The organism is Paenarthrobacter sp. NPDC058040 (assembly GCF_042885775.1).
Taxonomy (GTDB): Bacteria; Actinomycetota; Actinomycetes; order Actinomycetales; family Micrococcaceae; genus Arthrobacter.
In genome coordinates, this window is record NZ_JBHVRN010000010.1 from 1 (window position 1) to 114,249 (window position 114,249).

The window sequence follows — 114,249 nt, forward strand, 5'->3', positions numbered from 1 at the left end:
TCGCATATTTTAAAATCCACCCGGGTTTTGACCCAACAAACCGCGCCAACCTGCGACCTACTTGGGCGGAGGACGCGGAAGGGGCGGGGGCACCATCACGGTGACCCCGCCCCTTTCTGCGTTCGCGCCGGTTTACGGACGCAGCGTCAGAGGACGACGGCGGCCGTCCACTTCCGTAGTAGGCCACCGCTCGTCGAGGGTCAGGATCTCCAGGCCGCCCTCCGTCAGCAGGACAGTGTCCTCGATCTTCACGCCGGGCCCGGACGGGTTCCATGTGAAGGGCTGGTTCAGCACGATGGTGTCCGTGACGTCGGCGGTGACCCGGGGATCACGCCCGGCATAACCGGCGGGACCGCCCTGGTGGTGCAGTTTCCACTGGTCCGTGCCGAAGCCGTGCCGCTCGTAAGCCGTCTGGATCTCCGTGAAGACGTCATTGAGGCGCGAGCCTGGAACCGTCGCACGGAAGATGTCCGCCTCAACAGCGGCGATGCGGGCCTCGGCGTCGAGCTCCTGGGAGGTGCCGGCGTCGAACGCTACCCAGCGGGTCACATTGGCAACCAGGCCGTCCCGCCGGGCGCACACCACAGCCATGGCGCGTCGACCAATCGGCGAGTGCGTAGCCAAGGGGTGGCGGAAGTCGCTCCGTCCCGAGCCGTTGCAGAGCAGGACCAGCGGCTCCGCCCCGACAGCAACGATCCGGGCAGCGAGTTCCGAAACCAGCTCAATCTCGGTGGTCGCCGGTGTTGCCACGCTCAGGACGTCGGTCATGGCTGCAGCCGCATCTGCGGACAGCTTGGCGTACCGTGCTGCTTCCGCAGGGAGCAGCTGCTGCCGGGCTGCACGGAGTTCGGTTGTCACCGCGGATTCGGGCAGCGGATCGCCGTCACTTGCCAGGGCTGCGGCCGTGGCCTGCAGGGGGCCGTGCCAGGGAACCGTGTGGAGGCTGACGCCCTGCGGCAATTCCTCGGCGGCAATGCGTCCGGCCTCATTGTTGAAGGTGACCAGGTGGTCGCCTTCGCGGTCGACGAGCAGGGCTGCGATGGGATCGCCCGCGAGGCTGATGTGCACGCGGCTTCCGTCCAGGTACCAGGTGAGCGCGGTGTGCGTGGTCAGCAGCAGCGAGTCGCGCCCGGCGGCATCGAGGATGTCCAGCACGCGGCGGCGTTTCACCGTGCGGTCGGCGGCGTTGCCGGGTGCGGTTCGGGGCGCGTTGCCGGCCAAGGAAGTGGTCTGTGCTGGAGCGGTCATGCCGATTCCCCCAAGGTTGAGATGAGTTGTTCAATGTCGTTGGTGGCCAGGAAACCGTCGACTATGAGGACGGTGACGGTGCGGCGGACAGGATTGCCTGGTTCTGCCGGGACCGGTGTGTCCCAGGCCAGGGAAAGACCGACGCCTGGGTAACCCGAATGCCTCACGAACCATGGGTCCGGGGCTTGGGGAGACGCCAGGAAAACGAGCGTCGCGGGATGGCCCAGACCGCCGGCTCCCGGCCCGCCGGGCGCCGTTCCGGCGTCGAACGTTCCAGACCACGCCAGCCAAGGCGCGACGCTCCCGTGTACCGCGTCTTCGCCGCGCGAGTCCCGGGTCCAGATGGTGGCGTCCTTGACCTTCGGCAACCGCCAGAAGAAGCCGCCGTAGCCGCCTTGTGGCCTGCCGTTCGAACCCGGGCTGCCCAGCAGCACGGTCCGTCCGGTGGCCGGCTCAAGCCTGAAGTCGAGGGTCAGCTTCCAGACGGAATGCCCGACGACGGACCACCGCCACTCGCGCTGTTCGCTGAGTATCCGCGTGCCGTCAGGACCGATCCAGCCGAGCTGTTCCACCCTTCTCCCGGCAAAGTGTTCGGCTTTTTCAAGGACGATGCGTCCGTGGTCCTTGCGCCAGACGTAGGCCCCGGCGTCGCGCGTGTAGGTGCGGCCACCCCAGAAGTTGATGCCGTCGACATCCTGCAAAGCGACGCCGGTGCCCAAGTGCCATACATGATCCTCGGGAACGTGATCCGTGACCACGGTTCCGGCCAGGGTCCGCACGGGGTGCAGGTAGGGCCGGGGCGATGACGTTGGCTTGACGCCGGAGCCGTCCTGGGCTGTGGCCACGACCGTCCCGGCAAGCTCCATCTCCGGCCTGCGGGGCTTGGACGCCCAAGGGGCTCCGAGCTCGGCGAACGTCGCTTGCCCCAAGGCAGCCCGCTGGATCCATGATTCGATGCCGTGCACTACGGCGTGTGCCTGGTCGCCTTCCCCCGCCCAACCCACGTGGTCGGGGCCGATGGGCTTCGGGTCCTCGGCCGTGCGGATTGCCTCGAGCACCGAAACGTAGGCGCCCGTGCTGCCGAGCGGGCTCAGGAGATCCTCCTCGGATTGCGCGGTGAGGAGGTTCTCCAGAAGGTCTGTCCTGCCGTGGCTTTCGCTCCTGGTCCCGTCCGGGGTTGTGATGTCCAGCCGGTCTTCGGTGTAGGAGAAAACCACCTGCCCCAACGTGCCGTAGACCGTGACCAGCGGGGCAGCCTGCACGGGGGCGCACAGGGTCAGCGCGCAGGTCAGGACAGTTCCCTCCGCGGTAGTTACCCGCACCACGGAGGTGTCATCGCTTTCCGTGTCATTGGCCCGGTAGAGGTCCGTGTCCACCTGCTCCACATCGGAGACGGTCCTGGCGCCCGCGAGCCGCAGGCCGGTTGCGACGGCGTGGGCCAAAGCGTTGGTTGCTACGCCGTCAACCACGTCCGTACCGTTCAGGCTCCGTTTGCCGGCCCAGCGGGATCGTGTGAAGTACGCCTTGGTGCGGAGCCATTGGCCGGTGGCGCTGATCCCGCGGAGCTCACCGATCCCGCCGGAGGCCAACAGATCCTGGATGGCCGGGATGGCGTGGGAACCAAGGCTCTGGAACCCTACCTGCACCAGTTTTCCCGCCTTCCGAGCGGCGGCCAGGACATCCTCGTACTGCGCCATGGAGGCTACCGGGGGCTTTTCCAAGTACACTTTGGCGCCCGCGGCAAGTGCGGCGAGGGCCAAGGGCGCGTGCGTCTGGATCGGCGTGGAAATGATGACCACGTCCGGGGCGTCTCCCGCAGCCAAGAGCTGGTCGAGGGAACCAAACACGGCAACATCGCCCGGGAGCTGGCCGTCCGCGGGCGGCAAGGGATCTGCGACGGCCACCAATTGGAGCTTCCTAGCGGATCCGAGCCGACGGAGGTTGTCCAGATGCCGTTCGCCGAAGCCGTGGACGCCAACCAATGCCACACGGGGCACGGCCGGTGGCAGCGTTGCGGTGTTCGTGGTTGCGGGCTGGGTCATGAGTCGGTCCTAGCTGAAGCTGTTGAGGGTTGTTCTGCCGCCAGGTGCGAGGCGAGGAAGTGTGCAGCCTCTTCCTGCATGGCCGGCGTGAAAACGTGTGGTTCGTCCCAGAAGCTGCCGGTGTACCTGCCCGGCGCCGTGGCGCTAAGGTGCGCATCGGCGTCGCGCATTCCGGCTTCCGGGAACAGCTCGTCGCGCAGGCCGTATTGCACCAGGACCGACTCGGCGCCGGAACGCGCCAGTACGTCCGGCCACTCACCCAACCTTGGGAGTCCCGAGGAGTGAAGGAGCCATGAGTGTGTGTCCAGATACGCGGGAAGCAACGAGTGGAAAGTGGTCATCATGCACGTCACCACGACGCTGCGGATCCGTGGGCTGAGGGCGGCGAGCACCATGGCCCGGCCACCGCCACCCGAAAACCCGATGCAACCCATCCGTCCGGCATCCACGCCGGGGAGCGAGGCCAGGACATCCAAGGCTGCGAGGTCATCGTGGGCCACAGTGCCGGCGACCGTTGAGCCAAGCAGGGTAGCCGCCTTCGCAACGGTTTCTTCGTGGGAGGCTGCCGCGGCGTTATAGCGGTCCGCTCCTGAAGGAACGACGCCGGCCTCCCGCCAGAGTGCTTCCTGCCCGGCAAGCGCGTGGGCGGTCCGGTAGGGCGGCGTGTCCAGGTGGAACCGCCGGCTGCCCCACATGAAGGCATCGTGGGCGAGGACTGCGAACCCTTGCCGGGCCAGCCACGTGGCCAACGGCCGCCCACCGTAGAGTTTTGCGCGCAAGCCAGGCGGCACGGGGCCGAACCCGGGATGGGAGTCTGTACCGGCGTCGTGCGCTGGCGCCCCAGCCGGGATCCCAACCAAACGCTCTGCCCCGTGTGACTTGATGCCGCCGTGGCAGTGCAAGGCGAGAATGCCGGGAAGTGGAGCGGTGGCGTTGGCGGGCCTGACCAACCAGGCCGACGTCCGGGGACCGAAGCCCGTTTGCCACGTCAGCTTGGACGTGACCACATTGTTGTCTTCGACTTCCCACTCCACCGAACACTCAGGATTCGGCGTGACGGCAGGAACACCGAGCGTTTCGGCGAGCAGCTTGGCTGCGGGGGAGCCGGGCACCTGGAAGTTGTTGGCCGCATGGGCGGGCCAATCTTCGTAGCCGGCAATCGCACTGGGGCGTGCCTGTCTCCCGGCCACGGCAGCGGTATCCTTGGCTGTTTTTGGGAACAAGTGAGTCCTGCTTTGCTGGGTTGGATAGGGTGCGCGGGACCGCACGCCGGACTACTTCAGCGTGCAGAAAATCCTGTGGAGCGCCTTCGTCAGAAAACGCTTTCTCAAAAATTAGCAAAAGGCTGTACATGGGTCAAGAAAACGTTTACTTTGGTACGGAGCCGCTGAACGCCGGGACCCGGATCCTGGAAAACCAGGGGGCTGCGCCGGAGCCCCCGGCGGACCCGGAAGGCAGTATTTCCCAGCACGAATTCCGTGGAAGGCCACGATGACCAAAGGAGACCACATGGCCGCACAGCATCACCCCGCAACGCCGCAGGGCGTCCGGGGTTACGCAGGGAGGACGCAATGAGCGCTATTGGCGAACTCTCCTCGATGACCCGCCGCAAAGGCCCCATGACCAAGGAGGAGAAGAAGGCAAACGGCCGCGACAACAAGGCCGCCTACATCTTCCTTCTCCCGTGGTTGATCGGCCTGGTGGTCATCACTGTGGGACCCATGTTGATGTCCCTGTACCTGTCCTTTACGGACTACAACCTCCTGCAGCCGCCGGAATGGGTTGGCCTGGACAACTTTGTCCGCATGTTCGGCGACGCCCGCCTGCACAACTCACTGCGTGTGACGTTCACGTACGTCCTGGTGGGTGTGCCACTGCAGCTGGCCGTGGCGCTCCTGATCGCGCTGGTCCTGGACAAGGGCCTTCGTGGACTTCCGTTCTACCGTTCCATCTTCTACTTGCCCTCGCTCCTGGGCGGTTCCGTGGCTGTTGCCATCCTCTGGAAGCAGATCTTTGGCACCACCGGCTTGGTCAACCAGGTGCTGGCCATGATCGGGATCGAAGGCCCGGGCTGGATCTCGGATCCGAACACCGCACTGGGCTCGATCATCCTGCTGCACGTGTGGACTTTCGGCAGCCCCATGATCATCTTCCTGGCCGGCCTGCGCCAGATCCCCAACATGTACTACGAAGCCGCTGAAGTCGATGGCGCCACCACGTTGCAGAAGTTCTGGCGGATCACCATCCCCATGCTGAGCCCCATCATCTTCTTCAACCTGGTCCTCCAGATCATCGGCTCGTTCCAGTCGTTCACGCAGGCGTTTATCGTCTCCGGTGGCAACGGCGGTCCGTCCGACTCCACCATGTTCTTCACGCTGTACCTGTACCAGAAGGGCTTTGGCCAGTTCGATATGGGTTACGCCTCAGCGATGGCCTGGTTCTTGTTGGTCATCATCGGTGCATTCACTGCCATTAACTTCATCGCTTCAAAGTATTGGGTGTTCTACGATGACTAAAACTCAGACCATGCCCGCCACTTCCGGCTCCACTGCCGACCAGCCGGGCAAGAGCCCGCGCCGCCGCGAATCCCGCGGATCCCTGGCTTTCAGCCGCAGCGCCCGCATCAAGGGACTCGTCAAGCACGCCATCCTGATCCTGGTGGGCGGAGTCATGATCTACCCGCTGCTGTGGATGGTGGTTTCCTCCCTGCGGCCGAACGACCTCATCTTCCGGGAACCCGGCCTCTGGCTGCAGAACCTGGAAATGAGCAACTACGCCGATGGCTGGTCCGCGCTGACTCACCCGTTCGGGCATTACATGATCAACTCCGCCATCGTGGTCCTGGGCTCCATCCTGGGAAACCTGATTTCCTGTTCCATGGCCGCCTACGCCTTCGCGCGGCTCCAGTTCTCGGGCAAGAAGCTGTTCTTCGGCATCATGCTGCTGACCATCATGCTGCCCTTCCACGTGGTGATCGTTCCCCAGTACATCCTGTTCTCCCAGATCGGTTGGGTGAACACCTTCTGGCCGTTGATCGTGCCCAAGCTCCTGGCCACGGATGCGTTCTTCGTGTTCCTTATGGTCCAGTTCATCCGTGGTATCCCGAAGGAACTTGATGAAGCAGCCCGCATTGACGGCGCCGGCCACCCCCGGATCTTCCTGCGGGTCATCCTGCCCCTGATGGTTCCGGCGCTGGCCACTACCACCATCTTCACGTTCATCTGGACCTGGAACGACTTCTTCGGTGCCCTGATCTACCTGACGGACCCGGACATGTTCACCGTCCCCGTCGCGCTGCGTGCCTTTGTTGACTCACAATCGGCCACCAGCTGGGGCTCCCTGTTCGCGATGTCCATCGTGTCGCTGTTCCCGGTGTTCCTGGTATTCCTGTTCGGCCAGCGGTTCCTCATCAAGGGCATCGCCACCACCGGCATCAAATAGGCCTCAAGGCGCCCCTGTTGAGGGGAGAGTCCCGCTCTCCCCTCAGGAACCCAGCCACAAATGAGACTTGTCACACAAGCTAGTGACTTGTATCATAAATTCAACGAGAAAACGTTTTCTCATTCGCATCAAGGATCAAAGAAGATCGGAGACTACAGTGCCGGTATTTCCCAAGGGTGAAGCAGTCGCCCACGCCGCAGCGTCGGAGGCGCGTGCGTCGGAACCCAAGGTCAAGCGGTCGAGGCGCAAGCTTCGCGCCTCGGCCATTATCGCAGCAACCGCAGCAGCCGTCCTGGCCCTGAGCGCCTGCGGCGGAGGGTCCGAGGCCAAGAGTGCTGACGGCAAGGTTGAGCTCCGCTTCTCCTGGTGGGGCGGCGACAAGCGCGCACAGCTGACCCAGGAAGCCATCAAGGCCTTCGAGGCCGAGAACCCCAACATCACCATCAAGGCCGAGTATGGCGACTGGTCCGGTTACTGGGACAAACTCGCCACCCAGGTGGCGGCCAACGACGCTCCGGACATCATCCAGATGGACGAGAAATACATCACCGAGTACTCCAGCCGCGGCGCCCTGCTGGACCTGTCCAAGTACCAGATTGACACCTCCAAGCTTGACGAAGCGGCACTGAACGCCGGCAAGGGTCCCAAGGGCCTGACCGGCATCGCCGCAGGCATCAATGCCGCCACCATCCTGGCTAACCCGGCAGTGTTCAAGGCTGCAGGCGTGGCCCTCCCTGACGACAAGACCTGGACCTGGGACGACTTCGAGCGGATTGCCGCCGAGGTCACCGCGAAGTCGCCGAAGGGCACGTACGGCGCTGCCGCCTACGGCACGGACGAGGCTTCACTCGGGGTCTGGCTGCGCCAGAACGGCAAGTCCCTCTACACCGATGACGGCAAGCTGGGCTTCGAGCCCTCCGACATCGCGGGCTACTGGGATTTCCTGAAGGAGCTGAGCGAGAAGAAGGCTGTCCCGTCGGCCTCCGAGATTGTGGAAGCCGAAGCCGCGCCGCTTGATCAAAGCGGCCTGGCTACCGGCAAGAACGGACTGGCCTTCTGGTGGTCCAACCAGCTGCCCGCCTTGGAAAAGGCTGCAGGTGGTGAGCTGCAGATCCTGCGCTTCCCGTCCAAGACCGGCAAGGCCTCGGACACCCAGCTTTGGTACAAGGCTTCCCAGTTCTGGTCCGCATCTTCGCGTACCAAGCACCCGGAAGAGACTGCCAAGTTCATCAACTTCCTGACCAACAACGTCAAGGCCGGCGAGATCCTCCTCGCTGACCGCGGCGTGTACCCGAACTCCGATGTCCGCGCAGCGATCCAGTCCAAGCTGGCCCCGGCCGACACCAAGGTGGTCACCTTCATCAGCGACATCCAGGGCGAACTCGGCAAGGCTCCGGCAGCCCCGCCGAAGGGTGCTGGCGCCATCCAGGAAATCGTGAAGCGCTACAGCTCGGAGGTCCTGTTCAACAGGCTCTCCACCCAGGAAGCAGGCAAGAAGGCCGTGGACGAAATGAAGTCCGCGATCGGCGCCTAGCCTTTATCGAATTACCCAAGCGCCCCGGGCGAATCGTGAATGATTCGTCCGGGGCGCTTTTGCGTGCCCCGCACCCAACTGGGTCGCAGATGAGGCCGTTCCCAGCGCTGGGAACGACCTGATCTGCGACTTACTTGGGTGGGTCTTCCGCGATGACGGCCACGGCTCCGGCGGGGACAACGCCACCGAAACGTTCGCCGCTAAGCAGTTCATCGCCGTCGGACTTCACTCTGGCGTCCTCGTGGCTGTGGTTGATGGCGAACAGGAAGCTTCGGCCGTCGGCGGAGCGGCGGCGGGAAAGTTCGACGCCGGAAGTCGCCTCGGCGACGGACTCCACCTTTGCGTCGTCCAGCAGTCGCGTGGTGAGTGCGTCGATTCCCTCGGAGTCCGGCAGGGTTGCCAAGTACCAGGCCGAGCCCGCTCCGGTGGCCCTCCGGGTGAGCGCGGGGACGCCGTCGAGTGGGTAGTGGGTGAAGGTGGACAGGACGTCGGTTCCGTCGAGGGCCTGAACGTTTTCGGCCCAAAGCGAGCCGGCAGTTCCATCGCTCAAGGTGACCGACATGCCGGGAAACAGCGGATGGAACTCCTCGGTCCGGATGCCCAGCAATTCCCGGAAAGCGCCGGGGTAGCCACCAAGCCGGACGTGGTCCCGTTCATCAACGATGCCGCTGAAATAGCTGACCAGCACAGTCGCGCCGTTCTCCGCAGCGGCCGCGATCGAGGCGGCTGCCTCATCCGTCACGGAGTACAGCGTGCAGACGAGGATGAGGTCATAACCCGCCAGATCGGCCGTGGGGTGGACGAAGTCGGCCGTGACGCCCCGCAGGTAGAGCGCACGGTGGAAGGCCCGCATGGTCTCGAGGTACTTCAGGCCTTGGCTTGGATGGGAGTCCAGTTCCGAAGCCCACCAGGCCTCGTAGTCGAACACCATGGCCACGCGGGACTCGACCCGCGAGCCCTTGACCGGTTCGAGTTTCGCGAGGGCCCCACCCAGCTCCACCACGTTGCGCCACACCTGGGTGTCACGGCCGCCATGGGGAACCATGGCCGAGTGGAACTTCTCGGACCCCGCCTTGCTTTGCCGCCATTGGAAGAACATCACCGCGTCGGCGCCACGGGCAACGTGGGCCAGTGAATTGCGCAGCATTTCGCCCGGCATCTTTGGTTGGTTGTATGGCTGCCAGTTGACGGCCGACGTCGAGTGTTCCATGAGGATCCAAGGCTCTCCGCCTGCGACGCCGCGGGTCAGGTCGGCGCTGAAGGCGAGCTCGATTTCACGCTCGGGATCGGCAGCCACCAGGTAGTGGTCGTTGGCGATCACGTCCATGTCCTTGGCCCAGTCGAAGTAGTCCAGGGTCTTGGTTGCGCTGGAGACCATGAAGTTGGTGGTGGCCGGGACCCCGGGAGTCACTTCGCGGAGCACGGCCAACAGTTCGCGGTAGTAGTCCATGAAGGCCCATGAGTTGAACCGGGCGAAGTCCAGTTGCTGGCCGGGGTTGAGGGTGGTGGGCGCCAATCCTGGCGGGATGATCTCTTCGAAGGAGGCGTAATGCTGCGACCAGAACGCAGTTCCCCACGCCTCGTTCAGGCCATCAATGGAGCCGTAGCGCCGTTCGAGCCAGCGACGGAAGGCGGCGGCATCCTCCTCGCCGTAGAACTCTCCCACGTGGCAGCCGAGTTCGTTGTCCACGTGCCACAACGCCAGCGCGGGGTGGTCCTTGTAGCGTTCGGCGATGACCCGGGTCATGGCCGTGGCGTACCTGCGGTACACCGACGACGAGGGCGAGTAGTGCCTTCGCGAGCCACGTTCCAGCCGGGTTCCTTGAGCCGTGACCGGGAGGATTTCCGGATGCTTGCGGGCAAGCCAGGCCGGCGGTGAAGCTGTGGCGGTTGCCAAGGCTACTTTGATGCCGGCTCCGTGGAGGTTGTCCAAGACGTCATCGAGCCAGCCGAAATCGTAGTTCCCTTCGCTCGGTTCCAGGAGCCCCCAGGAGAAGATCGCGACGCTCAGCAGGTTGACGCCGGCTTCCTTCATGAGTCCGATGTCCTCAAGACGGATGTCTTCCGGCCATTGTTCGGGGTTGTAGTCGCCGCCGTAGGCGATGCCGGGCACGCTGTCCCACACGGATGGACCGCGTGGGGTTTCAGTGGTGGACAAGGGGACTCCTTTGTCTGGTTGGCCGTTCTGGATGACTGCTGGTGTGGACATGGTATGGCCGGAAGCTGCGAAAGCATGTTCTTGGAAAACGCTTGCCCAGATTCCCGAATGGGGATATTGTATCGATTCAGAACGAGTGTAAGCGAGATCACTGCCACGTTGTAATGATCACAAAATGGGGCTTGCACCAACTGAGCAAGGAGGCTCTCATGATCAACAGAAGGAATTTCCTCACCACGGTAGCCTTGGGCACGGCGTCGGCCGCGTTCCTGTCCGCTTGTGGCCAGTCTTCGTCCTCCGGGCAGACCGGTTCGGCCCAAAATCCAGTCACCATCACCTACACGTGGTGGGGCAACGACGACCGTGCAGAGCGCACCCGCAAGGCCATTGCACTCTTCGAGTCCAAGAACCCCGACATCAAGGTGAACGGCAACTTCACCGACTTCGCCGGCTATTGGCAGAAGCGGGCTACGGAAGCTGCCGGTGGCGGCCTTCCGGACGTCATGCAATGGGACCTTTCCTACCTGCGGGACTACGGCCAGCGCAACCAGCTCCTGGACCTCGGCAGCGTGAAGATCAACACCGAGGCCTTCGACAAATCACTCCTTCCTTCCGGACAGATCAGGGGCAAGCAGTTCGGCATCCCCACCAGCACCAACGCCTTCGCTGTTTACTACGACCCCGCCAAGCTCAAGACCCTGGGTATCGCTGAGCCGGACGGCAGCTGGAACTACAAGGAATTCAATGCCTTCCTCAGCGAAGTTGGCTCCAAGGGCAACGGCACGCTCTTCGGCGGCACCGACTACACGGGTGTGTGGTGGATGTTCAACATCTGGCTGCGGCAAAACAACATCAAGGCCTTTACCGACGAGGGCAAGCTGGGCTTCTCCAAGGACGACCTGAAGAAGTGGTGGAACCAGGCCGGAAGCCTTCGCAGCACCGGGGCAATCGTTGGTGAGGACAAAGTCACCCAGCTGCTGCCCAAGTCCCCGTTCGGTTCCAACGTCACAGCCACGGAAGTCACGTGGGACAACTTCATGGCCGGCTACCTCGCGGACAGTGGCGCCAAGGAGCTCAAGCTCGTCCCGGTTCCCTCGGACGATCCGGACAACCTCGGCCTGTTCCTGAAGCCCTCCATGCTCATGGTGGCCAGCGCCAAGACCAAGTACAAGGACGCAGCTGCCCGCTTCATCGACTTCATGGTCAACGACCCCGAGGTTGGCCAGATCTTCAAGACCTCCCGTGGTGTTCCGGCCTCCAAGACCCAGCGCGACGGCACCACCTTCGAAGGTACCGACAAGCTCGTGGTGGATTACGAGAAGTCGATCGAGAAGTACCTCAAGGACGCTCCCGAGCCGCCCATCGTCGGCTTCGGCACCTTGGAGGCCTCCTTCAAGCGCATCAGTTCCGAACTCAACTACGGCAAGCAGACCGTGGACAGCGCGGCTGACGCGTGGTTCAAGGAAGCCGAAGACCTCATCAAGCAGAACGCCTGAACCTCGGGTTCCCTGACAAAGACGGACTCTCAAAGTGACTCAAAGCCCAACCCTGAGCAGGCGTTCCCGGACGTCCGCTACTCCGCAGCCGCGCACGTCGCGGCGGCGGGGTGCGGATGCCCGCGCCGGCTACACGTTCCTGCTGCCCTGGCTGCTGGGATTCATCGCCCTGACCGTGGGCCCGATGATCTCCTCGCTGTACCTGTCCTTCACCAACTACAACCTCTTTGAAGCCCCCAAGTGGATCGGCCTGGACAACTACACCACCTTGTTCCAGGACGAACGGTTCCTGCAATCGGTGGGCGTGACCTTGAGTTACGTGGTCTTCGGTACCCCGCTGAAGCTTGCTGCGGCCCTGGCCGTGGCCATGTTGCTCAACAGCAAGCGCAAGGGCCAAGGCTTCTACCGGTCGGCGTTCTATGCGCCCTCGCTGATCGGTGCCAGCGTTTCCATCGCGATCGTGTGGAAGGCAATGTTTGGCGATTCGGGTCCGGTGGACCAGGGCCTGTCCTTCTTCGGCATCAACCTCGGCGGCTGGGTAGGCAACCCGTCCATGACCATGCCCATGATGATCCTGCTGACCGTATGGCAGTTCGGTGCGCCGATGGTGATCTTCCTGGCGGGCCTGAAGCAGATCCCCGCCGACCTCTACGAGGCCGCTTCCATGGACGGTGCCGGACCGGTCCGGAAGTTCTTTAACATCACCTGGCCCATGCTCTCCCCGGTGATCTTCTTCAACCTGCTCATGGAAACCATCCACGCTTTCCAGATCTTCGCCTCGGCCTACATCATTTCCAACGGTGAAGGCGGTCCTGCAGGATCCACCCTCTTCTACACCCTCTACCTGTACCTGCGTGGTTTCAGCGATTTCCGGATGGGTTACGCCTCGGCAATGGCCTGGCTCCTGGTGATCGTGGTCGGCGTGATCACGCTGATCTTCTTCAAGACCTCCAAGTCCTGGGTCCACTACAGCGGTGATTCGAAATGACAACCATGGCAACCCCCAAACAGTCCGCACCGGTTCAGGTACCGGCGTACAACCCGAAAGCCGAATCCGGAACGGCCAAGAGGATCAAGAGCCTCATCTTCCACGTCGTTGCCCTGGCGCTGGTGGGAATCGTGCTCTACCCCGCGTTGTGGATGATGGCCTCGTCCTTCAAACCGAACTCGGAAATCGGCGGCGGCAACACCTCGCTGTGGTCGGCCAACTTCAGCTTCGACAACTTCGTCACCGCCATGGACGGTATCGGCGGGGTGTCCACGCTGACGTTCTTCACCAACTCGCTGATCCTTGCGGTGGGCGCGGTGGTGGGCACGGTGTTGTCGGCGTCCATCTCGGCGTATGCCTTCGCGCGGATCAACTTCCCCGGCCGCGGCCTGTTCTTCGGCATGATGATCGCCACCCTGCTCCTGCCGTTCCACGTGGTGATCATCCCGCAATACATCATCTTCCAGCAGCTTGGCTTGGTGGACACCTATGTTCCGTTGCTGATCGGAAAGTTCCTCGCCGCCGACGCGTTCTTCGTGTTCCTCATGGTCCAGTTCATGCGCGGCCTCCCGGCTGAGCTGGACGAAGCAGCCCGCATCGACGGCGCCGGACACGTGCGGATCTTCGGTTCCATCATGCTTCCACTGATGAAGCCGGCCCTGATCTCCACCTCGATCTTCTCCTTCATCTGGAGCTGGAACGACTTCCTGGGCCCGCTGCTTTACCTGAACACCCCGGAGAAATACCCGTTGCCGCTGGCGCTTCGCCTCTTCGTGGACCAGACCCAGAGCTCGGACTACGGCGCCATGATCGCCATGTCCGTCCTTGCGTTGCTGCCCGTGCTGGTCTTCTTCCTGGTGTTCCAGCGCTACATCGTCGAAGGCGTTTCGACCCAAGGCCTCAAGGGTTAAGGAAAGAACAATGAGCATCATGGACACCACGGGAAAGTCCCCGGACAAGCCGGGCATTCCGGTCAACCGTTTCGCCCTGTTCTCCGAAACAATCCTAACGGGCGTCATCGTGCTCCTGTTGTCCCTGCCGTTGGTGACGGCGCCGGCTGCCTATGCCGCCGGCGTCGCACATCTGGAACGGCACCTCAGCGGCAGGGACGACTCCCTCAAAACCCTTTGGGGCACCTTCCGGCGGGCGCTGCCGGGCAGTTGGAAGTTTGGAATCACGACGGCGGCAGCCGCCGTCGTGGTTGTCCTTAACCTGTTGCTCGCTCTGGTGGGTCAACTGCCGGGGCGGGCAGTCATCCTCCCGGCAACCGTTGTGCTGGCGGCCGGGGCCGCGGTGCTGCTCTTGCGCACGTGCGGCAACTGGAGCGGCGTTGCCTGGGATCCGGAGGCCGGCGATGAGGTGGACCCCTCCGGTCCCGTACGCTGGGCCGCTGCCTACGCCCATGCCAAGAACGATTCCCTGCGGGACTGGAGCGGCTCACTCCTGCTGCTGGCGGCCCTCGGCATGGCGGCGGTCTTCGTGTGGATGCTCCAGGCCTTGTTCGTCGTCATACCCGGCGCCCTGATCCTCGCTGTGGCCGCCATCAAGATCCGTTCACACAACATCGAATCGCACAGATAAGAGCTGACCGCCCCCGTGTCACCGCGCCCGTTCTCCCCGCGCCCCAAAACTGACCAGCCTTCCCTTCGGAATCCATCCGCTCCCAACCCCGAAACATGGCATTACCCCCTGCGCCACCACAACTACCGGATTTTCATCGCCCTGACCCTGGCAAGCAGCGGGGGCGTGTGGATGCAGCGGCTGGCCCAGGACTGGCTGGTGCTGCAACTGACCGGCAGCCCAGCTGCGGTGGGCGTGGCAGTCGCCCTGCAGTTCCTTCCGATGTTGGTGGTGGGACCCCTCAGCGGAGTGCTGGTGGATATCTTCCCGAAGCGCCGGATCCTCTTGGTGTGCCATTCCGTGGCCGCGGTGCTTGCAGCGGGCCTCGCGGTCTGGAACGCCACGGGTGGAAGCGATGTGTGGGTCGTCTACGCAAGTTGCATCGCACTCGGCGTGACCAGCGCAATCGACGGTCCGGCCCGGCAAGTATTCGTCAACGAGGTGGTGGGGGACAGGGGCCTTCCTGCGGCCATCGGCCTCAACAGTGCCATCGGTCAGTTGGGAGCCATGGTGGGACCTGCGCTCGCAGGAATCGTCATAGCCAAGGCAGGGCCGGCCGCTGCGTTTGCCGGCAATGCTGTGGTGGGAGTTGGTGTGTTGGTCATGATCGCCGCGATTCGGCCCAGCGAACTCCACCACGCCCCGGAGCACTCGGCGGCTGGTGGCCGTCGTGGCCAAATCCTGGCCGGTTTCCGTTTTGTGCGGGTCCGTCCGCCGCTCCTGCTCACCATGCTCCTGGCCGGACTCCTGGGGGCCTTCGGCATGAACGGTCCGGTGGTCCTGGCTGCCTTCGCTGACAGGGTTTGGCACAGCGGTCCCACGGGTTTCGGGCTCTTCAATACGGTCAGTGCCTTGGGCGCTCTCGCCGGGGCACTGTTGGCTTCCCGGATTAAGCGATTTGGCAGGAAAGGGATCGTAGCCAGTGCTGGGCTGTTCGGCCTGAGCCAACTGCTCGCGGCGTTGATGCCGACGCAGGAATCGTTCGTGGTGCTGCTGGTGGTGGTGGGTTTCATGACCCTCATGTTCCTCACCAGCGCTGCGACGGCGGTGCAACTGGAAGCAGGGGCCCATGTCCGCGGCCGCGTGCTGGCTTTGTACCTTCCATTGCTCCTCGGTGGACATGCCTTGGGCGGCCTGCTTGCGGGCTGGCTGACGGAGGAGTTCGGGGTCCGCGCGGGCTTGGTGGCCACTGGCGGGCTGGGCATGGTTTCGGCGGCTGTGATCGGGTTGCTCCTGTACCTGAGTTCCGGGAAATCGCGGACGTTGCGGAAGCCGCGGAAGTCGCAGCCTTCCGCGGACTGAGAGCCTTTGATCATTTGTGAACACGCTGCCGCCCCAAACTCACAAAAAATACCTTGACTTGTGACGTAACGCACACCTACGCTGAGAAAGCGTTTTCTCCGACGCGCATCTGCAAGACTCACCTGCGTTCAAGACAAGGACTCCAGATGTCGATTCGTGCACGAAAATCTTTCACAGGCCTGTCCATCAAGGCCGCCGCAGCCGCGGCAGCAGTAGCCATAACAATGACCGGTTGTGGCGGCTCACCCCAGGCGGCGTCGGATGGGACCGTCACCCTGCGCTTCAGTTGGTGGGGCTCCGATGTCCGCCACAAGATGACCCAGAAGCTTATTGATGCCTTCGAAGCCAAGAACCCCAACATCAAGATCAAGGGCGAATACGGCGACTGGTCCGGCTATTGGGACAAGCTCGCCACACAGGTCGCTTCGCAGGACGCACCGGACATTATCCAGATGGACGCGGCCTACCTCGGTGAATACGCCGGGCGCGGAGCTTTGCTGGAATTGAAGGACGTGGACCAATCCAAGTTCGATCAGGCCGTGGCGGACGCCGGCAAAGTGGACGGTAAGCAGTACGCCATCACCGCTGGCGTAAACGCGCAGGTGGTCCTGGCCAATCCGTCCTTGCTGTCGGCCAGCGGAGTCACGCTCCCTGACGACAAGACCTGGACGTGGGACGAGTACAGCAAGACCGCCGCTGACATCACGTCGAAGAGCAAGGACGGCGTGTATGGATCCGGAGCGGTCACAGGCGACGCACCCATGAACCTTTGGTTCCGCCAGCACGGCAAGAAGCTCTTCGCCGACGATGGCACGTTTGGCTTCGACGAGAACGATTTGAAGGGCTGGTACGAATACCAAGCCAAGCTCAGGGACTCCAAAGCCGTGCCTCCGGCCTCCGTGATGACGGAGGACGTGACGGCATCCGTGGACCAGCAGGGCCTGGCAACCAACCGCTTCGCCCTGGCGTGGTACTGGTCCAACCAGCTCCCTGCCTTGAGCAAGGCTTCCGGCCAGGCACTGGAGATCCACCGGCCGCCGAGCACGGATGGTTCCGCTGCGGATGCCCAGCAGTATTACAAGTCGTCCCAGTTCTGGTCCGCCAGTTCGCGCACCAAGCACCCGGCCGAAGTGCAGAAGTTCATCGACTTCCTCTCCAACAGCGTTGAAGCGGGCGAAATCGCGCTGGCAGACCGCGGCATCCCGGGCAACTCCGAAGTACGTGCGGCAATCACCCCGAAACTCACGCCAGAAGACGCCGCCACCGCCAAGTTCATCGACGAGATCTCCGCCGAATTGGGCGATGCCGTTCCAGTTCCGCCGGCCGGTTCAAGCTCGGTCATGGAGGTACTGGGACGCTACGGCATGGAGGTCCATTTCAACCGGCTTTCGCCGGAGGAAGCGGCCAAGAAGGCGTACCCCGAGGCGAAGAGCCAATTGCGTAACTGAGATCCTCCGCGAGATGGCAGTTAATGCCAATCCCTGCCGGGAACATTGGCATTAAGTGCCATCTCGCGGGAGCTTGACCTCTGCTGTGACACCCGCCGGAACGGAGTACTCCAACTCCACACCGTCGGGTGTTCGGCGCCAGGCAACGGAAATCGGACCGCGCTGGGTGGGGATGGTGCCTTGGGCCGCTTCCAGCCGGCACGCCGGGGGCTGAATCACGACGGCGGCAGCCCCCGGTTCCGTAATGCGGACACCGAGGAGGTACTCGAAGATCTCCCGTACCACAGACGCCGACCAAGCATGCGACTGGCTGTAGTCGGTGCCTTCCACGAGGTCCCACGCTTCCCACGTGAAGGACGCTCCGGCTTCCAGTTGCCGGGCCCATCCCGGTTGCGTGGCATCCGTGAGGAGCGTCAGGACATCGTCCACTCGGCCCTCGGCCAGCAGCGCCCGGAATAAGCGGTGCACTGTCATGGGGCCCTGGCGCATGCCCATTCCCGCAAGGCGTTCGGCATCTTTGGCGGAGTGCTCTGATGGTGTGATGCCCAACGACAACGGGAACGACGTCGCGTGCTGGGAGGCATTCAGGCTGGGACGCCCATCGGCGTGCAAACCGTCCACCATGACGCCATCCACCCGCAGCCTCGCTGCGATGCGGTCCGCCAAAGCGGCAGCCGCGGCAGCGAACCGCGCCCAGTCCTGCGGGCGTCCGGCGTCGGCGCACAGTCGGCTGACGACGTCGAGCACTGACCAGGCCTGTGCGTTCACGGTGGTCCGTGCGGCGCAATCCATGTCGTAACCGAACCGTCCGGGCGCCGGCCAGTCCACGATGCCATGCAGGTAGGGGCCCGAACCGCCACCCAGGTTGGTGACCAGGCCGGCCGTTGGCCCGTCGTCAGGGATGTGGCGGAGGACGTACTCTGCCGTATCCATCAGGCAGGGGAGCAGTTCGGCCACCAGCGCGTCATCGCCGCTGTTCCGGTGGTAGTCCTCAACCCACTCCGGCATCATGAGCGAGAAATCCGGGATGTCGCGCTTCCCGTCGCCGTTCGGGTACACGGCGTTGTAGCGGCCACGCTCCTCCGCGGCGTCCCAGTAGCGGGCCGCCGACGCAGCGAATTCACGCAGAGCCTTGGCCGTGAACTGCCGTTCTCCGAACAACGCCATGGTGGCGTAGGAAATGTTCGCAGCGTCCGCCAGGAACTGTCCCTTCTCGCGGGTGGGAGTGTCCACGAACTGCTCCTGCACGCCATACAAGGCCGAGTCCCGAAGCAAGGAGAAGACCTGGTCCAGCACGGGATCCGAACTGCTGAAGGTCGCCTCGTCGGGGTGTTCGGCATGAACTGCGACGGCGGCTACGCGCCCAAGCTCAGAAACCTCCAGGCCCGGGAATTCCAAGTAACGGAAGCCAAGGTGGACGGCGGCCTCGTACTGCTGCGGCCCATCGAGCTGCGTATAGGGGAACGACATGTCCGTGTTTTGGCTGGCGGTCTTGCCGGTGTTGACGCGCCCGTTGCCGAGCAAGGTGTATCCGGCGCGCATCCGGACGGTTCGGCCGCGTCGCCCGTTGCGGAAGTCCACCAGTGGACGGCCGGGCAGGACCCTGCCGAAGTCCGCCACGGGCGTACCGTCTGCTGCCGTGAGGATTTCGACGGCGGACACCTCCCGCCGTGCCACGGACGTGTGGTTGGCTTGCAGCGAAGGGAAGTCAGGAACGGGGTGCTTGCCCAGCGACTGCGCGGGAGTCCACTCCTCCGGCGCCGGCCAGGCCGTAGCGTCCAGATGTTCGATCTGATCGCCTTCGTCGTTGCGGTAGCCGCCCTGCCTGTAGGGGCCTTCGGCGAGCAACCACTCGGGGCCGGTCCCAAAGACGTCCCGGGTGCCGTCGTCGTAATCAACCGTCAACTGGGCCAGCAACCCGGGGCGACCCGCGGCGCGGCCCTGGCCAGGGCCATACCAGTGGGCCAGGGCGTCGACGGTCACGGAGCTGGCTTCCTGGAGGGCTTCCGTGACGTCGGCGGCATCGTAAGACTGCTCGCCCGGATAGCCGAAGTTGGTGGTTTCGAGGCAGGTTTTGCCGTTGATGGAGAACCGGGCGTGATGGCTGGCGGCCGCATACAGCCGGGCGCGGGTAACCCTGCCCTTTAGCGGGAGGGTTGCCTTCGCGAGGGTCCACTCATCCGGCTGCCGGTGGGGCGCGGTGAAGTCCCATCCATCAAGGGCATCCGTTTCCGCGAAATCCGAGGCCAGCAGGGGGATGCCGCCTGAGGTCACGGCCAGTGAACGGTATTCCGCCTGGCTGCGTGGTGCTTGATGGAAGGCCAGGCCTGTCCCGTCTCCCGTGCGTCTGGGCACGTTCGCAGTGAGCGCCTCGGTGCCATCGACGACGACGACGATCCGCTCGCCGTCGTCGGTAACGGTGAGGTCCTGCCAGCCATCGGCGGGAACGCTGCCCGCCCGCGAGGCTGCCGTGTTGTCGAATCCCCGCGTCTCGGCGAGGGGGTCCGTGTGCGGCGCGTTTGCGGCACCGATCTCCCAGAACGGGGCCCGCCGAAGGAGGGCGGCACCGTAGGGCTTGATCTCAAGGAGCAAACCCTGGCCCGCGCCATCGCTTCGAAGGAGGATTCCTGCCGTGCCCAGGCGCAGCCGGAATTGTGCGGTGATGCGCAGCGGACCGGCGGCGGAAACCGGCCACGGGAGGCGAGGGCTGCCGCTCACGCGCAGGAAGCCGTCCATGAGCTGCAGGGCTGCCCGGCCACCCGGTGCCCGGTGGATCCACTCCGCGTCCCAGGCGTTGTCGGCTCCGGCGCCCAGGCCCGTGCTGAACTGCGCCGGCCGACTGGGCTCCCCAATCACACCGGCAGCGCTGGTTAGCTGCACTGTCCAGTGAAAATCGCGGTCCGGTAGCAGGCCAGGCCCTGTGTAGGGGATGTGGTGTTGCTGAGTGGACGGGATTGTGCCCGAGTCCCAGAGCTCTGAACCTGCGCTGTCAGAGATCCTGATCCGGTAGGCGGCCTGCGTTGACTGTGCTGCGCTCGCGTCCGGCGTTGCTTCCAGTCGCCAGCCGAAGGTCGGGTGCGCGGGAGCGGTGAGGCATCGGAGAAGGCCCTGGGTGCTGAGATGGGTGGCTTTCAATCCGGCGGGGGAGACCGGGTTCACCGTGCAGCCACCAGACCCTCGATCTCCGCTGTGTCCAGCATTCCATCGCTGATCCATGCACTAACTGTCCGGCTCAGCGTTTCGCCTTGCTTGAGTTCCACCGGCGCATCCCAAGCGAGGGCAGATCCGACGGCCGGGTATCCGTCCAGGCGTACGAACCACGGATCGGCCGACTCCGGCGGGGCCCCGAACACCAAGGTGGCAGGTCCGCCGTCGAACTCTCCTGCCCAGGCCAGCCACGGCGACACCGAGCCGTGCACGGCAGGCTCGCCCTCAGCTGTGGAGGAGAAGACGCGCGGTGAGCCATTGACGGGCAGCCGCCAGAAGAATCCGCCATAGCCGCTGCCTGCGGCGCCGTGCGAACCAGGGCTCCCCAGCGTGGCATCGACGACGGCGGTCAGTTCCGTCCGGAGATCCAGGCGCCACGTGCGTTGGTCAACCGACGAACGGAGAAGAGTGCGCCGTTCGGTGAGCAGCGCGGTTCCGTCCGCACCGATCCACCCAAGGTTCAGCTTTGTGGAGTCCTGCCCGCGGTCGATGCTCTGCATGTCCATCCGACCGTGGTCCTGGAGGTCCACGTACTTTCCTGCACTGCGACGATAACTGCGTCCGCCCCAGAAGTTGCTGCCGTTGACGTCCTGCAGCGCGAAGCCGGCGCCCAAATGCCACGCGTGGTCGATGGGCAGATGATCCGTCACGACGATTCCCAACTGCGTGGAGACCGGGTGGAGGTAGGGGCGGGGGGACAGGCCGTGGTCCAAGGCCGCGCCGGTGCGCAGCGTGGTGTTTGAGCCCTGCGTGGACCCGGTCGCTGCTTCGAACAGCGGTTCGGCGCCGGAGGAGTCCCGGGTGGCCCACGGAAGGCCAAGCTCAGAGAACGTGGCGTTCGCCTTGGTGGCGCGCTCCAGGGTTTCCTCGATCCCGGGAATCACTGCGTGGGCTTGCTCGTCCTTACCCACCCAGTTGACCGCAGATTGCGGGATGGCCGTGGGAGCCTCGGCAGTGCGGATGGCCTCAAGGACCCGCATGAAGGCGCCACTGTGGTCCAGCGGGCTCAGCAGCGGAGTGCCGTCGGACAGATGCTGGAGCAGGTTTTCCGTCAGGTCGTCGCGGCCGAAGGTGTGCGTGGTTTCGCCGGCGTCCGTTGTCACCGTGACGCGGTCCTCGGTGTAGTGGAACACCGCCGTTCCCGCACTGCCGTGCAGGGTGATGTACGGTTCCACGGACTCACTGGCACAAAGAGTAAGGGCGCACGTGATGGTCAGCCCGTCCGCGGTGCGCAGCCGGATCACGGAGGTATCGTCCGATTCGATGTCGTTGGCCCGGTAGAGGTCCGTGTCCACGGATACCAGGTCGGTTGCTTCGCGGGCCCCGGCGATCCGGAGCGCGGTGGCGATGGCGTGGGCCAGCGGGTTGGTGGCTACGCCATCCACCACATCGACGCCGTCCATGCTCCGCTTCCCGGCCCAACGTGATCGTTTGTAGTAGGCGCGGTCCCGTACCCAGCGGCCGGTGGCGGAAATGCTCTTGAGCCTGCCGATGGTGGGAAGCTCAGCCGTCGCTTCACCGTTTGCGAGGTGCTCGAGGGCCTCCAGGGCGTGGGACCCAAGGCTTTGGAAACCGATCTGGACGCTGCGGCCAGCCTTGCGGGCCGCTCCTTGGAGTTGGAGGAAATCCTTCATGGACGCGACAGGCGGCTTCTCCAAGTAGAGGTCCGCCGACGACGCCAGGACGGACAATGCCAGCGGAGCGTGGGTCTGGATGGGGGTGGCCACAATGATGACGTCCGGGCGGTGGTTTCCGGCGAGGAGTGAAGCGAGGTCCGTGTGCACGGCGGTGGTGTCCGGCAGCGCGCCGGGAGCAGGCGGGTTGGGGTCGGCCACGGCCACGAGTTGCACCAGTCCCTCTGCGGACAGCCGGTTCAGGTTACCCAGATGGTGGAGGCCGAAGCCATGGACACCCACCAGTGCGATGCGGGCAGGGGCCGTCTTCGACCCTGCTGAACCGGTGCTCGACTCGATGGATGGTGTGTCCATGGATGCTCCCTCTGGTGAGTGCTGCGATCTGGGGCTGTGACGAAGGCGTCGACGCCTTCGTCACAGTATTTCCGGTGTCCGGATGTTCGGGCCAGTGGTTGCCGGGTGCGGACTGGCAAGCGCTTTCCCAAAAGTCCTGCAGCCAGTGTAGCGCGGACCACGCCGGAATGTAACGATTCAAGTTCACCCTTGACTCGCGTAACGGGCTCGGTCTAGATTGCGTGAAACCGTTTACTTTGAGCTGCGGCCCACCCTGGCTGCCAATTCTGCAACGATGGAGAAAGGGGAGTCCCATGGCGTCAGGCGCTTTCGGCTTCCGGGCCTACACGTTCTTCGACACACTCTTGTGGATCGCCTGCCTGAACATCCTCTGGATCGCATTCACGCTCCTGGGTGGCGTGGTCTTTGGCATCGGGCCAAGCACGGCGGCAGCCCACATCCTGGTCAGGGATAAGGTCCGGGGCGGCGCCACACCGTTGTTCCGGCGCTTCGGCAGGGAGTACTTCAGGAACTTCGGCAAGGGCAATGCGCTGGGTGTACCGGTGTTGCTGGTTGCGGCAGCGCTGTTCTTGAATTGGGGCTACTTCTCGGCGGGTCGGGATCTCGGCTCGCAGTTCGCCTCCGTGGCGGTCCTTTTGGCCATGCTGTTTGCCGCGGGGGCGGTCTGCCATCTCTTTCCGATGTTTGCCCGCTATGAATTGCCGCTGGCGCAGTACTTCCTCATGGCTTCCCGTTTCACCATGCGCCACCTGGCGGGGACCGCGGTCCTCCTGTTCGTCACTGCTGCCGCGGTTTTTGCCTGCCGCTCGGTTCCGGGCTTGCTGCCGTTCTTCGGCGTAGGAGCCTGGCTGTACGTCACGGGGTGGCTGTGCGACAGGTTCTTCACGGCAAACGACGATTCGCTGGCGGCCCCGGAATCCGGCGATCAGCCAGCCGTTCCCGCCGCCAACACCTCCAAGGAGGCCAGCCTTGCGTAACGCCCACCCCGCCAGGAGCCACATCCTGCATCGCTCCCTCGACGTCCAGGGGTTCCTCGATGCCTCAGGCAATGCCGCTGGCGTGGGCATGACTGAAACGTATCAAGACAATCAAGGCCAGCATCTATGGACCATCAAAAGGTTCCACGGAGTTCAGGCCGAAACAGAACCGACGGACACCAACCCCGCAGAAGTGGAAAAGGAACATCATGAACCGTAGAAAACCAACCCTCGCAGCCGCCGTCGTTGTTTCGGCCGCGCTGGCCCTCACAGCGTGTGGCGGAGGCGAAGCGCCGGCCGCCGACCTGAAGAGCGTCAGCATCATGGCGCCCTTCCTCGAAGCCCAGCCGCCGTCGGCCGATGGCGCTGTGCAGAAGAAGCTTGAGGAACTGACCGGCAAGGACGTCAACATCACGTGGACGCCGAACTCCTCCTATGAGGACAAGATGAACATCACCTTGGCGTCCTCTGAGATCCCGCAGGTGCTGGTGGTCCAGAGCAAGTCGCCCGGCTTCGTGAAGAATGCAGAGGCTGGAGCCTTCTGGGACCTCACCGACAAGCTCAAGGACTACCCGAACCTCAAGACCACGTTCCCGGAAGTGGAACAGAATGCCAGCGTCAACGGCAAGGTGTATGGCGTGTTCCGGGCCCGCAACCCGATCCGTGCGGCGGTCATGTTCCGCCAGGACTGGCTGGACAAATTGGGCCTCAAGGCACCCGAAACGGTCGAGGACCTCTACAAAGTGGCCAAAGCCTTCACCGAACAGGATCCTGACGGCAACGGCCAGAACGATACCTACGGCATCACCATCCCGAAGTGGGGCGCACTGGGTACCAACAGCCCCTACGACATGATCGAAACGTGGTTCGGGGCGGGCAACCGCTGGACCGAACGTGACGGCAAGCTGGTGCCGAGCTTCGAAACGGACGAGTTCCTTGAAGCCGACCGTTTCATCAAGAAGATGGTTGATGAGAAGCTCATCAACCCGGACTTCGCTACCTTCGACGGCACCAAGTGGAACGAGCCGTTCTTCAACGGCAAGGGCGGCATCATCGTGGACGTCGATTCCCGCGTCAGCGTGCTGATCAACCTCTTCAAGCAGGCCAACCCGAATGACTTCCAGAACAAGGTGGGCTTCGTTGGCAGCCTCAAGGGTCCCGACGGAGAGCTGCACGCCCACCCCACCGACGGCTACTCGGGCTTCCTGGCCATCCCCAAGTCCAGCGTCCGCACCGAAGGTGAGCTCAAGAACGTGCTGCAGTTCCTGGACAAGATGAACAGCAAGGAAGTTGCTGTGCTGCTGAACAACGGCATCGAAGGCGTCAACTTTACGGTGGACAACAACCTCGCCGCCACCATCAAGCCCGAGACCCCCGAGGGCAAGGTGGTCAACACAGACATCAAGAGTTACGCCCAGCTGGGTACCAACGTCACGGGCAACAACTTCTACGCCGTCAAGCAGCCTTCCGAGTATGAGCAGAAGGTCTTCGACGATCGCGTAAAGGTCATGGCCGAGGACGTCAAGAGCGCCGTGTACAACCCGGCGGCTGCCTTCGTTTCGCCCACCTACGTCGCCAAGGGTGCACAGTTGGACAACATCGTGGCCGATGCCAGGATCAAGTACCTAGCCGGGCAGATCGACGAGCAAGGCCTGAAGGACGCCATCAAGCTGTGGAACACCAGCGGCGGTGACAAGGTCAAGGAAGAAATCAACAAGCTCTGGCAGGACAACAAGAAGTGACAGCGCCGGTTGTTGACGCCAAAGCTCCGGAGCGGGCGGCCACGCAGCCGCCCGCCCCGGCGCGGCGGCGCGGTTTCGCCGTCCACTTCGCGCACTACAAGTGGCTCTACCTGCTCCTGCTGCCGGGAGTTCTGTACTTCGCGATCTTCCGCTACGGACCCATGTACGGGGTGTCCATCGCGTTCAAGGACTACGTTCCCTTCCTGGGCGTCAACGGCAGCCCGTGGGTGGGCGTCACGAACTTCACGGATTTCTTCGCGAACCCGGATTTCCCGCGGCTCCTTGGCAACACCCTGATCCTTGCCTTCCTGAACCTGGGCATCGCCTTCCCGCTGACCATTGTGTTGGCCCTGCTGCTCAACGAAGTCCGGCTTTCGATCCTGAAGCGCACCGTCCAGACGCTTGTGTACATTCCGCACTTCCTGTCCTGGACCATCGTGGCCTCGCTGAGCTTCCTTCTCTTTGCCCTGGACATCGGCCCGCTGTTCCAGTTCGTCAATGGCCTGTTCGGCACCAACATCGACATCCTCTCGGATCCGAACTGGTTCCGGCCGTTGATCGTGCTCCAGGAAATCTGGAAGAACACCGGATGGGGAACCATCATCTTCCTCGCGGCCTTGGCCACCGTTGACCAGGACCAGTACGAGGCCGCGATCATCGACGGAGCGGGAAGGTTCCGCAGGGTCTGGCATATCACCCTGCCCGGAATCCGCTCCACGATCATCGTGATGCTCATCCTGGCGATCGGACAGATGCTGAATACCGGATTCGAGCAGATCTACCTCATGACCAACGCACTCAACCGCAGCGTGGCCGACGTCTTCGATACCTACGTGTACTTCGTGGGCATCACCCAAGGCGCATACAGCTACAGCACCGCCGTCGGGCTTTTCAAGTCCCTGGTGGGCATCGTGCTGATCTTCGGCACCAACTGGCTGTCCAAGCGCTTCAACCAGAGCGGACTGTTCTAATGAAGATTCACAACACCCGCGGCGGCCGGATCTTCGACGCTGCCAACTACGTGTTCCTGGCCCTGATCGGGGTCATCACCCTGCTGCCGTTCGTGTACGTCATGGCCGGGTCCTTCGCCACCGAAGCGGAGATCACGCGCCGGCCGTTCTTCATCTGGCCCGAGCAATTCAGCCTCGGTTCCTATGAGTACATCTTCTCCACGCCGGCCTTCACCAAGGCCCTGCTCACGACGGTGCTGGTCACGCTGGTGGGCACGCTGATCCAGTTGCTGCTCACGGTGACCATGGCCTACCCCCTGGCGAAGCGCGGGCTCCGGGGCCGGAAGTTGATCCTCTCCCTGGTGGTCTTCGCGATGGTCTTCTCCGGCGGCATGATCCCCACGTTCCTGCTGGTCAAGGACCTTGGCCTGCTGAACACGTACTGGGCGCTCATCCTGCCGGCGGCGATCAACCCGTTCAGCCTGATCATCATCAAGAACTTCTTCCAGGAGCTTCCGGCGGAGCTGGAGGAATCGGCCAAGATGGACGGTGCCACGGAAATCGGGATCCTTTGGCGCATCCTGCTGCCGCTGTCCAAACCGGTGCTGGCCACCTTTGCGCTGTTCTACGCCGTGGGCATCTGGAACGACTTCATGTCCCCTCTGCTGTACCTGAGTGACAACAACATGTGGACCCTGCAGATGTACCTCCGCCAAGTCACGGCGGCGTCAGACCTGCTCGGCACCGGCAACGTTGACCCGACGTACATTCCGCCGGAACAAGGCGTGAAGTTTGCCGTGATCGTCGTGGCCACCCTGCCCATCCTCATCTTCTACCCCTTCCTCCAGAAGCACTTCGCCAAGGGAATGCTGATCGGTTCCGTCAAGGGCTGAGACCACAGACAAGGACAAACCATGAAAATCCTCCTCGCGGGCGACTCCACTGTGGCCGCCTGCCCCAGCTACGAATATCCGATGAGCGGCTGGGGTGCGCACTTGGCGCCCGAAACGTACTGGTGGGCTGCCGTCCACAACTACGCCAAGGGTGGTGCCACCACGGAATCGTTCCGCGAGGAAGGTCTCTGGCACCAGCTGCTGCACCAGGTTGGCCAAGGGGACCTCGTCCTGATCCAGTTCGGCCACAACGACCAGAAGCGTGCGCACCTGGCGGCCCGGGCAGGGTACGCGGAGAACCTCAAGCGCATGATCGCTGAAGTGCGCTCGAAGGGCGGGATGCCGATTCTTTGTACTTCGGTGGAACGCCGGCACTTTGCGTCCGGTGTGCTGGAGCAGACGCTCGGTGAGTTTCCCGCCGTCGTGCGTGAACTCGGAGGCGAGCTGGGACTGGACATCATCGACCTCAACGAGTGGACCCGCGCCTTGTACCAGGATCTTGGGGAGGAGCGCTCCAAGGAACTGTTCTTCCATTTCGCGCCCGGCGAGCACGCCCATTGGGTGGGCGGCTTGGAGGACAACACGCATTTCCATGAGAAGGGTGCGCGCCTCATTGCTGCCCACGTGGCCGCGCAACTGGAGTCCCTGGGTTACGGTCTGGCCGCCACGGTGAGCGCGGGAGTGCGCGCTTGATCTACGCCAACCCCCTGCGCGGACCCGAGGATGTGGCCACCTGGGTGCCCGAGGGGCCGGTTCTGTTCGGAACGTACGACGACGGCGGCCCGGGGGCGGCTCCGGCGGTGGACGGCGGTGCCGCCTTGGCAGGGGGAGGGGCCCTGCTGCTTTCGGGCTCGCTCGATGCAGAGGAGTACGGCGATCACGCCCACTGGACGCTGTGGTGCCCGGAGAAGCTACCGGATCGCGTCCGGATCAGCTGGGAGTTCCGGCCTGTGGAAGAACCGGGCCTGGCCATGGTGTTTTTCTCGGCCCGCGGCCATGGCGGCGAGGACCTGTTCTCGTCGTCTTTGGCGCCACGGACCGGGCACTACCCGCAGTACCATTCCGGGGAGCTGGACGCCCTCCATGTCTCCTACTTCCGCCACAAGTACGCCACGGAGCGGGCGTTCAGGACCTGCAATCTCCGCAAGAGTGCCGGATTCGAGCTCGTCGCCCAAGGGGCAGATCCTTTGCCGCCCGCGGACGACGCCGATGGCTTCTACCGGATGGAAGTGGTCAAGGACGGACCGCGGGTAGCCTTCGCCATCAACGGACTGCCCCTGTTCGACTGGGAGGATCCCAGCGATGAGCCACTTGGCGGCGGCTACTTTGGCATCCGGCAGATGGCTCCGCTTGTGGCGGCCTACCGAAACCTGGTTGTTGAAGCGCTGTGACAGGCACCACGCGCCTATGACGTAGGATGTCCTCACCTTCCATAATTCCCACTCCTGACCCTGGAACGGACCATGCCTCTCTTCGACCTTCCCCTGGAACAGCTCCGCGACTACACCTCCAGCGCCGTCCCGCCTGCCGACCTCGACGCCTTTTGGGACCGGACCATCGCCGAAGTCCGGGCGCTCCCGCTCGATCCGGTCTTCGAACCCGTGGACAACTACCTGGGAGTCATCGACACCTTCGATGTCACCTTCTCCGGCTTCGGCGGCGATCGAATCAAGGGGTGGCTGCACCTGCCGTCGCGCCTTGAGGCCGGACAGCAGCTTCCCGTGTTGGTGGAGTACATCGGCTACTCCGGCGGCCGCGGCTTGGTCAACCAGAACACCCGCTGGGCGCAGGCCGGCTACGCGCATTTCATCATGGACACCCGCGGCCAGGGCTACGGCGGCGTCTCCGGAGACACGCCGGACCCGCATCCCTCGGCCGGTGGCGTTGCGTTTGCGGGACTCATGACCCGAGGCGCCGATCACCAGGACGACTACTACTTTCGCCGGGTCTACGTGGACGCCTTCCGTGCGGTAGAAGCGGCGCAGAGCCATCCCGCCGTCGACCGTTCCAAAGTGGTGCTGGCAGGAATCAGCCAGGGCGGCGGCATTACTGTCGCCACGGCGGGACTCGCCGCCGGAAGGCTCGACGGCGTCATCGCCGCGCTGCCCGACGTTCCCTTCCTGCAGGACTTTCCCCGGGCGATCGACATCGCGCCGCGGGGTCCCTACCCGGAGATCGCCTCGTTCCTGGGGCGGCACCGGGACCGCTATGAGGCCATGCTCGCGGTGCTGAACTACTTCGATGGCGTCCACCTCGGCCGCGCGGCAACGGTTCCCGCGCTGTTCTCCGCCGCCCAGATGGACGATATTTGCCCGCCCTCCACGGTATTCGCGAGCTACAACAACTACGGCGCCCTTGGCGGATCCCCGGAGAAAGACATCGAGGTGTACCGCTTCAACAACCACGAGGGCGGACAGGAGCACCACTGGATCAAGCAACTCCAGTTCCTGCGCAAGCTGCTGTCATCATGACGGACACGATTTGCCGGGTGTGAACCTGCGCGGTTATGGTGTGGCTATGACTAAGCGTTGGTATGCGTATTTTTCGTTGGCTCTGGAGGGGCCCGCGTCTAACTGACACGCATCCAACTTTCCTTCAGAGCCAACAGGGCAGAGATGATTCTCTGCCCTTCGCCATATCCGGCGGGTTCTGAAAAGGGGCCCGCTCCGTTTCCCGGACAGGACCCAGAAAATGACCAGCATCGCCCCCGAATCCTCGTTGACCTCGGACAACGCCCAGCCCGCAACCTCCAATCTGCGGGTTGCACGCTTCGAGCCGCTTCCGGCGCCCCAAGAGCTCATCGCAGAGTTGCCGTTGGACGCCCGCTCGGCTGCCGTCGTCGACCGTGGCCGTGACCAGGTCCGGGCCATCATGGACGGGGTGGACGACCGCCTCCTGGTGATCGTCGGTCCGTGCTCCATCCACGATCCCAAGGCAGGACTTGAGTACGCCCGCCGCTTGGTCAGCCAGGCCGAGAAGCACAAGGAAGACCTGCTGGTGGTCATGCGCACCTACTTCGAAAAGCCGCGGACCACGGTTGGCTGGAAGGGCCTCATCAACGATCCCCACCTGGACGGCAGCCACGACATCGCGGCCGGACTGCGTGCCGCCCGCGGCTTCCTGAAGCAGGTCACTTCGCTGGGGTTGCCCACCGCTACTGAGTTCCTGGAGCCCATTAGCCCGCAGTACATGGCAGACCTCGTCTCCTGGGGTGCGATCGGGGCCCGCACCACCGAGAGCCAGATCCACCGCCAGCTCGCCTCGGGCCTGTCCATGCCCATTGGTTTCAAGAACGGAACCGACGGCGACCTCCAGGTGGCCATCGACGCGTGCGGCGCCTCTGCCGCTGAGCAAGCCTTCCTGGGAATCGACGACGACGGCCGGGCGGCTTTGGTGGCGACGGCCGGCAACCCGGACACCCACGTGATCCTCCGTGGTGGTCGCAAGGGCCCGAACTACTCTGCCGCCGACGTTGCCGCGGCCTCGTCGAAGCTTGCCGGGAAGGGACTCAACCCGCGCCTCATTGTTGATGCCAGCCACGCCAACAGCGGTAAGAGCCACCATCGCCAGGCTGAAGTTGCCCTGGAAATCGGTGCCCAACTCGAGGGAGGTGCTTCTTCCCCCATCGCTGGCGTGATGCTGGAGAGCTTCCTGGTAGGTGGCGCCCAGAACCTGGACGTTGCCAAGCAGCTGGCGGGGGAGCAGGAACTGGTTTACGGGCAGAGCGTTACGGATGCCTGCATGGAGTGGGACGTCACCGCGTCCGTGCTTGAGCAGCTCGCCGCCTCGGCCCGGAAGCGCCGTCTGGCAACGGCTGGGTAGGACCCGGAGTAGGGTCCCACTTCCGCGGAAACACTTTCACATTGGCCCCATCAGCCACTAGAGTATCCAGCACATGGTTGTTTGATGGCTCAGCATCTGCACACCGTTCTACTGGGGGTGTCTTACTGTCTGAGAGCAAAGGAATATGGGAAATGTCCGCAGAGACTAACTTCTCGAACGCGCGTTTCATGACGGTGGCTGAAGTAGCTGACGTCTTGCGCGTTTCCAAAATGACCGTGTACCGACTGGTTCACTCAGGGGAAATGCCCGCCGTCAGGTTCGGCCGATCCTTCCGGGTTCCGGAGGAAGCCGTTGCCCAGTACCTCAAAGGTGCCGTGGTGGACGGACAATCGGAGACCGCCTGAGGCCTGCCAACGTCCGCTTCGCGGTCAGTGGTCATTGGGTGCCCCTGTGAAGCGGTACCCTGTTAAGGAACGTTTTACGTCATTGTAAGAATCTGTCAGTTGTACTGTCTGCTGCTTTGTCCGCGGATCCGTTCCAACAGACAGGACCTTCATCTAGTTTGTAAGGAACTTTCGTGGGTTCAGTTATCAAGAAGCGCCGCAAGCGTATGGCCAAGAAGAAGCACCGTAAGCTGCTTCGCAAGACCCGCCACCAGCGCCGCAATAAGAAGTAGAGATACTTCGCCAAGCGTGAATGCCCGTTGCCTCCAAGGCGGCGGGCATTTTTGCACCCCCGGACCCTCTCTCACGAAAGCACCCCTTCCCCGGGTCGCTCTCTCACGAAAGCACCCCTTCCCCGGGTCGCTCTCTCACCTGTCTGGCGCGAAACCTGACGCCACCGCAGGGTCCACCCAGCCGTTCCGCAGGGCCCTCTTGATCTTCACTATCGCCTTGGCGAAGCCGTCCACCAGGTCGTCCTTTCCGAAGATCAGGACTGTCCAACCTGCCGTTGAGAAGGCCTTGTCACGGCGCCGATCGCTGAAGAACTGTTCCTCCTCAAGGTGATGTCCGCCGTCGTACTGAATTGCCAAGCGCCGCGCGCGAAAGCCGAGGTCCGCGGATGGAGAGAACGGATCGTCAACCCGGAGCCGGATCTGCAGCTCGGGTTCGGGAAGCCCAGCGTCGAACAGGGCCAGACGCAGCATCGACTCTGGCGCCGAGTCGGCGCCGACTCGCATCAAATCAAGGGCTTCGCGGGCCCGGACAACGCCTTGGAGGTTCTTGTGCCGGTCCAGCATCTTCCGCAGTGCATCAATTGAAGTGAACGGCGTTTCGCGTCCTTCAAACTCTGGTCGCGGTATTCGAATGAGCTGGTCACCGACGCAGACCAGATCCGGTAGCGGCAGGCGGCGTGCCAAGTCCAGCCACGTCCTGGAGCGGGTGCTCATCCACATACCTTGGGTGAACTCGATTTCGGAGTCGTCGACCACCACCGTGTGTCCGATGATGCCGCGTCGCCGTGCCGAGGGGAGTTTCCTTGGCTTGCTGAGGTGCAGTTCATTCGAGTCGGCAAGCCACGGAGGAAGGAATAGGCCGTGGAGCCGGGCGGCCGTCACATGAGAGATCCATGCGCCAGGACTCGCGGCTGAGAGCGACCGGGCAGCTTCCGCGAGATCGAAGTCCCAGCCTGCCGGACGGTAGATTCCCTTGCTGACACTCTCGATAGCGATTCGCCTATTGAGCTGCCCATGTTCCAGGCCCGCAGCCCTGGCATCTTCGAGCGTAAACGGAGCAGAAGCCAACAAGGCAGGTACGGGCAGCGGTTTTTGCATATGGGCATTGTTGCCCAGGAAGGCCCTCGGGTGCAGAAGTTATCCACAGGCTGCCAGCGCCGGACTCGCAACGGTGAGCGAGGGTTCGCGGGAAGGGGGTGTTTGGTGGGAGAGGGTTCGCGGGAAGGGGTGGTTTGGTGGGAGAGCGTCCGTTAGCGGGGGGTGCGGAAGCGACTGAATCCGCGCCACAGGCCGTAGATGGCTCCGCCAACGGTGGCAGCCTTGAGGCCCAAGGTTGCAGCGCGGCGGCCTGAGCGGAAGTCATACACCGGCCAGTTGTTCTCACGCGCGTGCTTCCGCAGGCGGGCATCGGGGTTGATGACCACAGGGTGGCCAACCAGCGTGAGCAAGGGGATATCGTTCGCGGAATCGCTGTACGCCCAGCAATGGTCGAGGTCCAGGCCCTCGCGATCTGCCACGAGTTGGACGGCCACTGCCTTGGCCGGGCCGTGCAGGATGTCGCCGACGAGCCTGCCCGTGTACATGCCGTCCTCAATCTCGCCCACGGTTCCCAACGCACCGGTCAAACCAAGCCGTGTGGAGATGACGGTGGCCACCTCGATGGGCGTTGCCGTAACAAGCCACACTTTGCGGCCAACGCGCAGGTGTTGTTCGGCCAAAGCCTTGGTGCCCGGCCAGATCCGCGACTCGATCATTTCGTCGTAGACCTCTTCGCCGAGGGCTTTGATGTCGTCGACGGAAATACCCGCGGCCAGGGTCAGCGCGGAGTCGCGGACCGCGTGGACATCCTCCATGTTCTCGCCACGCATGACGAACTTGAACTGCTTCCACGCGAAGCCCGCGGCCTGGGACAGCGTGAAGGCCTTGCGTTCGTACATTTTGCGCGCCACGTGGAAGAGGCTCGCGCCCTTCATCAGGGTGTTGTCGACGTCGAAGAAAGCAGCTTCGCCGGTGTGCTGCGGCACTTTGGCGTCTGCGAGCACAGCGGCGTTCTTCTCGTCGGGCATGCCTTGAGTCTAGTCAATCGCAGGTGTCTCGCGCTTCGCACGTCACGGACGGACACCGCATGGGCGCTGCCCGTGCAGCCGGTAACGTTGAGACATGCCTCTTCCCGACGTCGTCCTCCTCACCAAAGCTGACTGCCACCTGTGCACCGCGGCGCGTGCCGCCGTCGAGCGCGTCACCTCAGGCTTGGGCGTGCAGTGGAGCGAAACATCGATCGACGACGACGCGGCCCTCCGCGAGCGGTACGCCGAGGAGATTCCCGTGCTCTTGGTGGACGGCGTACAGCGCGACTTCTGGACTATCGATGAGCAGCGCCTCACGCGTATTTTGAAGAAGGCTTTGGACGGTTAAGGCCACCGCACGCGGAACGCAATGCCTTTTTGTTGAGCCCGGTCAAGGGCCATAGAGTGGAACAACAAGCGACGCAATGGAGAAAACCGTGACTGCGCTGGAACCGTCACCGGAAGCAACAACCGGGGACAACGAACCTGCCGCCAAGCAGATCCCGCCCGCGGCTGTGGCCCGGATGACCCTCTATTTGCGTGCGCTCAACTCCCTCTTGGCCGAGGGCGTGGAACGGGTTTCCTCGGATGCGCTGGCCGAGGCCTCGGGCGTCAGTTCATCAACGCTGCGCAAGGACCTTTCCTACGTCGGATCATACGGAACCCGGGGCGTCGGCTACGAGGTCCAGTACTTGAGCCGCCACATTGCGGCCGCCTTGGGGCTGACGCACGACTGGAAAGTGGCAATCGTCGGCGCCGGTAACCTTGGCAAAGCGCTGGCCCGGTACGGCGGCTTCGAGTCCAGGGGCTTCGACGTCGTGGCGATTTTCGACGCCGACCCCATGGTGATCGGCAACGAGGTTGGCTGGCTCCGCGTCAGCGACTCGGCCGAACTTGAACGTGTATTGGAGCGCACGCACACCAATATGGTGGTGCTGGCCCTGCCCGCAACCGTTGCCCAGGAAGTCTGCGACCGTGTGATCGGGGCCGGCATCCGCAGCATCCTCAGCTTCGCTCCGGTACTCCTGCAGGTGCCCCCGCACGTCAACCTTCGCAAGGTGGACATGGCCACCGAGTTGCAGATCCTTGCCTATCACGCGCAACGGGCGCAGACGCCGGGCCAGGCCGTTTAGCCTTCGCCGGGTCCACGCCCGCTGATCAGTTCCTTCCGCGGTTCAGCGGCCGTACGGGTTCTGGTACGGGTTGCCGAAGGCCTGCTGCTTGCGGAAGTACGGTGCCGATGCCGGCAGGTACAGCAGGACGATCGCCGCTACTCCCAGCAAGATGGTGATGGTGCCGAGCCCGATCTGCGTCAAGCCCAGGAGCGAGATCGCGGCCAGGACGGTTCCCAGGATCCTTGCCCAGTTCTTGCCTTGGCGAACCTTGAAGGCAACCAAGGCGTAAAGCCCGGCCATGATGAGGGAAATAATCACGACGGACGTAACTGCGACGCCCACAATGCTGCTCACGGAAATTCCCGCGCCCTGCGATCCCTGTTGCTGCAGGGCCTGCTCGATCATCTCCTGGCCCTCGCTGGAGTTGAGCAAAGCGATGGTCAGCGGGATCCCGACCAACGTCAGGACGCCAGCTGCGAGGATCATCCAGAACGAGACGTTGACCAATTGCGGAACAGTGCTGGGGCCCGGCTGCTGGCTTGGCCAATTGGTGTCCTGGCCATACTGCGGGGCGGCCTGGCCGTAGGGGGAGCCCTGCTGCTGGCCATACGGTGTGGTCTGTTGTCCGAACTGAGGGGCCTGCTGCCCATACTGCGGCGCGGACTGCTGCCCGTACTGGGGAGCGTTGGGTTGCGACTGCTGCCCGTACTGTGGCGCGGACGGCTGGCCGTACTGCGGAGCGTTGGGTTCGGACTGCTGGCCGTATTGCGGTGCCGAAGGCTGGGACCCCTGCTGCTCCGGAGTGGAGTCGCCCGGGTTTGACGGCGGGTAGGGAGGGTTGCTCATGGCATTCCTTTGCTTGTTCGACTGCTGCACGGCTGCTGGGACCAACAAGACAAAGTGCCCCCAGCGTGGTTCTGAGTCCACCGTACCCCCAGCCTCCCGGCGGTATGGGGGATCACACGCAGGAATTTCCCGTGATTGGAGAAATCATCATGCAGGCGTACATGCCCGTACGCCTGCATGATGAAGGCCGCGGGTCCCGGGGGACGTCCGCGGCCTTCTGCGGCGCCGTGGCAATGCACGACGGCGATACTTGCGTTTTGCGTCAGGCGGTGCCCTTGACGGCCTTGAACCAGAGCTGCGAGTTCGGGAGCCACATGAGGACTACGGCCACCAGGCTGACGGTGAAGCCGAACCAGTTGCTGCCAAGGCCTGCGCTGGGACCGCCCATGTTGATGGAGCCGAAGATGGCGAGCAGCAGTGACACGGCTGCAAGCACCGTGAGGGCCAGGCGTGCCCACTCCTTGCCTTCCTTCATCTTCATTGCCAGCACAACCTGGGCCGCGGCGACGGCGAGGGTGATGATGAGCAGGATCAGCGCGACTGCCGCCAACCCGGGAATGAAGGCGAAGGCCGCGACGATGGCGAAGAGCCCAATCAAGCCGAAGAGCAAGCCGAGGAGTCCGGAGATCACCCAGATGAAGTAGGACACCTTCAGTTCGATGGGCAGCCCCTGGACCTTGAAGATGCCGGAGAATCCGCCTTGGGGAAGGACGTCGTTGAAGTTGCGGGGTCCGTCGGTGGGCATTTCGAAGTGGAAACCACCCTGCTGGCCTTGCCCAGGCTGGCCGGGGACTGGCTGCTGGTATTGCGGCTGCTGGTACTGGCCTGGCTGCTGGTACTGGCCCGGCTGCGACGGCGGCTGGTAGCCCTGGGGTGGTTGGTAGCCCTGCGGAGGCTGGTAACCCGCAGGAGGAACATTGCCGGGCTGCTGTGGCTCGGAGCCGGGCTGCTGAGGCTGTGGTGCTTCGTCTGGGTTACTCATGGCATCACTGTAGACCGCGGGTTGAAGGTTGCATAGGAAATTTGGGGCCAACAGGCAGCCAAATACGGGGTGTTTTCCGAACAATGGACGGGTGGCTTCGGGTGATGCGAAACGGCGCCCCCGCACCGTGATGGTGGGCAGGGGCGCCGTCCGTCGGGCAGCAGCGAAAAAACTAGGCAGCAGCCGGTGCGATGAAGGCGAGTTCGAGGTTGATCACTACCTTGTCGCTGACCAGGACGCCGCCGGCTTCCAGGACGGCGTTCCAGGTAAGGCCGAACTCCTTGCGGCTGATGGTGGTTTCACCGGAGACGCCTGCACGGGTGTTGCCGAACGGGTCCACTGCCACACCGTTGAATTCGGTCTCGATGGCAACTTCCTTGGTGACTCCCTTGATGGTGAGATCGCCCACGAGGTCGAAGCTGTCACCGTTGGCCTTGACGTGGCGGGAAACGAAGGTGATTTCCGGGAACTTCTCCACGTCGAAGAAGTCCTCGCCCTTGACGTGGCCGTCGCGGTTGACGTCGCCGGAATCGAAGCTGGCAGTCTGGATGGTGGCGGTGACCTTGGAATCCGTCAGCGTTTCGCCGACTTCCAGGGTGGCGGATGCGTCCTTGAACTGGCCGCGGACCTTGCTGATGCCGGCGTGGCGGACGGTGAAGCCGATCTCGCTGTGGGAAGCGTCGAGGGTCCAGGTGCCGGTGGTGACGTTGGCGGGAAGGGTCATCATGGTGTTGCTCCTATGGGTAGGGGTGGATCGTTGGGCTTACCCGGTCGACTGGACAAGCTCTTTACTTGAAGCGTCAACCGAGCTTCGTGACTAGTATAAACATGCATATGCATCTTTTATTCCAACTTGCCGGAACATTTTGGGAAAACTTTGAGTTCTACTAGCGGTAGAAGATTTCAGATCGCCCCGCATCTTTGAGAAACTGGTAAACATGCCCCAAGCAACTGTCCATCTGCTTCGCCATGGCGAGGTCCATAACCCCGATGGCGTCCTGTATGGCCGGCTGCCTGAATTCCACCTCTCCGAGCGGGGCCGGGAGATGGCCCGCATGCTGGCCGAGCACTTTGTGGTGCGCGCCGAGCAGGGCGCCAGGATTGTCCACCTGGTGGCATCGCCGCTGACGCGTGCCCAGGAAACAGCCCAACCAACGGCTGAGGCGATGGGACTGGAAATCACCACGGATCCCCGCATTATCGAAGCCGAGAACCACTTCGAGGGCCTGCATCCTACGCGCAGCGAGTTCCTGAAACCCAAACACTGGTACTACTTCCGCAATCCACTGCGGCCTTCCTGGGGCGAGCCCTACAAGGAGCAGGCTGCCCGCGTCATCGCCGCAGTCCAGGACGCCCGTCTCAAAGCCATCGAGCTCGGCGGCGACGGAGCGGAAGCCATCCTCGTCAGCCACCAGTTGCCCATTTGGGCCACCCGGCTGTCAGCGGAAGGCCGCAGCCTGGCGCACGATCCGCGAAAGCGTGAGTGCACTTTGGCGTCCCTCACCTCACTGGTTTTCGACGACGATGGCAAGGTTACCCGCGTCGACTACAGCGAACCGGCCGCCGTACTCCTGCCCGGTGCCGCCAGCACGCCGGGAGCATGAAAGCGAACCATGGATAAGAAGAACATCTCGCGTCGAGGCGCAATCACCGCCGGCGGGGTCCTGCTGGCCGGACTCACCATGGGACTCTCGGCCTGCGCCCAGCCGGATTCCCTCGCTGACCAAGCCCGTAAAGGCGACAACAAGAACTACGTCGCGGGCGACGGATCGGTGACCGAGTTCGCGAAGGCCGATCGCAGCGCACCGGTGGCACTCAAGGGCACCTTGTTCGACGGAACCGCTGTAACTCCGGACGTCCTCAAGGGAAAGGTGACGGTCCTGAACTTCTGGTTCGCCGCCTGTGCCCCTTGCCGTGTTGAAGCTCCGCAGTTGGAGGCCCTCCATCAGGAGTTCAAGGACCAGGGCGTGCAGTTCTTCGGTGTCAACCTTCGCGACGAAAAGGCGACCGCCGAAGCCTTCGACAAGACTTTCAACCTCACGTACCCGAGCTTCAATGACAAGGACGGCGCCGTACTGCTGTCAGTGTCCGGCATCGTTCCGCCAAACGCAGTGCCCACCACCCTTGTGCTGGACAAGGACGGCAAGGTTGCCTCCCGCGTGCTGGGCGAGATCGAAAAGAGCACCTTGAAGGCCCTCATCACGTCCGCAGTGGCCGAGTAACAACCATGAACAGTCCCTTTGCCGAGACCATCCTCAACGGATCATTGCTCCTGGCCGTGCCAGTGGCCTTGTTGGCGGGGCTTGTGTCCTTCCTCTCCCCGTGCGTCCTGCCGCTGGTGCCCGGTTACCTTGGCTACGTCACCGGACTGAGCGGCGTGGACCTCCAAAAGCAGCGGCGTGGGCGCATGCTGGTGGGCATTGGCCTGTTCGTCCTCGGATTCTCGGTGATCTTCGTCCTGCTGGGCGGGGCTTTCGGCCAGCTGGGCACGCTGCTCACCGGGCCGCAGAACGCCTGGATCACGCAATTGCTGGGCGTCCTGGTGATCATCATGGGCATCGTCTTCATGGGCGGGTTCGCATGGTTCCAACGCGACGCGAAGATCCACGCCAAACCCCCCGCCGGGCTGTGGGGCGCCCCTCTCCTGGGGCTGACGTTCGGGCTGGGCTGGGCACCGTGCATTGGGCCAACGTATTCCGCAGTGCAACTCCTGAGCATGTCCGGGGGATCATCGGCGGCAAAGGGCGCGCTGCTGGCGTTCGTCTACAGCCTGGGCCTGGGAGTTCCGTTCCTGCTGATTGCCCTGGCCGTCCGCCGGGGCATGGGAGTGATGTCCTTCTTCCGCACGCACCGCCTGGCGATCCAGCGGATTGGCGGCGGCATTTTGATTCTGCTCGGCATCCTGATGGCCACCGGCGTGTGGGGCCACTGGGTGACTGAGTTGCAGTACTGGTTCCAAACCGATGTGAAGTTGCCGATCTGATGAGCGAGTCCGTGAAATCCAAGAAGAAATCGCCTGGTTCGGGCGCCAACCCCGGCGAGGACAAGCTGAAGAAGGCCAAGTCCGATGCCGCGCTGCCCACGCTTGGCATCCTGGGCATGCTCCGCTGGGCCTGGACGCAGCTCACCAGCATGCGGACCGCGCTGTTCCTGCTGCTCCTGCTCGCCATTGCGGCAGTTCCCGGTTCGCTGTTTCCGCAGCGTCCGGCGAACCCGGTTACTGTCACGGACTGGATCAAGAACAACCCCACGTTCGGGCCGTTCCTTGATGCCCTGCAGATGTTCGACGTCTACTCGTCGGCGTGGTTCTCGGCCATCTATCTTCTGCTGTTCATCTCGCTGATCGGCTGCGTGACGCCGCGCGCCATCGCGCACTACAAGGCCATGAAGTCCCAGCCGCCGCGCACGCCCAAGCGCCTGTCCCGGCTGCCGGAGTACGGCACCCTGGTGCTGCCCGCCGACGCCGGGATCCCGGCGTCGAAAGCCATCACCGATGCCGCCGGGCTGCTCAAGAAGCGCGGCTACCGCGTTGACGTACGGGACGCGGACGGCGCCCTGCCGAGCGTGGGTGCCGAGCGTGGCTTCATGAAGGAAGTGGGGAACCTCGTGTTCCACACCTCGTTGATCGGCGTACTGGTCTCCGTGGCCATCGGTGGCCTGTTCGGCTACAGCGGCCAGCGGATCCTGGTGGAGGGCGAAACGTTCGTGAACACCTTGGTGGGCTACGACCAGTTCTCGCCGGGAACCAACTTCCAAAGCGCTTGGCTGCAGCCCTATTCCGTCCGGTTGGACAAGTTCCAGGCCACCTTCGACAGGGAGTCGCCCAACAAGGCCGGCCAGCCGATCGACTACACGGCCGACGTCACCACCAAGGAGAACCCGGACGCCGCCGAACAGAAGGAAACGCTCAAGGTCAACGATCCCATTTCCTTGGGCGGAACCAGCCTCTACCTCACGGGCAATGGCTATGCGCCCGTGGTCACTGTCCGGGACGGCGACGGCAACATCGCCTTCCAAGGCCCGGTAACCGCGAAGGTCCAGGGTGCCAACTACTACTCGTCGGTGGTCATCAAGGTTCCGGACGGCAAGCCGGACCAGCTTGGTTTCAACGGCTTCTTCCTGCCCACGGCCTTCGAGACAGACCAGGGGATCTCGTTCAGTGCCGACCCTGCCTTGGCCAACCCGCAGCTGAACCTGGACTCCTACTACGGTGACCTGGGCCTGGACAAGGGCACGCCCCAGAACGTTTTTGAGCTGGACGTGAAGGACCTGACCCAGCTGAACGGCCGGAAACTCGACGCCGGCGGCATCGTCCTGGCGCTGGGCCAGACGGCCACCCTGCCCGAAGGCAAGGGCAGCATCACCTTTGACAGCGTCAAGAAGTACGTAGGTGTGGACATCCACCACAATCCGGGCCAGTTGTACGCGCTGATTTTCGGCTTGCTTGCCGTCGGCGGCCTGGTCATGTCCCTGTACATCGGACGGCGCCGCGTCTGGGTCCGCACCGGAACCCACCAGGACGGCCGGACCATGGTGGAATACGGCCTGCTGGCACGAGGCGAAGACCACCGCCTTGCCGGTGAAGCCGCAGCGTTGCGCGAACTCTTCGCCCGGGAATGGCGGGTGGCCGACACCACCGAATCTTCCCACTCCGTCTCTTCCCCAACCCTGAAGGACCAGTAATGCCCGCTATCAACGAAACCCTGGGCCAGTACAGCGAGCTGTTCATGCTGCTGGCCGCCGGCACGTACACCGTGGCGTTCATCGCGTTCGCGTGGGACCTGGCGAAGAGCAGCAAGACGCTCCGGGCCGTCGACTTGAAGGCCGCCGCCAGCGCGACGGCCGGGAAGGTGGCAGTCGCCGCCGGCCGGGTTGGCCTGGGTGCCTCGGACGCCGCCGGACCGGCGGACCGTGGCGAGCGTCCGACGTCGGGCACTACCGTTTCCGAAGCCACGGCGGCAGGCGACATGAAGTACGGCGGCGAACGCCGTGCACCCGCCCGCGTCGCGGTGGCCCTGACCATCCTCGGCGTGCTGATCCATGCGGCAGGCGTCGTGACGCGTGCGCTCGGGGCAGGCCGCGTGCCGTGGGGCAACATGTACGAGTTCCTCACCACTGGCGCCTTCGTGGCCGTGGCTGTTTTCCTGATCGCCCTCATCCGTCGCGACCTGCGCTTCCTCGGGACGTTCGTGATCGGCCTGGCCATCATCATGCTGGTTGCGGCCTCCGTGGCCTTCTGGACTCCCGTTGGCCACCTGGTGCCGGCGCTGCAGAGCTACTGGCTGATCATCCACGTCTCCATCGCCGTGTTGTCCTCGGCGCTGTTCACCCTGACGTTCGCCATGTCCGCGTTGCAGTTGCTGCAGTCGTACCGCGAGAAGAAACTTGCCGCGGACGGCGCGGACAACCTCGCCTTCATGCGTGTGGTACCCAACGCGCTGAGCCTGGAAAACCTGTCCTACCGCATCAATACGGTGGCCTTCGTGGGCTGGACGTTCACTCTCATGTTCGGTGCCATCTGGGCCGAGAAGGCGTGGGGACGTTTCTGGGGCTGGGACCCGAAGGAAGTCTGGACGTTCGTGATCTGGGTTGTCTACGCGGGCTACCTCCATGCCCGGGCTACCCGCGGATGGACCGGAACCCGTGCCGCATGGTTGTCGATTGTGGGCTACGCCTGCGTGATCATCAACTTCACCTTGGTGAACACGGTCTTCAACGGATTGCACTCCTACTCCGGACTCTAGGCCTCCCAGCGGCCTGAACTGGGCTTTCTCCAACGAGTCGACTATCGATTGGGAAAGGCCGGGTGAGGCCCAAAAAATTAAGCTGTTGCCTGCCGAAGGCAAGTGTTACCTTGTTTTGAACCCGCTTGTGATGAAGACCGCATGCGCCATGCCATGTTCTTTTTCGAGGTAACCATGAGCTATGTTCTCGCCATTGACGTCGGGACAAGTTTCACCGCGGCAGCCGTGCTCAGGCCCGGCCAGGGTTCCATCGGTGCCCCGGAAGTCCTTCCTCTTGGACTCCACGGAAGCGCTGTACCGTCTGTTCTCTACTATGCGGAGGACGGCCGGATTCTTGTAGGCGAAGCTGCTGAGCGCCGCGGCCTGGACGATCCACGACGCATGGTGCGGGAGTTCAAACGGCGCATTGGCGACTCCGTTCCCATGGCCGTGGGGGACGACTGGCTGGCGCCGGAAGACGTGTTCGCCACCCTGGCCCGGTGGGTTTCGGCCAAGGCCGAGGAGCGCGAGGGCAGCCCCGCCACGTCGATCGTCATGACGCATCCGGCATCCTGGGGCCGGCACCGTACGTCCGTGGTGCTCGCGGCCCTCATTTCCGTGGGTCTGGGCGACGTCCGCCTCATCAGCGAGCCGGAGGCCGCAGCCCTGCATTATGCCTCCCAAACGAGGGTGGAGGACGGCAGCACCATCGCGGTGTACGACCTCGGCGGCGGAACCTTCGATACCGCCATACTCCGCAAGGCCGGAGCCGGTCGTTTCGAATTGATCGGCCATCCGGATGGCATTGAAACCTTGGGCGGCGCCGATTTCGACGCCGCTGTTTTGCGTCACGTGGTGGCTCACCTTGGCGGCGCCATCAGTGCTCTGGACGCGGACGATCCCGCCACCCTCGCAGCTTTGTCCCGGCTGAAGAGGGAATGCCGCGAAGCCAAGGAAGCCCTCTCCCTGGACAGCGAGGCCAGCATTTCCGTTGCGTTTCCGGGCATGCAGGCGGCCATCCGGCTGGTCCGGTCCGAATTCGAGGCGATGATCCAGCAGCATGTCCACGACACGTTGGATGCCTTGCTGCGCAGCCTGCAGGCCGTCAGCGTGGAACCCGAGGACTTGACCGCCGTTTTGTTGATCGGCGGATCGTCGCGTATTCCGCTCGTGGCCGAGTTGGTTTCGGCGGAACTTGAACGGCCCGTCGCGGTGGATGCTGATCCGAAATCGTCGATCTGCCTGGGCGCGGCCATTTCAGCCAGTGCCGCTGTTTCCGGCAATTCCACGTTGCCGGCAGCGGATGGTGGGGCTGGCTCCGCACCGGCGTCGGTCCCTGCCGTGCCCGGCCTCCGCAGCCTGGCCGTCGCCGGGGTGGCGCGGCCCGGCGTCGTGCATGGACGCACGGCGCTGTCCGCGCTCAAGCAGGCGGCAGCAGGCACGTCCAGGCCTGGTCGCCACGCGCCGCGATCCCGGATGAGGATGACAGCTGCCGCGGCGGCCGCCGCCACCGTTCTGACCGTCATCACTGCCACTGCGGCGCAAACCCCCGATGGGGCGGGACTGCTGTCCATGTTCGCGGCCCAGGGCGCAGATGTGATGCGCGACGGCGGCACCCAAGCGGGCGGGGGACAGTCCGGTGGCGCTTCGGGCGACCCGGCTGCTGCGGCCCCCGTGAATGGCCAGCCGCGGCGGGGCCTGGACGCCAGCGCAGACCGTGGCAACCTTGGAGGAGGGCAGGGGAATTCCGGACAAAAGCGTACTGCTGGATCCGGGAGCGGCGCTGTCGCGGGGGCGCCGGGAGCCGGGAGTGGTGCGGCTGCTCCGGCCCCAGGCATTCCCGGCGCAGCGACGCCGGGAATCCCGGTAGCAGGCAGTACGGCGCCGGGTACTTCAGCCCCGGGAACCTCGGCGCCGGTTCCCACTGCCCCGGGCGGCGCGGCCAGTGGGCCCACGCCGGAGCCCACTACGCAGCCACCGGCCACCCAGCCACCGGTCACCCAGCCGCCGACGACGCCGGCTGACCCACCGCCCACCACTGTGCCGGACCCGGTCACGCCCGCGCCCACAACGCCGGCACCAGAGCCAACAACCCAGGCGCCACTGCCTCCCGCCACCCAGGATCCTGTGCCATCGGATCCCGTGACGGAACCGGCCCCTCCTCCTGCAACTGAGGCCAACCCGAGCCCCACAGTCCCGGGAGCCTAGGCGTGGAGGAGCACGGCCATACACCCGGAGCGCAGGACCATATCCCCGGCGGGCAGGGCCTCGAGCCGAGAACCGGCAGGGAGCCAAGAGTGGAGGGAACCACTGCGGCTGTCCGTGAGCTGCTGTTGGCATTGGCCGTGGGATTCAGCGTGCCATCGCTATTGCCTGACGCCCTGGACCGTCGCAACGACCTTGCGGAGTTGCGGAAGACGGCGACGGAGGCCGGTTTGTTGCTGCCCGACGGGTCCTTGGTGGGCACGGCCCAGCACGCCCTGTTGAACGCCACTCCGAGGGCAACCATCCATGCGCTGCAGCGGGAACTGGTGGACAAGTACGTCGCACGTGGTTTGCCGTTGGGCGAGTTGGCACGCGAGCTGGCCCAGGGCGGACTGCAGGATGATCGGGTGGCAGCGGAGCTTGAGGAAACGGCGGACCAAGCCCTGGAAACTGAACCCGGATTGGCCGCGTCGTTGTTTTCGGAGTCCCTGCTCTCGGGAGCGACGGAAATGCCCAAGGCGGCGCGTCGTGCGCAGGCTGCGGCGGCGATTGGAGACCTCGACGCCGCGGGCCGGTTGGTGGACCGTTTGCTGGCCATGCCCGAACCGCCGGAGGTCCGCTTGGGAGTGGACGTGGCAGCGGCTGTGTGGGCCCAGCGTGGGATGCTGTCCCGCAGCGCCGATACGTACCGTTGGCTGGGGCCGGACCGGATAGGCCCCTCGGCACCGCTGGCGGCACTCGCCATGATCGGATCGGGGGACGTCGCAGGTGCCAACGACTTCCTGGCCGGTGACCGGTCGCCGGGGTCGCCAACTCTCTTCGCCGTGGCCCTATCCCTGATGGGCGGGGGCCTGCGCCAAACGCTCGGTCCCTCGCCGGAATCAGGTCTTCCGGAGCTGATCCGGGCCTCGGACACGATGAACGCCGCGGGTGTGGCAGCGCCGATGCCCGAGGTCCCTGCTGTCCTGGCTGCACTCTGTGCGCTGCACAGCGGCGAGCCTGCGGTGGCACACACCGTGCTCAAGTCCGCACTGGCAGCGGGCCAGGGCGGCGATTCCGCGAGGCCGCGGTTGTTCTTGCTGCAGGCGTGGTGCTCCATGCAGCTGGACGAACCGGACGAAGCCAAACTGGCCATCAACGAGGCCGTCAAGGCCAACCACTGGGACCTGGCTCCGAGGGACCGGTTCCTTCTCGCTGCCCTGGAGCTCGGCCTGGCACGCCGGGGAGGCGAGGTCCACGAACTGGTCCTGGCCTGGGACCGTGCCCGCGAGGCCATGATGCACGTCTCGGTGGATCTGTACAGCCTCCTGCCGTGGGGCGAAGTGCTCATCACTGCTGCCCGCCTGCGCGAAACCGGCCGCGTTGCGCACTACCTGCAGGGAGCCTGGGAATTGCTTGACCGCTTGGGCAACCCGGTGTTGTGGTCGGTGCCCATGCACTGGGCAGCAGTCCAAGCCGCTCTGCTGAGCGAGAACCCGGCTGGGTTGGCACCACACGCCGCCGCATTGATGCGGGCTTCGGGACACAGCCACTACGCGGCTGTGTTGGCTTCCGGCGGCAAAGCCTGGGTGGCGGTCCTCGCCGGGCGCTTCGTGGCTCCCGACGTCGAGGCAGCGGCCCGCGGGCTGGCCGCCGTCGGTATGCCATGGGAAGGCGCCCGCCTGGCGGGGCACGCCGCCGCAAGGGCCGATGAGCGACGGGACATGGTGAAGTTGCTGGCGTGCGCGCGGGACATCCATCCCCAAGGCGGCGCGGCCCAGCCGGATAGTACCCGGAACCCACCTGCGGGGATAGGGACCCCGCAAACGACGGCGGCTTCCCGACTAAGCGCGCGCGAAAAGGAAGTGGCCAGGCTTGTGCTGGAGGGGAAGACATACCGGGAAATAGGCGATGCGATCTACATTTCACCGCGCACCGCCGAACACCACGTGGCCCGCATGAGGCGTCGTTTGGGGGCCGAAAGCCGGTCGGAACTCCTGGTTCGCCTGCGCTTGGCCTTGGGGGACGGCCATCCGCCCCACCCATCACACCCCTCCAACCCCTAATCGCCAACCACGGAATCCCCTAACGGGTGGGCGGCCGGTAGGGGGACCGTACCCGATGACCCCGATCAGTCCCGCGCCATAGCTTGAAGGCAAGCCCGGCAAAGGCGCCGGGCGTTCTCTACCAACACAGAATGTGAGGGAGCGTTCCAATGCCAACACTTGCACAACAGCTCGTACAGTTCCTGATGAGCCTGTTCAACAACCCGGAAGCCGCGGAGGACTTTGTCCGCGACCCGGAAGCCGCCCTTTCCGCCGCTGGACTCGGGCATGTTTCCTCCGCTGATGTGGATGCCGTCCGGCCCGTGGTCCTGGACTACGCTCCGATCAACGCGCGTTCATCGTTCGACCGTGAATACAACACCGGCGGCAACCACGCCACCACTGGCGGCGGTGGCGCTACGGGCCACCCAGCTCCCCACCATGGTGGCGGCAGTGGTGGCGGTGGTGATTGGGATGATCACGACGACGATCACGGCTACGGTGGTGGTGGCGGTGGTGATTGGGATGATCACGACGACGACCATGGCCACGGTGGTGGCGGCGGTGGTGGTGATTGGGATGATCACGACGACGACCATGGCCACGGTGGTGGCGGTGGCGGTGGCGATTGGGATGATCACGCCCACGCCGTGCAGCAGCTTATCCACGTGGTGAACAACTACTCCTACACCACCAACATCGACGACCGTGACACGATCAACGACCAGTCCGTCAACCAGAACATCTGGGCCAACGGCGATGTGAACCAGATCTTCAACCAGGAGGCCGTGATTGCCTCCGGAGACGGCGCCATTGCTGCCGGCGACGATGTGAAGGACTCGGGCAACACCACCACCACAACAACCACGAACACCGATAACTCCGACGACCACTCGCTGAACATCAGCAACGGTTCGGGCGAGGTCAACGTAGGCAACACGGAGGTCAGGGACTCGTTCAACGACAACTCGGACCACTCGGTGACGAAGGATTCCTACAACACGGACGTGGACGTGGACGTGGACATCAGGGACTCGTTCAACGAGGACAACTCGACCACAACGACGAACAACACCGACAATTCGGACCGCTCGACGAACGATTCGTACAACGACAATTCGGACAACTCGGACAACTCCGTGGACAACTCGGACAATTCGACGAACGTTGCCATCGCGGACTCGTTCAACGACAACTCGGATAATTCGGACAACTCGGATAACTCGATCAACGACTCGTACAACGACAACTCGGACAACTCGACGAACGTCGCCGATTCCTTCAATGGCAACGATTCGGGTAACACGGATAACTCGGTGAATGACTCGTTCAACGGGAACACGGACAACTCGGTCAACGATTCGCTCGTCGTGGCGGACAACCAGTTGGACGTCGACTACACCAACATCGAGGACAACGAACTCGAGTACAACGACATCGACGATTCGATAGTTGTGGCCGACAACGACGTGGATCTGGACCTCGGAGGTCCGGCGGGGCCACCACCACCTCCAATGTAGGTGTCATCGACGACGACAGCCCCAGCAGTGCCCGGCAGGCGGGAATCCACCTGCCGGGCATTTCGCCGGTTTTGAAGAGGCCGGAATTGAAGATGAGGGTCCGGGAGCAAAGGAGCAACTGTGACGGAAACGGAACGCATGGCCGCCTTGGTGGAACAGGGCATGGAACTGGTGGGGGCGGGGGAGAGGAACGACCTTCGACGGCGGCTGGAACAGGCCCGCGGGCGTTTGCGTGATCCGAGCGTCCGGGTGATGGTGGTGGGGGAGTTCAAACAAGGCAAGAGCCAGCTCATCAATGCCTTGGTCAACGCCCCTGTCTGCCCGGTTGATGACGACATCGCCACTTCGGTGCCCACCCTGGTCAAGCACGGCGATCCCGCGTCCGCAGCAGTTCTGGTCCCCAAAGAAATTCCTGGCCAAGGAGAGTTGCCGCCCTCGGAATCTTCAGCCGGTGATCCGCAGCTGGAGCGTCGTCCTGTGGACCTCGACCAACTCGCAGCCTACGTCTCGGAAGCCGGCAACCCCGGAAATAACAGGAACCTCGTGGCAGCAGAGGTGGCGTTGCCCCGGCAACTCCTCGCCGGCGGACTGACGATCGTCGATTCCCCGGGCGTGGGCGGACTCGGATCCTCCCACACCCTGACCACGTTGACGGCGCTCCCCTCGGCACACGCGGTGGTGTTCGTTTCCGATGCGTCGCAGGAATACACCGAACCGGAAATCCGCTTCCTCCGCCAAGCCATGCGGGTGTGCCCGAACGTGCTCTGCGTCCTCTCCAAGACCGATCTCTACCCCGCCTGGCGGCAGATCGCAGAGCTCGATCGCAAGCATTTGTCCGGCGTCGCACCGGAGATCACGCTGCTCCCGGTATCCTCCGAACTCCGCCTGCAGGCCGCACGCATTCAGGACAGGGAACTGAACGAGGAGTCTGGGTTTCCTGCCTTGATCACGTACTTGAGGAACCACATCGAAGGACAGGCGGCAGCGATCCGGCAGAAATCGGTGCAGCACGACCTCCTGTCCGTGGCCGAGCACCTCCGGCTCTCGCTGCAGTCCGAGCTGGCGGCCCTGGAAAACCCGGATGGCACGCCTCAGATGATCGCCGACCTGCAGACGGCCAAACAGGAAGCCGACGCCTTAAGGAAACGGTCGGCCCGCTGGCAGACCACGCTTAACGATGGCATCGGCGATCTCATCGCGGACATGGAATACGACCTCCGGGACCGTTTGCGCCGCATCCAGCGCGAGGCAGAAAACGCCATCGATCAAGGCGACCCCGGCCCTGCCTGGGAGCAATTCTCCCTCTGGCTGGAACAAAGCGCCGCGTCCGCCGTCTCCGATACCTTCGTGTGGACCAGCGAACGGGCCCAATGGCTGGCCGGACAGGTGGCCGAACACTTCTCCGAAGAAGAGGTAGCCCTGCCGCTCATGCAGGTCGCCGACACCGGCGGCGTGCTGGACCCGGTTGGGGAGATGCCAACCATGGAGGACGGAAAGATGGCACCGCTCCAGAAAGTCCTCATCGGGATGCGCGGCTCCTATGGTGGAGTACTGATGTTCGGCCTGCTGACGGGCATTTTCGGCCTGGCCCTGATCAACCCGTTGTCCGTGGGTGCCGGACTCCTGCTGGGCCGCAAGGCGTACAGGGAAGAAAAGGAAGCCCGCCTCAAGCGCCGCCAAGCCGAAGCCAAGGCGCTGGTCCGCAAACAGGTGGACGACGTCGTGTTCCAAGTAGGCAAGCAACTCAAGGACAGGCTGCGCCTTGTCCAGCGGGCCACCCGGGACCACTTCACGGAGATAGCCGATGAGCACCACCGCTCCTTGACGGATTCAGTGGCGGCTGCCCAGAAAGCTGCCGCCACGTACGCCGTCGAACGGGACCTGCGCATCAAGGACATCAGGCTCCAGTTGAAGAAGGTGGACGCACTGGCCCAGGCCGCTGGGGCCCTCCAGGAAAGCGCCCAACCCAGGGCCCAGGCAGCCGGGTTGCGGGCCGGATGAACGCCGTGGCTGACTCCGGCATCGCCGAAACCGCCGCTCTCGTGGCCCAAGCCAGGGAGGCTTTCCGAGACGATCCCGCTGCCTTGACTGAGCTTGATGAGCTCGACGGGCGGCTGTCCGGACCACTCCGAATCGCGGTGGCAGGGATGGTCAAGGCCGGAAAATCCACCCTCCTCAACGCGATCATCGGCGAGGAAATCGCGCCAACGGACGCAGGAGAGTGCACCAAAATCGTCACGTGGTACAGGCACGGTGCCACACCCCGCGTCACCCTTTTCCCGGTGCACGGCGAACCACGTCCGCTGCCTGTCACCCGTGAGAGCGGGCGCCTGGTGTTCCCCCTTGGCAGCACCAAGGCCGAGGACGTGGAACGCTTGGTGGTGGACTGGCCAGCCGCGGGACTGCGGGAACTGACCCTGATCGACACACCGGGAATCGCGTCCCTTTCCCAGGACGTGTCAGGACGGTCAACGGCCTTCCTCCTGCCGGAAAACGCGCCCGCAGCCGCCGACGCCGTCATCTACCTCATGCGCCACATGCATGCCTCGGACGTACGGTTCCTCGAATCGTTCAAGGACAATGCGGCCGGCAGGTCCGGGACCGTCAATGCGCTCGCCGTGCTGTCCAGGGCAGATGAGATCGGCGCAGGCCGGATCGATTCGCTGATTTCGGCCGCGGTCATCGCAGACCGCTACAGCCGCGACGAGAACCTGAAGCCACTCGCCCTTGGCGTGGTTCCGGTTGCGGGTTTGCTCGCGCAGAGTGCACGGACCATGCGGCAAGCCGAATTTGAAGCGTTGGTTGCCCTGGCAGGCCTTGAAAGACCCCGATGGGAACGGATGATGCTGTCCGCGGACCGCTTTGTGCGGGCTGCGGAACCGACGGGTGTAGACGCAGAAACCAAGGCATCGCTCGTTGACCGGTTCGGGCTGTTCGGCATCCGTCTGGGCGTGGCCCTGCTCCGTGGCGGACTCGATGATCCCACGGCCCTGGCCCACGAGCTCGCCCGGCGCAGCGGTTTGGGCCAGCTGCTTCAAAGCATTGCCGCGTTGTTCCAGGCGCGGGCCGAGGCACTCAAGGCGCGTGCCGCCGTCGTGGGTTTGGAAGCGCTGCTGCGCACTTCGGCGCCGGAAGGTGCAGGGCAACTGGCTGCGGACTTGGAACGGCTCCAGGCGGGCGCCCACGAATTCAGGGAGTTGAAGCTCCTGGCGGCGCTCCGGACCAGCGGCGTGGGGCTGGCTCCACAGGCAGCCGCCGAGGCCGAGCGCCTGGTGGGCGGATCCGGGACGGCACCTGCGCTCCGTCTGGGCCTTCCCGGAGATGCAAGCGAATCCCGCGTCAGCGACCGCGCCCGTGCGAGCTTGGACCGCTGGCATGCGATCGCTGAGAACCCGCTGACGGAACCGGTTGCCCTGGAGGCATGCCGCGTGGTGATCCGCAGCTGTGAAGGGATGCTGGCCGCGATCCCGGCCGCACGTTAGCCGCGGTTCGCTGGCTGCAGCGGTACCGGCGCAGCGGTGCGTCCCCGCCTGAGCCACACGGAAACGGACGGCAGGAACAACAGGATGAGGCCCGCAGCGGCAAGGATGTACTGCGCCGCCAGGAGGACTGTTGCGAGGACGCCGTCGGCACCGGGAGCGATCACGAAGTCGGCGATGACCACCGTCACCACCGCGTGCAGCAGGACCACCGGGGCCAAAGCCCATCGGGCCCACCCGCGGTGCCGGAACACGACTGCCAGGAGGACGGCTTCCATGGCGACCACCAGCGCGAGCAGGCCCAGGCTTCCGAGGAAGACGACGGCGGTGGCTCCCTCGAGTGCCTTGGCGTCGCCGTCGGGGACCATGCCTCCGATGACGCCCTTGAGGCGTTCGAAGTGCGCGTTGCGGCCCAGAAAATCCGTAAGGATGACGCCGAAGCCTGCCAGGAAGCTGGCCAGCCACAAGGAACGCGCCCAACGGGCCGGGCCGGGCGGGCGCACTGCCGCGACGATCGGCGGGGGCGAGGAGACGGACACGCCTGGGCGTGGCGGTGGTGCTGGGGTGTTCAATGGTGGCCCGCTGAGAGGCGTCCCGGGTTGTGCTTGGAGCGACCGCGATTCATCAGCTTGTTGGGCCATGTTCCCTACTTCAGTTCGTCTGTGTCAGGGCTTTGTGAATCCTTGAGCTTGCGCTCCTTGGCCTCGAGTTCGGCTTTCAGTTTCTTGAGCCGCTCTTCTTCAGCCTGGTTGCGTCGGCGGCTTTCCAGGTTGCGGAGGAACTCGGGGTCGTCATCCGGAGCCGTGGGGTAGCTGCGGACCGGTCGTGCCGAAGGACGGCCATACGGCCGGCCGAAGATGAACCAGAGGACAGCGCCGAGCACAGGAAGGACCAGCATGACCACAATCCAGGCGGGCTTGGAAATGCCGCGGGTGCTGCGGCTGTCAGTACGGATGACATCGATGAGGGCGTACACAAAGACAACAAGAACCAGGACGACGCCAACAACGCGGAGCATGCACCAAGTCTAGTCGCCGAAAGGCATTCGCTGGATGCCCCGCAGTGGCCGTGATCAGAGTGCAACCATGAAGGCGGCTAAACTTGGATGGTGGCTTTCCTGAAGTATTCCCTGATTCGTTTGGCGCTGTTCGTGCCGTTGTTCGTGCTTTTCTACTTTTTGGGGACGGGTGCAATCCTTGCGGTGGTCTGTGCAGGAGTGATTGCCTTTGCCCTCAGCTACCTGTTCTTCCAAAAGCAACGCGATGCTGCAACCGGAGCCATGCGCGAGCGTTTCTCCGGCCGGGCCAAGCCGCTGCGTTCCGCCGGCGAGGTTGAAGACGCCGCAGCCGAGGACACGCTGGTTGAACAAAACCCGGACGTTGCCATCAACAATGACAAGCGCCCGGGTTCTGCCTAAAAGTTTTCCGCTTGGCAATCAGATCCGGGTGAGGATCAATCCGAGCGAGAACAGCAGGCTGTAGCCGAGGTTGATCAGGCCCGTCTGCTTGAGCACGGGGATGAGGCTCTTGCGCTTCTTCCCGTTGACCATGAGCCAGGCCGGCATCAGGCAGGCCGGGATCAGCAGGAGCACAATCAGCATCCAAGGCTTGGTGGGCGCCAGCACCACCACCAGCAGTATCGCGACGCCCAGCATCAGCACGTAGCTTTCACGGGCATGCCTGTCACCCAAACGCACGGCCAAGGTCCGCTTCCCGGCCGCTGTGTCCGTGGGGATGTCCCGGACGTTGTTGGCCATGAGGAGCGCGCAGGCGATGAGTCCGGTGCCGATCGCGCCGATCACCGCCGCCAGGCTGACCTGCCCTGCTTGCGTATACGTGGTTCCCAGTGTGGCCACGAGCCCGAAGAACACGAACACGAAGACGTCGCCCAAGCCGAGGTAGCCGTACGGGTTCTTGCCTCCGGTGTAGCCCCACGCTGCCAGGACGCAGCCGATTCCCACCAAGATCAGCCACCAGGTCTGGGTGATGATCACCAGGATGAGGCCACACACCATGGCCAGTCCGAACAGCCCGAACGCCGCCCACTTCACGTGATCCGGCTTGGCCACGCCGGAGCCCACCAGGCGCAGCGGGCCAACGCGGTCCTCGTCGGTGCCGCGGATGCCGTCGGAGTAGTCGTTGGCGTAGTTGACGCCAATCTGGAGCAGCAAGGCCACGAGCGCGGCCAGGATGGCGTTGGGCAGCCGGAAAGCATGGAGTTCGAAGGCCGCTGCGGAGCCGATCAGAACCGGCGCAATCGCTGCGGGCAGTGTGCGGAGCCGGGCTCCTTGAATCCATTGTGCAGCTGTCGCCACGTGCAATACCTCGTGTGTTTCGCGTTGATCTTCGGTTTGGGGACGAACTTGTCTATTGTCCCTGATGGAATTGCTCGAGCTGTTCGATCATGGCCAGCCTGTCCGGCTTTCCGTTGGGGAGCATGATCAATTCGCTGACGGCAACCACGGTTTTCGGCGCCAGGGCGCCCAAGACGGTCTCCGGCCTGGCAGTGAATCCGCGGATTCCTTCGGGCGTGGGATCGGTCACCGCGACGTAGGCGGCAACGGCTTGTCCCCACTCGCGCGAGGGGACGCCGGCCACGAAGGCCGCCGTGACGCCGTCGAGCTCTTCCAGCTTGCTTTGGATGAACGCGGCGGAGGCCTTGACGCCGCCGGTGATGATGACGTCGTCGGCGCGCCCCAGGACGGTGAGCCTGCCATCGGGTGACAGCTCGCCCAAATCGCCGGTGACGTACCAGCGCGTGTCGTCGTCCTCGAAGAACGCTTCGGGGCCGCCGTCCAGGTAGCCGGCGGCGACAGTCGCGCCGCCCAGCAGGATGCGCCCCTCCAGTTCGCCCTCGCCCAGGCGGACCTCGACGCCGTCCAGCGGCTCGCCGTCGTACACGCACCCGCCGCAGGTCTCGGCTGAACCGTAGGTGGTCACTACGTTCAGTCCCTCTGCGTGGGCCGCGGCGAGCAGCGATGGAGACGCCGGTGCGCCGCCAAGGAGGATGCCGTTGAAGCGGCGCAGCACGGCCAGGGTTTCCGGGGCGGGGGAGTCCAGGAGCCGCTGCAACTGGGTGGGAACCAGCGACGTGAAGCGGATCTTGTCCGTGAGCTCCCCGGCGGCGGCCGTAAAGGCCTCGGGCGTGAAACCGTTGGACAGGTCCATCACCCATGGCCTGGTTCCGGCGTACAGGGACCGGACCAGCACCTGCACGCCGGCCACGTACTGGAGGGGAAGGGCGAGCAGCCACTGGCCTTCGCCGCGCAGGGCGATGGCCGTGCCCACGGATGACGCCGCCAAGGCATCAACGGTGAGCACTGTTGCCTTGGGCGTTCCGGTGGATCCCGAGGTGCGGACCACTACTGCGGCGTCCTCGATGCCGGTTTCCACGGGCAGCGCGCCCGGTGCGCCGTTGGCGTCAACGACGATTTCGACGGCGGGGCCCTCGCCTTGGAGGGCGGCGGCCAGCGCCTTGAGGATGGGATCGATGTCCACGGCGGGTCCTAGAAGTAGTAGGGGAAGTTTGACCAGTCGGGATCGCGCTTCTGGAGGAACGCTTCCTTGCCCTCCACGGCCTCGTCCGTCATGTAGGCCAGGCGCGTCGCTTCGCCGGCGAAGACCTGCTGCCCGGCGAGGCCGTCATCCGCGAGGTTGAACGCGAACTTGAGCATCCGGATGGCCTGTGGCGACTGGCGGGCAATGTCCGCGGCGTACTCCAAGGCCACTTCTTCGAGGCGTTCGTGGTCCACGGCCTCGTTGACCGCGCCCATGCGCACCATGTCCTCGGCGGAGTATTCGCGGGCAAGGAAGAAGATTTCCCGCGCGGCTTTCTGGCCGATCTGGCGGGCCAGCAGCGCAGAGCCGTATCCGGCGTCGAAACTTCCCACCGTGGCGTCCGTCTGTTTGAACTTGCCGTGCTCGCGGGAGGCGATGGTGAGGTCGCTGACCACGTGCAGTGAGTGGCCGCCGCCTGCCGCCCAGCCGTTCACGACGGCGATGACCACCTTGGGCATGGTCCGCATCAAACGCTGGACTTCGAGGATGTGGAGGCGTCCCGCGCGGGCAGGGTCGATGGTCTCCTGGGTATCGCCTTCGGCGTAGCGGTAGCCGTCGCGGCCACGGATGCGCTGGTCGCCGCCGGAACAGAAGGAATGGCCGCCGTCTTTTTCCGACGGCCCGTTGCCGGTGAGCAGCACCGTCGCGACATCCGGCGTCATGCGGGCGTGGTCCATGGCGCGGTAGAGCTCGTCCACGGTGCCGGGGCGGAACGCGTTGCGGACCTCGGGCCGGTTGAAGGCGATCCGGACCGTGGGAAGGTCCTTGACCCCGTCAGCCGTGCGCTCGACCTGCCGGTGGTACGTCATGTCCTTGAAGTCGTCGAAGCCGGAAACTGTGCGCCAGCGCGAGGGGTCAAAGACGTCGGAAACCTTGGCGGGGAGATCGTTGTTCACAGTCCGAGTCTAGTAATGGCCCCAGCTGATGCAGAACTCGCCGCCCCTCCCGCCCGCCCAACTAGGTCGCATTTTTTGGCGTTTTGAGGGCTCAAAACGCGCACAAATGCGACCTAGTTGGGGAGGAGGTCGGCCGGGACGGCGTAGATCAGGACCACGGCGAGGAGGTTCTTCGCGGCGTGGACAAAGTAGGAGAACATCAGGTTCTTGCCCGTCCACACGTAGACCCCCACCAGGACCACTGCCATGCCCAGGTACGGCGCGAGGGCGGACAGTTCCAGTCCTTCGCGGCCAATGGTGTGGATCGAGGCGAACACCACCGTGGACACAATGCAGCAGATCCAGATGTTTAGGTACTGCGACAACTTGCCGATCAGCAGATGCCGGAACAGGTACTCCTCCACGAACGGGCCAAGGAGCACCAACAAGGGAACCATGAGCCATGCGGGCACGTGCTGCAGCAGGCCCTGGATGCCCATTTGGTTCTCGGAGCTCTGCGCCCCGCCCAAAGCCGCCACCAGGATCGCCGTGATGATGAGCATGACCACCACGGCCAGCGGGACCATCCCCAACGTGAACCATGGCCGGGTGCCAAGGATCCGGAAGTCACGGCCCACCACGCGCCAGGCCGAAGCGACGGCGAAGATGCCGACGGCGGCATAGAAGACCGCGTTCACGGCATAGGACGCTGTGGCAGGCTCCGGGAAAATCTGCAGCATGAGCCGCTCCACGGACGCGCCGGCAAACGTAAAGTAGGCCGTGAAGCCCACATAGGCCACGACGGCGGCAGCATCAAGGATGTTGAACCGGTACAGCCTGGTTTGCGTCGTGAGGGAGCCCATATGACCAGCCTAGCTTTTGCCGCCCGTAACTTGACTGGACAGCGTCCGCCCGGGCAGGCTGGAGCGATGGAGTCCTAACCGCAGCCCCTTCTTCCGGCTGCCTTCCCAGTGCCCACATGGCGTTCTGCCAATAACTGCGGACCTGCAAGGACATCTCTTGACCCATCACCTACACCTTTCCGGCGTTTCCCACGGCTACGGGGACCGCGAACTTTTCACGTCCGTCGACCTCGTGGTCGATCACGGCGAACACGTCGCCATCGTCGGCGAAAACGGCGCGGGGAAGTCCACCCTGTTGCGCCTGCTGGCCGGCGAGGAAACGCCCGACGGCGGCAAGGCCGGTTCGCGGGGACCCGGCGGCTACCGCGTTGGCTACCTCGCGCAGACCCACGGACTTCCCGAGTCCCTGACGGTAGGGGATGCCATTGACGCCTCCCTCTCGTCCCTGCGCTCCCTTGAAGCCCGGATTGGGGAGTTGGAGGAGGGCCTTGCCTCAGCGGACCCGGAATCCCTGGACCTCTATGGACAGCTGAGCACCGAGTACCAACTTCGTGAGGGATACGCCGCCGAGTCCCGGGTGGAAGCGGCATTGGACAAGCTGGGGCTGGGAGGCCTGGACCGGCGTCGAACGCTTTCCTCCCTCTCCGGAGGCGAGCAGGAACGGGTGGCCCTGGCTTGTTTGCTGGCCGATCCGGTCGATGCCCTGCTGCTGGACGAGCCAACCAACCATCTGGACGCGTCGGGAACCGAGTGGCTGGAAGCAAGGCTGGCCGCCCACCGGGGGACCGTCGTCGTGATTTCGCATGACCGCGTCCTTCTGCGGAAGCTGGCCACCACAGTGATCGAAGTGGATGCTGAACGTCGCTCGGTGGCGCGGTACGGCAACGGCTACGACGGGTATCTTCGCGAGAAGGCGGCCCAGCGTGCCCGATGGGTGCAGCAATACGACGACTGGCTGGACGCCATGGCTGCCGAGAAGCTGCAAGCCGCGACGGTCGCTGGAAGCATGGGGTACGGCCGGCGTCGCGATAACGACAAGATGGCCTTCGGCGTGAAGACCGGTACCTGGGAGCAGGCCGCGGCGAGCAAAGTCCGGAACGCGAAGGAGCGGCTGCGGCGGCTCGAGGAGAACCCCGTTGAGCGGCCGCCCGTACCTCTGGCGCTCGCGGCTCCGTTGGAATCTTCACTGGATGGGGACGGCGCTCCGGCCATTGAAGCCGTGGGTGTCGCCGTTCCCGGGCGTCTTCAACACACTGACCTGCACGTGCGGCCCGGCAACAAAGTGCTCCTCACCGGGCCAAATGGTGCCGGAAAATCCACGCTGCTCTCTGTCCTTGCCGGCGACACAGAACCGGCTGCGGGCGAGGTCCGCCTCTCAGGAGCCGTGGGCTATCTCCGCCAGGAACTCGAGGTGCCGGTCCGGCCCGGACTGCGGATGCTGCCGGTCTTTGCCGCCGGCCTCGGAGGCAACATCGACGAGCACGCCGAGGCCTTGCTCCGTCTGGGACTGTTCCGTCCCGCCGAGTTCCATGTTCCCGTGGGGAGCCTCTCCGCCGGACAGCAACGGCGCCTCGCCCTGGCCCGGCTGCTGTTGGGCGGATACGACACCCTGATCCTGGACGAACCCACCAACCATCTGGCGCCCGTGCTGGTGGAACAGCTCGAGGATGCTCTGGCGTCTTTTGCCGGCACCGTGCTGATGGTCAGCCACGACAGGGCGTTGGGGAAGTGGTTTGATCGTTGCGCGCGTTTGGCGCCTGTTGGTGACTGGGTTCGCCACGGGATGCACGACGGCGTCCTCCTCTAAGCAACGCGGGGTCACTTACGGCCCATCAGGGGTGTCCGGATGGGCCGTAAGTGACCCCGCGTTGGCGCACTGCAGCAAGGGTTTGTTGCCTGCGTCACGAGCGCCGCGTCATATGCCGTAAGATAGACGGGTTGCGCGAACGTTCGGCGTTCTGCGGCCTGCGTCACACAGCGGATTCCCCAAAGCAGGAAAATCCGAATTTTGTGTGCCGATTCCGCCCGTGCTCCGGCACTGGCGCAACCACAACAGCAATACCCCAACCCACAAGGAACAGCTGTGCCGCAAAGTACTCCCACAGATCTCCAGAGCCCCAAGGCCTCAACCGCCGCCGGTACCTCCACCCTCAGCGCCGAGGGCTACCAGAAGACCCTCAGCCGCCGCCACGTGACCATGATCGCCATGGGTGGCGCGATCGGCGTCGGCCTCTTCATGGGCGCCGGTGGCCGCCTGGCCTCCACGGGCCCGGCCCTGATTTTCTCCTACGCCATTGCCGGCGTCATCGCCTACCTGCTGATGCGCGCCCTCGGTGAGCTCATCATGTACCGCCAGACCTCCGGTTCGTTCGTGAGCTACGCCGGTGAAATGTTCGGCAAGAAGGGCGCCTACCTGTCCGGTTGGATGTACTTCATCAACTGGGCCATGACCGGCATTGCCGAGCTGATCGCGATCGGCCTGTACTTCCAGTTCTTCTTCCCGAACGTTCCCGTTGAACTGTCCGCCATTGCTGCGCTGGTGCTGCTGGTGGCCGTGAACCTGTTCAGCGTCAAGGCGTTCGGTGAATTCGAGTTCTGGGCTTCCTGCCTGAAGGTCGCCGCGATCGTGATCTTCCTGGCCGTGGGCACCTTCATGGTGGTCACCAACGCACAGGTCGGTGCCGGCCACGCCTCCGTGGGCAACCTCTTCCACGACGAAGGCGGCATGTTCCCCAAGGGCGGCCTGGTGATGATCCTGGTCCTGAACGCCGTGATCTTCGCCTACAACGCGATCGAACTCGTCGGCATTACCGCAGGCGAGATGCAGAATCCGGAACGCGAAGTTCCCAAGGCGATCCGCGCCGTCGTGATCCGCATTGTGGTGTTCTACGTCGGTTCCGTGACCCTGCTCGCCATGCTGCTGCCCTCGGACCAGTACAAGGCTGGTACTTCGCCGTTCGTCACCGTGTTCGGGCAGATGGGCCTGGGCTGGATGGGCGACGTGATGAACATGATCGTCATCACCGCCGCGCTTTCTTCCTGCAACTCCGGCCTGTACTCGATCGGCCGAATCTTCCGCACCATGGCCAACAATGGCCACGCTCCGCAGTGGCTGACCAAGATGTCCACGCGCCACGTTCCTTACGCTGCGATCCTTGCGATCGGCGGCGTGTACCTCGTGGGGATCCTCCTCAACATCTGGCTGGGCGGCTCCCACGCCTTCGACCTCGCGCTGAACACGGCCTCCATCGGCGTGATCTTCACGTGGGGTTCCATCTTCGCGAGCCAGATTGCCCTGCGCCACAAGCGCGGGAGCGTATCCTCCCTGCCGATGCCCGGTTCGCCGTGGACCAGCTGGTTGGGCCTCGTTGCCCTGCTGGCCATCACCGTGCTGATCGGTTTCGACACCGTGACGGACAAGGCCACCGGCGACGTGTTCCTCCTGGGCCTCTGGACCCTGGCGACCATCCCGTTCTTCGCCCTGGTCCTGTGGCTCGGCTGGCAGAAGGTCAAGAACAACGAGCCCAAGAGCGAGCTGTTCAGCTAGGTTCCAAACACGCACGACGGCGGGTGCCCGCCTTTGGTGACGAGGTCACCGGAGGCGGCGCCCGCCGTTTGCATGTTCGCCCTCGCGTTGCGGGGCCCGTTGTGCGGGGTATTCGGCGTGCATGGGGCGCAGAGCGGGCCTCACAACTTTGCACCGTCGCGTTGCGGGGCCCGTTGTGCGGGGTATTCGGCGTGCATGGGGCGCAGAGCGGGCCTCACAACGGCGTGAGAATGTCAGTGCCCGGGTCTAGGCTCGATGTATGGATCACACCACCACCCTGACCCAGCACGTCAACGCCAGCCCGGAGAAAGTCTGGGCCGTCATCTCGGATATTCCTGGATCGGCAAGCACCATCTCCGGGATCGACTCCATCCAGATGCTCAGCGAAGGCCCATACGGCGAAGGCACCCGTTGGAAGGAAACCCGCACCATGATGGGCCGGCAGGAGACCGTGGAAATGTGGGTGTCGCAAACGGACCCGCCCCGCAGCACCACCGTCAAGGCCCTTCAAGGCGGCGCGGACTACACCACACGCTTCGCGCTAAACGAACGCGACGGCGGCACGGACCTCAGCCTGACGTTCGGCGCAGAGGTCCTCAAGCCCACGCTCCTGAGCAAGGTAGCCATGGCCCTCTTCGGGAAGATCGGTATGAGTTTCACGCGCAAGGCCCTGGCCAAGGACCTCGCCGAGATCGCGGCGAAGGCGGAATCCCTCTGATGGCGGCAGCGAAGGTAGCAGCCCCGAAGATTTCCCCGGTGCGCTTGGATGAACTGCACGACGACGACGCCCCGGACTTCCAGCGTGGCGAACGGTATGACGGCGTCCGGTTCACCAAGGCATCCGCCGACGGCGAGGAGCTCAGCGGTGCCGATTTCATCGAGTGTGAGTTCAACAGTGTGTCCTTCAATGAGGCGCAACTGCGTGGTGCCACCTTCCGGGAGTGCATCCTGTCGGAGCCGTTTGCTCCGGTGTTCCCGGCGGCCCGCACCTCTTGGCAGGACGTGGAGATCAGCAACCCGCGGTGGGGTTCGGCCGAACTTTGTGAGGGAACCTGGCGTTCAGTCCGAATCGACGGCGGCAAGCTCGACTACGTGAACCTCCGCGGCTCCAAACTGGTGGACGTGCAGATCTCCGACTGCATCATCAATGAACTCGATCTCGGCGGCGTCACGGGAACCCGGGTGGCTTTGAAGAACTGCACCATCGGCTCCCTGGATGTCACCGGCGCCAAGCTTAAGGACGTGGACCTGCGCACGTCCGAGTTCCGCGGAATCAATGGGCTCGCGGGCCTGTCCGGAGTGGTCATCGACGACTACCAGTTGAGCCTCCTCGCCCCACTTCTTGCCGGGCATCTGGGCATCCGCGTGGTCTGAACCGGGCATGCGGGTCAGCGGATGGCAGTGAAGTCATCTGTTGACCCGCTTGCCAGGCCGTGTAATCTTTATAGAACGAACGGTCGGTATATTATTCCGTGCCGGTCCCTTTCACTTCGCGAAGGATGTTCTCATGGTCGAGGCTTTTCTTGTTGGCGGCGCACGAACGCCGGTCGGTCGCTACGGTGGGGCCCTGTCCTCCGTCCGTCCCGACGACCTTGCCGCCTTGGTGGTCCGGGAAGCAGTGGCGCGTGCCGGCGTCGACCCTGACGCCATTGACGAGGTGATCCTCGGCAACGCCAACGGCGCGGGCGAGGAAAACCGGAACGTTGCCCGCATGGCAACCATCCTTGCCGGACTTCCCCTCCACATCCCCGGGATCACGGTGAACAGGCTCTGCGCTTCGGGGCTGAGTGCCATCATCATGGCCAGCCAGATGATCAAATCCGGTGCAGCGGACATCGTTGTGGCCGGTGGTGTCGAGTCCATGAGCCGTGCACCATGGGTGCAGGAAAAGCCGACCACGGCATTCGCCAAGCCCGGCCAGATCTTCGATACGTCCATCGGCTGGCGCTTCGCGAACCCGCTGTTCACCAAGGGTGAGCTGTCCCGCGAAGGCAAGATGACCTACTCCATGCCGGAGACCGCTGAAGAGGTGGGCCGGGTGGACAACATCTCCCGCGAGGATGCCGACTCCTTTGCGGTGCGCTCCCACGAACGCGCCTTGGCGGCGATCGCCGGCGGCAGGTTCAAGGACGAGATCGTTCCGGTCACGGTCAAGACGCGCAAGTCCGAAACAGTCGTGGACACGGATGAAGGTCCGCGCGAAGGCACCACCATGGATGTGCTCGCCGGGTTGCGGCCGGTGGTCCCGGGCGGCTCCGTGGTCACGGCAGGCAACTCCTCCACACTTAACGACGGTGCCTCGGCCATCATCGTTGCGTCCGAGGCCGCCATCAAGAAGTTCGGCCTGACGCCCCGTGCCCGAATCATCGACGGCGCTTCGGCAGGCTGCGAACCCGAGATCATGGGCATCGGCCCGGTCCCCGCCACCCAGAAGGTTCTTGCCCGGGCAGGCCTGAGCGTGGACCAGCTCGGCGCCGTCGAACTGAACGAAGCTTTCGCCACCCAGTCGCTCGCGAGCATGCGCCGCCTGGGCCTGGACCCGGACATTGTGAACAACGACGGCGGAGCCATCAGTTTGGGGCACCCGCTCGGTTCCAGCGGCTCGCGTATCGCCATTACGCTGCTGGGCCGCATGGAGCGTGAACTCGCCTCGGCTTCAGGGCCGAAGCTCGGCCTGGCGACCATGTGCATCGGCGTCGGCCAAGGAACCGCGATGCTGCTGGAAGGCGTGTAATGGCACTGAACCCGGAAGACTTCAGCACCCTGCTCCTTGAGGAACGCCATGACCGGCTCACAGTTTTCTTGAACCGGCCGGAGGTCCGCAATGCGATTGACCAGAAGATGGTGGACGAGCTTCACCTGGTGTGCGCCGAGCTGGAAAAGAACCCGAAAGTCCTGATCATTGCCGGCACGGACGGCGTGTTCGCCTCAGGGGCGGACATTGGACAGCTCAGGGAACGTCGCCGCGACGATGCCCTCCAGGGAATCAACTCCACGATCTTTGTCCGCATTGCCAAGCTTCCCATGCCCGTCATTGCCGCCCTCGACGGGTACTGCCTGGGTGGGGGAGCGGAGCTTGCCTATGCCGCCGACTTCAGGATTGGAACTCCGAGTGTCCGGATCGGCAACCCGGAGACCGGCCTGGGTATCCTGGCCGCAGCCGGTGCCAGTTGGCGCCTCAAGGAGCTTGTCGGGGAACCGAAGGCCAAGGAAATCCTCCTCGCCGGGGCGGTGCTGCGGGCTGAGGAAGCCCTCCGCATCAACCTGATCACGGGGATCTACGAGGCCCCGGAACTCATGGATGCCGCACACCAATTGGCGGATCGCATTGCCCGCCAGGACCCGCTGGCAGTGCGCATCACCAAGAGCGTGTTCCACGCTCCGGCCGAGGCCCACCCGTTGATCGACACCCTGGCCCAGGGGATCCTTTTCGAATCCCAAGCCAAGTTCGACCGCATGCAGGCTTTCCTGGACAAGAAAAACACCGCCGAGCCACAGAACAGGACGCAGAAATGACAGCAGTTCCCGCCATCCCACACGTGGTTGGAGTTCTCGGCGGAGGCCGCATGGGCGCCGGGATCGCCCACGCGTTCCTGACCAAGGGTGCCACCGTGATCGTTGTGGAACGCGACCACGAAGCCGCTGCGGGCGCGCATGGCCGTGTGTCCGAGGCAGTGGCCAAGTCCGCAGCGCGTGGCACTCTTGCAGAAACTCCGGAAGAGGCCCTGTCCCGCTTCAGTACCTCCACTGATTACGAATCCTTCGTCCACTGTGGTCTTGTGGTTGAGGCTGTGCCGGAGGACTACGAGCTCAAAGTCACGGCCTTGAAGGCCGTGGAGAACCACCTTTCGGCCGATGCTTTCCTGGCCTCCAATACGTCCTCCCTGTCGGTCACCAATCTCGCGGGGGAGCTCCGCCGTCCCGCCAACTTCGTGGGTCTGCACTTCTTCAACCCGGTTCCCGCTTCCACTCTCATTGAGGTGGTTCTGGGCAAAGAGACCTCACCCGAACTTGCTGCCGCGGCGAAAAGCTGGACCGAGGCACTCGGCAAGACCGCCGTCGTCGTTAATGACGCTCCGGGGTTCGCGTCCTCCCGGCTGGGTGTGGCCATTGCGTTGGAGGCCATGCGCATGGTTGAGGAAGGCGTCGCGTCCGCCGAGGATATTGATGCGGCCATGGTGCTCGGCTACAAGCATCCGACTGGACCGTTGAAGACCACGGACATTGTCGGCTTGGATGTGCGCCTGGGCATCGCAGAGTACCTCCACTCCACGCTGGGGGACCGCTTCGCTCCGCCGCAGATCCTGCGCGACAAGGTGGCGCGGGGCGAGCTGGGCCGCAAGACGGGCAAGGGCTTCTTCGACTGGGCGGACTGATCCTCCCAACTAAGTCGCACTTCGCGTCGTTCTGAGCGCTGGGAACGACGCGAACTGCTACCCAGTTGGGTCCGCTAGGCTGTCCGGGTGACTGCGATTGAACCCATCACCCTGACCGGCAAATTCGTTACCCTCGAGCCACTCAGCACGGTCCACCATGACGGATTGGTTGATGCGGCCAGCGACGGCGAATTGTGGAAGCTCTGGTACACCTCCGTGCCGACGCCCGACGGAATGGCCGCCGAGATCGAGCGGCGCCTGAACCTGCAGTCCAAGGGCTCAATGTTGCCCTTCGCGACGCGGTTGAACAGCACAGGCCGGCTGATCGGCATGACGACGTACATGAACATCGATTCCGTCACACCGCGCGTTGAAATCGGCTCCACCTGGAACGCCGCGTCCGTGCATGGAACGGGCACCAACCCGGATTCCAAGCTGTTGCTCCTGCGCCATGCTTTTGAAACGCTGGGCTGCCCCGCCGTCGAATTCCGTACGCACTGGCTCAACCAGCAGTCCCGCGACGCGATCGCCCGGCTTGGCGCGAAGCAGGACGGGGTGCTCCGGAACCACTCGCGCAGCGCCGATGGAGCCCTGCGGGACACTGTGGTGTTCTCCATCCTGGAGCACGAGTGGCCCGCGGTCCGGAACGGCCTGGAGTACCGCCTGACGAAGTACACGGCGTAGGCGCTTGCGGGGTCTTTTCGGCCAAGGCTGCCGGGGGTAATCTAGCCACACATTGCCCCGGTACGCGGCCGACTGGTGGGCGAGCCGCGAAGTGGTCCTTTCATCTGGACCAGCGGAGCCCCACAGCACAAGGGGAATGACCATGGCAAACCATCACGGCCGACGCCGGTACGCGGCTTTCGCGGGAATCCTCGCCACTCTGGCACTCATCGTTGGCTCTGCGGCTGCCCCCGCAGCGGCTGCGCCGCCTCCGCCAATCAGCTATGTGGCACTCGGTGATTCGTATGCCGCCGGGACGGGGGCCGGCGGACTCTACAAACCGCCGGGCGTGGCCTGCTGGCAAAGCCATCCTGGTTACGTGGACGATGTGGCGAACACAGGCCGTGTGGAGTTGGCGGTGAACCTTGCCTGCCACGGTGCGCTTCTTTTCAATGACCCGGCCAATCCGAGTCCGTTCTACAACGGCGCACCAACTGTGCAGGAGCAAATTATCGCTGGGCAGTCCGCGCTTCAGACTGCCGGTCTGGTCAGCATTACTGCGGGAGCCGTCGACGCCGGAAGCCTGCTGGCGCTGAGCGCGTGTGCCTCGCCGGATACCAGCGTCTGTGCCGCGACAGTGGCCCGGATTCGTGCCAACGTGGGCTCCCTCGTACCGGCCCTCGCTGCTAGCTACGCAGGTGTCCGCGCTGCTGCTCCCAGCGCGACCATCGCCGTCTTGGGGTATCCGAGACTCTTCGATCCGTCCCGGGGAGACGTCACCGCAGGCGGCGTGGCTGTAGTGCCGGTAGCAAACCAGGTGCAGGTGAACCTGGCCGTCGACTCCCTGAACGCGGCTATCGCACAAGCGGTTGGCCTGAGTGGGCCGAAGGTACAGTTTGTCGACGTCACCAAACGGTTCCTGGGACATGCAGTTAATTCCGGAGCTGATGCCTGGCTTGTGCTGCTTCTCCTGAACCCGCTGCCCGACGCCAACTTCCACCCGAACGTGGCCGGGCACCAGGCCTACGCCGCGGCGCTGCTTTCGACGGCCAAACCGGCCAGGCCAGCCAAGCAGTAGGGACGCTCCCAACCCGCTGATCCGTCGTTGCCCGGCAACGGGACAGCGGGTCACCGGCGCGTTCACGGCCGCAATTGTGCTTAGCTGGCTCCTATGGATGGGACCACTTCGGCTCAGCAGGATGTCCACTGGGATGGTGCCGTCAATGCCTGGCGGATTGCCGGAGATGTGTACCGGATGGGGCGCCACGAATGGGTCACCGCGGCCGGTTGGCAGCAAATGTACGACGACGGCGTCCGCACGGTGATTGACCTGCGGGCCTCGCGCGAGCGGCGGCAACGCGACACCGATCCCGAGGTGCCGCACGACGTGAAGGCGCGGATCGACGTCGTACATTGCCCAACAGAAGACCCGGACCATGGCGACTTCGTGAGGCTCTTCGGCCCGTATCTCAAGGAACCCGGCCAGTACGCGGAGTACCTCACGCTGTTCGCGGACAAGATCGCGGATGTCTTTAAGACGATCGCGGCGGCCCCGGCCAAGGTAGTGGTTCACTGCTCGGCGGGAAGGGACCGGAGTGGTGTGATCGCCTTGATGCTGCAGCGCCTCGCAGGGGTCGATGACGCGGAGATCGTCCGGGGTTACGAGTTGGCCGCCCGCGGAATCAATGAACGCCACCGGACCCATGGTGCACCGCATGCCCATGATCCCTATCTGGAGCAGGCGGACCTGGAGGCCTTGCTGGAGCGGCGGCGCGCGGCGCTTGAGGTGTTTCTCGGCGAACTGGACGTACAGGACTACTTGCGTGCCAATGGAGTGACGGATTCCGAGATCGCCGTGTTGAAAATGAAGCTGGCTGCCGCCTGACGGCGTCGCGGCAAAATTTCTTGCTGACCTCGGCCGGTCCTTCATGTACCCTGTATATATTACCGAACGGCCGGTCAGTAATGTTGGCCACTCCAGCGATGACCGTGCCGCTTTCATGTGCCTTGGAAGGACCCGTCGACGATGACCACTACAGCAGTCGCCCCGGAAACCACAGCCGTTGCCACCGTCCCCAGCTATGTCCAGGATGCGTGGTGGACTCCCGCGCCCGATGCCAAGTCCGTCCCCGTCAGGGATGCCAGCACCGGTGAAGTCCTCGCCAACGTGAGCACCGACGGACTGGACCTTGCCGCCGTCGTCAATTTCGGACGCACCACGGGCCAGGACGAACTGGGCAAGCTGACGTTCCACCAGCGCGCGCTCAAGCTCAAAGAGCTGGCCATGTACCTGAACGGGCGCCGCGAAGAGCTGTACGCGGAGTCCTCGCAGACCGGTGCCACCAAGATCGACAATATGATCGACATCGACGGCGGCATCGGGGTCCTCTTCACGTTCGGCTCCAAGGGCCGCCGCGAACTGCCCAACTCGCAGGTTGTGGTGGACGGTCCCATGGAAATCCTGTCCAAGGACGGGTCCTTCGCCGGCGAGCACATCTACACCCGCATCCCCGGCGTTGCCGTGCAGATCAACGCCTTCAACTTCCCGGTGTGGGGCATGCTGGAAAAGTTCGCCCCCGCGTTCCTGGCCGGCGTTCCCACCATCGTGAAGCCGGCGACGCCCACAGGGTACGTCGCCGCAGCTGCGGTCAAGGCGATCATCGAATCCGGGATCCTTCCTGCGGGCTCGCTGCAGCTCATTTCCGGCTCGGCCCGGACCATCCTGGATGAACTCGACTACCGCGACCTCGTGTCCTTCACCGGCTCGGCGTCCACGGCGAACTCCCTCAAATCGCACGCCAACGTGGTCCAGGGCGGCGTCCGCTTTACCTCCGAGACGGACTCCTTGAACGCCGCGATCCTCGGCCCCGACGCCGTCCCCGGCACCCCGGAATTCGACGCCTTCGTCAAGGCCGTCGTCACCGAAATGACCGTCAAGGCAGGCCAGAAGTGCACCGCGATCCGCCGCGTGATTGTGCCTGCTGAATTGACGTCGGAGGTCGCCGCAGCCATTGGCAACCGCATCAACGAGCGCGTCGTGGTCGGCGACCCCCGCGCCGAGGGCGTCACGATGGGCGCCTTGGCCTCGTTGGAACAGCTCGCCGACGTTCGGGCTGCTGTCCAGTCAATGCTCGACGCCGGAGGCGAGCTTGCGTACGGATCCTTGGACGCGCCGTCGGTCACCTCAGTTGGAGGCACCGTGGGCGTAGTGGAGGACGGCGCCTTCATGGCTCCCGTGCTCCTGAGCTGGACTGACGCCGAAGCCGAAGAGGTCCACTCGCTTGAGGCCTTCGGCCCGGTGTCCTCGGTGATCGGTTATTCGGACCTCGCCGACGCCATCCGCCTTGCAGCCCGCGGCTCAGGGTCGCTCGTGGCTTCGGTCTGCACCAACGATCCCGCTGTTGCCCGCGAACTTGTCACTGGCATAGCTGCCCATCATGGCCGCGTCCACATGCTCAACCGGGAAGACGCCCGCTCGTCCACCGGGCACGGCTCGCCGGTTCCGCACCTGGTCCACGGCGGCCCGGGGCGTGCGGGCGGTGGCGAGGAGTTGGGTGGTATCAGGTCCGTCCTGCACCACATGCAGCGCACGGCTATTCAGGGGTCCCCGAACATGCTCACGGCCGTCACCGGTCAGTGGCACACCGGCGCCGACCGGAACTTCACGGTGGAAACGGAGGGGGAGCACCCGTTCCGGAAGTCGCTCGCCACCCTCCGCATTGGCGACGCCGTCCGCTCAGAGCTGCGCCAGGTCTCGCTGGATGACATCACTGCTTTTGCGAATTCCACGGGCGATACCTTCTATGCCCACACGAACCAGGAAGCTGCCGAGGCCAACCCGTTCTTCCCCGGAATCGTGGCGCACGGGTACCTGCTGCTGAGCTGGGCTGCGGGACTGTTCGTGGAGCCCGCCCCGGGTCCTGTGCTGGCCAACTACGGGCTGGAAAACCTGCGCTTCATCACTCCCGTGGCCGCCGGAGATTCGATTCGCGTAACTTTGACGGCCAAGAAGATCACTCCGCGCGAGACCGATGAATACGGCGAGGTTGCCTGGGACGCGGTCCTAACCAACCAGAACGACGAGATCGTAGCCACCTACGATGTCCTCACCCTCGTAGAGAAGTAACGCTCTCTCACGTAACCGCCCCTTCCGGCCGGATCCTCTCTCACGTAACCGCCCTTTCGGCGGGATCCTCTCTCACTGAAAACAGAAACGAAAAGGCTTCCCCTGCGCGGGGAAGCCTTTTCGTGTTGGTCGGTCAAAGCTGGTATTCGGCCTGTTGGCCCAGCGTTTCATGAATACACAGGACGTTGTTCTCGGTGTCCATGAACCAGGCACATTTTTCGGCCTCGGTAGTGCAGATATGGTTTTCCGTCTTGAGATCGGGCAGGTCGTAATCCTGGAAGGTGACGCCCCTGGCTTCCATCTCTGCGACAAGTCGCTCGATGTCATGGACCTCAAAACTGAGTGCGGTATGGCTGGAGTGCATGCCATCCGTGATGGGCAACAGCTGAAGCATGGCGCCACCGTCGTTGCCGAACAAATCGTTTCCGTCCCACGTCATTCCCCGGTGCGGCAGGCCGAGCTTTTCCGCATAGAACATGCGGGCGCGGCTCATGTCGTCGACGGGCAGGACAGTTGTGGCTGTGTTGAGGGCTAGATGCATTGTGGCCACCTCCTACGCTGAAAATCTTACGCTCGGAGAGGCCTGCTAGACCTTACGATTCGCTTGCCGGATCGCTGCATTCGACGCCGGTGAGAGAGCGTCGGGGGGGAAGGGGGTGTTTGGTGAGAGAGCGTCGCCGGGAAGGGGCGTTTTGGTGAGAGAGCGTCAGGCGGCGGTGTGGAGGCCGTCGAAGGCCATGGTGATGACGTCGTCGGCGAGCTTCTCCGGGGACAGCGAGCCGCCCGGGCGGTACCACTCCACGATCGAGTTGATGGTGCCGAACAGCAGGCGCGTGACGGTGCGGGGATCGATGTCCTGCCGCAGCGAGCCGTCTTCGCGGGCTGCGGAAATCAGGGAGGCCACCTTGTGGTCGAACGCACGGCGGCGCTCCAGGGCGTCCCGCTCGATCTCTGTGTTGCCGCGCAAGCGAAGAAGCAGCGTCACGAAGGGCAGGCGCTCCACGAGGACGGCAATGGTCTGGCGGAGTACGAATTCGAGCCGGGCATCGGCCGGCCCGGTCAGCGCGGAGGGCTGTTCGAGGATAGCCTCAAGGCCGCCCAATGCGTGGTCCAAGGCGAGCTTCAGGAGGTCGCCCTTGGAAGGAACGTGGTGGTAGATGGCTGACTTGGAGATCCCAAGGTTCTCGGCCAGGATGCCCATGGACGTTGCGTCGTAGCCGTGGCGGTTGAAGACGTCGACGGCGATGCGGAGCACCGACTGCTGGTCGTAACCGGGCCGTCCGCGCTTGGCTGTTGTCTCAGTAGGCATGCTGGCATTTTCTCACGATCTCTTGGCGGGCTCCCGATCGGCGACGCCGCATGTCCGCGAAGACAAGCAGCGCCGCCTCAACAAGTCAGCCCTTCGGACGAAGGTCGTAGATCCGGCGGAGCTTCCCGTTGGACCTTTCAAGCGAACCCGGTTCCACGACGTCAACCACACAAGAGGACCCGACGTGGATCTTGATCTGCTCGCGCAAGGTGTGGGCCGCCGTCGTGCCCGAATCAACCGGGACGTTTTCGCGCCGCTCGATCCTGACCGTCAGCGAATCCATGCGCTTGCCTTCGGGCCGGGTGATTTCCAACTGAAAGTGCGGGCTGAGCTCGGGAATGCGCAGGGCGATTTCCTCGATCTGCGAAGGGAAGAGGTTCACGCCGCGGAGGATGATCATGTCGTCGCTCCGACCGGTGATGCGGCCCATGCGGCGGTGTGCCGGGCGTGCGGTGCCGGGGAGCAAGCGGGTGAGGTCCTTGGTGCGGTACCGGATGATCGGGAGGGCTTCCTTGGTCAGGGACGTAAAGACCAACTCGCCGGGTTCCCCATCAGAAAGGACCGTGGAGTGATCGAATGGATCGATGATCTCGGGCCGGAAGTGGTCCTCCCAGATGTGGCAGCCGTCCTGGGTTTCCACCGCTTCGCCGGCGACGCCCGGACCCATGACTTCGGAGAGCCCGTAGATGTCCGAGGCCTTGATGTTCATGGTGGTTTCGAGTTCGTGGCGCATCTCTTCGGTCCACGGTTCAGCGCCCAGCACCGCGTACTTGAGCGAGGTGGAGGTGGGATCGATGCCTTGGTGGGCCATGGCGTCGGCGATGGTCAGCAGGTAGGTGGGCGTGGCCAGGATGGCGTCCGGCTTGAAGTCCTGGATGAGCTGGATCTGGCGTTCGGTCTGTCCGCCGGACATCGGGATGACCGTGCAGCCAAGCGCTTCGGCGCCGGCGTGCGCGCCGAGGCCACCGGTGAAGAGGCCATAGCCGTAGGCGTTGTGGACCTTCATGCCGGGCCGGACGCCGGAGGCGCGGAGGGAGCGGGCCACCAGCGTGCCCCAGTTGGCGAGGTCGTTCTTGGTGTAGCCGACGACGGTGGGACGCCCGGTGGTGCCGGAGCTCGCGTGGATCCGGGCCACCTCGTTCTGCGGTACGGCGAACATACCGAAGGGGTACTCGAGGCGGAGGTCTTCTTTGGTGGTGTAAGGGAACTTGCCGAGGTCGCCCAGCTCGCGCAGGTCCGTGGGGTGCACGCCCGCTTCGTCGAACTTGCGCTTGTACAGCGGCACGCGGTCGTAGGCGTAGGCGACTGTGTGCTGGAGTCGGCTGAGCTGGAGTGCCTCCAGTTCGTCCCGGGACATGGTCTCTTCGCGGTCCAGCACGGGTGCGTCCGCGGGGGCGACGGTGTTCTGTGTCATGGGTTTCCTACTTCTTGGAGATGGTGCGGCTGCGGCCACGGAACTCTGCGATGAGTTCGCCGGGCGCGTCGATGGAGGGTGTGGCCGCGGCGTCTGCGGCATAGAGCTGGATGTCGTACAGGCCGCTGCGGCCGGTACTCGCGCGGCGGTTCGCGACGGCGGTAATCACCTGGCCTTCGAAGGCCGGCTTCATGAAGTTGATATCGACGCCGGAGGCCACCGTGATGTTGGCGGCTTCCGCGGGCGTGGGGTTGGCTGGGTTGCAGGCCAGTGCGAAGGCGGTGTCACCGAAGGCGAAGATCATTCCGCCATGGGCCATGCCGAAGCCGTTGAGCATTTCCTGCCGGAGCTTCATTCGGATGGTGGCGTGGCCGTCGTCGAGCTTGAGGACCTCGATGCCCATCCATTCGGACGCGTAGTCGTTGGTCAGGATGTGGTGCGAAGCACCGGAAAGGGTTGTTTCAACCATGCGTCATTGCCTCCAGCTTTATTTACCGAATGTTCATTAGGTAATCCCAGATCGAGCCAACTGTCAAGACTGGACAAGGAATCCAGGGCAGGAAACGGGTCGTCCGAACCCCGGGATTGGACACCGCTTCAGGCGAACGTTGTAGCCTCGGAGGCATGCCCGACATTGAGCTTCCCATCCTCACCGAACGACTCATCCTCCGTCGCTTCGAAGCCGAAGACCTCGAACGCTTCCACGGCTACCAATCCCTCCCGGAAACTGCCAGGTTCCTGCTGCGCCCCGAACTGAGCAAGACCAAATCCATGGAGGTCCTGGGGCGCTATGCAAACTTCGAGTTCAAGCAGGAGGGCGATTGGGTGTGCCTGGCCATTGAACGCCAGGACCAGCCCGGGCTCCTGGGCGAGGTGGTGTTGAAATGGCTCGAGGGCCCGGGGCAGGCGGAGATCGGCTGGATCCTGCACCCGGACGCGAGGGGAGAGGGAATCGCAACGGAAGCCGCGGAGGCCGTCCTGGACCTGGCCTTCGGACTCCTGGCCTTCCACCGCGTGGATGCCAAGCTCGATTCACTCAACTCGGGGTCGGCGGGGATCTGCCGGCGCATCGGCATGCGGCGGGAAGCCTCGCTCGTGGACATCTGGCACTACAAGGGGCAGTGGGCCACGGAAGACATCTACGCCATCCTCGATTCGGAGTGGCGGGCGCGAAGGGTGGCTGGCACCGAAGGCGCGGCGGCGTCCTAGACCGCGGCAGCCGGCGGCCGCGCCAAAGGCAACTGGACCAAGGCACCAAGCCGCCCCACCGCCGTCGTACGTTCAGTCCCGGGACGTTCAGTCCTGGACCGGCCACGCCTTGTGGTGCTTGAGCTGTTCGGTGAGCTGCGCCTCCGGCAGTGGCCTGCTGAAATAGTAGCCCTGCCCGCTGGTGCAGCCGATGCTGAGCAGGTACTGGGCCTGGTCCTCTGTTTCGATGCCTTCCCACACAGCGCCCAGGCCGCAGGCGCGGATGAGCTGCAGCACGGCGGCGAGCAGGGCCGGCTGCGAGGGGTCGCTGCCGAGCGCCGAGAGCAGCGAGCGGTCCACTTTGACGGCGTGCACGGGCAGCCGCCGGAGATAGTCGATGGAGGAATAGCCTGTGCCAAAGTCGTCGATTTCCATGCCCACCCCCAGCCGCTCCAGGGCTTTCAGGGTGTAGCGGTCAAGGTCGTTGCCTTGGATTACCGCACTTTCGGTCAGTTCCAGGACCAGCATGGACGGATCGAGCCCCGCTGCCGAGAGTGCGTCCCGGACGTCCTCCACGAACTCAAGCCGCTGCAGGTCCGCGGCGGAGACGTTGATGCGCATGTTGAAGTCGTGGTGGGCCGTCAGGGGATCATTGCGCCACCGCTGCAATTGCTCGACGGCGGTGCGCAGCACCCAGCCGCCCAGATCGGAGATCATTCCGGTTTCCTCGGCGATGGGAATGAACTCGTCCGGCATCACCAGTCCGCGGGTGGGGTGGTTCCACCGGACCAGGGCCTCCACACCTTCGATGCCGCGCGTCTCCAGCCGGATGATGGGCTGGTAGAAGAGCACCAGCTGCGAGCCGGAGATGGCTTCCTTGAGCTCGCTGATCAGTTGGTTGCGGAGCTGGCGGGCGTGCAGCATCTCCGGCTTGAACATCTTCAAGCGGCCTCGGCCCTCGGCCTTGGACTCGTACATGGCGATGTCCGCTTCCATCATCAGCACCTGGGCAGTCTGGTCCGGTTGTGCCATCCGCAGGCCCATGCTGGCGCCGCAGCGAAGGTGGTGGCCTTCGATTTCCATGATGCCGTCGACGGCGGCAAGCACCCGGTTGCCGATCGAGTTGGCGATCGCCGGCGTGACGTCGCGCAGGAGGACGGCGAACTCGTCACCGCCCATGCGGGCCACCATGTCCTCTTCCCGGACGGCGCCGCTGATCCGCTGGGCCACGATCTCCAGGACCCGGTCGCCAATGGTGTGGCCCAGGGAGTCGTTGATGCCTTTGAAACCGTTCATGTCCAAGAGGAGGATGCCAGGCCGCTGGCCTCCGTTCCGGGCGCGTCCCTGGGCCTCGGTCAGTGCGGAAGTGAACGCGGAACGGTTGTTGAGTCCCGTGAGCGAATCGGTCATGGCCATGTGCTGCATCTCGCGGTGGGCCTCGTGAAGCTGTTTGGTGCGGGCCGCTACGCGTTCCTCGAGCTCGGCGTAGATGATCTGCAGATCCTCGGCCAGGAGGTTGGTACCCATGATGACGGCGTCGATTTCGTCGCGGGCGTCAGAGATCTGTATCCGGGCTTCGAGGTCTCCGGCAGCCAGTTTGATGATGCCTTCCAGGAGCAACCCCAGACGCGGGTCGTTCCCGGCCTCAGACTTCCCCTCGGACATGCTCACCCCTTGTGCGGTCCGCCTGGCTCTTCTGCGGTACGCCCAACATTATCGCGGAGATACTCATGAACGGCAGAGCTGCGTTCCGGCAGGGCTGCCTGCTCGAACAGCGCGGCCGATTGGTCGAACGTTGCTTGGGCCTCTTGCTGCCGGCCCAAGGCCAGCAGGGTCCGGCCGAGGAGGAAGTGGGCTTCCGCTGCCGTTTGGGTGGCCAGGAGGGAGGAACGGTTGCACAGCGGCTCAAGGATCGCCAGGGCGGCGGGCATGTCCTGGTTGAGGTAGTTCCAGCGGGCCCGGACCAGTGACATCTCCAGGTGGTCGCGTTCGGAGCCGCCCACAATGTCCGTGGCAAGCTCCGCCCTCTCGATGCAGCGAAGGGTAGCCGCGTCGCTCAGCTTGGCCTGCAGGCGCATTTCGGCCGATGCCCGGTTGAAACGTGCCCACAGGTCAACATCCTTGGAAGGCGAGAGCCTCTCCGCGGCAAGATCGTGGTAGAGGCCGCCGTCGGAAACCCTGTCAGCGAGGAAGGCGACGTTGCCGATCACCCAGTAGCCCTTGCCCGCCGTGTCCTCGTCGACGTCGGTCAGCAGGTTCTCGAGTTCCAGGCACTCGCGCCAGGCGTCCTCCAGCATCCTGCTTTCGGCCAGGGCGGCGATGAGGGCACGCTGGGCCAGGATCTGCACGTACAGCAGGTCGGGGTCCCCGGCGGCGAGCTTTGCGGCGTCGGAAGCCATCGCAGCCGCCTCGGCAAGGCGTCCAAGTCCTTGGAGGGCGACAGCCACCATGGTTCCGGCCTTCGCGCCGCGTTCGGCAGAGGACGAGGTGAGGGAGTGGTCATTGAGTTCCGTTGAAAGCTTGAGGTATTCCTCGATGCGTCCCTGATCGCGGCGACACTCGGCTTGCAGGTACAGCATGTTCCACCAAGCGTCATCGTCACCGGCGGAAGTGGCCAAATCGGCGGCTTCGGCGGCCAGGCGGAAGGCTTCGTCGAAGTCGCGTTCCTTCCATTTGGCGCGTGCGTTGAGTCCGGCTACGACCACTGGCGTTAGTTGGGGACTCTGCATGAGGCCATTATCCATGTTATTGCCGAAGAAAAGCTCGTATAGTTTGCCCCGTGACTTTATTCAAGTCACGCACAAGAAATTCGCATCAGAACGAAAGGGCACAGCGGATGAAGAAATTTGCGGCAACTCTGCTCATGGCAGCAGTCCTGGCGGTTACGGGCTTTGCGGCACCGGCAAATGCCGAGCCTTCGCAGGACAGCACGGCAATCGGCTGGTGGCCGAACAGCGTCACCACCAAGACCAACACCACCAGCATCGGTTGGTGGCCGAACTAATTGGGGGGACGCCTGTAAAGGCCCCATGACGCAAATTGATGCCCCGGGATCCGAACCCGGGGCATCAGTTTTGTTTCGGCATGTGTCGCGGATTAGTGACGACGCACGTCAGGGTTGCCAGGCCTGATTGACAGACTTGTCACAAGCTAGGGCCCACCCACGGGCAATTCCACGGACACCGTGGTCCCGGCACCCAGAGTCGAGTCCAGGTCCAGGCGGCCCATATGGCGGCTGACGATGTCCTGGGCGATGGCCAGTCCCAGGCCGCTTCCGGGAACCGCTGCCGCCGTCGCGTTGGAGGCCCGGTAGAAGCGTGTGAAGATGTGCGGCAGATCGTGCTCGGGGATGCCCAGGCCGGTGTCTTCGATTTGTACCAAGGCAGCCTGGCCGCCGTCTTCGGTGGCCGCCAAAACACTCGTGATCCCAACCCGGCCACCCTCGGGCGTGAACTTGATGGCGTTGGCCACGATGTTGGTGAAGACCTGTTCCAGTTTGGCTTCGTCCGCTGTCACCTCGATGTCTTCCGAGGCCTCCACGTAGGAGATGGCAACATGGCGCGACTCTGCGAGCGGCCGCAGCGTGGCAACCACCACCTGCAGCAACTTGGCGATGTCCACGGGCTTCAGGTCCAGGTTGCTGCCGTCCTGCATGGACACGGTGAGCATGTCCTCGATGAGCCGGCGGAGCCTGTCTGAATTCCTGGCGATGACATCCAGCATTTTCTTGATGCCATCCGGGACGGGGCCGCCTGAGCCGTCGCGGATCATATCCAGGTAGGCCGTGATGGACGTCAGGGGTGTGCGCAGTTCATGGTTCACCGTGGCCAGGAAGTCCGTCTTGGCTTTGTCGAGTTGCCGCAGTTGGTGGAGAACCCGCTGCTGGGCACTGATGAGGTGGCCCTGGATGAGGCCGTGTGCCACGTTCCCGGCAACGTGCTGCATGAGGTTGATTTCCGGACGCGTCCAGTCGTGGCTCGCCTCATCCGTGGCCAGGAGGATGACGCCCAAGGCGGAGGCGCCCTCGCCCACGGGGAGGATCGCGGAGGACACGGGACTCAGCTCAGGCGACCATTCGCGCAGCGCCCGGGCAAGGCGCGAGTCGGGCTCCGTCCGATGGTCGGGGGCAGCCAGGACGTCTGCCTCAGTCCAGAGCCTGTTGGCGAGGTCCAGGATGACGCTCTCCATGTCGCCGAGCTTCGCAGGAAGTTGGGCGACGCCGGGGCGGTTCCACTGGGCGCGGATGGAGGGTACCCGTTCGTCGCGGAACGTCGCGAACCACACATGGTCGACGCCCAGGGCTTCGCCGAAGCCGCGCACCACGTGGTCGGCAATGAGCTGGGGATCGTTGGTTTCCCGGATGGCGGAGGACACGTTGCGGAGGCGTTCGCGCAGGGTTTCCACTTCGGCGCGGGCACGGTCGCGTTCCTTGGATCGGCCGATCAGCGTGTTGACGCGGTAAACCAGTTCCTCGGGGCGGATGGGGTGGAGGACGTAGTCCACCATGCGCCACGCTTCAACCTCTTCCAGGTCCACCGCTTCTCCGGCGTCCAGGAGCAACAGGACGGGGACGCCTGGGCTGCGAAGGCCGTGCGCCAAGGAATTGTCCAGCACCACCACGGAGTGGTTGTTGTGTTCCAGGCTGACGGCCAACGAGGCTGCGTTGGAGGCGGGAAACACGTGGAATCCCGCAGCGGTCAGCGCGGCCGACGTCAACGTCAGCCGTTCAATATCGGAGTCCGCCACCAAGGCGGAGAGCGAAACCTGCTGGACATCGGCCCTGTCCGAAACCACTGAGCCCCCTCCGATACAACATTCGTTCCACGGCAAATACCAGATTTGCCAACACACTATCAGCGCATGCCCCGGCTGCGGACCAGCGGCACTGAATGCGTCGAAGCTGGCTTGGACGTCCTTGCCCCGGGCATTCGCCGGCCCTAAAGTGCCAGTTGGGGCTGCCCCGCCCCAACCAATCGCCGAGGAGCACAGTGGACCATCCAGAAGCTTCGGAAGACCTGCAACCGGTCACGTTCCAGCTGGAACTCGAGGACCAAGGCATCTTGCGGCTGACGTGGCCGCGAGGCGCGAGGATCAAGGAATCGGACGCCCAGCGTGCCATGGACCGGGTCAATGAGCTGTGCGGGGAGGATCGGCACCCCATGATCGTGGACATGGCTACCACCGATGACGTCACCCGCGGCGCGCGCTCCGTCTTCGCCAAGCCCTGCCAAGCGAATCGGATTGCCCTCTGGGGGTCCTCTCCGGTGGACCGGGTGATCGCCAACTTCTTCCTGGGCATCATGAAGCCGCCATGCCCCACCCGCTTTTTCACCAACGAAACAGAAGCCCTGGAGTGGTTGGTTGAGGAATAAGTGCAGGTGAAGGCTATGTGTCCGCCTATATTGGGAGCATGTTCTCCGCTCTCCGGAAGTACCTGCTGATTCCGCGCTTGATCAGGCTCTCTTCCGGCGCGCCCCGGGATCCCTTGACAGCGTGGGACACGTATTGGGGCAACGTCCGCTCCACAGGTGCGGCCGGGGATGTGCTGTGGGATTCCGGCAGCGGCCACGAACTGGAGGGCTACCTTCCCAAGCTTTTATTGCTCGATCCGACGCTCCCCATGGTGGACGTTGGCTGCGGCAATGGCAGTTTTACCCGTCGGCTGGCGCGGCATTTTCCGCACGCCCTTGGCCTGGACTACGCGGCCAACGCCGTCGAAAGGGCTCGGCAGGAAACGGCGGACCTGACGACGGCGTCCTTCGGCGTATGCGACATGACGGCACCTGGCGCTTCGCGAGCCGTGGCGGCTGCCCTCGGCCGGGCAGGTTTCAGCGGTGACGCCAACGTCTTTATCCGCGGTGTGCTCCACGTGCTGGACCGCAAAGGCAGGGCCGCGTTGGCAGCGAACCTGCTGCCCGTCGTCGGCAAGCGCGGCACCGTGTTCCTGGTCGAGACAAACTTCCCTGGCACGCCCGTGGACTATGTAACCCATCTTGGGGCCACGAAGGACTCCATCCCGGCGCCCCTTGAGTGGGCCATCCGCGGCTTGCCGATGCCGGGCCGCTTTGGTGCGGCGCAACGCCGCAAGGCATTCCCGACGGCGGATTGGCACCTTGTCGAGGAGGGCGCGGCGAACATTGAAACGCGTCCGCTGAGCAACCCCTCGGCACCCGACGTCATCCCGGGCTATTTCGCGATCCTCCGCGCCCGCTGACCCAACTGGGTCGCATTTGTGCGCGTTTTGAGCCCCCAAAACGCGCACAAATGCGACCTACTTGGGTGCGCCGGGGGTTACTTGAGGCCGGCGCCGGGGAGCAGTTCCGTCGCGCCGAGGGAGTCCGCCACGAACGCGTAATCCCACGCACGCTCGCGCCACTGGACATACCGTCCGGACGCACCGCCGTGCCCGCCGTCCATCTCGATCTTCATCACGATTGGCTCGGGCCCCGTGGATGCCGAACGCAACGCCTGGACCCACTTGGCCGGCTCGACGTACAGCACACGCGTGTCATTGAAAGAGGTCACGGCTGCGATCTTCGGGTAGGCCACGGCCCGCACATTCTCGTACGGAGTGTAGGACTTCATGTACGCGTAGGCCTCGGGGTCCAGGATCGGGTTGCCCCACTCTTCCCATTCCAGCGCGGACAGGGGGAGTTCCGGATCCAGGATGGTGGTCAACGCATCGACGAACGGCACCTGCGCCACCACGGCAGCGTACTTTTCGGGCGCCATGTTGGCGATCGCGCCCATGAGCAGGCCACCGGCGGAGCCACCCATCGCTGCGATCCGTTCCGGGGCCACCCATCCGGAGGAAGCCAGCCAGTCCGTAGCCGCGATGAAGTCCGTGAACGTGTTCTTCTTGGTGAGCTTCTTGCCGTCCTCGTACCAGTGCCGGCCCAGCTCGCCGCCGCCGCGGATGTGGGCGATCACCATGACGATCCCGCGGTCCAGGAGGGACAGGCGGGCCACCCCGAAGCCCGGGTCCATGCTCATCTCGTACGAACCATAGCCGTACACCAGGCCCGCGGCCGTGCCATCTTGCTGGACCGAGGCGTGGCGCAACACCGAGAGCGGAACCCGGGTGCCGTCGTCGGCCGTAGCCCATTCGCGGGTGGCGACGTAATCGGCGCCGCTGTAGCCGCCCAACACCGGGCTCTCCTTGCGGAGCAGCAGCTCCCCGGCCGGCTTCTCCGGCGTCGGCAGCACAAAGTCGTAGACGCGCGATGGCGTGAAGTAGGACGTGTAGCCCATGCGGATCACGGGGGCCTGGTAGTCGGAGCCGGAAACGCCGGCGGTGTAGAGCTCCTCGTCGAATTCCGGTTCCACGGGGGCCGCCTGGGCCGCCGTTCCCAGCCCGGCGAGTGGTAGCACCTGCACGCGCTCGATGGTGTCCTTTCGGATGGACAGCACAACGTGCGTGGATGTCACGCCGGCACCGTTGACGCGCACCTCATCGGAATGCCCGACGACGGTACGCCAGTGCTGCTCGACCAGCGGCTTGGTCAGTTCTTCCGGATCCACCAGGCTCACCATCGAGTTGATGGCGTCCTTGTTGTGCGTGAGGAGGAGCGCTTCGCGGCCGTCCAGGAGGAACGGCTCGGCTTCGTAGAGGATGTGCTCGTCGCGGGAGAGGACTGTGGTGAGCCCGGCTTCCAGGTCATCGAAGCGGAGGAGCCGGGTTTCGCTGAACTCCGAGCAGCCAATACTGAGCACCAGGTGGCGACGGTCCGAGGCCAGGTCGAAGCCGAGCCACATGGCGACGTCGTCCTCCTGGTAAAGCACCTCATCCTCGGCGACGGGCGTGCCCAGGACGTGGGCCTTCACCTGGTAGGGCCGCCAGGAATCGTCAACCACCGTATAGAAGAGGCGCGTGCCGTCGGGGGAAAAGGCTACGCCGTAGAAGATGTTCTCGATGACATCCGGCAGGAGCTCGCCGGTGCGGAGGTCCTTGATGCGCAGGGTGAAGCGTTCGTCTCCGGAGTTGTCCACGGCGTAGGCGTAGAGGTTCCCGTCAACTGTCACGGCGGCCCCGCCGATGCTGAAGAAGGGCTGGCCTTCGGCTTCCACGTTCCCGTCGAGGAGCACCTCCTCGCCCGCAATGGACACGCCGGGCTCAACTGACGGGGGAGTCCAGTCGGCCACGCGGTCTCCGGTGTCCTGTGCCCGGACGCGGCACTGGATGCTGTATTCCTTGCCTTCCACTGAGCGGCTGTAGTACCACCAACCGTCCTTGCGGCTGGGCACGGACAGGTCGGTTTCCTGGGTGCGGCCCTTGATCTCCTGGAAGATCGCTTCCCGCAACGGTTCCTGGTGCGCGGTCACGGCCTCTTGGTAGCTGTTCTCAGCCTTGAGGTGTTCCACCACCTCGGAAGACTCCTTGTCCCGCAGCCACTCGTAGTTGTCCACGAAGACATCGCCGTGGTGTTCGCGGTGGGCAGGGATCTTCTTGGCGACAGGAGGCTTGACTGCCGATTCCATGGCAGCGGCAGGTGCGGAGGAAGTGTGGCTCATGTGGTCACTCTATCGACGGGCTCTGACAGCGAACCAGCAATTTCGCTCAGAGCGCCGGATCAGCCGGGATATGCGGGAGCCGACCGGACTCGGGCTGGTAGGTGAGAACCCGGGCCACCCGATTCGCCATTTACCGGCGGTTCGGCATTGTCGGACAGCCTTACCGAGGAAGGACGCAGCGGAGTCACCCTGGACGACTACGGGGGTGTCATTCAGGAGTTTCAGGGCTATTGACGCCCACCCACGTCATGTTTTCCGAGTCCTGGACACTGATCACGTGACGGCTATTTCCGATCGGAGACCCTTCTAATGAACAACCAGCGCACGCCCCATTTATCCCGGATGGGTCGCAGTGTCCCTGATTCCACGGCATCCTGCATCCCGAGCGGGACGAGGCGTAGCCGGCGAGCACACAGGCTCGTGGTCGCTTCGGGCGCAGCGATGCTGATGCTGACCACATTGGCGCCAAGTGCGACGTCTGCGACGACACCGACTACCGTTTCACCTGCAGCCCTTACTGCCCTGTCAACCGGATGTGATCTCAGCGGGGCCACCGGCAGCAGCGCCACCAACCAATACCCCGTCACGGCGATTCCGAACGATGCCATCGATGACACGGCCAGCATCCAGGGGAGGATCAATGCTGCCGGCAGTGCGGGCGGCGGAATCGTGAAACTCCCTGCCGGTACGTTCATCATCAATGGCAAATTGCGCATGGCGAGCAACGTGAAGCTGGAAGGTGTGGGTCCAGCAACGATCCTGAAAGCCGGTCCCTCGTTCATGACCAATACCGGTCCGGCCGGTGGCTATCGATTGTGACGACAGCAGGCGCCGACAACACCACCCTGTCGAACTTCACAGCGGACCAATCAGGGGACACTTTGAATGGCAACGTCGCAGGGCGCCTGAATGAGTACGTGATAGACGTGCGTGATGCGGTCAATTCAGTGGTCCAAGGCGTCACCACGAAGAATCCGTTCACCTACTCAATCGCGTTCATCGGCGGTTCCAACTGGTGTGTAAAGAACAGCAGCACCCAGTCCGCAACGAACGGCAAATATGTGGAACTGGACGGCATTCACGCGATGAATACGAGCTACGGGGACATCGTGGGAAACGTCGTGGACCAACGCAAGGGCACCGATGGTGACGACGGCATCGCCGTCCACACCTACGGCAGCGACGACACGCACGACATCAGAATTGCGAATAACACTGTACGCGGCGGCCGCCACGGCGCCGGGATTGACCTCGCAGGCGGATCCGGGACGATCTACAACATTGAAGTGGTCGGCAACACTGTTTGGGGCTCCCCTCAAGGCGTGGAGGACGCGTATTACGACGGCACCAAACAGATCCACCACATCAAGGTGGTAGGAAATACGTTTAGGGACAACGACGTCAAGACCGTCGGCGGGGCTGTGGACTTTGAGCGCCCGGTGACGTACGTGACCATGACGGACAATACTGCTTGCAACTCAGGTGGCTATCGACTTCCTGCTGGCGTGGGAAATGTAAACCTCCGCAACACTCAAACCGCCACGTGCTGACCATGCCGGACAACATAGCTGCAGCTGCCGTGAAACCTATTCCGGCCGGAGCGCGTTGGCCAGGGTCACGCGGTTCCTGCCCGAGGCCTTCGCCGCGTAGAGCGCAAGGTCCGCTTCCTTGAGGAGTTGCTCGGTCCCTGCCGGGTGCGCCGCGGTGTAGGCGGAGACGCCCGCGCTGATGGTCAGCACGCCGTCAGGATCGCCGGCGTGTTCAATCTGCAAGGCATGGACCGCCGAACGGACGCGCTCCAGTACAACTTCGGCCGCTTCTGCCCTCTGTTCGCGCAGGACCAGCAGGAACTCCTCGCCACCGAACCTGTACACGCCATCCGATTCCCTTACCTCCCGGGCCAAGGTCGCAGCGATGGCCACGAGCGCCGCGTCGCCGGCCTGGTGCCCGTAGAGATCGTTGTAGCTCTTGAAATTGTCCACATCCACCATGGCCAGGCAGTACTCCTGGGCGTAGCGGTCGCCGAGGCTGTGCAGTTCGGCAAGGTCCTCGGTGAGCTTCAACCTGTTGTGCAGCTTGGTGAGGGGATCGGTGCGTGCCTGCTCGGTCAATGCGGAGCGGTACCGGGCAAGGTCGGCGTGGAGTGAAGTGATCCGCTGGGCGGCCAGGAGCCGGATCCGCAGGTTGAAGGGGTCCAGCGGCTTGGTGACGTAATCGTCGGCACCAGCTTCCATGCCGGCCAGCACATCGTCACGGGAACCGTGGGACGTCACCAGGATCAGGTAGGTGTAGGAGTCGTCCTCCACGGCGCGGATCGCACGGCACAGGTCCAGGCCATTGATGCCCGGCATCATGAGGTCAGTGACCACGGCCTCGGGCCGGTGTACCTGGAAAAGCTCCCATGCCTGGTCACCGTCCAGAGCCACGATGCACTCATGGCCGGACTGCTCAACCGCAGCCTTGGTGATCAGGCGTGAAATCTGGTCGTCGTCGGCGATCAGTACTTTCATGGGGCTCCCAACAAGGTCCGCTCGAGTGCTTCGTCAACCCGCGCGAGTTCGTCTCGCAACTGTTCAAGCAGCGGTCCGGCCTCTGTCTCCAGCCCGGGTTGGGCTTCACGGCCAAGCCGTTCGAGGTCTTTCGAGATCCCGGCCGCGCCGACGGCTCCGATGTTGCCGGCCGCTCCCGAAAGCTTGTGCGCCGCCAGTTGGAGCGCCTTGCCGTCGCCGGTGGACAGTGCGCTGCTGAGGTGGCCAAGGGAGCGTTCGGCTTCGTCCCGGAACGCCGTAATGGCCGCGGGCAACAGGCTTGGGCCGAGTTCGCGCAGCAGCTGCAGCCGCTCGGCATCCAAGGCCGCAGGAGCGTCCGACGCCGGTGCGTCCAGTACCGCAGGAGCGTCCGACGCCGGTGCTGCCGCCGGCATGGCGGCAAGGGGCTGCGCGACCCATTTGGCGAGCACCGCGCCGAGCTTGTCCACGTCCACTGGCTTGCTGACGTAATCGTCCATGCCGGCTGCGAAGCAGCGTTCGCGGTCCTCGTCGAGCGCTCCGGCGGTCATGGCAATGATCGGGATCCGGGTTCCGGCGGCATCGCGCGCCCGGATGGTGCGGGTTGCCTCAAATCCGTCCATGACGGGCATGTGGCAGTCCATCAAAACGGCGGCGTATTTTCCGGTGAGCGTGGCAGCGACGGCCTGGGCGCCGTCGTCGACGATCTCCACGTCGTAACCCAGGCGGTTGGCCATGCCGCGCGCCACGAGTTGGTTCACCTCGTTGTCCTCCGCTACCAACAGCGTGCCAAGGCGTGGCGCTGCCGGCTGCGTCAAAACGGGCTTCAATGCCGCTGGTTCGGCGGCTTTCCGTGGGCTGGTGGTGGTGGCCATCAGTCGAAGCAGGCGGTTGTAGAACTCGGAGCTTCTCACGGGCTTGGTGAGGTACTCACGGATACCGGCGGAGGTGAGATCGGCCTTGTTCACGGCCATGGTGGAGGTGAGGAGGATGATTCCGGGCGAAGGCGTCCCGTTGCGTTCGGCATTGATCTGCCGCGCGAGCTCCAGGCCGTCGGTGTCCGGCATGCACATGTCCACCACTGCGAGGTCGTAAGGGCTGCTGGACGCAACGGCCGCGTGGAACGCATCCAAGGCACTCCGGGCGTCGGCCACCGCTACCGGCACCATGCCCCAACTGGCCAGCTGGTTCTCCAGTACCAAGCGGTTGGTCGCATTGTCGTCCACCACCAGGACTTTCCGGCCGGACAGGGACGCCGGGAGGCTCGCGGTATCGGAGGGGTCTGGGCCCACGGGCAGGTCCAGGACGAACCAGAACCTGCTGCCCGCGCCGGGCTCGCTGTCCAAGCCGATCCGGCCGCCCATGACCTCCGTGAGCCGGCGGGAGATGGCCAGGCCCAGCCCCGTGCCGCCGTAGCGCCGGGTGGTTGAGGCATCGGCCTGGGCGAAGGACTCGAACAGTCGGTGGTGGTCCTCAGGCCGGATGCCGATGCCCGTGTCACGGACCTCGAATCGCAGCTTGGCGTCCTGGCCGTCCTGTTCAACCACGGCTACCTGGATCTCCACTTCGCCGGCGGACGTGAACTTGACCGCATTGGATGACAGGTTCAGGAGGATCTGGCGTATGCGCCCGGAATCGCCCATGAGCCGCTGCGGAACATCCGGGTGGCAGTAGGAAATGAGTTCCAGGTCCTTGCTCTGTGCTGCCTCTGCGACGAGTCCAGCCACTTCTTCCACCAGCGCCCGGGGATCGAAGGAGGCAATGTCCAGGTCCACTTTCCCGGCTTCGAGCTTGGAGAAGTCCAGGATGTCGTTGATGAGGGTCAGCAGGACTTCGCCGGCGCCCTTCACGCCTTGGGCGTACTGGCGCTGGGCTTCGCTCAACTCCGTGTCCATCATGAGCGAGGTCAGCCCGATCACGGCATTGAGCGGTGTACGGATTTCGTGGCTCATGGTGGCCAGGAACTCGGACTTGAGCCGGCTGGCTTCCAGGGCAGCTTCCCGTGCGTCAAGGAGCTCGGCTTCGGCAGCTTTGCGCTCCGTGATGTCGCTGGAGATTGTCGCTACGCCGCGGATCCCATTCGTGCCGCGTACGGGGGACATGGTGACGGAGACGGGGATGACCTTGCCGTCCAGGCGCCGGCGCTCGGTCTCATAGTTCTGCACGGTGCCTTGCGCAGCGGTCAGCTGGATGGCCGTTTCCTCTTCCCCTCGCAGTGGTTCGGGGATGAAGAAATCGCTCTTCCGGCCGATCGCTTCGGACGCCGGGTAGCCGTAAATGCGTTCCGCTCCGGGATTCCAGCTGGTGATGATCCCGTCGCACGTCTTTCCGACGATCGCGTCGCCGGATGAGTTGACGATCGCGCCGAGCCCTTCCAGCTCGGCAGTGCGCTCGGCGACCTTCGTCTCCAGCTCGCGCGTCAGCGTGACGTTCTCGACGACGATCAGCACCTGCCGCACAATGACGAACGACACCACAACCAAGCCCGTGACCAGCAGGATGGGGTCTGTACCGATGGGCCGGCTGCGCGAAAAGAACACCGCGCTGAACACTGGGAGGTAGGGGAGAAGCTCCAGCATCGCGGCGTAGGCCCGGCCGTCCTTGCGTTGCTGGTCGGCTTCCGGGACCAGCGGGCTCAGGGCCACCAGTAAGAAAGCACCCACCCAGCCAAGGGCCAAAGGGGAACCCGTTACGCCCGTAATGCCTTCAAGAGTGAATCGAACGTAAGTGAGGTCTGTGATGGCCAGGATCCAGAAGCCAATGCCCAGGCACAACCACGGCAAGCGGCGTCCACGGGCGGCGCGCATGGTCAGGACAATCACCACGGAAACCATGAAAACGTCTGCGATGGGGTACGCCATCTGCGTCGCATGGGCGTAGGCGTCCTGGTTGGATTCCTGGGCCAGTGGGCCCAGGACTGAACTCCAGGCGATGAAGAACGTGGCACTGGCAACAACGCCGGCGTCCAGGATGGTCCGGCGCAGGGACAGCCGAAGTCCCTGTCCCCGGAGGAGCAGTACCAGGCCAATGGCCGTTGGCAAGGCATACCAGACGAACCCGATGTCGGCGAGGGAAGGGAACGGGTACTGGTGGTCCAGCGTGATCCCGTTGACGGTCCAGACCGTTTGACCGGCAGTCCAAATAGCCAGGCCCAGCACAACGAACCATCGCCCCACTGCGTTTCCCCGCCGCTTTAACGCCGTACGCGCGTGCGTGGCCAACGCGGTGACCACAGCCAAAAGGATGGCCAGGTCGCCGGCGAGTTGCGCCGTCGTACTTCCGATTCCGCTGCCCAGACCGACGGCCAGCAGAACAACACAGACGCCCGCAGCAATCAGGAAGAACGGCAAACCTTGCCATGCGGAGGGGGCGCGCACCGGCGCAACCCCATGCTTCACTTCTGCCACTGAACCCCTGCCTTCGAACGTGGCCCCACCAAAAGCGAACAACGCGTCGTGCCTTTGCGCTGAGGAGAGCATACGTCAGAAAACCCCCATTCACGACGAAAGTGGCTGAGGTGACGTAAGTCGATGTGTCCGTTGTGGTGTGCCCCGGTTATCCACAAGTCAACGCCCGGGAGTTTCTCCCAGTTCGTGCGTCAAAAATAGACTCCTGCAATCGGCGCGGATCGGAGCGTCTTGTCACTTTGGGGGATTGCTGTGGGAACTGTTGACATTTATTCGGGACTGTCCATCAACCGCCCTTGGGCAAAACCACGACGGCGGTGGTCCGCTTTTGCAGTTGCTGCCGCAGCCGTGTCACTCACCTTAGCCGGGGTCCCTGCTGCTGCCGCGGCACCGACCCCAACCGCCAACCGGACACTTCTTGCATCAGTGACGCCTGCGTCACCTACATGCGCGAAGAGCGGCGCCACGGGCAGCAGTGCAACCACGACGTACTCCGTCACCACCACCGTCAACGACGCCGGAGACGACACGAGCGCCATCCAGAACCGCATCAACGCAGCAGGGGCCGCCGGGGGCGGCGTGGTCAAACTCGTGGCCGGGACCTACATCATCAATGGCAAACTCCGGATGGCGAACAACGTCAAACTGGAGGGAGCAGGCCCGGCTACCATCCTCAAAGCGGGCCCCAACTTCCTGTCCACAACGGGACCTTCAGGCGGCTACCCGATTATCACCACCAACCGCGCGGTCAACACCACCATCACCAACCTCACGGCGGACCATTCAGGCAATACCCTCCCGGTGAGCATCAACATGGGCGAGCGCCAGGACGAGTTCGTTGTTGACGTCCGGGGCGGCTCAAACAACCTCGTGGACGGGGTACACGTTCGGAATCCTTTCACCTACTCGATTGTCGCCGTCGCGACTACCAAGTTCTGCATCAGGAACAGCACCACCATCGTCGCCACGAGCGGTAAGTACGATCAGCTCGACGGCATCCACGTCCTGGACTCATCCTTCGGTGACGTCATCGGCAACACCATCGACCAGCGCGTCGGAACCGACGGCGACGACGGCCTCGTAGCCCACACCATCAACGGAACCACCCACGACATCAACTACATCGGAAACAAGGTCCGGGGCGGACACCGGGGCAACAGCATGCAACTGGCCGTCGGGAACTACTCCATCTACAACCTGAAAATCGCCGACAACGAGTTCTATGGGGCACCGTACGGTATACGCACCGGCTACTACGACAACCGCACCGGATCGGTCAACGGGGTGACCCTGACGGGTAACTACATCCACGACCTGAAGGCCGGCTACGCCTTCCCCGACGGCAGTTACGACGCCATCCACATAGGCGACTTCGGTGCCCTGGGCCCGATCACGAACGTCGTCGCCACCAACAATAAGGCGTGCGCGGCCGGGAAGATCTACGTCGCGCCCGGCACCGGTAACCTCAACCAGAACAACGCCATACACGCAGGAACCTGCTGACTATTTGGGCGCAGTTGTGGAGAGAAGCTTGGCGAGCTCGTCGTTGGAAAGCTTCATCCATGCGGTGTCCGCCGAACCCTGAAGGGCCGCTTCCGGACTCTGCGTCTGGACCCACCACTTGGCTTCGAAGACATGATTTTCCAGCATCACGCGGTCGCCCTTGCGATAGACCGTGGCTGAGGACCACGCGGGGTAGGTTCCCTCGGGGACAGTGATCTCCGGCTGCGGACGGTCACCCGGAAGAACGGGGCCGATCAACGTCCATGGAGCCGCGGCCCCGGCGGCTACGGGGTTGTTCGGGACATCGTTCTTGGTCCACCACTTGGCCTCGTAGACATTGCCCTGCCACACCACCCGGTCCGATTTCACGTACGTGGCGATCGGAGACCAGACCGGGTACGGGCTCGTGGCGGGATCGTCAACGACGGCGCTCGCCGTGCCCGTGTCCGTCGGAACCGCCGCGCTGGTGGCAGAGGTGGACTTCGCCGCGATATCCGCACCAAGGACAGCGGAGAAAAGGGCGCCACCTTGTGAGACGCCACTGCATGCATCAGAGACCACGGAGATGGTGGGGTAATTGGGGCCGCACTCTGCATCGCGGTTCAAGGACCACATGGACATCCTGCCGACGCCCTTGGACTCGGCGAAGTCATGAAGGCCCTGCGCGTCCGCCATGGTGAAAACGTCCGCCACAACATCGTTCTGGCCGATCATGGGTGTCAGGCCGATTTTCCGCCACATTGTCTGGGCACCAAGATCCTGGTTGGCGGCCTTGAACACTTCGCCCAGCTGGGAGTGCGTTGCCTCGGCGGCGGCGATGGAAGCCTGGAGCATCGACTGGCCGGGAACGCGGCTGTCGCCGTAGTCCATGGTCATGATGTTGACGCCGGCCAGGTCAACACCGGAATCCAGCATTTGTTTCACTGTTGCTGTTCCCTCCTGCGTGAGTCCGCTCGGTGCCACGGGAAGGGTGAGCCATACGGCCAGGCCTTTGCCTGCGGCCTTCTCCTTTTGCAGTTCTCCCACGGATGTGGCCAGCCGTGCCAACGCCGCCTTGTCTGTCAGGGCAGCCCCTTCGATGTCCAGGTCGATCGAGGTCAGTTGGTACCGGTCCACCACGCTCTTGTATGCGGCTTTGAGCTTGGCCTCGTCGGTGCATGCAGTGGACAGCTCCTTGTTGGTCAGTCCGCCGAAGGAAACGCTGACGTCGCCGCCGGACTGACGCAGCCTCGCGATGCGCCGGTCCAAGTCCAGCCCGGAGGCTGCCGCGTCGAGGCTGTAGTAGGTGCCCCACGACGGCGTGCAGCCGTCCTTTGCGTCGGCCACGATGAAGGACAAAACCACTGATTTGGCGTTTGCGTTGGCAGGCTGCTCAAACGCGTAGCGCGGTGTGGCGGTGACATCCACGTATCCGGCAAAAACCGAAGGTGAGGCCGCAGCAGCCTGGGTGTCGGTGTAACTGCGCCAGGAAAAAACACCAGCAGTTACGAGTCCTCCGAGAAGGAGCAACAGAACCGAAAGCCGAACAATGGACAGCTTTCGCCCCGGGAAATATTTCGACATGGAACACCCAAACGTTGACGGGAATTTGAGGTGGAGCAGTGGCAAAACGTGCTGCGGAGCCGCCGAATAAGACCAGCACTGTCAACCCTTAGAGACAGGAAATAACAGGTGCCCAACGTCGATTACTATAAGGGCAATCCGCGTGACTTGGGGCATGGAAGGCGCACGTCGGTACGGACATCGGGGCACAGGTCCCGTGAGGCAGTCTGATGGGGAAACATGACAGACCAGCTGGTTGATTCACCTGATCTTGCGCGGAATTCGGAGGAAACGCCCGCGGAAGGTATGGAAAGCAAGGGGCGCAAGAGGCAGTGGGGGTCCGAACGCCGATCGGAACCGCTCGCCATTGTCCACCCAACACCATCCTCCCGAAAGATCGTCCTGGGCCGTCTGGCTATTTTGGTTACGGTCTCTGCGTGGATTTATTACGTCGTTTCCACCATCATCCGTCAGTTCGTGGATAACCCGAACTCCGGATTCCGTTTTGGCTTGGAATCGGTTTCTTACCTTGTTGTTGTTACTTTCTTGACCTTTTCCGCGCTCATGTACCTCATGGCACGGCAGGGCGCGCTGTACAGGTTCAAAGAGCACCGTCGGGTTCCGCGAGGTGAATTGGATAACCATTTCGCCGACTATTCGGACGGCATTACCGTGCTGGTGCCGTCCTACGCTGAAGAACCGGGCGTGGTGCGGGGAACCCTCTGGTCTGCCGCGCTGCAGGAATTTCCGGATCTGCGTGTGGTGCTCTTGCTGGATGATCCGCCCCAGCCCACTGATCCGGCAAAGATCCAGCGCCTCGACCAGACGCGCGCCTTGGCCGGGCAGATCGAGAAAGCGATGTCCGCTCCTGCCGCGCGCGCAGGCAAGGCCTTGGAGGTTTTCCGTGCAGCGTATGGCGGCTCGCCGTCCACCTCTGCCACCACATCTGCCTCTGCCGAGGAACTGGGGTTGTTGATCGCCGAGTACGAGGCCGCAGTCGACTGGCTGGAGGCGATGGCCGAAGCCGAATCCGTCCAGGACCACGTGGACGAATTCTTCGTTGACCTGGTGATCATGGGCCTGGCCCGCGAGCTCAGGCTCGTGATGCTGGCGCTGGAGGCCGCAAAGGCCCAAAAGACGGCGCCCAGCCCTGAGCGCATGGAGCAGTTGTACCTGCGCCTCACCTGGATCTTCAACGTCCGCATGGACACTTTTGAACGCAAGGCCTACGCCAGCCTGTCCCACGAAGCCAACAAGGCGATGAACCTCAACGCGTATATCTCCCTCATGGGCAAGCGTTGGCGGAAAGACGAGACGGACGGAAGCGTGGTTCTTCGGCCGTCCACCACCCCGCGCGAGGACGATCTGGTGGTTCCGGACAGCACCTACTTGCTCACTTTGGACGCCGACTCCCTCCTGCTCCGCGACTACTGTCTTCGCCTGGTGTACTTCCTGGAATCGGCCGGGAACGAGCGTGTTGCCGTGACCCAGACGCCGTATTCATCCTTCCGTGGTGCTCCTACCCGCATCGAGCGGATTGCCGGTGCCACCACTGACATCCAGCACATCCTGCACCAGGGCATGTCCTACTACGGTGCCACTTTCTGGGTGGGGGCCAACGCGATCATCCGCAAGCGTGCCCTGGAAGACATCGTGGAAGTGGAAACGGTGGGTGGCTTCGAGGTCCGCACCTACATCCAGGACCGCACTGTCATCGAGGACACGGAGTCCAGCATAGACCTGGGGACGCACGGCTGGACCCTGGTCAACTACCCGGAGCGCTTGAGCTACAGCGCCACCCCGCCGGACTTCGGTTCCTTGGTGGTGCAGCGCCGGCGTTGGGCCAACGGTGGCCTGCTGATCCTGCCCAAGCTGTGGAACCAGTTGTCGCAGCGCCGAAACCAGCGGGAGCGGATACTGATCCGCGAGGTGCTCCTGCGCGTCAACTACATGGCCTCGATTACCTGGGCCAGCTTTGGGCTCTTGTTCCTGCTGGCCTATCCCTATGACAGCAGGCTCCTCAGTCCCGCCGTGTTTATCGCCGCCCTGCCGTATTTCCTCTGCATGGGCTCGGACCTTCGCGATTGCGGGCACCGGTTCAGCGACATCTTCCGGATCTACGGTTTCAACCTCATCCTCCTGCCGGTGAACCTGGCGGGCGTCCTGAAGTCGCTCCAGCAAGGACTGACCGGGGACAAGATCCCGTTTGTCCGCACGCCCAAGGTCAAGGACAGGACGGCCGCGCCCGCCATCTACGTGCTGATTCCGTACGCCATTGTGGCCTTTTCCGTGCTGACCATCTGGCGGGATACCCTGCAGGGCAACTGGGGCAACGTCGCGTTCGCCACCTTGAACGCAGTCTTGGCCATGAGCTGCATCCAGGCCTACATCGGCATCTGGAACTCGGTGGTCGACATTGCCCTGGGAGCTATCAACTGGCTCTACGTGACGCCGAAGTCCAAGGCTCCGCAAGCGTCCCTCGTGGTCCCGAAGACCGCGGAAGAAGTGGACTGGAAGTCGATCCTCTACCACGGCGACCGGAGGCTTAACCGGGACCTGCGTGGCGGAACCGACCGCCGTCGTCGTATCTCGCTCAGATAGCCCGCAACACACCCGGGTCCGGCACACTGCCGGGCCCGGGTTTTTGCGTTTCTGGTCCGCTCTTTTTGCTGGATCATTCCGTCTGTCCCTGCAGCCAACCCCGGAATGACGGGCCTGGCCGGCTGCCACACAGGAATGATCCAGCAGAATGTCATGCCCGCTCCGAATCCAACCCAAAAGGTTGACTGCGAAGACCCGCTCCGCATATTCTGAACGAACGGTCGGTAATTTATTAGGAGCAACCATGGCATCGCAGAATCTGCAGTCTGTGCCCGCTGAGCTGTCCCCGGAGGAGCAGGAGCGGGAGGCAGCTGGTCAGGCGTACTTTGATCGCATCATTTCGGAAGACTCGCGCATCGAGCCCCGCGACTGGATGCCGGCGGCTTACCGCAAGACTTTGCTGCGCCAGATCTCGCAGCACGCGCACTCGGAAATCATCGGCATGCAGCCGGAAGCCAACTGGATCACCAGGGCACCGAGCCTCAAGCGCAAGTCCATCCTCATGGCCAAGGTCCAGGACGAAGCGGGCCACGGCCTGTACCTGTACTCGGCGGCCGAGACCCTGGGCCAGTCCCGGGACCAGATGATGGAAGACCTGATCGCCGGGAAGGCCCGGTACTCATCCATCTTCAACTACCCCACGATTTCCTGGGCGGATATGGGAGCCATCGGCTGGCTTGTTGATGGTGCTGCCATCTGCAACCAGGTGCCCCTGTGCCGTGCCTCGTATGGTCCTTACGGCCGCGCAATGGTGCGCATCTGCAAGGAAGAGTCCTTCCACCAGCGCCAAGGCTTCGAGATCCTGCTGGAGCTCTCCAACGGCACGCCTGCGCAGAAGCAGATGGCCCAGGACGCCGTGAACCGCTGGTACGCGCCATCGCTGATGATGTTCGGCCCGCCGGATGACGATTCACCCAACTCCAAGCAGTCCATGGCCTGGAACATCAAGCGCTTCAGCAACGATGAACTGCGCAGCCGGTTTGTGGGAATGATGGTGGAGCAGGTCAGGGTCCTCGGCCTGACCCTCCCGGACAAGGATGTCCGCTTCAACGAAGAAACCAAGAAGTGGGAGCACGGACCCCTGGACTGGAACGAGTTCAAGGAAGTCCTGGCCGGCCGCGGTCCCTGCAACTCGCAGCGCATCGAGCGCCGCCGCGAGGCACACGAAGATGGTGCCTGGGTCCGGGAAGCCGCCGTAGCCTACGCCCGCAAGCAAGCAGAGAAGGAACACGCAGCATGAGCACGCCAGAAGAAACCCACGAAACCCCGTGGTCACTCTGGGAGGTCTTTGTCCGTTCCAGCCGCGGCCTGTCCCACGTCCACGCCGGTTCCTTGCACGCACCGGATGCCGCCATGGCACTCCGGAATGCCCGCGACCTGTACACGCGCCGCAACGAAGGGGTGTCCATCTGGGTTGTCCCGGCCGAAGCCATCGCTTCAAGTGATCCCGATTCCAAGGGCGCGTTCTTCGAGTCGCCCCAGGGCAAGGACTACCGCCACGCGACGTATTACACCAAGAGCGAAGGCGTGAAGCACCTGTGACTTCCCACGAAACGAACACTGACTTCGCGATCGAGGGCCACGGCGATATCTCTGTCGGCGTCCACGGTGCCGGTGCGTCCGGCGACGGTTCGGCCAGTGCCACGCGCATCACGCCGGGAAACGCCCTGCGCCCCGAAGACATTGCCCTCGAGGTCCACCGCGGGCAGGTCAAGCCCAGCGAGGACGTCGCAGAGTACGCGCTGCGCGTCGGCGATGACGGACTGATCCTCGCCCAGCGCCTGGGTCACTGGATTTCCCGCGCCCCGGAGCTTGAGGAAGACATCGCCCTCGGCAACATTGCGCTGGACCAGCTGGGCCACGCACGGTCCTTCCTCACCTACGCCGGTGCGGCCTGGGACAAGTCCGAGGACGACCTCGCGTACTTCCGCCGCGAGCACGAGTTCCGTTCGGCCCACCTCTTCGAGCAGCCCAATGGTGACTTCGCAGTGACCATCGCACGGCAGTTCATTGTGAGCTTCTACCAGTTCGAGCTCTACACCGCGCTCACGAAATCCACGGATCCCACGCTTGCGGCCATCTCCGCGAAGGCCGTCAAGGAAGTGGACTACCACCGCGACCACAGTGCTCAGTGGGTGCTCCGCCTGGCCGGTGGAACCGACGAGTCCCGTGCACGCATCATCCAGGGCTTCAAGCTCGTGTGGCCGTACGTCGACGAGCTTTTCGAGGACGATGACCTCACCACCCGCCTGGCCGAGGCCAGCGTGACGGTTCAGCCTTCCAGCCTGCGCGAGGCCTTCGACCGCCTGACCGGCGAGATCTTCGCGGAAGCAGAGCTTGAGGCTCCCAACGTGCCCCAGTCCTTGGGCGGCGGACGCCGCGGTAAGCACTCCGAGCACTTGGGTTACGTCCTTGCCGAAATGCAGGTCCTGGCCCGCGAACACCCGGGCGCGAGCTGGTGACCATCATGGCAACGCAGGTACGTACCGCCGAACAGCAGGCGTGGGACATTGCGTCCACCGTCTGCGATCCGGAGATTCCCGTCCTCACCATCGAGGACCTCGGCATCCTGCGCGGCGTGCGGATCGTGGATGCGTCGCCTGACGCGGCCACACCGGAGGGCGCGCACGACGGCGGTCCGGCGAGTACCGCCGTCGAGGTCACCATCACGCCCACCTACTCGGGCTGCCCTGCCATGGACGCGATCGGTGACGACCTGCGGACGGCTTTCCGCAACGCCGGGTACGCAGCTGTTGAGGTGAACCTGGTGCTGTCCCCGGCCTGGACCACCGACTGGATGACCGAGTCCGGCAAGGCCAAGCTGGAGGAATACGGGATCGCGCCGCCGAGTGGCCGGGCCGCTGCCGGTGGCCATTCGGGTCCGGTACGGCTCAGCCTCGCCGTGAAATGCCCGCAGTGTTCCTCGCTCAAGACCAAGGAACTGACCCGCTTTGGTTCCACCTCCTGCAAGGCACTGTTTGTGTGCCAGGACTGCAAGGAACCGTTCGACTACTTCAAAGTCCTTTAAGGAATTCCATGACCACCGAAACCCAGACGGCCAGCCGCCGTCGTGCGTCTTTCCATAACCTGACCGTCGCGGAAGTCCGGCGCCTCACGGATGATGCCATTGAGGTCACGTTCGGTGTTCCCGCCGAGCTGGCCGGTCAGTACGACTACCTGCCCGGCCAGTACGTCGCCCTGCGCACCACGTTGCCGGATGAGAACGGAGAGCCGCACGAGGTTCGCCGCAGCTACTCGATCTGCGCAGAGCCGCGCAGTTTCGAGGATGGCAGCAGCGAGATCCGCGTGGCCATCAAGAAGGACCTGGGCGGCATTTTCTCCACCTGGGCCAATGCCGAGCTGAAGGCCGGCGACGTCCTGGACGTCATGAGCCCGCAGGGCGCGTTCATTTCGCGGCACGGCAAAGACGGTTCGGCCGTGCAGCACAACGTCATGAACTCCATGAACCACCCGGAGGAACTGGCGGGGGACGCCGGGAGCTTTGTGGCGATCGCCGCCGGTTCCGGGATCACGCCGGTGATTGCGATTGCCCGGACCCTGCTCGCCGCCAATCCGGACACGCGTTTTGACCTGATCTACGCCAATAAGGCCGCCATGGACGTCATGTTCCTGGAGGAGCTGGCGGACCTGAAGGACAAGTACCCGTCGCGCCTGGCGCTGCACCACGTGTTGTCCCGGGAGCAGCGGATCGCGCCGCTCATGACGGGCCGCATCGATGCGGAGAAGCTGCAGTCGCTTTTGAGCTCGGCCATCCATGCCGAGGATGTGGACGAGTGGTTCCTGTGCGGGCCGTTCGAACTGGTCCAGTTGTGCCGCGACACCCTCGCCGCCCGCGGTGTCGAGCCTGAGCATGTCCGGTTCGAGCTGTTCACCACTGGCCGTCCGGACCGCCCCGAAGGCCACGCCGGCCGTCCCGTGGTGGAGGACGAGTCGCAGGAGACGTTCAAGATCACGTTCAAGCTGGACGGCCTCACGGGGGACGTCGCCAGCCCGACGCACGCCCGCGAATCGATCCTCAACGCGGCTCTCCGTGTCCGCCCGGACGTTCCGTTCGCTTGTGCCGGCGGTGTGTGTGGCACCTGCCGCGCCAAGCTGGTCACCGGTACCGTGACCATGGACGAGAACTACGCCCTCGAGCAGGACGAGCTGGACAAGGGCTACGTCCTCACCTGCCAGGCCCACCCCACCAGCGAAGAAGTGACCGTCGACTTCGACGTCTAAGGAGTCCCCATGATCGAGCTCTCCCTTGAAAACGGCATTGCCGAAATTGTCCTCAATGCCCCCGAAAAGCTGAACTCGCTGAACGAGGACGCGCTTGCCGAACTGGATAAGGCGTACGACGACGCTGCTGCCGCTGCCTCGCGCGGTGAAGTACGGGCGCTGCTGCTTCGCGGAGAGGGACGCGCCTTTTGCGCGGGCCGCGACATTGCCGGCGTCACGCCCGAAACCGACGATGCCCAGGCCTACCTGGGTGGGCTGGTAGAGCCGCTGCTCAAGAAAATGGCTGCTTTCCCGGCACCGACGTTCGCTGCCGCCCACGGCGCGTGTCTGGGTGTTGGCTTGGGACTTTTGCTGGCCACGGACGTGGTGTACGTGGCGGAGAATGCCAAGTTCGGGTCTCCTTTTGCGAAGCTAGGAGCCACCCTGGACTCGGGCGGGCACTGGTACTTCACCGAGCGCTTGGGCATCCACCGCACGCTGGACCTGATCTACACGGCTGACTTGATCTCCGGTACGGAGGCTGTGGCGCAGGGGATGTTCAGCCGGGCTATGCCTGCTGAGTCTTTGCTGGATGAAACGCGTGCGATTGTTTCGCGCGTTGCTGCGGGTGCCACCCAGGCGTTCGTTGCCTCCAAGGAACTGGTTGCCCACATCCGCGACCAGCGACTGGGCCTGTGGGCTTCCATGGCCGAGGAGAACACCGAGCAGGCCCGGCTCTGCAAGACCGACGATTACGCCGAAGGCTTCCGGGCATTCCAGGAGAAGCGGGCGCCGGTTTTCAAGGGGTAGCACACGGCGGAGTGGCAGAATGATGGTGAGGTACTAGTTTCGGGAAGTCACTATCAGATCCAGCTGCAGCTGTCAGGACGTGAGATGAAGAGAATCAGCTACACCCCAGAGCTTGCGCAGGCAGCGCTGCGGAAGTCGCGCGAGTCTGCCAGCTCCGTGGACGGCAATGGCCACCTCACGTCAGCTGCGCGAATAAGGGTTCCACTTGAAGTGATTGCAGACCAAGTGAGTGCTTCGATGGCGGTTGAAGGCCGGAACCTGGCTTCCAAGTTGAATGTTAGACCGACGCGCGCCTCAAAGTCCTTAGTAGTCAGCGTCGTGGCCCGATCCGTCGAACGTCGCCGGAAAGTACAGGGCACAGCTGGAGAATGAATCCCCAGTATCAGAGCACTCCAGTGGATGCTGACGAGGCCGCAGCCTTCGTGGACGGCACCACTTTTGCAACCAAACATGACGTCTACCAAGCGGAGGCTGAAGGTATCTCGGCCGTGGAGTCGGAGATGCTGACTGCGATCGCAGATGGCACTATTTCCGCGATCGATCTATGTAATTACGAGACGCTCCTCGAGATGCATCAGGCCTGCTATTCGGACGTGTGGAAGTGGGCGGGCAAGATCCGGGACAGGGAACTCTCCATCGGTGTGGCCCCGGAAGCAATCAGGCAAAGATTGCCTGAGGAACTAGGCAACATCGCCTACTGGATTGAACACGACGTGGACCCCTTTTGGATCGCCATGGCCGCGCACCATCGGCTCGTGATGATCCATCCATTTGTCGACGGCAACGGCAGAATCACTCGGCTCTGTGCTGACCTGCTGCTCTACGGACTGACGTCCCAATACATCTTCGACTGGGAACCGATTGTGGAATCGAAAGCATACTTCGAAGCGCTCCGGGATGCTGATCGGACGATGAATCCTGACGCGCTGCTGCGCGTGGTAGAGATCATTGACTTGGAAGGCCAGTAGAGATGTGTCAGGCTCTGCAATCCTGACGTGCTGTGGTGCGGCACCGAACGGTGGACCGGGACTGAGTACACGCGTGCCAACCAAGTAGGCCCCTTCCGCGCATTCGAGTACTGACTACTCGTGACCGGCTTCCCGCGCGCAGGATTCAATGGAGACCAATGGTTCTCAAATGAATTTTCTGGTCTGGGGGAGTTATTCAAATGCGTGAATACAGCGATCGTGATGTAGCAGTGACGGAGGATCTCCGATGAGCGCCGGGGTGGAATCCGCGGCGATGTTCGCGGGCTCGTTGCCCGGGCTGATCCTCATGTCGCTGGGTCAAACACTGGTGGTGGTTTGCCTGTGCTTCGACATGGTGCGAGCACTGTCCGTGCGCCGCTCGCACCGCCGCTTCGTGGCAAGCACCATCTTCAGGACGTTGGCCATTCCTTCGATCCTGGTCATGGGAGTCAGTACCTTGGCCGAAGCGGTCATGTCCTCGTGGCTGAACGTCATCATGAGCGTCGCCGTGCTGGTGGTGATCATCTTCCGCTTGCACCACGACAAAGACGAAGACAACTGGTGGAAGGGCAAAGGCAAGAAGCTGGCGCGGTGGGCACGGAAACAATTCTCCCTGCCACCGGTCACGGCTGCCGCGATGGGCTGAGCCCCTGAACCGCTGAATCAGGACCCACAAAAGAAAGGCCGTGCCACAATTGGCGCGGCCTTTTTGGTGTGGAAAACGGTGGCCAATTCCGAGGATTTGCGCAGGACCAGCGCAGCTTCCAGAGCCTTTCCGCAGGATGTTCCAAGGACTCCGCTACGGGGTATTTTCCGTTGCTACGTTGTTAGGGAGCTGGTATCGGGCCAGCCCAAATCCCCAACTCGCTCAGGAGTTTCACATGCTTGTCTACCTCTCCAACATCGCTGCCCGTGGCCGTCGTGACGAGACCGGCGCCACCGCCGTCGAATACGGCATCATGGTTGCCCTCATCGCAGTGGTCATCATCGTCGCCGTCAGCCTCCTCGGTAACACACTCGTCGAGACGTTCAAGAGTTCCGCCTGCACCATCAAGGGCGGCGCGTGGACCGCGTCGGCTCCCGCGTCTGGTTCCACCCCGGCTGTCGAGGGCAGCTGCTCGAAGTAAGACGGCCCGTTGAGGTCGGGTGGATGCGTACATGCCATCCACCCGGTCCTCTTCTTCCATCGATCACACTTGGCCGGCCCACGAAAGGCACTTCCATGAACAGGGATTCAGAACGGGGTGCTGTTGCAGTCGAATTCGCTCTGCTGGTACCCGTACTGGTCCTTCTCGTTCTTGGAATCATGGAATTCGGACGGGCCTACAACGCGCAGGTCTCGCTTTCGAACGCGGCCCGCGAGGGCGCGCGGGTGATGGCAATCTCGAACGATTCGACGGCCGCACGGACGGCCGCCAAGAGCGCGGCCGTTTCCTTGAACCCCAAGTTGCTTGATACGAACTTCACCTTCAGCGCATCGAGCTGCACCTCCGGCGCCCAGATGTCAGTGACCATCAAATACACACTGAAGACACTCACCGGGATCGCAGGGCCGTTCGCGATGGAAGGCGTGGGAGCCATGCAATGCGGCGGATGAGAGTCCACGGAAACGATGAGCGTGGTGCCGTCGCCGTTTTCGTGGCGCTGATCCTGGTGGTGTTGCTCGGATTTGCTGCCCTTGCCGTGGATGCCGGAATGCTGTATTCCGAAAGGGCCCAAGTACAGAACGGATCCGATGCTGCGGCGCTGGCCGTGGCACAGAAGTGCGCCGTGAGTACCAGTGACCCCAACTGTTCGGCCACCTCGCAGATCGCGAAGGACCTCGCCAACAAGAACTCCATCGACGGCCAGGGCAACATCAGCGCAGTCAACCTGGATCTGACCAACCGGAAGGTGACTGTTACTGCCGGCTCCCAACAGGCCGGCGGAAGCCCGAACTCGGTGTCCCTGGTGTTTGCGCGTGCCCTCGGTATCAACTCGGCTGACGTCCTTACCTCGTCCACCGTCCAATGGGGCAGCCCCTTGACCGGCACTACGCCATTCCCGCTCACATTTTCGATTTGCCAGGTGCAGGGACAGGTTGGCGGAAGCCCGCAGCTTCTGCAGGCCCACGGCAGCGGTGCGAACCCCAGCTGCAACTACGGGCCTTCGGGTGCCGCCGTGGAAGGTGGCTTCGGTTGGACCGTCCAGAATCCGGGTTCCTGCGGCGGCTACATCGACCTCTCCGTCAACGAGGGCGGCAGTGCACCCGGCAACAGTGTCCCCAACAACTGCGCAAGCACACTTCAAAAATGGGCAGCCAGTATCAACGCCGGCCAGGACGTCATTGTCCTGCTTCCCATCTTCAATGCCGTGACGGGCACGGGAAGCGGGGCCATTTACCACTTGGTGTCCTTCGCCGCCTTCAAAGTCAGCGGCTGGAAGTTCAGCGGCAACTCCAGCCTGCCGGACACCTTCCGTAACGCGAGTCCTTATGTTTCGTCCGCGCTTTCGTGCAATGGAAACTGCCGCGGAATCGTCGGGACTTTCGTCAAGTACGTCTCGCTTGCCGACGGCTACACGCTTGGCCCCGTGAATGCCTACGGGGCCACCATCGTCCGCCTGACCAAATAGCACTTTTCCCTTCATCAGCACAGGAGCAGCAGTGAAATCACGCCTCGTGGCCGGCTCGGTAGCGGCCCTGCTGGCCATCGTCGGAGTGATCCTCGTCTTCGCGTACGCCCAGGGGGCAGACCAAAGGGCCGTTCAAAACCTTGCCCCTGTGGATGTCCTGATGGTCAAGGCACCGATTCCTGCGGGCACTCCCGTTGAAGTCATGAAGAATTCCGTGACTGCCCAACAGCTTCCGGCGTCCGCTGTTCCTGCCACTGCGCTGCGCACGCTGGGCGATTCCTCCGGCAAAGTCGCAGCAGTGGACCTCGTTCCGGGGGAGCCGTTGGTAGCCGAGCGCCTGATCGCGCCGGAGGCCCTGCAAGCCAGCGGGGAGGTCAAAGTGCCTGCCGGGCTGCAGGAAGTCTCGTTTCAACTGGAGCCGCAAAGGGTGGCAGGCGGTCGATTGGTGCCGGGCGACCACGTGGGGATCTTCATCTCCATGGCCAGCGGCGGAATCGAGGCAAAGCCGGACAAGGAAACCACCGAGCTGACCATCCACAAGGTCCTGGTGACCGCTGTCCAGCGTGCTCCCGAGTCATCGGAGGCCCAACCGTCTTCGAGCCCCACCCCGGGGTCCACGGCAGCTGATCCCAAGGACACGGCGCTCCCCACCGGATCGCTTCTCCTGACCGTGGCAGTAAGCGACGTGGACGCGTCCAAGATCGTCTTCGCTTCCGAGTTCGCCAAGATCTGGTTGAGCAAGGAGCCACTTGATGCCCAGGAGAACGGCCCTCGGATCATCCAAAGGAGCGAGGTATACAAGTGAGCCGGTTCGTCCTGATTACTCCCAACGCGGATTTCGATCAGCGCCTGCGCCAGGCCGTTGCCGGGGGGCTCCCCGGTAGCGTGCAGACCTTCTTCACCAACATCCTCCCCGTCGACCCGGCCGAGCTCTTCGGCGCCATCAACCAGGAACCCATGGAGGTGCTCATTTTGGGCCCGGAGGTGCCCGTGGACGAAGCCTTGCGCCTGGCCACGGTACTCACCGTGCAATTGCCGGAACTGAGCGTGCTCCTTGTCAGCGAACCCGACCCGGACTTCATCCTCCAAGCGATGCGATCCGGGATCCGCGACATCATGCGGCCAACGGTGGATGTGGCCGAGATCCGGGTGACCCTGGAACGTGCGTGCCAGTCATTCGCTACCCGCCACCGAACAATGGAACTCCAGCAATCCGGCGCACCCAGGGGAACGGTCATCGGCGTCTTTTCTCCGAAAGGAGGCGTGGGCAAAACGACGATTGCCACCAACATTGCAGTGGGACTCGGCAAGATCGCGCCCATGAGCGTGGTGATCGTGGATCTTGATCTGCAGTTCGGTGATGTTGCCTCCGCGCTGTACCTCAATCCGGAACATACGGTTACGGACGCCGTCTCTCCGACTGCCAGCCAGGACTCGCTGGTGCTCAAGGCATTCCTCACGGTCCATCCGGCGAGCATCTATGCCGTGTGCGCGCCCAAGAATCCCGTTGAAGCCGACGGTATTACCCCGGAGCAGGTGGGCCGGCTGCTGGAGCAGCTTGCCGAACAGTTCCGGTACGTCATTGTGGATACGGCTCCAGGGCTTCCTGAGATCGGACTTGCCGCCCTGGAACACTGCACGGATGCCGTCTGGGTTACAGGCATGGATGTTCCCGGCGTTCGCGGCCTCCGTTCTGGCCTGGACATTCTGCGCAGGCTTAACCTCCTGCCGGAGGCCCGTCACGTGGTGATCAACATGGCTGATTCCAAGGTGGGGCTGTCGGTCCAGGATGTTGAATCAACTGTCGGCGCCCCGGTTGATGTGAGTATCCCACGGTCCAAGGCCGTGGCACTTTCCACCAACCGGGGAATCCCGGTGCTCCAGGAGTCAACCAAGGACCCGGCGGTCAAGGGCTTCAACCAGTTGGTGCAGCGCTTCAACCCCGAATGGCGGAACACGACGCAGCGGAAACTCCACAGGAGGGTGGTAGTCCAGTGAAGCTTTCCGAGCGCCTGCACGACGCCGAGGACGTGGCGTTGACTTCGACGCCGGAGGACCACCAGGGAACCAACGGCACCTCCTCGGGCAAGCCAACTTTTGCGCAGGCCATACAGCAGGCTACGCCGGAGCTCCAGACGAAGGCCTCCGTTGTGGCGCATCCGCACATCAAAACGGCAGACTTTCCTGATGCGCCGAGGCCAAGGGCCCAGCAACCGGTGGACGTCTTCGCCGCGCTCAAGAGGCGCGCCGCAACGGCCTTGTTCGAGCGCTTGGGTGCTCGGTTCAACGACTCGTCGCTGAGCGAACTGGAGTTGCGGAGCGCCGCCCGGGAAGAGCTCACCCGGATCATCGACGCCGAACAGGTCCCGCTTTCTCCGGAGGAGCGCAGCCGCCTGGTTGCGGACGTGGCAGACGACGTCCTGGGCTACGGGCCACTGCAGCGCCTGTTGGATGACCCGGACATCACCGAAATCATGGTCAACAGAATGGACCAGATTTACGTCGAGCGGCGAGGCAAACTGACGCTCACGGAGTCGGTTTTCAGCTCCGAGGACCATCTCCGAAGGGTCATTGAACGCATTGTTTCCAGGGTGGGGCGTCGGATCGACGAGTCATCCCCGCTGGTTGATGCGCGCTTGGAAGACGGTTCGCGCGTCAACGCCGTGATTCCTCCCTTGGCCGTCGGGGGTTCCTCCCTGACCATCCGTAAGTTCAGCAAGGTGCCCTTGACGGTCCGGAACCTGATCGACTTTGGGACGCTCACCCCCCAGATGGCCGAACTCCTTGATGCATGCGTTAAAGCAAAGCTGAACATCATCGTTTCCGGTGGTACGGGAACCGGCAAGACCACGCTGCTGAACGTCTTGTCATCCTTCATTCCGGAGGACAACCGAATAGTGACCATTGAGGATGCAGTAGAGCTTCAGATCCAGCAGCAACACGTCGTCAGGCTCGAAAGCCGGCCGCCCAATACCGAGGGTAAGGGCGAGGTCACCATCCGGGACCTGCTCCGGAACTCCCTGCGGATGCGTCCGGACAGGATCGTGGTGGGCGAGGTCCGTGGTGGAGAGTCGCTGGACATGCTGCAGGCCATGAATACCGGTCACGACGGCTCGCTTTCCACGGTGCACTCAAATTCCCCCAGGGACGCCGTGGCCCGGTTGGAGACCTTGGTCCTCATGGCCGGAATGGACCTGCCGTTGCGTGCTATTCGTGAACAGATAGCGTCCGCAGTAAACCTCATCATCCAAATTTCCCGCCTTCGCGACGGGACACGCCGTATCACCCACGTTACGGAGGTTCAAGGCATGGAAGGCGACATCGTCACCCTCCAGGACGCTTTCGTCTTCGATTATTCGGCGGGGGTCGATGATCACGGCAGGTTCCTCGGCCGTCCGGTATCCACCGGCATCCGTCCGCGTTTCATCGACCGCTTCGAGGACGTGGGAATCCGGGTTCCGGCCGAGGTTTTTGCAGCCCCACTGACCACCACTTCGAGGACTTGATCGCGCCATGATGTTGATTGCCGGTTTGGCCCTGATGCTGTCAGCCATCGTCGCCTTTGGCGTTGCCGTGGTTCTTCCGAAAACCCCTGAAGTCCCACTGGAGCGGCGTCGACCGTACCAAGCAGTTTCGGGCTCCGGGCTGACGAGGCTTACCGGGTCCACCACAGAGGCCCTTCATGGCTTCCTGACCCGCCGCAACGTCCGGCTGTTCAACCGCGAAACACTTGATAATGCAGGCGTGCGGATGGGCCAAGCCGATTTTGTGGTGCTCGTCATTGCAGGCGGCTTTGTTGGCGCACTGATCGGCCTTGTTGTCGGCGGCGTCCTTGTAGCCATTCTCTTCAGCGTTCCTGCGCCTTTGGTGGCCCACCTCGTTCTCAAAGTCCGGGCCGGAAAACGGCGTGACAAATTCGAGGATCAGCTGGGCGATACCCTGCAGCTTCTTTCCGGGGGATTGCGGGCCGGCCACAGCATACTCCGGGCAATTGATGCGGCGGCTGCGGAATCCGAGAGCCCTACAGCCGAGGAAATGCGCCGCGTCATCACCGAGACCAGCCTTGGCCGCGATTTGCAGGCCTCGCTGAGCGATACAGCCGAGCGTATGCGGAGCGAGGATTTCGTCTGGATTGGGCAGGCGATCCAGATCAACCGGGAAGTGGGCGGAAACCTCGCCGAGGTGCTCGACCAGGTCAATGAGACCATCCGCGAGCGCAGCGAGATCAAGGGACACATCAAGTCCCTGGCGGCGGAGGGCAAGTTCTCGGCCTATATCCTGATGGCCCTTCCCGTGGGCATCGTGCTGATGCTCATGGTGGTCAACCCGGGCTACATGAACGTGATGTTCACGCACCCCATCGGTTGGGGGCTGATCGCGTTGTCGGTCATCCTGATGACCATCGGTGGCCTGTGGATGCGCAAAATCATTAACTTGAAGTTCTGAGGCGCACCGTGCATCCCTTCCTTTTCATGTCGCTGCTGCTGGTACCCCTGCCGGGCGCCTATTTCGCGTGGTCGCTGCTTGCTGTCGACCGCAAGACCCCGCGCGCCGTTCGGGAACTCCTTACCCGTGGCCACGTTGCCGCCGAAGTCGCGGAGCAGAGCCGGGCCGGCCTGTTGGAGCGCGTCGGCTACAAGCTCACCCCGGGAAGCTACGCGCAGAAGCTTGACAGGCTGCTGTCACTGGCCGGACGCCCGCCGTCGCTTCCCCTGGGCCGCGTCTTGGCTGCGAAACCTGCACTCGGACTATGTGGGGCGCTTTTCGGGTTGCTCATCACCACAAGCAGTTCGAGCGGGATCATCAAGCTGGTAGGAATATTCGTTGTCCTGCTGGGCTACTTCATCCCCGATCTCATGCTTTACAGCAAGGGGCAGGAACGGCAGAAGACTATCCAGTTGGAACTTGCCAACACCATGGACCAAATGTTGATTTCGGTGGAGGCCGGCCTCGGTTTCGAAGGCGCGATGGCCCGAGCCGGGGAGAACGGCAAGGGGCCCTTGGCGGAGGAGATTGTACGCACGCTCCAGGACATGCAGGTTGGACGCAGTCGCCGGGAGGCCTACCTGGCATTGGCCCAACGCACCAACGTTCCTGAACTCCGGAGCTTTGTCCAGGCAGTCATCCAGGCGGACACCTACGGTATTGCCATCAGCCGGGTGTTGCGGGTCCAGGCGAAGGTGATGAGGGTGAAACGCCGGCAACGGGCAGAAGAGAAAGCGATGAAGCTTCCGGTAATGATTCTCTTCCCCTTGTTGTTCTTCATCTTCCCGGTCTTGTTCATTGCCATCCTGGGGCCCGCCGCCATCAACGCAATAGTGACCCTGAGCGGCAACTGAGCAATTCAGCATTTGACGAAGGAAGTAATCCCAGCGAAATCAGGAGGGGCTTAGGATTTGCTCAAGATCAGCGCAAGATCGGTTTAAGTCCGAATTCAGGACGTACCATCGAGTTATGTCCAGTTCAGATTTCCATGATGCCAACGTGGCAGCAGCCTTGGGTGCTGCGGGCGTGGCGGACGGCTCTGGGTGGGCGCAAGGAGGCTCGTTTTCGGTTGATCCGATACTGGACCTCGCACAATTCCAACTGCTCGAAGACCAACTGGACAATCCGCGGATCGCACGTGAATTTGCGCGGGACTTCGTGAAGCTGTGGGGGGCAAGGTACCAAACCCTCGTCTCCGCCGTCGAGCGTGGGGACCTGCCCGCGGCCCTGGACGCCATCCTTAGCCTCAGGACCTCGTCCGCCATGGTGGGTGGCGTTCGCCTGGCAGTTTATGCAGCGCGACTGGAAGAGCACATGAACAACGGTGATCTACGCCAGGCCAGCTCGTTGTTGAATGACATTGCCGATTGTGGCCAGCGCACGGTCAATGAACTGAAGGAAAGCTACGTCCTGAGGAATGCAACTCCGGAACCGGACCCGGCTGCCTAATCCGTCTTTTTGGGAACGAGGGCGTAGCCAACTCCCCGAACCGTCTGTAAAAAGCGCGGAGATTGTGAATCTTCACGGAGCTTTCGGCGGAGATTGCCGATGTGGGTCTCAACGGCCCGTTCATCAGCCTCACTGATATAGGCGTCGTCGTCGTAGTAGTCACCGCGGGCCGCGCGGACAAGATCAGACCTCGTCCTGACTTCCCCTGGGTTGCGCAGCAAATCGAGCAGAAGGTCGAACTCGCTTCGGGTCAAGGCCAACGCCGTACCATCGAGGTCAACGGTGCGGGACTTGTAGTTCAAGGTCAGGCCGTTGTGTTCAATGGACGCATGGCTGGGCACGCCCGACCGGTCGGAATTGCCGTGGGCCGCAGGCGAGGATTGCCCGGACACCACGCGTGGGCGCCGCATCATCGCAGCGACCCTGGCTCTTAACTCGCGGGGCAGAAATGGTTTCTTGACGTAATCGTCCGCACCCGTCAGAAATGCCGTCAGGGTATCGGGCTCGTCGCGTCGGGCGGTGAGCATCACCACGTAGGCGTCACTGAACTGCCTGATCCGTCTCAGGACCTCATGGCCGTCCATGTCCGGAAGCCCGACATCCAGCGTCACGGCTACGGCGTGATGATCCCGTACGACCTCCACGCCTTCGCGTCCGGTGGCGGCAGAGTGCACCACAAATCCGGCTTCCTTCAGGATGGCGCCCACCAAGTTCCGGACGTCCTCGTCATCCTCAATGACTACAGCAACCCCAGGCTCGTTCATTGAATATCCTCGAGTCGGCGCGCACCACCGTAAGCCCAGCGCAATACGGAAAGCGTCACCTCAATACGTACGATACAAGCGTTGAAGTTATATTGCACCTAATATGTGCAATATGCGCCGATCTCAACGTCAAAGCCCATTTCCCGCGGTCCGACCGTCCGGCGCTATTGCCAGCGGGAAACGGCCCCTGATAGTAATTGGTCCGTGTCCATCCTCCTCCGGCGTGTCCTGCCTTGACTGAGCAACCATTTCTGCGGACTGCCGTCCGCGTCTTCAGGAAACTGACGCCGAGGGCAAAAGTTGCAGTCTGTGAATTGCCTTTGACGCTGGTTGTCACGGGATTGATCGTGGCATCGCATGGACTTTGGCCCACACTCTTCCAAAACTGGTTGCTGATCATCGGGCTGCTCCTGCACGGCATGTTGTTTTTGGGTTGCTTCCTGGTGCCGTGGGAGCGGCTGCCGACCAACGCAAGCCTTGCGATTCCCATCCTGGACCTGGTGGCACTGACGTTTACGCGGAGCGGATCATATGGGGTTTTGCCCGGTCTGGCGGTGTTGGCCCTTTTCCCAGTGATCTGGCTGTCCGCTTCCGCACTTCGCGTAAGGACAAGCCTGGCCATCAGCTTTGCAGGCCCCCTGGTGATATCGCTCCCGGCGTTCATTTCCCACCTGCCCAAACCCACCGCTGCAGACATTTTCTCGGTGGCAGTGCTGCCTTTGCTGCTCTTGGCCGTGGCAGTGACCATCAGGCTTTCCGGTTCCAATGCCCGGATCCAGCAACGGCGCGTGGGCGAACGGGATCAGGCCCTCCGGCAATTGCTCGCGGAGAGCAGGGACCGGGAGATGCTGCTTGAGACCATTCTGGACACTATCGACGTCGGTATTGTGGCGGTGGATTCAAGGGGCAAAACCCTCTTGACCAATAACCAACAAAAGGAATTTCTCCGTCTGGCGGAATCCGTTCCGCCCGGTGACGATGAAAGCCTCATCTATGGCTTGGACAAGCTGACACCCTTGCCGCCGGATAAGCGCCCCATAGAGCGTGCGATCCATGGCGAGACCTTTTCCGATTACCTTGTCTGGTTCGGTTCCGGCACGGAACAGCGGGCCATCTCTACGGCTGCACGAAGCATGAAGCGCGCGGCAGACGACGGCTTCGGGGGAGCCGTGATTGTTTTCCGCGATGTCACTGACGTGGTCGATGCCCTCGCAGCCAAGGACGAATTGTTGGCCAACGTCTCCCACGAATTTGGGTCCCCGTTGACATCGATACTGGGCAATTTGGACCTGGCCCTCCACGGCGATGAAGACGTCCCGGCAGGAGCAAAACGCCATATGGAAGTGGCAGAGCGGAATGCGGGGCGGCTCCACGCGTTGGTGCAGGACCTGCTGTTGTCTTCCGCCGCCGTCGAAAGTGTCTATTTGCGGCGAACAGACGTGGCAGGTTTGGTGGAAAACAGCCTCGTGTCCGCACATGCGCAGGCCGACGCCGCCAATGTTGGCTTGGTTGCCGACGTGCCGTCACCCCTTTGGGCTGATGCAGACCCATTGCGGCTGGGCCAGGCACTGGACAATCTCATCTCCAACGCGATCAAGTATTCGCCGGGTGGCGGCCGCATCAAGGTGTTGGCGGCCCGCAACGACGACTGGATCCATCTTGAAGTGCGCGATACCGGAATCGGCATGACTCCCGACGAGACTGCCAAGATCTTCACGCGCTTTTTCCGGTCAGACAGCGCCAGGCAGGCAGCGATTCCCGGAGTCGGCCTTGGGCTTTTCATTACCAAGTCCATCGTCGAACGTCACGGGGGCAGAATCACCTGCAGCAGCGTGCCCGGGGAAGGGAGCACCTTTACCATGCTGCTTCCCGCAGGAAACGACGACGCCGCTGCCGCCAGCTGACGCCGAGGGGCACCATTCTCTATGCTGGTGAGCTGAGCGTGGTTCCTACGTGAAGTCCTTCAGGAGCCTGTAGCCGGCCACTTTGCCTTCCAGTGAGATGACGGCGATCCCGTCGTCCATGGTGTCGACGTCGGTGAGCGCGCCATAGGTGAATGACGGGACAGGAGTGCCGCCCTTGGTGCACGGGAAGGCCGTGACCGATCCAGCGCCCGTCCCGCCGAAGTCCTTGTATGGGCCGCCGGGTGGCAGCGCGTAGGTGGTCTCTTCCAGACAGACGAACACGTCCTCAAACGTTGTGGAGGACTTGTACTTGCCGGTTCGCGTATCCACCATGTTTGAATCCCAAAATGTGCCGGCGATGACCGCTTCTCCGTGGTTGGCCGCAGGCAGGAAAGCCTGCCTGTACCAAGTGACTTCTACGGGTTTGGTCTCCCAAACTGTAAGGCCAGTCAGGGGATCGTAGCCTGCCAGCTTTCCTTTGGACCCGACGTACTTGCCTGACGGATATTCAACGGTGCCTTCCGTGTACTCGCATCTCACCGGCAAGGCCTCGCCACCTTGCAGCTTGGTGGCTTCCGTACCCATCGTTTGGGCGCACATGATCTGGGAGCCCTCTGAAACCCACAACACGCGCCCGCTGGAGGCCCGGAATCCGACAGTCTTGTTGATGTCTCGAAGATTCAAGGCCATGGACGTGCCACTCAAGTCGGAAGAATTGCCGCTGGCCGGGCTGTACCCAACGGACCCGACGTACAAGTCAAGTTTCTCCGAGTAGGCGAAATGCCCTCCCATGTCAGTGGTGGCGCCCTTGCCGAACACCGTCTCCAGATCGACCTCCCACAGGACCTCGCCGTAGGCAACATGGGCAAGCTTCTCGACGCCGCCCTCCTCCGTTGAGTAGAGTTCCTTGCCCACTGGCCTGAAGTTCCCGTTGAGGGGGTTGACGTCGGGACCGGCAAACTCTTCGCCTGCATCGAGGTCCACCCAATGCTCCAGCGTCGTCGCTGTCTCGTCATAGGCGATGAAGCACATGTCTTCGATGTCGTCGCAGGCAAAGGGGCGCGTGCTGACCAGTTCCGGTCTTCCGCGATATATCTCCTTGCCCGTAGTGAGATCGACTGCCACAGGACTGGTCCACCAGTCGGTGCCGCTTGCATTCGCCGGGGCTGTGGCAGCTTGCAGGAAGATCGCTGCACTCTTCCCTGAGGCAGTCCGGGTTACAGCCGGCTCGAGGGGTTCGGCAGGCGAATCGAACCCCGGGTGAACCGGCTGGGTCCAGAGCTCCTTGCCATCCTTGACAGAGTAAGCGTGGGCCTCCACCCCGGCGGAAGCTTTGGCATATACCAAGGCCACGCCATCCTGCACCACGGGCTGGCCGATTGCACTCAGGGGCTTTTCCCACACCACCGCAGCAGTCTCGGTGCTCCGGGCCTCCGCCGTCTGGCTCGGGGCCTGTGTGGTTGGTGTTGCCGCCGGCAGCCCGGGCAGCGGCAGGACCGTGCAGGAGGACATCAGGAGGGCTCCCGTTGCAGCCAAGGCCACGCCGGGAAGGGCGGAGCGCCTGCGGCCTGCGGCAGTGGAGGCGGATGACATTATGGTTCCCCCAAGGAACGTAAGGGTTCAGCACCGGGGCGGTGTTTGTTCCAAACCAGAGAGTGCCAACTGGGCGTGGCTGAGATTGAGGATAGCGGACAACCGCAGCGGTGTTACTGTAGCGACGGCGCGGCGTCGCGTCCGGGACATTCATGGGGGTTCAGTGACCAACGAGACGAACGAAGCGGTCCAAGGCCGTCCGCCGACGCAACCCGTGGGACCGCCGCCGTTCCACCCCCAAACTTTCGCGCCGCCGTCGTTCCCGCCGCCCGTGCCGCAGTACTACCAACCACCGCAGTATGCGCAGCAGCCTTTTCCTTACCAGGGCTATTCGGCGCCCGTGCCGCCGTCGTACTCGTTTCCTGGGTCCGTCACCGCTCCGGCGCCTTACCCGCCGAGTGGGGGCAGGGCCTTTGGGCCGTCATTCTGGGTTACGGGTTCGATCCTGGCCGTCGTTGCCTTGGTCAGTGCCGTCCTTGGCAACGGCGAGGCCATCCTGATCTTCCTCGGCCTGGCCGCGGTGATCACTGGGCTCTACTCGCTCGTGTTCAAGCGGGCCTCTTGGGCTGCGCTCCGCGGCACGAAAGCCGCAGCCGCAGTTGCGATAGCCGGGGCCGCGGCACTGGTCCTTGGAGGCGTCGCCGCCGGGGTGGAGTCGCGACGGAGTTCGACGGCGGTCTCCGCGCCGAGCGCTGCGAGCAGCAGCATCGTTGAAGGCGTGTGGCTGGTGGGTGAAGACATAGCGCCAGGCCTGTACAGGACGGTCGAGGAAGTCACCGATGCGTGCTACTGGCGGATCACCAGGCCTGGCGGCGGAAGCGACAGCACCATGGGGGCCGTCACCAGCGGCTACCCCTCGGTGGAATTGAGCCGGGGACAGAAATTCACCACGCACGGCTGCGGCACCTGGGTCAGGCAGTAGGCCGTCCAGCCGGTACGCAGGCTTCTCCAAGGTCCATCCACCTACCATGGACCACATGACTTTTGCCCGGGACGTACGCTCTGCCGCCGTCGTGATCAATGCGGGCTCACGCCGTGGTGCCGCCGCCAGTGGGCCTGCCGTGGACCTGCTGCGGCAGGCGGGGCTGCCCGTTTCTGCCGCGCATGCCGTTACCTCCGGCGCGGACCTGGGGGCAGCACTTGAACGCGTGGTCGCGGAGGGGCACGACCTTGTGGTGGTCGGCGGTGGTGACGGCACGGTGAGCTACGCGGCGGGGCTGCTTGCCGGGACGGAAATCGCACTCGGAGTCCTCCCACTGGGTACCGCGAATGACCTTGCCCGGACGCTCGAGATACCTACCGGTCTCGCTGAGGCCTGCGCGGTGGTGGCTGACGGGAAAATCGTGGACATCGACCTCGGGCGGGCCAATGGCCAGCCGTTCCTCAACGTCGCATCCGTTGGTCTCTCGGTGGGCGTCACGGAGGCTTTGAGTCCACGCTTGAAGAAGCACATCGGCCCCCTGGCGTACGGCGTTGCCACGGTGCAGGCCTACGCGCGCCACCAGCCGTTCAGGGCGCGGCTGGAGTTCCCCGACGGGGACCACCAAACCTTGGAGCTTGAGGACCTACTCCAGGTGGCCGTGGGAAACGGCCGGCATTACGGAGGCGGGAACACGGTCTCGCCCTTGGCCGGGATCGACGATCACACGCTGGACATCTATGCCATCCTCGCGGCGCCGCTCCGGGAGCATGTGAAAATCGCGCGGCTGCTGAAGGACGGAAGCTTCATAGACCACGATCGCGTCTACCATCTGGAGACCCGAAACGTCCGGCTGGTCACCGAGCCGCCGCTGTCAGTGAACCTCGACGGCGAGATCGCCACCGAAACCCCGACGGATTTCGGTGTGCAACGGAACGCAGTCCATGTGGTGGTGCCGCAGGGGAGTACGAGCGCGACGTTCGATGGTCCGGGCGCGTGACGCGTCGTGGATTGGTGAATCCCGGCCGAGCTTAGCTGGCGCTCATACTCATCGACGTCAGCTCAGACGCGAACTCACTCC

At 63.6% G+C, this 114,249-nt stretch carries 103 protein-coding genes (1 of these 103 only partly in view); 72 read left to right on the top strand and 31 right to left on the bottom strand.

Going from position 1 to position 114,249, the window contains the following annotated elements; translation table 11 throughout:
- Positions 1–132 precede the first annotated feature (132 nt).
- From ACFVSJ_RS14970 to ACFVSJ_RS14980, 3 genes are read right to left on the bottom strand one after another with little or no spacing between them, the layout of a single operon-like run.
- Positions 133–1,248 carry a M24 family metallopeptidase gene (locus ACFVSJ_RS14970; protein WP_387437653.1) on the bottom strand — a complete coding sequence of 372 codons (1,116 nt, stop codon included), beginning with the start codon at positions 1,246–1,248 and terminating at the stop codon, positions 133–135.
- Positions 1,245–3,290, bottom strand: a complete 2,046-nt coding sequence (locus ACFVSJ_RS14975; RefSeq protein WP_387437654.1) for a DUF6807 family protein — start codon at positions 3,288–3,290, stop codon at positions 1,245–1,247. Before ACFVSJ_RS14975 ends, ACFVSJ_RS14970 begins: the two co-directional genes overlap by 4 nt.
- The gene (locus tag ACFVSJ_RS14980) at positions 3,287–4,480 is read right to left on the bottom strand and encodes an acetylxylan esterase (RefSeq protein ID WP_387437656.1); all 1,194 of its coding nucleotides are present in this window, start codon (positions 4,478–4,480) and stop codon (positions 3,287–3,289) included. The genes ACFVSJ_RS14975 and ACFVSJ_RS14980 overlap by 4 nt, the downstream gene beginning before the upstream one ends.
- A 381-nt stretch (positions 4,481–4,861) precedes the next feature.
- Between ACFVSJ_RS14980 and ACFVSJ_RS14985 the strand changes: the two genes are divergently transcribed.
- The 3 genes from ACFVSJ_RS14985 to ACFVSJ_RS14995 all read left to right on the top strand — a co-directional run bounded on the left by ACFVSJ_RS14985 (position 4,862) and on the right by ACFVSJ_RS14995 (position 8,265).
- Positions 4,862–5,806, top strand: coding sequence for a carbohydrate ABC transporter permease (locus tag ACFVSJ_RS14985; RefSeq protein WP_387437657.1), 945 nt, complete (start codon positions 4,862–4,864; stop codon positions 5,804–5,806).
- Positions 5,799–6,731 carry a carbohydrate ABC transporter permease gene (locus ACFVSJ_RS14990; RefSeq protein WP_387437658.1) on the top strand — a complete coding sequence of 311 codons (933 nt, stop codon included), beginning with the start codon at positions 5,799–5,801 and terminating at the stop codon, positions 6,729–6,731. The genes ACFVSJ_RS14985 and ACFVSJ_RS14990 overlap by 8 nt, the downstream gene beginning before the upstream one ends.
- A gap of 157 nt (positions 6,732–6,888) precedes the next feature.
- Positions 6,889–8,265 (top strand): ABC transporter substrate-binding protein, encoded by a 1,377-nt coding sequence (locus ACFVSJ_RS14995; RefSeq protein WP_387437659.1) that lies wholly within the window; start codon positions 6,889–6,891, stop codon positions 8,263–8,265.
- Between the two features lie 130 nt (positions 8,266–8,395).
- On the opposite strand, the gene ACFVSJ_RS15000 is transcribed toward ACFVSJ_RS14995, so the two are convergent.
- Complete coding sequence (locus ACFVSJ_RS15000; RefSeq protein WP_387437660.1) at positions 8,396–10,423, bottom strand: beta-galactosidase; 2,028 nt, start codon at positions 10,421–10,423, stop codon at positions 8,396–8,398.
- Positions 10,424–10,632: 209 nt separating this feature from the next.
- Here ACFVSJ_RS15000 and ACFVSJ_RS15005 point away from each other — a divergent pair, with 209 nt between their 5' ends.
- The 6 genes from ACFVSJ_RS15005 (at position 10,633) to ACFVSJ_RS15030 (ending at position 17,277) form a co-directional block, all read left to right on the top strand.
- Complete coding sequence (locus ACFVSJ_RS15005; protein ID WP_387437661.1) at positions 10,633–11,919, top strand: ABC transporter substrate-binding protein; 1,287 nt, start codon at positions 10,633–10,635, stop codon at positions 11,917–11,919.
- A gap of 34 nt (positions 11,920–11,953) precedes the next feature.
- The gene (locus ACFVSJ_RS15010) at positions 11,954–12,907 is read left to right on the top strand and encodes a carbohydrate ABC transporter permease (RefSeq protein WP_387437662.1); all 954 of its coding nucleotides are present in this window, start codon (positions 11,954–11,956) and stop codon (positions 12,905–12,907) included.
- Positions 12,904–13,818: a carbohydrate ABC transporter permease gene (locus ACFVSJ_RS15015; protein WP_387437664.1), complete on the top strand. Its 915-nt coding sequence runs from the start codon at positions 12,904–12,906 to the stop codon at positions 13,816–13,818. The genes ACFVSJ_RS15010 and ACFVSJ_RS15015 overlap by 4 nt, the downstream gene beginning before the upstream one ends.
- 10 nt (positions 13,819–13,828) lie before the next feature.
- Complete coding sequence (locus ACFVSJ_RS15020; protein ID WP_387437665.1) at positions 13,829–14,488, top strand: Poxvirus protein I5; 660 nt, start codon at positions 13,829–13,831, stop codon at positions 14,486–14,488.
- Positions 14,489–14,503: 15 nt separating this feature from the next.
- On the top strand, positions 14,504–15,829 hold the full coding sequence (locus ACFVSJ_RS15025; protein ID WP_387437667.1) for an MFS transporter: 1,326 nt from the start codon (positions 14,504–14,506) through the stop codon (positions 15,827–15,829).
- 146 nt (positions 15,830–15,975) lie between these two features.
- Positions 15,976–17,277, top strand: coding sequence for an ABC transporter substrate-binding protein (locus tag ACFVSJ_RS15030; protein WP_387437668.1), 1,302 nt, complete (start codon positions 15,976–15,978; stop codon positions 17,275–17,277).
- A gap of 51 nt (positions 17,278–17,328) precedes the next feature.
- Here ACFVSJ_RS15030 and ACFVSJ_RS15035 read toward each other — a convergent pair whose 3' ends face one another.
- Positions 17,329–20,493 carry a family 78 glycoside hydrolase catalytic domain gene (locus ACFVSJ_RS15035; protein ID WP_387437669.1) on the bottom strand — a complete coding sequence of 1,055 codons (3,165 nt, stop codon included), beginning with the start codon at positions 20,491–20,493 and terminating at the stop codon, positions 17,329–17,331.
- Complete coding sequence (locus tag ACFVSJ_RS15040) at positions 20,433–22,472, bottom strand: DUF6807 family protein (protein WP_387437670.1); 2,040 nt, start codon at positions 22,470–22,472, stop codon at positions 20,433–20,435. The genes ACFVSJ_RS15035 and ACFVSJ_RS15040 overlap by 61 nt, the downstream gene beginning before the upstream one ends.
- Before the next feature lie 293 nt (positions 22,473–22,765).
- On the opposite strand from ACFVSJ_RS15040, the gene ACFVSJ_RS15045 reads away from it, so the two are divergent.
- From ACFVSJ_RS15045 to ACFVSJ_RS15095, 11 genes are all read left to right on the top strand, one after another.
- Complete coding sequence (locus ACFVSJ_RS15045) at positions 22,766–23,449, top strand: YesL family protein (RefSeq protein WP_387437671.1); 684 nt, start codon at positions 22,766–22,768, stop codon at positions 23,447–23,449.
- Positions 23,442–23,669 (top strand): hypothetical protein, encoded by a 228-nt coding sequence (locus ACFVSJ_RS15050; RefSeq protein ID WP_387437672.1) that lies wholly within the window; start codon positions 23,442–23,444, stop codon positions 23,667–23,669. Before ACFVSJ_RS15045 ends, ACFVSJ_RS15050 begins: the two co-directional genes overlap by 8 nt.
- On the top strand, positions 23,659–25,191 hold the full coding sequence (locus ACFVSJ_RS15055; protein ID WP_387437673.1) for an extracellular solute-binding protein: 1,533 nt from the start codon (positions 23,659–23,661) through the stop codon (positions 25,189–25,191). Before ACFVSJ_RS15050 ends, ACFVSJ_RS15055 begins: the two co-directional genes overlap by 11 nt.
- On the top strand, positions 25,188–26,162 hold the full coding sequence (locus tag ACFVSJ_RS15060; protein WP_387437674.1) for an ABC transporter permease: 975 nt from the start codon (positions 25,188–25,190) through the stop codon (positions 26,160–26,162). The genes ACFVSJ_RS15055 and ACFVSJ_RS15060 overlap by 4 nt, the downstream gene beginning before the upstream one ends.
- Positions 26,162–27,034, top strand: coding sequence for a carbohydrate ABC transporter permease (locus ACFVSJ_RS15065; protein ID WP_387437675.1), 873 nt, complete (start codon positions 26,162–26,164; stop codon positions 27,032–27,034). The genes ACFVSJ_RS15060 and ACFVSJ_RS15065 overlap by 1 nt, the downstream gene beginning before the upstream one ends.
- Before the next feature lie 21 nt (positions 27,035–27,055).
- The gene (locus tag ACFVSJ_RS15070; RefSeq protein WP_387437676.1) at positions 27,056–27,727 is read left to right on the top strand and encodes a rhamnogalacturonan acetylesterase; all 672 of its coding nucleotides are present in this window, start codon (positions 27,056–27,058) and stop codon (positions 27,725–27,727) included.
- On the top strand, positions 27,724–28,425 hold the full coding sequence (locus tag ACFVSJ_RS15075) for a DUF1961 family protein (RefSeq protein ID WP_387437677.1): 702 nt from the start codon (positions 27,724–27,726) through the stop codon (positions 28,423–28,425). Before ACFVSJ_RS15070 ends, ACFVSJ_RS15075 begins: the two co-directional genes overlap by 4 nt.
- A gap of 72 nt (positions 28,426–28,497) precedes the next feature.
- Positions 28,498–29,505 carry an acetylxylan esterase gene (locus ACFVSJ_RS15080; protein WP_387437679.1) on the top strand — a complete coding sequence of 336 codons (1,008 nt, stop codon included), beginning with the start codon at positions 28,498–28,500 and terminating at the stop codon, positions 29,503–29,505.
- Between the two features lie 220 nt (positions 29,506–29,725).
- Positions 29,726–30,856, top strand: a complete 1,131-nt coding sequence (locus ACFVSJ_RS15085; RefSeq protein ID WP_387437680.1) for a 3-deoxy-7-phosphoheptulonate synthase — start codon at positions 29,726–29,728, stop codon at positions 30,854–30,856.
- Between the two features lie 152 nt (positions 30,857–31,008).
- Entirely contained in the window at positions 31,009–31,221 is a 213-nt protein-coding gene (locus ACFVSJ_RS15090; protein WP_017199160.1) for a helix-turn-helix domain-containing protein, read from the top strand.
- 173 nt (positions 31,222–31,394) lie between these two features.
- Positions 31,395–31,493: a 30S ribosomal protein bS22 gene (locus ACFVSJ_RS15095; protein WP_003792170.1), complete on the top strand. Its 99-nt coding sequence runs from the start codon at positions 31,395–31,397 to the stop codon at positions 31,491–31,493.
- 135 nt (positions 31,494–31,628) lie between these two features.
- Here the strand turns inward: ACFVSJ_RS15095 and ACFVSJ_RS15100 are convergent, their stop codons facing one another.
- Together ACFVSJ_RS15100 and ACFVSJ_RS15105 are read right to left on the bottom strand one after the other, a co-directional pair.
- Complete coding sequence (locus ACFVSJ_RS15100; RefSeq protein ID WP_387437681.1) at positions 31,629–32,591, bottom strand: DUF559 domain-containing protein; 963 nt, start codon at positions 32,589–32,591, stop codon at positions 31,629–31,631.
- Between the two features lie 152 nt (positions 32,592–32,743).
- Entirely contained in the window at positions 32,744–33,559 is an 816-nt protein-coding gene (locus ACFVSJ_RS15105; RefSeq protein WP_387437682.1) for an HAD family hydrolase, read from the bottom strand.
- Between the two features lie 94 nt (positions 33,560–33,653).
- Between ACFVSJ_RS15105 and ACFVSJ_RS15110 the strand changes: the two genes are divergently transcribed.
- Together ACFVSJ_RS15110 and ACFVSJ_RS15115 are read left to right on the top strand one after the other, a co-directional pair.
- Positions 33,654–33,908, top strand: coding sequence for a glutaredoxin family protein (locus ACFVSJ_RS15110; protein WP_387437684.1), 255 nt, complete (start codon positions 33,654–33,656; stop codon positions 33,906–33,908).
- A gap of 76 nt (positions 33,909–33,984) precedes the next feature.
- Entirely contained in the window at positions 33,985–34,692 is a 708-nt protein-coding gene (locus ACFVSJ_RS15115; RefSeq protein ID WP_387437685.1) for a redox-sensing transcriptional repressor Rex, read from the top strand.
- Positions 34,693–34,734: 42 nt separating this feature from the next.
- Here ACFVSJ_RS15115 and ACFVSJ_RS15120 read toward each other — a convergent pair whose 3' ends face one another.
- The 3 genes from ACFVSJ_RS15120 to ACFVSJ_RS15130 form a co-directional block, all read right to left on the bottom strand.
- Complete coding sequence (locus tag ACFVSJ_RS15120) at positions 34,735–35,520, bottom strand: hypothetical protein (RefSeq protein WP_387437686.1); 786 nt, start codon at positions 35,518–35,520, stop codon at positions 34,735–34,737.
- Positions 35,521–35,782: 262 nt separating this feature from the next.
- Entirely contained in the window at positions 35,783–36,502 is a 720-nt protein-coding gene (locus ACFVSJ_RS15125; RefSeq protein ID WP_387437687.1) for a hypothetical protein, read from the bottom strand.
- Between the two features lie 172 nt (positions 36,503–36,674).
- On the bottom strand, positions 36,675–37,226 hold the full coding sequence (locus tag ACFVSJ_RS15130) for a YceI family protein (RefSeq protein ID WP_387437894.1): 552 nt from the start codon (positions 37,224–37,226) through the stop codon (positions 36,675–36,677).
- Positions 37,227–37,440: 214 nt separating this feature from the next.
- Between ACFVSJ_RS15130 and ACFVSJ_RS15135 the strand changes: the two genes are divergently transcribed.
- The 10 genes from ACFVSJ_RS15135 (at position 37,441) to ACFVSJ_RS15180 (ending at position 51,456) form a co-directional block, all read left to right on the top strand.
- On the top strand, positions 37,441–38,106 hold the full coding sequence (locus ACFVSJ_RS15135) for a histidine phosphatase family protein (protein WP_387437688.1): 666 nt from the start codon (positions 37,441–37,443) through the stop codon (positions 38,104–38,106).
- A 9-nt stretch (positions 38,107–38,115) separates the two neighbouring features.
- Positions 38,116–38,724 (top strand): TlpA family protein disulfide reductase, encoded by a 609-nt coding sequence (locus ACFVSJ_RS15140; protein ID WP_387437689.1) that lies wholly within the window; start codon positions 38,116–38,118, stop codon positions 38,722–38,724.
- A gap of 5 nt (positions 38,725–38,729) precedes the next feature.
- Complete coding sequence (locus ACFVSJ_RS15145; protein WP_387437690.1) at positions 38,730–39,485, top strand: cytochrome c biogenesis CcdA family protein; 756 nt, start codon at positions 38,730–38,732, stop codon at positions 39,483–39,485.
- Positions 39,485–41,185 (top strand): cytochrome c biogenesis protein ResB, encoded by a 1,701-nt coding sequence (locus ACFVSJ_RS15150; RefSeq protein ID WP_387437692.1) that lies wholly within the window; start codon positions 39,485–39,487, stop codon positions 41,183–41,185. Before ACFVSJ_RS15145 ends, ACFVSJ_RS15150 begins: the two co-directional genes overlap by 1 nt.
- On the top strand, positions 41,185–42,246 hold the full coding sequence (gene ccsB, locus ACFVSJ_RS15155) for a c-type cytochrome biogenesis protein CcsB (protein WP_387437693.1): 1,062 nt from the start codon (positions 41,185–41,187) through the stop codon (positions 42,244–42,246). Before ACFVSJ_RS15150 ends, ccsB begins: the two co-directional genes overlap by 1 nt.
- Before the next feature lie 141 nt (positions 42,247–42,387).
- Positions 42,388–44,433 carry an Hsp70 family protein gene (locus tag ACFVSJ_RS15160; RefSeq protein WP_387437694.1) on the top strand — a complete coding sequence of 682 codons (2,046 nt, stop codon included), beginning with the start codon at positions 42,388–42,390 and terminating at the stop codon, positions 44,431–44,433.
- A 2-nt stretch (positions 44,434–44,435) separates the two neighbouring features.
- A complete protein-coding gene (locus tag ACFVSJ_RS15165; RefSeq protein WP_387437696.1) occupies positions 44,436–46,475 on the top strand; it encodes a LuxR C-terminal-related transcriptional regulator in 2,040 nt (679 codons plus the stop codon).
- A gap of 149 nt (positions 46,476–46,624) precedes the next feature.
- The gene (locus ACFVSJ_RS15170) at positions 46,625–47,974 is read left to right on the top strand and encodes an IniB N-terminal domain-containing protein (RefSeq protein WP_387437697.1); all 1,350 of its coding nucleotides are present in this window, start codon (positions 46,625–46,627) and stop codon (positions 47,972–47,974) included.
- A gap of 138 nt (positions 47,975–48,112) precedes the next feature.
- On the top strand, positions 48,113–49,975 hold the full coding sequence (locus tag ACFVSJ_RS15175; RefSeq protein WP_387437896.1) for a dynamin family protein: 1,863 nt from the start codon (positions 48,113–48,115) through the stop codon (positions 49,973–49,975).
- Positions 49,976–49,980: 5 nt separating this feature from the next.
- A complete protein-coding gene (locus ACFVSJ_RS15180; RefSeq protein ID WP_387437698.1) occupies positions 49,981–51,456 on the top strand; it encodes a dynamin family protein in 1,476 nt (491 codons plus the stop codon).
- Here ACFVSJ_RS15180 and ACFVSJ_RS15185 read toward each other — a convergent pair.
- Entirely contained in the window at positions 51,453–52,094 is a 642-nt protein-coding gene (locus tag ACFVSJ_RS15185) for a hypothetical protein (RefSeq protein WP_387437699.1), read from the bottom strand. The two genes, ACFVSJ_RS15180 and ACFVSJ_RS15185, sit on opposite strands and share 4 nt — an antisense overlap.
- A gap of 5 nt (positions 52,095–52,099) precedes the next feature.
- Positions 52,100–52,471: a PLD nuclease N-terminal domain-containing protein gene (locus ACFVSJ_RS15190; protein ID WP_387437700.1), complete on the bottom strand. Its 372-nt coding sequence runs from the start codon at positions 52,469–52,471 to the stop codon at positions 52,100–52,102.
- Positions 52,472–52,558: 87 nt separating this feature from the next.
- Between ACFVSJ_RS15190 and ACFVSJ_RS15195 the strand changes: the two genes are divergently transcribed.
- On the top strand, positions 52,559–52,870 hold the full coding sequence (locus ACFVSJ_RS15195; protein WP_387437701.1) for a DUF4229 domain-containing protein: 312 nt from the start codon (positions 52,559–52,561) through the stop codon (positions 52,868–52,870).
- An 18-nt stretch (positions 52,871–52,888) separates the two neighbouring features.
- On the opposite strand, the gene ACFVSJ_RS15200 is transcribed toward ACFVSJ_RS15195, so the two are convergent.
- The 4 genes from ACFVSJ_RS15200 to ACFVSJ_RS15215 form a co-directional block, all read right to left on the bottom strand.
- Complete coding sequence (locus ACFVSJ_RS15200) at positions 52,889–53,767, bottom strand: 1,4-dihydroxy-2-naphthoate polyprenyltransferase (RefSeq protein ID WP_387437702.1); 879 nt, start codon at positions 53,765–53,767, stop codon at positions 52,889–52,891.
- A gap of 52 nt (positions 53,768–53,819) precedes the next feature.
- A complete protein-coding gene (locus ACFVSJ_RS15205; protein WP_387437703.1) occupies positions 53,820–54,950 on the bottom strand; it encodes an AMP-binding protein in 1,131 nt (376 codons plus the stop codon).
- Between the two features lie 8 nt (positions 54,951–54,958).
- A complete protein-coding gene (locus ACFVSJ_RS15210) occupies positions 54,959–55,906 on the bottom strand; it encodes a 1,4-dihydroxy-2-naphthoyl-CoA synthase (RefSeq protein ID WP_387437704.1) in 948 nt (315 codons plus the stop codon).
- Positions 55,907–56,019: 113 nt separating this feature from the next.
- Positions 56,020–56,748 (bottom strand): CPBP family intramembrane glutamic endopeptidase, encoded by a 729-nt coding sequence (locus ACFVSJ_RS15215; RefSeq protein ID WP_387437705.1) that lies wholly within the window; start codon positions 56,746–56,748, stop codon positions 56,020–56,022.
- 157 nt (positions 56,749–56,905) lie between these two features.
- Here ACFVSJ_RS15215 and ACFVSJ_RS15220 point away from each other — a divergent pair, with 157 nt between their 5' ends.
- The 11 genes from ACFVSJ_RS15220 (at position 56,906) to paaZ (ending at position 69,460) form a co-directional block, all read left to right on the top strand.
- The gene (locus ACFVSJ_RS15220) at positions 56,906–58,555 is read left to right on the top strand and encodes an ABC-F family ATP-binding cassette domain-containing protein (protein ID WP_387437707.1); all 1,650 of its coding nucleotides are present in this window, start codon (positions 56,906–56,908) and stop codon (positions 58,553–58,555) included.
- Positions 58,556–58,831: 276 nt separating this feature from the next.
- Positions 58,832–60,295: an amino acid permease gene (locus ACFVSJ_RS15225; protein ID WP_387437708.1), complete on the top strand. Its 1,464-nt coding sequence runs from the start codon at positions 58,832–58,834 to the stop codon at positions 60,293–60,295.
- Between the two features lie 259 nt (positions 60,296–60,554).
- Positions 60,555–61,013, top strand: coding sequence for an SRPBCC family protein (locus ACFVSJ_RS15230; protein WP_387437709.1), 459 nt, complete (start codon positions 60,555–60,557; stop codon positions 61,011–61,013).
- A complete protein-coding gene (locus ACFVSJ_RS15235) occupies positions 61,013–61,669 on the top strand; it encodes a pentapeptide repeat-containing protein (RefSeq protein WP_387437710.1) in 657 nt (218 codons plus the stop codon). The genes ACFVSJ_RS15230 and ACFVSJ_RS15235 overlap by 1 nt, the downstream gene beginning before the upstream one ends.
- A gap of 133 nt (positions 61,670–61,802) precedes the next feature.
- The gene (locus tag ACFVSJ_RS15240) at positions 61,803–63,029 is read left to right on the top strand and encodes a thiolase family protein (RefSeq protein ID WP_387437711.1); all 1,227 of its coding nucleotides are present in this window, start codon (positions 61,803–61,805) and stop codon (positions 63,027–63,029) included.
- Entirely contained in the window at positions 63,029–63,811 is a 783-nt protein-coding gene (locus tag ACFVSJ_RS15245; RefSeq protein WP_387437712.1) for an enoyl-CoA hydratase/isomerase family protein, read from the top strand. The genes ACFVSJ_RS15240 and ACFVSJ_RS15245 overlap by 1 nt, the downstream gene beginning before the upstream one ends.
- On the top strand, positions 63,808–64,671 hold the full coding sequence (locus tag ACFVSJ_RS15250; protein ID WP_387437713.1) for a 3-hydroxyacyl-CoA dehydrogenase family protein: 864 nt from the start codon (positions 63,808–63,810) through the stop codon (positions 64,669–64,671). The genes ACFVSJ_RS15245 and ACFVSJ_RS15250 overlap by 4 nt, the downstream gene beginning before the upstream one ends.
- Positions 64,672–64,758: 87 nt before the next feature.
- Entirely contained in the window at positions 64,759–65,355 is a 597-nt protein-coding gene (locus ACFVSJ_RS15255; protein WP_387437715.1) for a GNAT family N-acetyltransferase, read from the top strand.
- 142 nt (positions 65,356–65,497) lie between these two features.
- On the top strand, positions 65,498–66,412 hold the full coding sequence (locus tag ACFVSJ_RS15260) for an SGNH/GDSL hydrolase family protein (RefSeq protein ID WP_387437717.1): 915 nt from the start codon (positions 65,498–65,500) through the stop codon (positions 66,410–66,412).
- A 93-nt stretch (positions 66,413–66,505) separates the two neighbouring features.
- The gene (locus ACFVSJ_RS15265; RefSeq protein ID WP_387437718.1) at positions 66,506–67,219 is read left to right on the top strand and encodes a tyrosine-protein phosphatase; all 714 of its coding nucleotides are present in this window, start codon (positions 66,506–66,508) and stop codon (positions 67,217–67,219) included.
- Positions 67,220–67,360: 141 nt separating this feature from the next.
- Positions 67,361–69,460, top strand: a complete 2,100-nt coding sequence (gene paaZ, locus ACFVSJ_RS15270) for a phenylacetic acid degradation bifunctional protein PaaZ (RefSeq protein ID WP_387437720.1) — start codon at positions 67,361–67,363, stop codon at positions 69,458–69,460.
- 133 nt (positions 69,461–69,593) lie between these two features.
- Here the strand turns inward: paaZ and ACFVSJ_RS15275 are convergent, their stop codons facing one another.
- The 4 genes from ACFVSJ_RS15275 to ACFVSJ_RS15290 form a co-directional block, all read right to left on the bottom strand.
- The gene (locus ACFVSJ_RS15275; protein ID WP_387437722.1) at positions 69,594–70,001 is read right to left on the bottom strand and encodes a VOC family protein; all 408 of its coding nucleotides are present in this window, start codon (positions 69,999–70,001) and stop codon (positions 69,594–69,596) included.
- 165 nt (positions 70,002–70,166) lie between these two features.
- Positions 70,167–70,769 carry a TetR/AcrR family transcriptional regulator gene (locus ACFVSJ_RS15280; protein WP_387437724.1) on the bottom strand — a complete coding sequence of 201 codons (603 nt, stop codon included), beginning with the start codon at positions 70,767–70,769 and terminating at the stop codon, positions 70,167–70,169.
- 85 nt (positions 70,770–70,854) lie between these two features.
- Positions 70,855–72,183 (bottom strand): phenylacetate--CoA ligase PaaK, encoded by a 1,329-nt coding sequence (gene paaK, locus ACFVSJ_RS15285; protein WP_387437726.1) that lies wholly within the window; start codon positions 72,181–72,183, stop codon positions 70,855–70,857.
- A gap of 7 nt (positions 72,184–72,190) precedes the next feature.
- Positions 72,191–72,652: a hotdog fold thioesterase gene (locus ACFVSJ_RS15290; RefSeq protein ID WP_387437727.1), complete on the bottom strand. Its 462-nt coding sequence runs from the start codon at positions 72,650–72,652 to the stop codon at positions 72,191–72,193.
- A 155-nt stretch (positions 72,653–72,807) separates the two neighbouring features.
- Between ACFVSJ_RS15290 and ACFVSJ_RS15295 the strand changes: the two genes are divergently transcribed.
- Entirely contained in the window at positions 72,808–73,392 is a 585-nt protein-coding gene (locus tag ACFVSJ_RS15295; RefSeq protein WP_387437728.1) for a GNAT family N-acetyltransferase, read from the top strand.
- A gap of 87 nt (positions 73,393–73,479) precedes the next feature.
- Here the strand turns inward: ACFVSJ_RS15295 and ACFVSJ_RS15300 are convergent, their stop codons facing one another.
- Together ACFVSJ_RS15300 and ACFVSJ_RS15305 are read right to left on the bottom strand one after the other, a co-directional pair.
- Positions 73,480–75,036: a putative bifunctional diguanylate cyclase/phosphodiesterase gene (locus ACFVSJ_RS15300; RefSeq protein ID WP_387437730.1), complete on the bottom strand. Its 1,557-nt coding sequence runs from the start codon at positions 75,034–75,036 to the stop codon at positions 73,480–73,482.
- Positions 75,037–75,038: 2 nt separating this feature from the next.
- A complete protein-coding gene (locus ACFVSJ_RS15305) occupies positions 75,039–76,100 on the bottom strand; it encodes a hypothetical protein (RefSeq protein ID WP_387437731.1) in 1,062 nt (353 codons plus the stop codon).
- Positions 76,101–76,207: 107 nt separating this feature from the next.
- Between ACFVSJ_RS15305 and ACFVSJ_RS15310 the strand changes: the two genes are divergently transcribed.
- Positions 76,208–76,375, top strand: a complete 168-nt coding sequence (locus ACFVSJ_RS15310) for a hypothetical protein (protein ID WP_021473873.1) — start codon at positions 76,208–76,210, stop codon at positions 76,373–76,375.
- Between the two features lie 146 nt (positions 76,376–76,521).
- Here ACFVSJ_RS15310 and ACFVSJ_RS15315 read toward each other — a convergent pair whose 3' ends face one another.
- Positions 76,522–78,165, bottom strand: a complete 1,644-nt coding sequence (locus ACFVSJ_RS15315) for an ATP-binding protein (RefSeq protein ID WP_387437732.1) — start codon at positions 78,163–78,165, stop codon at positions 76,522–76,524.
- A 194-nt stretch (positions 78,166–78,359) separates the two neighbouring features.
- Between ACFVSJ_RS15315 and ACFVSJ_RS15320 the strand changes: the two genes are divergently transcribed.
- Both ACFVSJ_RS15320 and ACFVSJ_RS15325 read left to right on the top strand, forming a co-directional pair.
- Entirely contained in the window at positions 78,360–78,743 is a 384-nt protein-coding gene (locus tag ACFVSJ_RS15320; RefSeq protein WP_387437733.1) for an STAS/SEC14 domain-containing protein, read from the top strand.
- A 38-nt stretch (positions 78,744–78,781) separates the two neighbouring features.
- Complete coding sequence (locus ACFVSJ_RS15325) at positions 78,782–79,585, top strand: class I SAM-dependent methyltransferase (RefSeq protein ID WP_387437734.1); 804 nt, start codon at positions 78,782–78,784, stop codon at positions 79,583–79,585.
- A 77-nt stretch (positions 79,586–79,662) separates the two neighbouring features.
- On the opposite strand, the gene ACFVSJ_RS15330 is transcribed toward ACFVSJ_RS15325, so the two are convergent.
- Positions 79,663–81,882, bottom strand: coding sequence for a S9 family peptidase (locus tag ACFVSJ_RS15330; protein ID WP_387437735.1), 2,220 nt, complete (start codon positions 81,880–81,882; stop codon positions 79,663–79,665).
- 420 nt (positions 81,883–82,302) lie between these two features.
- Here ACFVSJ_RS15330 and ACFVSJ_RS15335 point away from each other — a divergent pair, with 420 nt between their 5' ends.
- On the top strand, positions 82,303–82,701 hold the full coding sequence (locus ACFVSJ_RS15335) for a glycosyl hydrolase family 28-related protein (RefSeq protein WP_387437736.1): 399 nt from the start codon (positions 82,303–82,305) through the stop codon (positions 82,699–82,701).
- The gene (locus ACFVSJ_RS15340) at positions 82,698–83,432 is read left to right on the top strand and encodes a hypothetical protein (RefSeq protein ID WP_387437738.1); all 735 of its coding nucleotides are present in this window, start codon (positions 82,698–82,700) and stop codon (positions 83,430–83,432) included. The genes ACFVSJ_RS15335 and ACFVSJ_RS15340 overlap by 4 nt, the downstream gene beginning before the upstream one ends.
- Before the next feature lie 36 nt (positions 83,433–83,468).
- On the opposite strand, the gene ACFVSJ_RS15345 is transcribed toward ACFVSJ_RS15340, so the two are convergent.
- Both ACFVSJ_RS15345 and ACFVSJ_RS15350 read right to left on the bottom strand, forming a co-directional pair.
- Positions 83,469–84,392, bottom strand: a complete 924-nt coding sequence (locus ACFVSJ_RS15345; RefSeq protein WP_387437739.1) for a GGDEF domain-containing protein — start codon at positions 84,390–84,392, stop codon at positions 83,469–83,471.
- A complete protein-coding gene (locus ACFVSJ_RS15350; RefSeq protein WP_387437740.1) occupies positions 84,389–87,796 on the bottom strand; it encodes a response regulator in 3,408 nt (1,135 codons plus the stop codon). The genes ACFVSJ_RS15345 and ACFVSJ_RS15350 overlap by 4 nt, the downstream gene beginning before the upstream one ends.
- Before the next feature lie 426 nt (positions 87,797–88,222).
- Here ACFVSJ_RS15350 and ACFVSJ_RS15355 point away from each other — a divergent pair, with 426 nt between their 5' ends.
- Positions 88,223–89,299 carry a hypothetical protein gene (locus ACFVSJ_RS15355; RefSeq protein ID WP_387437741.1) on the top strand — a complete coding sequence of 359 codons (1,077 nt, stop codon included), beginning with the start codon at positions 88,223–88,225 and terminating at the stop codon, positions 89,297–89,299.
- On the opposite strand, the gene ACFVSJ_RS15360 is transcribed toward ACFVSJ_RS15355, so the two are convergent.
- Positions 89,300–90,862: a chitinase gene (locus ACFVSJ_RS15360; RefSeq protein WP_387437742.1), complete on the bottom strand. Its 1,563-nt coding sequence runs from the start codon at positions 90,860–90,862 to the stop codon at positions 89,300–89,302.
- Positions 90,863–91,147: 285 nt separating this feature from the next.
- Between ACFVSJ_RS15360 and ACFVSJ_RS15365 the strand changes: the two genes are divergently transcribed.
- The 18 genes from ACFVSJ_RS15365 to ACFVSJ_RS15450 all read left to right on the top strand — a co-directional run bounded on the left by ACFVSJ_RS15365 (position 91,148) and on the right by ACFVSJ_RS15450 (position 107,988).
- Positions 91,148–93,442 (top strand): glycosyltransferase family 2 protein, encoded by a 2,295-nt coding sequence (locus tag ACFVSJ_RS15365; RefSeq protein ID WP_387437897.1) that lies wholly within the window; start codon positions 91,148–91,150, stop codon positions 93,440–93,442.
- 244 nt (positions 93,443–93,686) lie between these two features.
- Positions 93,687–94,682, top strand: coding sequence for a 1,2-phenylacetyl-CoA epoxidase subunit PaaA (gene paaA / locus ACFVSJ_RS15370; protein WP_387437743.1), 996 nt, complete (start codon positions 93,687–93,689; stop codon positions 94,680–94,682).
- The gene (paaB, locus tag ACFVSJ_RS15375) at positions 94,679–94,984 is read left to right on the top strand and encodes a 1,2-phenylacetyl-CoA epoxidase subunit PaaB (RefSeq protein WP_387437744.1); all 306 of its coding nucleotides are present in this window, start codon (positions 94,679–94,681) and stop codon (positions 94,982–94,984) included. The genes paaA and paaB overlap by 4 nt, the downstream gene beginning before the upstream one ends.
- On the top strand, positions 94,981–95,904 hold the full coding sequence (paaC, locus tag ACFVSJ_RS15380) for a 1,2-phenylacetyl-CoA epoxidase subunit PaaC (RefSeq protein ID WP_387437745.1): 924 nt from the start codon (positions 94,981–94,983) through the stop codon (positions 95,902–95,904). The genes paaB and paaC overlap by 4 nt, the downstream gene beginning before the upstream one ends.
- A gap of 5 nt (positions 95,905–95,909) precedes the next feature.
- The gene (gene paaD, locus ACFVSJ_RS15385; RefSeq protein ID WP_387437746.1) at positions 95,910–96,470 is read left to right on the top strand and encodes a 1,2-phenylacetyl-CoA epoxidase subunit PaaD; all 561 of its coding nucleotides are present in this window, start codon (positions 95,910–95,912) and stop codon (positions 96,468–96,470) included.
- Positions 96,471–96,478: 8 nt separating this feature from the next.
- Complete coding sequence (paaE, locus tag ACFVSJ_RS15390; RefSeq protein ID WP_387437747.1) at positions 96,479–97,684, top strand: 1,2-phenylacetyl-CoA epoxidase subunit PaaE; 1,206 nt, start codon at positions 96,479–96,481, stop codon at positions 97,682–97,684.
- A gap of 9 nt (positions 97,685–97,693) precedes the next feature.
- The gene (locus ACFVSJ_RS15395) at positions 97,694–98,473 is read left to right on the top strand and encodes an enoyl-CoA hydratase/isomerase family protein (protein ID WP_387437748.1); all 780 of its coding nucleotides are present in this window, start codon (positions 97,694–97,696) and stop codon (positions 98,471–98,473) included.
- 368 nt (positions 98,474–98,841) lie between these two features.
- Positions 98,842–99,441: a Fic family protein gene (locus ACFVSJ_RS15400; RefSeq protein ID WP_387437749.1), complete on the top strand. Its 600-nt coding sequence runs from the start codon at positions 98,842–98,844 to the stop codon at positions 99,439–99,441.
- Positions 99,442–99,688: 247 nt separating this feature from the next.
- The gene (locus ACFVSJ_RS15405) at positions 99,689–100,087 is read left to right on the top strand and encodes a hypothetical protein (protein ID WP_387437751.1); all 399 of its coding nucleotides are present in this window, start codon (positions 99,689–99,691) and stop codon (positions 100,085–100,087) included.
- Between the two features lie 235 nt (positions 100,088–100,322).
- Complete coding sequence (locus ACFVSJ_RS15410; protein ID WP_387437752.1) at positions 100,323–100,568, top strand: Flp family type IVb pilin; 246 nt, start codon at positions 100,323–100,325, stop codon at positions 100,566–100,568.
- 95 nt (positions 100,569–100,663) lie between these two features.
- Positions 100,664–101,038, top strand: coding sequence for a TadE/TadG family type IV pilus assembly protein (locus ACFVSJ_RS15415; RefSeq protein ID WP_387437753.1), 375 nt, complete (start codon positions 100,664–100,666; stop codon positions 101,036–101,038).
- On the top strand, positions 101,035–102,054 hold the full coding sequence (locus ACFVSJ_RS15420; RefSeq protein WP_387437754.1) for a pilus assembly protein TadG-related protein: 1,020 nt from the start codon (positions 101,035–101,037) through the stop codon (positions 102,052–102,054). The genes ACFVSJ_RS15415 and ACFVSJ_RS15420 overlap by 4 nt, the downstream gene beginning before the upstream one ends.
- 31 nt (positions 102,055–102,085) lie before the next feature.
- A complete protein-coding gene (locus tag ACFVSJ_RS15425) occupies positions 102,086–102,859 on the top strand; it encodes a Flp pilus assembly protein CpaB (RefSeq protein WP_387437755.1) in 774 nt (257 codons plus the stop codon).
- Entirely contained in the window at positions 102,856–104,052 is a 1,197-nt protein-coding gene (locus ACFVSJ_RS15430; RefSeq protein ID WP_387437756.1) for a CpaE family protein, read from the top strand. Before ACFVSJ_RS15425 ends, ACFVSJ_RS15430 begins: the two co-directional genes overlap by 4 nt.
- Positions 104,053–104,219: 167 nt before the next feature.
- The gene (locus ACFVSJ_RS15435; protein ID WP_387437898.1) at positions 104,220–105,560 is read left to right on the top strand and encodes a CpaF family protein; all 1,341 of its coding nucleotides are present in this window, start codon (positions 104,220–104,222) and stop codon (positions 105,558–105,560) included.
- 7 nt (positions 105,561–105,567) lie between these two features.
- Positions 105,568–106,500: a type II secretion system F family protein gene (locus tag ACFVSJ_RS15440; protein ID WP_387437758.1), complete on the top strand. Its 933-nt coding sequence runs from the start codon at positions 105,568–105,570 to the stop codon at positions 106,498–106,500.
- Between the two features lie 8 nt (positions 106,501–106,508).
- A complete protein-coding gene (locus ACFVSJ_RS15445) occupies positions 106,509–107,393 on the top strand; it encodes a type II secretion system F family protein (RefSeq protein WP_387437759.1) in 885 nt (294 codons plus the stop codon).
- 115 nt (positions 107,394–107,508) lie between these two features.
- Entirely contained in the window at positions 107,509–107,988 is a 480-nt protein-coding gene (locus tag ACFVSJ_RS15450) for an Hpt domain-containing protein (RefSeq protein WP_387437760.1), read from the top strand.
- Here ACFVSJ_RS15450 and ACFVSJ_RS15455 read toward each other — a convergent pair.
- On the bottom strand, positions 107,985–108,752 hold the full coding sequence (locus tag ACFVSJ_RS15455; RefSeq protein WP_387437761.1) for a response regulator transcription factor: 768 nt from the start codon (positions 108,750–108,752) through the stop codon (positions 107,985–107,987). The genes ACFVSJ_RS15450 and ACFVSJ_RS15455 overlap by 4 nt on opposite strands.
- 347 nt (positions 108,753–109,099) lie before the next feature.
- On the opposite strand from ACFVSJ_RS15455, the gene ACFVSJ_RS15460 reads away from it, so the two are divergent.
- Positions 109,100–110,656, top strand: a complete 1,557-nt coding sequence (locus ACFVSJ_RS15460; RefSeq protein WP_387437762.1) for a sensor histidine kinase — start codon at positions 109,100–109,102, stop codon at positions 110,654–110,656.
- Positions 110,657–110,701: 45 nt separating this feature from the next.
- On the opposite strand, the gene ACFVSJ_RS15465 is transcribed toward ACFVSJ_RS15460, so the two are convergent.
- On the bottom strand, positions 110,702–112,249 hold the full coding sequence (locus ACFVSJ_RS15465; RefSeq protein ID WP_387437764.1) for a PQQ-binding-like beta-propeller repeat protein: 1,548 nt from the start codon (positions 112,247–112,249) through the stop codon (positions 110,702–110,704).
- Positions 112,250–112,412: 163 nt separating this feature from the next.
- On the opposite strand from ACFVSJ_RS15465, the gene ACFVSJ_RS15470 reads away from it, so the two are divergent.
- Both ACFVSJ_RS15470 and ACFVSJ_RS15475 read left to right on the top strand, forming a co-directional pair.
- On the top strand, positions 112,413–113,171 hold the full coding sequence (locus ACFVSJ_RS15470; protein WP_387437765.1) for a hypothetical protein: 759 nt from the start codon (positions 112,413–112,415) through the stop codon (positions 113,169–113,171).
- Between the two features lie 55 nt (positions 113,172–113,226).
- Entirely contained in the window at positions 113,227–114,168 is a 942-nt protein-coding gene (locus tag ACFVSJ_RS15475; protein WP_387437766.1) for a lipid kinase, read from the top strand.
- Between the two features lie 31 nt (positions 114,169–114,199).
- On the opposite strand, the gene ACFVSJ_RS15480 is transcribed toward ACFVSJ_RS15475, so the two are convergent.
- On the bottom strand, positions 114,200–114,249 hold the 3' end of the coding sequence (locus ACFVSJ_RS15480) for a hypothetical protein (RefSeq protein WP_387437767.1). Its footprint extends 433 nt past the window's final position; the window shows 50 of its 483 coding nt (coding positions 434–483); its start codon lies off the right edge, out of view — the gene reads right to left on this strand; it ends in the stop codon at positions 114,200–114,202.

What these genes read in the sequence shown, in the direction of transcription:
- ACFVSJ_RS15235 (WP_387437710.1), top strand. Translation starts at nt 61,013, where the DNA reads ATGGCGGCAGCGAAGGTAGCAGCCCCGAAGATTTCCCCGGTGCGCTTG.
- ACFVSJ_RS15250 (WP_387437713.1), top strand. Translation starts at nt 63,808, where the DNA reads ATGACAGCAGTTCCCGCCATCCCACACGTGGTTGGAGTTCTCGGCGGA.
- ACFVSJ_RS15190 (WP_387437700.1), bottom strand. Translation starts at nt 52,471, where the DNA reads ATGCTCCGCGTTGTTGGCGTCGTCCTGGTTCTTGTTGTCTTTGTGTAC.
- ACFVSJ_RS15265 (WP_387437718.1), top strand. Translation starts at nt 66,506, where the DNA reads ATGGATGGGACCACTTCGGCTCAGCAGGATGTCCACTGGGATGGTGCC.
- ACFVSJ_RS15090 (WP_017199160.1), top strand. Translation starts at nt 31,009, where the DNA reads ATGTCCGCAGAGACTAACTTCTCGAACGCGCGTTTCATGACGGTGGCT.
- ACFVSJ_RS15345 (WP_387437739.1), bottom strand. Translation starts at nt 84,392, where the DNA reads ATGAAAGTACTGATCGCCGACGACGACCAGATTTCACGCCTGATCACC.
- ACFVSJ_RS15115 (WP_387437685.1), top strand. Translation starts at nt 33,985, where the DNA reads ATGGAGAAAACCGTGACTGCGCTGGAACCGTCACCGGAAGCAACAACC.
- ACFVSJ_RS14985 (WP_387437657.1), top strand. Translation starts at nt 4,862, where the DNA reads ATGAGCGCTATTGGCGAACTCTCCTCGATGACCCGCCGCAAAGGCCCC.
- ACFVSJ_RS15125 (WP_387437687.1), bottom strand. Translation starts at nt 36,502, where the DNA reads ATGAGTAACCCAGACGAAGCACCACAGCCTCAGCAGCCCGGCTCCGAG.
- ACFVSJ_RS15100 (WP_387437681.1), bottom strand. Translation starts at nt 32,591, where the DNA reads ATGCAAAAACCGCTGCCCGTACCTGCCTTGTTGGCTTCTGCTCCGTTT.
- ACFVSJ_RS15185 (WP_387437699.1), bottom strand. Translation starts at nt 52,094, where the DNA reads ATGGCCCAACAAGCTGATGAATCGCGGTCGCTCCAAGCACAACCCGGG.
- ccsB (WP_387437693.1), top strand. Translation starts at nt 41,185, where the DNA reads ATGCCCGCTATCAACGAAACCCTGGGCCAGTACAGCGAGCTGTTCATG.
- ACFVSJ_RS15295 (WP_387437728.1), top strand. Translation starts at nt 72,808, where the DNA reads ATGCCCGACATTGAGCTTCCCATCCTCACCGAACGACTCATCCTCCGT.
- ACFVSJ_RS15455 (WP_387437761.1), bottom strand. Translation starts at nt 108,752, where the DNA reads ATGAACGAGCCTGGGGTTGCTGTAGTCATTGAGGATGACGAGGACGTC.
- ACFVSJ_RS15360 (WP_387437742.1), bottom strand. Translation starts at nt 90,862, where the DNA reads ATGTCGAAATATTTCCCGGGGCGAAAGCTGTCCATTGTTCGGCTTTCG.
- ACFVSJ_RS15300 (WP_387437730.1), bottom strand. Translation starts at nt 75,036, where the DNA reads ATGTCCGAGGGGAAGTCTGAGGCCGGGAACGACCCGCGTCTGGGGTTG.
- ACFVSJ_RS15045 (WP_387437671.1), top strand. Translation starts at nt 22,766, where the DNA reads ATGGCGTCAGGCGCTTTCGGCTTCCGGGCCTACACGTTCTTCGACACA.
- paaB (WP_387437744.1), top strand. Translation starts at nt 94,679, where the DNA reads ATGAGCACGCCAGAAGAAACCCACGAAACCCCGTGGTCACTCTGGGAG.
- ACFVSJ_RS15415 (WP_387437753.1), top strand. Translation starts at nt 100,664, where the DNA reads ATGAACAGGGATTCAGAACGGGGTGCTGTTGCAGTCGAATTCGCTCTG.
- ACFVSJ_RS15140 (WP_387437689.1), top strand. Translation starts at nt 38,116, where the DNA reads ATGGATAAGAAGAACATCTCGCGTCGAGGCGCAATCACCGCCGGCGGG.
- ACFVSJ_RS15420 (WP_387437754.1), top strand. Translation starts at nt 101,035, where the DNA reads ATGAGAGTCCACGGAAACGATGAGCGTGGTGCCGTCGCCGTTTTCGTG.
- ACFVSJ_RS15070 (WP_387437676.1), top strand. Translation starts at nt 27,056, where the DNA reads ATGAAAATCCTCCTCGCGGGCGACTCCACTGTGGCCGCCTGCCCCAGC.
- ACFVSJ_RS15275 (WP_387437722.1), bottom strand. Translation starts at nt 70,001, where the DNA reads ATGCATCTAGCCCTCAACACAGCCACAACTGTCCTGCCCGTCGACGAC.
- ACFVSJ_RS15410 (WP_387437752.1), top strand. Translation starts at nt 100,323, where the DNA reads ATGCTTGTCTACCTCTCCAACATCGCTGCCCGTGGCCGTCGTGACGAG.
- ACFVSJ_RS15310 (WP_021473873.1), top strand. Translation starts at nt 76,208, where the DNA reads ATGAAGAAATTTGCGGCAACTCTGCTCATGGCAGCAGTCCTGGCGGTT.
- ACFVSJ_RS15240 (WP_387437711.1), top strand. Translation starts at nt 61,803, where the DNA reads ATGGTCGAGGCTTTTCTTGTTGGCGGCGCACGAACGCCGGTCGGTCGC.
- ACFVSJ_RS15085 (WP_387437680.1), top strand. Translation starts at nt 29,726, where the DNA reads ATGACCAGCATCGCCCCCGAATCCTCGTTGACCTCGGACAACGCCCAG.
- ACFVSJ_RS15160 (WP_387437694.1), top strand. Translation starts at nt 42,388, where the DNA reads ATGCGCCATGCCATGTTCTTTTTCGAGGTAACCATGAGCTATGTTCTC.
- ACFVSJ_RS15105 (WP_387437682.1), bottom strand. Translation starts at nt 33,559, where the DNA reads ATGCCCGACGAGAAGAACGCCGCTGTGCTCGCAGACGCCAAAGTGCCG.
- ACFVSJ_RS15400 (WP_387437749.1), top strand. Translation starts at nt 98,842, where the DNA reads ATGAATCCCCAGTATCAGAGCACTCCAGTGGATGCTGACGAGGCCGCA.
- ACFVSJ_RS15245 (WP_387437712.1), top strand. Translation starts at nt 63,029, where the DNA reads ATGGCACTGAACCCGGAAGACTTCAGCACCCTGCTCCTTGAGGAACGC.
- ACFVSJ_RS15175 (WP_387437896.1), top strand. Translation starts at nt 48,113, where the DNA reads ATGGCCGCCTTGGTGGAACAGGGCATGGAACTGGTGGGGGCGGGGGAG.
- ACFVSJ_RS15290 (WP_387437727.1), bottom strand. Translation starts at nt 72,652, where the DNA reads ATGGTTGAAACAACCCTTTCCGGTGCTTCGCACCACATCCTGACCAAC.
- ACFVSJ_RS15405 (WP_387437751.1), top strand. Translation starts at nt 99,689, where the DNA reads ATGAGCGCCGGGGTGGAATCCGCGGCGATGTTCGCGGGCTCGTTGCCC.
- ACFVSJ_RS15260 (WP_387437717.1), top strand. Translation starts at nt 65,498, where the DNA reads ATGGCAAACCATCACGGCCGACGCCGGTACGCGGCTTTCGCGGGAATC.
- paaA (WP_387437743.1), top strand. Translation starts at nt 93,687, where the DNA reads ATGGCATCGCAGAATCTGCAGTCTGTGCCCGCTGAGCTGTCCCCGGAG.
- ACFVSJ_RS15040 (WP_387437670.1), bottom strand. Translation starts at nt 22,472, where the DNA reads ATGGACACACCATCCATCGAGTCGAGCACCGGTTCAGCAGGGTCGAAG.
- ACFVSJ_RS15280 (WP_387437724.1), bottom strand. Translation starts at nt 70,769, where the DNA reads ATGCCTACTGAGACAACAGCCAAGCGCGGACGGCCCGGTTACGACCAG.
- ACFVSJ_RS15365 (WP_387437897.1), top strand. Translation starts at nt 91,148, where the DNA reads ATGGAAAGCAAGGGGCGCAAGAGGCAGTGGGGGTCCGAACGCCGATCG.
- ACFVSJ_RS15005 (WP_387437661.1), top strand. Translation starts at nt 10,633, where the DNA reads ATGATCAACAGAAGGAATTTCCTCACCACGGTAGCCTTGGGCACGGCG.
- paaZ (WP_387437720.1), top strand. Translation starts at nt 67,361, where the DNA reads ATGACCACTACAGCAGTCGCCCCGGAAACCACAGCCGTTGCCACCGTC.
- ACFVSJ_RS15325 (WP_387437734.1), top strand. Translation starts at nt 78,782, where the DNA reads ATGTTCTCCGCTCTCCGGAAGTACCTGCTGATTCCGCGCTTGATCAGG.
- paaD (WP_387437746.1), top strand. Translation starts at nt 95,910, where the DNA reads ATGGCAACGCAGGTACGTACCGCCGAACAGCAGGCGTGGGACATTGCG.
- ACFVSJ_RS15465 (WP_387437764.1), bottom strand. Translation starts at nt 112,249, where the DNA reads ATGTCATCCGCCTCCACTGCCGCAGGCCGCAGGCGCTCCGCCCTTCCC.
- ACFVSJ_RS15330 (WP_387437735.1), bottom strand. Translation starts at nt 81,882, where the DNA reads ATGAGCCACACTTCCTCCGCACCTGCCGCTGCCATGGAATCGGCAGTC.
- ACFVSJ_RS15055 (WP_387437673.1), top strand. Translation starts at nt 23,659, where the DNA reads ATGAACCGTAGAAAACCAACCCTCGCAGCCGCCGTCGTTGTTTCGGCC.
- ACFVSJ_RS15145 (WP_387437690.1), top strand. Translation starts at nt 38,730, where the DNA reads ATGAACAGTCCCTTTGCCGAGACCATCCTCAACGGATCATTGCTCCTG.
- ACFVSJ_RS15135 (WP_387437688.1), top strand. Translation starts at nt 37,441, where the DNA reads ATGCCCCAAGCAACTGTCCATCTGCTTCGCCATGGCGAGGTCCATAAC.
- ACFVSJ_RS15195 (WP_387437701.1), top strand. Translation starts at nt 52,559, where the DNA reads ATGGTGGCTTTCCTGAAGTATTCCCTGATTCGTTTGGCGCTGTTCGTG.
- ACFVSJ_RS15150 (WP_387437692.1), top strand. Translation starts at nt 39,485, where the DNA reads ATGAGCGAGTCCGTGAAATCCAAGAAGAAATCGCCTGGTTCGGGCGCC.
- ACFVSJ_RS14990 (WP_387437658.1), top strand. Translation starts at nt 5,799, where the DNA reads ATGACTAAAACTCAGACCATGCCCGCCACTTCCGGCTCCACTGCCGAC.
- ACFVSJ_RS15030 (WP_387437668.1), top strand. Translation starts at nt 15,976, where the DNA reads ATGTCGATTCGTGCACGAAAATCTTTCACAGGCCTGTCCATCAAGGCC.
- ACFVSJ_RS14975 (WP_387437654.1), bottom strand. Translation starts at nt 3,290, where the DNA reads ATGACCCAGCCCGCAACCACGAACACCGCAACGCTGCCACCGGCCGTG.
- ACFVSJ_RS15475 (WP_387437766.1), top strand. Translation starts at nt 113,227, where the DNA reads ATGACTTTTGCCCGGGACGTACGCTCTGCCGCCGTCGTGATCAATGCG.
- ACFVSJ_RS15450 (WP_387437760.1), top strand. Translation starts at nt 107,509, where the DNA reads ATGTCCAGTTCAGATTTCCATGATGCCAACGTGGCAGCAGCCTTGGGT.
- ACFVSJ_RS15130 (WP_387437894.1), bottom strand. Translation starts at nt 37,226, where the DNA reads ATGACCCTTCCCGCCAACGTCACCACCGGCACCTGGACCCTCGACGCT.
- ACFVSJ_RS15035 (WP_387437669.1), bottom strand. Translation starts at nt 20,493, where the DNA reads ATGGATCAGCGATGGAATGCTGGACACAGCGGAGATCGAGGGTCTGGT.
- ACFVSJ_RS15065 (WP_387437675.1), top strand. Translation starts at nt 26,162, where the DNA reads ATGAAGATTCACAACACCCGCGGCGGCCGGATCTTCGACGCTGCCAAC.
- ACFVSJ_RS15020 (WP_387437665.1), top strand. Translation starts at nt 13,829, where the DNA reads ATGAGCATCATGGACACCACGGGAAAGTCCCCGGACAAGCCGGGCATT.
- ACFVSJ_RS15170 (WP_387437697.1), top strand. Translation starts at nt 46,625, where the DNA reads ATGCCAACACTTGCACAACAGCTCGTACAGTTCCTGATGAGCCTGTTC.
- paaE (WP_387437747.1), top strand. Translation starts at nt 96,479, where the DNA reads ATGACCACCGAAACCCAGACGGCCAGCCGCCGTCGTGCGTCTTTCCAT.
- ACFVSJ_RS15015 (WP_387437664.1), top strand. Translation starts at nt 12,904, where the DNA reads ATGACAACCATGGCAACCCCCAAACAGTCCGCACCGGTTCAGGTACCG.
- paaK (WP_387437726.1), bottom strand. Translation starts at nt 72,183, where the DNA reads ATGACACAGAACACCGTCGCCCCCGCGGACGCACCCGTGCTGGACCGC.
- ACFVSJ_RS14970 (WP_387437653.1), bottom strand. Translation starts at nt 1,248, where the DNA reads ATGACCGCTCCAGCACAGACCACTTCCTTGGCCGGCAACGCGCCCCGA.
- ACFVSJ_RS15440 (WP_387437758.1), top strand. Translation starts at nt 105,568, where the DNA reads ATGATGTTGATTGCCGGTTTGGCCCTGATGCTGTCAGCCATCGTCGCC.
- ACFVSJ_RS15395 (WP_387437748.1), top strand. Translation starts at nt 97,694, where the DNA reads ATGATCGAGCTCTCCCTTGAAAACGGCATTGCCGAAATTGTCCTCAAT.
- ACFVSJ_RS15305 (WP_387437731.1), bottom strand. Translation starts at nt 76,100, where the DNA reads ATGCAGAGTCCCCAACTAACGCCAGTGGTCGTAGCCGGACTCAACGCA.
- ACFVSJ_RS15230 (WP_387437709.1), top strand. Translation starts at nt 60,555, where the DNA reads ATGGATCACACCACCACCCTGACCCAGCACGTCAACGCCAGCCCGGAG.
- ACFVSJ_RS15080 (WP_387437679.1), top strand. Translation starts at nt 28,498, where the DNA reads ATGCCTCTCTTCGACCTTCCCCTGGAACAGCTCCGCGACTACACCTCC.
- ACFVSJ_RS15110 (WP_387437684.1), top strand. Translation starts at nt 33,654, where the DNA reads ATGCCTCTTCCCGACGTCGTCCTCCTCACCAAAGCTGACTGCCACCTG.
- ACFVSJ_RS15120 (WP_387437686.1), bottom strand. Translation starts at nt 35,520, where the DNA reads ATGAGCAACCCTCCCTACCCGCCGTCAAACCCGGGCGACTCCACTCCG.
- ACFVSJ_RS15215 (WP_387437705.1), bottom strand. Translation starts at nt 56,748, where the DNA reads ATGGGCTCCCTCACGACGCAAACCAGGCTGTACCGGTTCAACATCCTT.